The organism is Mesorhizobium sp. B2-6-1 (genome assembly GCF_006440475.1).
Classification (GTDB): Bacteria; Pseudomonadota; Alphaproteobacteria; order Rhizobiales; family Rhizobiaceae; genus Mesorhizobium.
Genome location: NZ_VFUH01000007.1, coordinates 1 through 110095 on the forward strand (window position 1 = coordinate 1; position 110095 = coordinate 110095).

The following is a 110095-nucleotide window of genomic DNA, read 5'->3' on the forward strand; positions in this document are numbered from 1 at the left end:
CGGCAAGGGTGGGGGCAAGGGTGGAAGCAAGGGGTCAAGTCGTGACGGTGCGATGGAGATCGAAACCGGGCTGATACCCAGTTCAGTCAACGCAACAAACCCTACGCAGGTAAGATCTTTCAAAATTTTCGAAGGCAAGGGATGTCGCCGCGACTACGCACGGTTTTGCCCGACGAAACCGATGGGTAAATGCGACCTTGAAAGCCAGATCGAACGGCTTTCACCTGCGTGCAGAGATTTCGTCGAGAAGCATCGGTGAAGTTGCGTGGCTATTATGCTAATGTAGCTATCTCTCATTCGATGCGTCAGTCTGACGATAGGTCCTCAGCTGACCGTCTGTCGAGCATGGCCGCGGGAAATAAACATCCCTGGCCGGAGCCGGTTGCGGGGCCTGTAGCTGGAGGGCCGTCGACGGGCCATGAGGAGAAAAAGGGCGAGAAACCGGGATCGCGACGCAAATCCTATGTCCGACAATCGGAACATTGCCGCTGCGATCGAGGCTTGCTACGACGCCGCGTTCGAGTTTAGGCAGTGGCCCGCAGCGCTTCAAATGCTGGCCCACTCCCTAGGAGCCACAAGTTGCGTTATCCGCACCTGCGATCCAACTCACCCGTTTCGTAGCGATCAGCGATCGCCGACCGCGCTCAGACCCGATTCGACCGAACATGCCGAATTCGCCGCCCTTTGGATCGAAAGAATCGAAGGTGCTCCCGATCCGCATGAACGTAGACCGCGCAAGAGGTTGGCAAAACTGACAGACAGCTTCGTTGTCGAGGATGAGATCACCACTCGTGATGAGCGCGAGGTTCTCCCTTATTACCAAGAAATCGCGCGTCCAGGCGACCGGGAATGGTGGGCTGCAATAGACTTCATGGTGAAGGATCGAAGGTGGATGCTCTCGATGTTTCGTGACGCTCATAAGGGGCCATTCTACCGGAATGAAGCCGAGGATTTCTTGGCGATCGTTCCGTCGATGGTTCGCATCATCAGTGCTGCGGAAAAGGTTTGGGAAACGGCAGTCGAACCGAACCTGGCCATTCTGGATCGGATGGGAAGCGCAGCGCTGTTGCTGAATTGCCGAGGCCGCGTCACCCGCTACAATAAACACGCGGAAGCTCTGCTTGGTACTGGCCTCGTTATCCACGGTGGTCGTCTGCGGGCGGCAGATCGGCCCAGTGATTCACGCTTGCAGAGATTGATCGCAGGCGTGGTCAGCCAATGCGGCGACTTGAGCGACGGGGAGCCCGTTTTGATTGCTCGCGAGGGTTCGCCATGGCTTCTTGCTGAAGCCATTCCGATGACCTCGTTCGTCCATGACCTCTTTAACGGCGGAGACGCGCTCCTCTATTTTACCGATCTTGTGGCCGAACCGGCGCTACCCAAGCAACTGATAAGGCACGCCTTTCAACTAACAGCAGCCGAAACGCGGCTGGCCTGCCGCCTTGCCGATGGCCGAGGTATCGGCGCGGCAAGCTCTGCCCTGGGAATTGGCCGTGAAACCGCCAGAACCCAGCTCCGTGCAATATTCTCGAAAACAAGCACCGGAAGTCAGGCGGAACTCGCGAAGCTCTTGTCCCGATACCAAGGGTCCTCCACGCATTGAAGTCGCGGTGTCACCCGTTCGGGTGAAGCCCTGACGGTCCAAGGGTTGCACTCTGCGCTGAATCGGGGCCGTGGCACTTCACAACAACAGGCGCCGGTCTCGATCCGATACGTCTCAAGCGGGGCGGGCGGTCAGACGATATTTGGTTTTTGCAACGGCGCGTGCCTGAACCCCTCTGGTGTCCGACTAGTGCCTTCGGGCCGAAGAGGTGAGCAGAAAACATCGCGTCCGCTATTACATTAGCAGTAGGAAATATGTTGCCAAACGGCGGCGCGAGGCGGATCATCAACGCCCGCACCTCCGATCGAGAATTGGAAAGACAGGGCTGATCGGAGATTGCCGATCGTACCGAACGCCAGGAGGTTCAGATGAAACTGCGTGCTTGCCTGCCAAGTGCAGGATGGACAGCTATTGCCTTAATGAGTTTCGGCACAGGTGCTGCCATTGCTTACGCCGCGGACAGTCCGTTGCAGTCGCAGCTTGCGGCGCCAAGAGTATCGTTGCCGGGGGAACTCGACATCACACACTGCGTCGCTCTGGCCGCTGCCGGCCAATCACTGGCCCCGCAAGACTTGAAGGCCTACGAGGAGGCCCAGCCGCCATTGTGGGATGACCTGGGCTCCCTGAGCTATCCGATCAGCACAAAGAGCGCCGATGCCCAAAAATACTTTGACCAGGGGCTGCGGTTCGCCACCAACTTCAATCACGCGGAGGCGCGACGCGCCTTCCGCAAGGCACAAAGCCTCGATCCCGACTGTGCGATGTGCTTCCTCGGCGAGGCACTGGTCCTGGGCCCGAACATCAACGTGCCGATGGATCCCACCGCAAATGCACCAGCGATCACTGGTCTTCGAAAGGCGCAGGCGCTTTCATCCGGTGCCACCGAGAAGGAGCGGGGACTGATCGAGGCGGTCGCCACGCGGTATTCCGAAGATCCCAAGGCCGATCGAAACACCCTGAACGCCGCCTTCGCCGATGCAACTGCGGCGCTTTCCGACAAATATCCTGACGATCTCGAGCTCGCTGTGCTGGCCGCAGAGGCCGGCATGGACACGCAGCCTTGGGACTATTGGCAGCCGGGCGGCAAGGAACCCAAGGGCCGCACCGCCGACATCCAGAGGCGGCTGGAAGGCGTTCTCGCCAGGAAGCCCGACAATCCGATGGCGATTCACCTCTACATTCATCTTGTTGAGGCCTCGGATCGTCCGGAGCGCGCCGAGCCCTACGCGGACCGGCTAGCAGCGCTGATGCCGGGGGCCGGACACATCGTCCATATGCCGAGCCACATCTACTATCGCGTCGGCCGCTACACGGATTCGCTGAAGTCCAACGAAGCTGCCTCGAAAGTGGACGAGACCTATCTCGCCGAAACCGGCGCTACCGGTGTCTATCCGCTCGGCTACTATTCCCACAACGTGCACTTCGTATTGGTTTCGGCCCAGCTCCTCGGTGACTCGAAGACGGTGCTTGCAGAGGCTGAGAAGCTGGACAAGTTTCTGACTAACGAGGTGGCCACGGCAATACCGATCGTGCAGCCGGTGAAGGCAGCTCCGTATTTCGCCTGGGCGCAATATGCCGAACCGGATGCGATCCTGGCTAAGGCCGAGCCGGCCGGCGCGCCGCCTTACATCACATCGATGTGGCACTATGCGCGCGGCGTCGCCCTGGCCGAGAAGAAGGACGCCTCGGGCGCGCGAGTCGAGGCGGACGCCATCCACAAGATCGCTCAGGAAACCGACTGGTCGGTGCACGATGCCTGGGGAATCCCGGCATTGTCGGTCCTGCAAGTGGCCGAAGATGTCGTACGTGCCCGCGCTGCGCAGGCCGAGAATGACGTCGGCGGCTCGATAGCCTTCTGGAAGAAAGCGGTCGAAACGGAGGACACGATCCCCTACATGGAGCCTCCGTACTGGTATTATCCCGTGCGGCAGTCCCTCGGTGCCGCCCTCCTCAAGAACGGTCAGCCGGCGGACGCGGCGAAGGAGTTTGTGGCGGCGCTCCACCGCGCACGCAGCAGCGCCTGGGCACTGTTCGGGCTGCAGCAGGCGGCGGAGGCCCAAGGCGATACTGCCGCCGCAACGAAAGCCGCGGACGAACTTTCCAAAGCCTGGAAGGGCGATCCGGGCATACTGACGCTGGAACGGCTCTGAACCTCATCCCGGACGGGACCGCTGCGGTCCGTCGACCGGGCTCCAACCAATCACCCAATTTCCGATTTGTCGGAACGTCTGCAAGCGCTTTTCTGACGTTATTCGAACGGTAGAAATCCGCATGCAGGTTCCGTACAGATGACCGATGCGACCCCGGTGATCGGCTCTGGTTTCAGTCCGATTCAGGTCCGACAGTATCTGGCTTAAGCAGCAAAACGTGGTGATCCCGACAGGAATCGAACCTGTGACCTACAGATTAGGAATCTGCCGCTCTATCCTACTGAGCTACGGGACCACGCGGCCCGACACATAGCCGCTTCCGATCGTTTCGCCAAGGGGCGGGCCGAACACAATCGGCCGGCCCCTGCCGCCGCCAGGCCTCAGGCGGCGAGCGCGGTTTCGGCCAGCTTCACCCAGTAGCTCATGCCGTGCGGGATGGCCTCGTCGTTGAAGTCATAGGCCGGGTTGTGAAGGCCGGCGGTGTCGCCATTGCCAATGAAAATGAAGGCGCCGGGCCTGGCTTCCAGCATGTAGGAGAAGTCCTCGCCGCCCATCACGGGCTGGATGCCGCGGTGGACATGAGCGTCGCCGGCGACGTTTGCCGCGACGTCGCTGGCAAAAACCGTCTCTTCCGCATGGTTGAAGGTTACGGGGTAGTTCGCCTGGTAATCGACCTCGATCTTCGCGCCGAAGGCCGTGGCCAATCCGTCGCAGATGGCACGAATGCGCTCTTCCGACTTCTTGGCGATTTCCTTGCGCAAGGTGCGCACCGTGCCTGCGATCTCCGCCGATTCCGGGATGATGTTGTAGGCGTCGCCGGCATGGAATTTGGTCACCGACACCACCACCGCTTCAACCGGGTCGGTGCTGCGCGAGGCGATCGTCTGCAGGGCGCCGACCAACTGGCTGGTGATGACGATCGGGTCGATCGTGCCGTGCGGCATCGCCGCATGGCCGCCGCGGCCTTTCACGGTGATGGTGAATTCCGCGGTCGCCGCCATGATCGGGCCCGGCCGGATGGCGAACTGGCCGACCGGCAGGCCCGGCATGTTGTGCATGCCGAACACTTTCGCGATGTCGAAACGCTCCATCATGCCGTCCTTGACCATCTCGTTGCCGCCGCCGCCGCCTTCTTCGGCCGGCTGGAAGATGACCGCCACCGAACCGGCGAAGTTGCGGGTCTCGGCGAGATATTTCGCCGCACCCAAAAGCATCGCCGTATGGCCGTCATGGCCGCAGGCATGCATCTTGCCGGGAACGGTCGAGGCATAGGGCTTGCCGGTGATCTCGTTAAGCGGCAGCGCGTCCATGTCGGCGCGCAGGCCGATAGTGGCGCCTTCGCCCTGGCGGCCGCGAATGATGCCCACGACGCCGGTCTTGCCCAGCCCCGTCACCACATCGTCGCAGCCGAAGGCCTTCAGCTTCTCGGTGACGAAGGCGGCTGTCTTGAAGACGTCGAAATTCAGTTCCGGGGTCTGGTGCAGATGTCGTCGCCAGCCGGCAACCTCGTCCTGCATTTCGGCGGCACGGTTCAGGATTGGCATGATAGTTCCATCTCGCTGTTGGGGCAGGTCCGCTGCCTTGCAATTGTGATCGTCAGGCACTTTGCCATGTTGACGTCACATAGAGTAAATAGCACCGCAACAATGCGGTCCGTTTTTGAGGGCGGACTCATTTTGCTGGCGATCGCGTAAATCTTACGGAGCCAGGGGCGACTACGGCAAGAGGCGATTTCGGATTCGATCATGCGGCACAGGCATTTCCTCAAACTATTCTGCGCGGGCGCCGTGGCGTTCTCGGCGCTGGCCGGGCCGGCGCTGGCCAATCCGGTCGTGCTGTTCGACCTGAACAGCGGCAAGATCCTCCAGCATCAGGACGCGTTCAAGCGCTGGTACCCGGCATCGCTGAGCAAGCTGATGACGGCCTATGTGACCTTCCGGGCGATCGCGGCCGGCGAGGTCCGGCTCGATTCGCCGATCAAGGTAACGAAACATTCCGCCGCCGAGCCGCCGAGCAAGATGGGCTTCAAGCCAGGCTCGGTGATGCGGCTCGACAATGCGCTGAAGATGATGCTGGTCAAGTCGGCAAACGATATCGCCATGGCCGTCGGCGAGAATGTCGGGGGATCGCAGGCAGCCTTTGCCGAGCGCATGAACGCCGAGGCGGTCCGGCTCGGCATGAACGGAACGCATTTCGTCAATCCGAACGGGCTTTATTCGCCGGACCAGTACACCACAGCGCGCGACCTGGCCGTGCTGGTGACGGCGATCCGCCGCGAGTTTCCGCAATATGCGCCGTGGTTCTCGATCGAGGGGCTTGCGGTCGGCAAGAAGGCGATTCCCAACTACAACCTGTTGATCGGCCGCTATCCGGGGGCCGACGGCATGAAGACGGGCTTCGTCTGCCCCTCCGGCTTCAACATGATCGGTTCGGCGACCCGCAACGGCCGCACGCTGGTGGCGGTGGTGCTCGGCGAGAAGTCGGCGATCACCCGTGCCGAGGCCGCGGCCAAACTGCTCGACCAGGGTTTCGATACGCCTGCCGCCGGCTCGGCCACCATTGCCACGCTGGCGCCCTACGGCGACACCATCTCGCCCAACGACATGCGTGACGAGATCTGCAAGAAGAAGGCGCCGGCTGAGCAGTCCGAGGCTCCGCCCGTCGTCGCCAAGAACGTGCCGAAATCGCCCTACCAGGAAAAGCTCGACCACGTGCCGACACTGGTTGCCGTGGGGCTTGGCGGCGCGACCGGCCCGACCCCGCTGGCCATGCTCGCCCAGGGCAGCCAGGAATATGCCGACGTGCCCATTCCGACCTGGCGGCCGGACAGACCGGCGCCCGGCGCCGGCCCGACGGTGGCGGGCTCGGCTGCGCAGGGCGACCAACCCGTCAAGGTTGCGAACTAGGCAATGAGTGGTTTTCCCATCCCTGTTTCCGTGCTGACCGGTTTTCTCGGCGCCGGCAAGACGACGCTGCTCAACCGGCTCCTGAAGGACCCGGCGCTGGCCGACACGGCCGTCATCATCAACGAATATGGCGAAGTGGCGATCGATCACCTGCTGGTGGAACAGGCGTCCGACGGCATCATCCAGCTTTCGGACGGCTGCCTTTGCTGCACGGTACGCGGCGAACTGGTCGACACGCTGGCCGATCTGGTCGACCGGCTGCAGACCGGCCGCATCGCCCGCCTTGCCCGCGTCATCGTCGAGACCACCGGCCTTGCCGATCCGGCACCGGTGCTGCAATCGATCATGGCGCATCCGGCACTGGTCCAGGCTTTCCGGCTCGACGGCGTCATCACCTTGGTCGACGCGGTCAACGGCGATGCCACGCTCGACGCCCATGTCGAGGCGGTCAAGCAGGTCGCCGTCGCCGACCGCATCGTGCTCTCCAAAACCGACCTGGTCGCTGGTCCGGATGGACCGGAAGCGCTGCGGACGCGGCTGCGGCAGATCAATCCGGGCGCCGAACTGCTGGCTGTCGACGATGCGAAAACGAGCGTCGCGGCGCTGTTCGACTGCGGCCTCTATAACCCGGCGACCAAATCCGCCGATGTGCGGCGCTGGCTCGGCGAAGAAGCGATGCATAACCATGATCATCATGATCATGACGGGCATGACCACGGGCACGGCCACGACCACGGGCACCGGCACGATCAGCGCATCCGCACCCACTCCCTGGTGCATGACGGCCCGGTGCCGTTCTCGGCCATCGAGATGTTCCTCGATCTTTTGCGCTCCACGCATGGCGAGCGCCTGCTGCGCATGAAGGGCGTCATCGAACTCGAGGAAGATCCGTCGCGGCCGCTGGTGGTGCATGGCGTGCAGAAAATCCTGCATCCGCCGGCTCGATTGCCGTCCTGGCCGGACGGCCAGCGCGGCACCCGGCTGGTGCTGATCACGCTCGACATGCCCGAAGACTATGTAAGGCGACTGTTTGCCGCCTTCACCAACCGGCCCTCGATCGACACGCCCGACCGCGCGGCGCTGGAGAACAATCCCCTGGCGATCGCGGGACGCTGACCTTTACGACAGCTATTCGCCGCGCTCGACCAGGAAGCGGTGACCGCCTGATATGGCGGATGTCTCTACGAGATGATGACCAGAGTCGGCGCAGAACGCCGGAATGTCGATAACGGCGAGCGGATCGGTCGTTTCCAGCCAGAGCCGGCTGCGGGGCCGCATCCCGGCCAGCCGCTTCTTCGCCTTCAGCACCGGCAAAGGGCAGTTCAGCCCCTTCAGATCGTAGACGGTGACGTCGGTCACGGCGAAAAATGTCAGCCGCCGAACATGCCGAGCAGCTTGTTCTTCAGCCTCGTCACGCGGCTCTCGTCGGCACTTGCGGCCTGCGTTTCGGCCGGCGGTGCGGGCTCGGCCGGCGCTTCGATCGTCGCGGTGGCGACAGGGGCTTCCTTGGCGGTCTTGGCCGCTTCCTTTTCGGCCAGCGCCTGCGCCTTGGCGGCTTCCTTTTCGGCCAGCGCTTGCGCCTTGGCCTGCTTGGCAGCTTCTATCGCGGCCAGCCGCTGCTCCTCGGCTTTTTGCTTCGCGGCCTTTTCGGCATCGAGCGCGGCCATCTTGCGGCCGGCGGGCGAATCGATGCGGCCCATGCGCGCCGTCTCGGTGACCGAGCCGTCCGAGTTGAGCGATGGCGGGTCGATCGGCACGCGCTCGCCGCGCGCACGGCGCTTGGACCAGTCGGAGACGATGCTGGCTTCCTTGATGCCGGCGATGGTGGGCTTGGGCGCCGGCGTGCTTGCCTTGAGGGCGCCGTTGAACGCAGCCTCATACGTGCTCTGATAAGCACTGTAGGCGCTTTTCAGCGAATCCGGCTGCGTGGACGCAGGGCAGGGGCCGGTCGGATTGAATGTGGTGCCTTCGGGAGCCACCTGGTTGAAGACGTAGCGCTTCTCGCAAACGTCGACTTTCGGCGGTACCTTGGTGATCTCGAAATTGTCGTAGCCGACCTTCAGCATCTTCCAGAATTCGTAATTCGGGTCGTTGCGGTAGCGCGCCATGTTGGCGGCGGTCATGCGGAACGGGAAGGCCTGGATCTGGAACTCGGTCTGGCCGCCCTGGAAGGCATCGCGGCCGAACGCATAGATCTGCTCGATCTGGGCATCGGTCATCGAATAGCAGCCCGAAGACGAGCAGGCGCCGTGCACCATCAGGTTGGAGCCGGTGCGGCCGTTGGCGCGGTCATAGGCGTTGGGATAGCCGATGTTGAAGGACAGATGGTAGTTCGAGCGCGGGTTCATCTGCGCCGGACGCACGGTATAAAAACCTTCCGGCGCCTGGCGGTCGCCCTCGGTGTATTTCGGCCCGAGCTTGCCCGACCATTTGCAGATATCGTAGCTGGCGACCATGTCGTAGCGGCCGTTGGTCTTGGCCTTCCAGATTTCGAGCTTGCCCTCTTCCTTGAAGATGCGCGCCATCACCGAGGAGGTGCGCACCATGCCCTTGGCCCTCATGTCGGCCAGGATCTTGTCGGGCAGGGGCTTGTTGGCCTCCGGGGCAAAATCCTTCATCGACGAATCATTGCAGCCGGCAACGGCTATCGCGGTGATGAGAATTCCGGTGCGGGCAAGCTTGGCAAACATGGATAAGGCTACGTCTTCTCTTTCGGGCCAATGGCTTCGAAACGGCCGAGCCCGCATGCTGAACACAGACGGACCGTACGCCCGTTAACCTTGAAAATTCCTTACCGCAAGCCTCGGCCACCCCTCACGGCAATTCCATTGAACCGAATCCGGCGGCATTTTTGTGGCGAAATTGCTCATCGCCGCCACATTGCCGTGGAGCGTTGCCGTGGAGGCGGCTTGCGGCGGCCCGGTTGAGCCGCCAAATCGTGGTCAGAGGCTGCGGCCCATTGCCAGATACTTCTCGCGGCGCTGCTCGCGAAAATCCATGTTGGCGCCGGCAAAATCCTTCATCGTCTTGGCGATGAGATCGCCCGTCGCGGCAATCACCGTTTCGGGTGCGCGCTGGGCGCCGCCGATCGGTTCGGGAATGATGGCGTCGATGATCTTCAGTTCCAGAAGGTCCTGGGCGGTGATCTTCATGTTGGTCGCCGCGTCCTTGGAGCGCGTCGTGTCGCGCCACAGGATGGAGGCCGCGCCCTCGGGCGAGATCACCGAATAGATGGCATGTTCCAGCATGTAGACGCGGTTGGCGGTGGCGATGGCAATGGCGCCGCCCGAACCGCCTTCACCGATGACAACCGAAATCGATGGCACCTTGAGCGCAAGGCAGGCCGAGGTCGAACGGGCAATGGCTTCGGCCTGGCCGCGCTCCTCGGCGCCGACGCCGGGATAGGCGCCGGCCGTGTCGACCAATGTCAGCAGCGGGATCTTGAAGCGGTCGGCAAGCTCCATCAGCCGCACGGCCTTGCGATAGCCTTCGGGGCGCACCGAGCCGAAATTGTGCTTCAGCCGGCTCGCCGTGTCGGAGCCCTTCTCCTGGCCGAGGATCGCTACCGGTTCGCCGCGGAACCGGGCAAAGCCGCCGACGATCGCCTGGTCCTCGCCGAAATTGCGGTCGCCGGCGAGCGGCGTGAAATCGCTGAACAGGCCCTTGATGTAGTCGACGCAGTGCGGCCTGTCGGAATGGCGCGCCACCTGCACCTTCTGCCATGGGGTCAATGCCTTGTAGAGATCGCGCAGGGCATCGCGCGACCGCTTCTCGAGCCTGCTGATCTCGTCGGCGACATCGACCGCCTCGCCGTTCTCGGCAAGCTTCTTCAGTTCCAGGATCTTGAGTTCCAGATCCTGCACCGGCTTTTCGAAATCGAGGTAGTTGTACATGCTTGGGCGGACCGATACGTCGGAAGCAAAGACTGGCGGGACCCTGAAATCAGGGGCTCCGGGCGATGGAACGTCGCCCTCACATAGCGATATGAGGTCTAGTCGGCAAGCGGGTGATGATCGTTGACCAGCCGCACCAATCGCTCCTCCAGCACATGGGTATAGATCTGTGTCGTCGATATGTCGGCATGGCCAAGCAGTTGCTGGACGGCCCTGAGATCAGCCCCGTTCTGTAAGAGATGGCTGGCGAAAGCATGGCGAAGCACATGTGGCGAGACCTTGGCCGAGGCGATGCCGGCCCGGGCCGCCAGCCCCTTGAGGTCGCGAGCGAAGACCTGGCGCGAGAGGTAGCCGCTGTCCGACGCGGCAGGAAACAGGAACGGGCTGTCAGCGAAAGCGGGCACCTTGGCCCGGGCGGCGAGCCAGGCTCGCATCGCCGCGCGCGCCTTGGCCGACAGCGGCACCATGCGCTCCTTGTCGCCCTTGCCGCGCACCATGAAGAAACGGTCGTCGCGCTGCGCCACCGTCACCGGCAAGCCGACCAGTTCCGAAACGCGCAGGCCTGTCGCATAAAGCACTTCGACCAGCGCGTGCAGACGCAGCGCCGCCAGCCTGTCGCTGTCGCCGAGCCCGGCATCGCCGGCCTCCTGCGCGGCGCGGTCGATCAGCCGGCCGGTGTCGGCCTCGCTCATGGTCTTCGGCAGCGGGCGGCCTTTTTTCGGGCTGTCCAGCGTGCCGGTCGGGTCGTCGCGGCGCAGGCCCTCGGCGTAGAGGAATTTGAAGAACTGGCGGATCGCCGACAATTTGCGTGCCTGCGATGTCGGGGCGAAGCCGCGTGCGGCGATGTCGTCGAGATAGGCGCGGATGTCTTCGGCGCCGGCGCCGGCAAGACCGCCGGGGATTTCCTGCGAAGCGTCATCGAGGTCGCGGCGATAGGAGGAAAGCGTGTTTTCGGCGGCACCCCGCTCGGCGCTCATCATCTCCAGAAAGGCTTCGATGCGGGCAGCGCTGTTCATTTCCTGAAGTTTTTCTTCGGGCTCAGTTTTTCTTTGGGTTCAGCTTTTCCGCAGGGATGCGCACGCTCATTTCCGCCTTTTTCGGCTCGACGAACATCACCAACGCGAACATCGTACCATAGGCGATGCCCGCCAGAATCGCTGTTATCACGACAAGGCGAAACAGTGTCGGCATCAATCTTCGCCCGTCTTCTTGTTCTGCGTTTCCAAACCCTGTGCCCTTATGGGACGCCGATCCGGCCAATTCAAGCAAGAAGCTGAAGCGCGCCGGCAACTTCCAATGCAGCCGGTTCCTCGCTCGCGGGAGGCCAGCCTGCCTCAGTGCGCTTGACGCAACCGGGCTTTTCATGTCGATACGCCGGCAAAGAGGGCTTCGAGGCTGATGAACGCGCTACCAGCAAATCCTCCGGGCGGGAGCCATGCCGCGCTGCTGGGCAGGCTCGGCGGCCGCTCCATCGTCTTTGTCGGCCTGATGGGCGCCGGCAAGACCGCGATCGGCCGCAAGGTCGCCACCGTGCTGGCGCTGCCTTTCATCGACAGCGACCAGGAGATCGAAAACGTCTCGCGCATGACCGTTCCGGAACTGTTCGAACGCTATGGCGAAACGGAGTTCCGGGCGCTGGAGCAGCGCGTCATCCTGCGCGTGCTGGAAAACGGCCCGCAGGTGCTGTCGACCGGCGGCGGCGCCTTCATGAACGCACAGACGCGCGAGGCGATAGCGGCACATGGCGTGTCGGTATGGCTGAAGGCCGAACTCGACCTTTTGATGGACCGGGTCTCCAAGAAACAGAACCGGCCGCTGCTGAAGAGCCCCGATCCGCGTGGCGTGCTCGAGCGGCTGATGAGTGAACGCTATCCGGTCTATGCGACATCGGACGTCACCGTGCCGACCCGCGACGACCGCAAGGAAGTCATCGCGGCCGAGGTGGTGGAGGCGCTGTGCCGGCATTTCGATATAGCCCAGACCACTCCCGCGGGCGAGGTCGAACCATGAGCGCCGCTGCTGCCGTTGCCGTCGAGGTCGGACTTGGCGAGCGGGCTTACGACATCCTGATCGGGCCGGGGCTTTTGTCGCACGCCGGCGCCGAGATGTCGCGCCGCCTGCCGGGCCGACGCGTCGCAGTCGTGACCGACGAAAACGTCGCGGCGGCGCATCTCCATACGCTGAAGGCCGGTCTGCTCGAGAGCGGCATCGAGCCCGCCGTGATCACGCTGCCGCCCGGCGAGAAAACCAAGAGTTTCGCGCATCTCGAAGAGGTGGTGGACGGCGTCCTGGCCGCGAAGCTGGAACGCGGCGACGTCGTCATCGCCCTCGGCGGCGGCGTCATCGGCGACCTGGCCGGCTTTGCCGCCGGCATCGTGCGCCGCGGCATGAACTTCGTGCAGATCCCGACCTCGCTCCTGGCGCAGGTCGATTCCTCGGTCGGGGGCAAGACCGGCATCAACAGCGCGCGCGGCAAGAACCTGGTCGGCGTCTTCCATCAGCCGAAGCTGGTGCTGGCCGATACCGGAGTGCTCGATACGCTGCCGATCCGCGAATTTCGCGCCGGCTATGCCGAACTCGCCAAATACGGGCTGATCGACCGGCCCGAATTCTTCGCCTGGCTGGAGAAAAACTGGGCCAGCGTGTTCGCCGGCGGACCGGAGAGGGTGGAGGCCATCGCCGAGGCCTGCCGCGCCAAGGCGGATGTCGTTGCCCGCGACGAGTTCGAGACCGGCGACCGCGCGCTCCTCAATCTCGGCCACACTTTCGGCCATGCGCTGGAGGCCGCCACCCGATATGACGGCGCCCGCCTCGTCCATGGCGAGGGGGTCGCCATCGGCATGGCGCTGGCGCATCGCTTCTCGTCGCGGCTCAACCTGGCCAGTCCAGACGACGCGGCGCGCGTCGAGGCGCATCTCAACACGGTGGGACTGCCGTGGCGGATGGCTGACATTCCCGGCGAACTGCCCGACGCCGATGCACTGCTTGGCTTCATCACCCAGGACAAGAAAGTGTCGCGCGGCGCGCTGACCTTCATCCTGACGCGCGGCATCGGAGAGGCCTTCATCGCCAAGGACGTGCCGGCCTCGGAAGTGCTGTCGTTCCTCAGGGAGAACCACCCGAGCGCGACGGAAAGCCGTCCGGGCCGGCAAGGAAGCCGTCCGGACAGGCAAGGAAGCCGTCCGAAATGAACGGGGCCGGCTGGATCGTCGTCGCTTTCCTTGCCGTCCTCATCCTGTTGGCCGTCGCCATGCGCACGCGCCTGCTTGCCGCTTTCGGCTATGAACTGTCGCGCATCGAGCCGCAGCGTTCGAGCGGGGACGAGCTGCGCGGCGCCGTCGACGATTTCCGCCGTGACGGCCAGGTGGTGCGCGAGGAGCGCGATCGCATCGGCGGGTTGTTCGACCTCGAGGAGCTCGAAGTCTCCGACGTCATGATCCACCGCACCAATATGCGCTCGGTCAACGCCGACAATGCACCGGAAGCCGTGGTGCGCGAAATCCTGCAGAGCCCGCACACCCGCATGCCTTTGTGGAAGGGGTCGCTCGACAACATTGTCGGCGTGCTGCACGCCAAGGACCTGCTGCGCGCCCTCAACGATGTCGGCAACGACTTCTCCAGGATCGATGTGATGAAGATCGCGTCAAAGCCCTGGTTCGTGCCCGATACGACGACATTGCAGGAACAGCTCAACGCCTTCCTGCGCCGCAAGGCGCATTTCGCCGTCGTCGTCGACGAGTATGGCGAGGTCGAAGGGCTGGTGACGCTGGAGGACATCATCGAGGAGATTGTCGGCGAGATCGCCGACGAGCACGATGTCGACATACAGGGCGTCAAGCAGGAGGCGGACGGTTCCGTCGTCGTCGACGGAACCGTGCCGATCCGCGACCTGAACCGGGCGCTCGACTGGGACCTGCCGGACGAGGAGGCAACCACCATCGCCGGCCTGGTCATCCATGAGACGCAGTCGATCCCCGAGGAGAAGCAGGCCTTCACCTTCCACGGCAAGCGTTTCATCGTCATGAAACGCGACAAGAACCGCGTCGCCAGGCTCAGGATCAGGCCGGCAGGCGACAGCTGAACGGTCCATCGTGTCGCAGACACGCACAACCGCGTCATCCCTGATGCTCAACAGTCCTTGGTCGAGCGTTCGCCGACCATTGCGTCGGTGTCGGCGTCGACGGCCGCCAGGCTGACTTCATAGCCCCAGAGATGCCGGATGTGGCGAAGGGTCGCGTCGCGGCTGTCATTCTCCAGCACGACCCCATTCTTCACCTTGTGCTGTAGCCGCAAATGCCGGTCGCCGAGCAGGTCCACGTCCACAACCTGGATGTCGGGCCGGCTCGCGCCCACATCATAGCTGTGGGCCAGCGCGGCGCGTATGTTGTTGTAGCCCCGCTCGTTGTGGATCGATGCGACTTCGTAGTGCGGTTGGTCGGCTCCATCGGCCAGGACGAAGAGCCGCCATTTTCGTATCAAGGTCGGGCTGAGATACTGGCGAATGAAGGATTCGTCGCGGTGGTTGGCCCAGGCGTCGAGCAGCGTCTCAAGCCAGTCGCCACGGCCGGCTATGTCCGGGAACCAGTCGCGATCTTCGGCTGTCGGCTCGGTCGAGATGCGCTGAATGTCCTGCATCATGTCAAGCCCGAGCGCGTAGGGGTTGATGCCGGAAAACCGCTGGTCGTCGAAGGATGGCTGGAAGATCACGTTCGAGTGGTTGCGCAGGATTTCGAGCATCGCGCCTTCGGTGATCCGGCCACGGTCGAACAGCATGTTCATGAGCGTGTAGTGCACGAAAGTGGCGCAGCCTTCGTTCATCACCTGGGTTTGCCGCTGCGGGTAAAAATACTGCGCAATGACGCGGACGATCCTGAGGATCTCGCGCTGCCAGGGTTCGAGGACAAGGCTGTTCTTCTCAAGGAAATAGAGCAGGTTTTCCTCGGGCAGATTGAGCGATTTCTTCCGCTCCGACACGCCTTCATCGCCCGCTTCGGAGTTGTCGGCGTCCTGCGCGGGCGGCAGGGTGCGCCATAAGTCATTGTAGGAACGCTCCTCGTATTCGAGGCGCTCGCGAAGTCCCTCGCGCTGCTGCTCCGACGACAGTTTCGGCGGCCGGTGATACCGGAACACGCCTTGCTCCATCAGCGCGTGTGCGGAATCGAGAATGGCTTCCACGGCAGCCAGGCCGTGCCGCTCCTCGCACCGGGCGATGTAGCCCTTGGCAAAGTCCAGATAGCTCAGGATCCCTCCGGCATCCGTCCATTGGCGGAAAAGGTAATTGTTCTTGAAGAAGTGATTGTGTCCAAGTGCTGCATGGGCGGTCACCAAGGCCTGCAGCGCCATGGTGTTTTCCTCCATCAGGTAGACGATGCACGGATTGGAATTGATGACCAATTCATAGGCCAGCCCGCGACCGCCTTTGCGATAGAGAAGCTCGTTGTAGAGGAAATGCTTGCCGAACGACCAATGCCGGTACATCAGCGGCATGCCGACCGACGAGTAGGCGTCGAGCATCTGCTCGGAAGAGATGACCTCCATCTGCACCGGATAGGTGTCGAGATGAAGCTGGTCGACCGCAATCGCCTCGATCTCCTCATAGACCCGCGACAGCTTTTTGAAATCCCAGTCGGATCCGGAGAAAAGCAACCCCGATTTGTTGGCCTGGCCAGCCATCCGGCACCCCTTACGCGCTCTTGGCCATAGCCGGCTGCCTGGCGAAAAGCTGGCGAAATACCGGGTAGATATCGGCCGGAGCGGCGATGCGCCTCATCTGGAAGTTCGGCCATTTTTGCTCGACGGCGCTATAGGCGCGCCAGAGCGAGGTGCCATTTTCGGTCGAGCCGAAAATATGACTTTCGCGTTCGTCGATGATCTCCACATAGGCGAAATACTGGCACAGGCGCATGAGCTTGCCGTGGAGCAGTTCTATGCAGCGCTGCGAGTCGGTGGCGAAATTGTCACCGTCCGAAGCCTGGGCCGCATAGATGTTCCACTCCGTGGCCGGATAGCGTTGTTCTATGATGCGTTGCATTTCCTCCAGCGCGGTGGAAACGACCGTGCCTCCGCTTTGCGTGCAGTAGAAGAATGTCTCTTCGTCCACCTCCTGGGCCTCGTGCGTGTGGCGGATGAAGACGATCTCCGTGCGCTCATAGCGTCGGGTCAGGAACAGGTGCAGCAGAACGAAGAAGCGCTTGGCCAAATCCTTCTCGCGCTCGCCCATCGACCCGGAGACGTCCATCAGGCAGAACATGACGGCGCTGGCATTCGGCACCGGCTGCGGGTCGAAGCGATTGAAGCGGATGTCGACGGGATCGACAAAGGCAATACGCTTTCGGCGGCGCTCCAGCCGCTCGAGTTCCTCCCGCAAAGTCAAGATGCGTTCGCGGGTCGCGGCGTTTGGCGGCTTCGATTCCAGTTTGGCGAGCTGCTGGAGGATCGCATCCAGCTCCGGCTGCTTTGGGCGCCCAAGCGCGATACGGCGGGCGTGGCTGTTTCGCATCGTGCGCCCGACATTAATGTTGGTCGGTGATCCTGTTGCCGCGAAACCTGCCCGCCTTGGCTTGAATGCGAGTATCTGCTTGAGATTGAGCTTGACTAGATCCGGCAGTTCGAGATCCTCGAAAAAGAGGTCGAGAACTTCCTCGCGCGAAAGCACGAAGCGAAAGTCGTCCTCGGATGCCGTGTTTCCCGGCGACGAGGAACCTGCGCCGCCCTGCCCGGGTTTGGGCACCAGGTCACCGGGAATGAACGTCCTGTTTCCTGGCAGGATGTGCTGGCGCTGGCCACTGTCCCTGGCATCGCTGAAGGTCGGTTCGCTGGTGCCTCTGTGAGGCATCGGCACGGCATGCCCGCTGTCCACATCGGCGATCCGGCCCGTCCTTATCTGGTCACGGATGCTCCGCTTGAGTTCTTCCCGCGCGCGCCTGAGAAAGCGCTGGCGATTGCCCAGGTTCTTGTCCTTCGGATTGAGGCGGCGGTCGATGAAGATCGGCATGGAACCATCCGGGCTTTTCTCAGCCCGCCTTGTTCACGCGCATGTACCAGTCGACCAGCCGCCGTACCTGCCGCTCGGTGTAGCCGCGTTGCACCATGCGCTGCACGAATTCATTGTGCCGCTTTTCCGTGACGCTGTCCTGCTTGGAGCCGAAACTGATCACCGGCAGAAGATCTTCGACCTGGCCGAACATGCGCTTCTCGATGACCTCGCGCAGCTTTTCGTAGCTTGTCCATGACGGGTTGCGGCCGTGGTTGCGTGCCCGGGCACGCAGCGTGAACTTGACCACTTCGTTGCGGAAATCCTTGGGGTTGGCGATGCCGGCCGGTTTTTCGACCTGCGACAACTCCTTGTCCAATATCTCGCGATTGAGGATCTGGCCCGTATCGGGATCCTTGTAGTCCTGATCTTCGATCCAGGCATCGGCATAGGCGATGTAGCGGTCGAATAGGTTCTGGCCATACTCGCTGTATGATTCCAGATAGGCCTTCTGGATCTCGTGGCCGATGAACTCGGCATAGCGCGTCGCCAGTTCCGACTTGATGAATTCGAGATAGCTCGCTTCCGTCTCCTTTGGGAACTGCTCGCGCTTGATCGCCTCTTCCAGGATGTACATCAGGTGCACGGGATCCGCCGCGACCTCGTTGGTGTCGTAGTTGAATGTCTGCGACAGGATCTTGAAGGCGAAGCGCGTGCTTACGCCGGTCATGCCCTCGTCGACGCCGGCGGCGTCGCGATATTCCTGAACCGACTTGGCCCGGGGGTCGACCTCCTTGAGGTTTTCGCCGTCATAGGCGCGCATCTTGGTGTAGAGCGGCGAATTGTCGTGCTCGGCAAGACGGGTCGAGACCGTGAACCGGCTGAGAATATCCAGCACTTCAGGTGCGCAGGGGCTGCCGGCCAGCTCGCTCTCGCGCAACAGTTTCTCGTAAATATGCCTCTCCTCGGTGATCCGAAGGCAATACGGCACCTTGACCACGAGGATGCGGTCGAGAAAGGCCTCGTTGTTCTTGTTGTTCTTGAACTGTTGCCATTCCGATTCGTTGGAATGGGCAACGATGATGCCCTGATAGGGGAATGCGCCGAAATTCTCGGTGCCGTTGTAGCTGCCTTCCTGGGTCGCCGTCAGCAGCGGATGCAGGACCTTGATGGGCGCCTTGAACATCTCGACGAATTCGAGCAGGCCTTGCGTGGTCCGGTTCAGCCCGCCGCTGTAGGAATAAGCGTCCGGATCGGACTGGCTGAAATCCTCCAATTGCCTGATGTCGACCTTGCCAACCAGAGCCGAGACATCCTGATTGTTCTCGTCGCCAGGCTCAGTCTTGGCTATAGCGATCTGGCGCAGCCGCGAGGGCATCAACTTCACCACGCTGAATTTGGAAATGTCGCCAGACAATTCATCAAGCCGCTTGGCCGCCCAGGGCGAGATAATGCCGTTGAGGCGACGCCGGGCTATGCCGTATTTGTCCTCCAGCAGGTCGCCCATGCGATCGGGATGGAACAGGCCGAGCGGCGATTCGAAAATCGGACTGATCTGATTGCCGGCCTTAAGCGTGTAGATCGGGCGTTCCTCCATCAGTTTCTTCAGCCGTTCGGCCAGGGAGGACTTGCCGCCGCCGACAGGCCCGAGGAGATAGAGGATCTGCTTGCGCTCCTCGAGCCCTTGGGACGCATAGCGGAAATAGCCGGCGATGCGCTCGATCGTATCCTCCATTCCGTAGAAATCGGAGAAGGTGGGATACACCTTGACCGTGCGGTTGGAGAAAATGCGGCCGAGCCGCTCGTCCTTGCTGGTGTCGACCAGGTTCGGCTCGCCGATTGCCTCGACCATCCGTTCCGGCGCCGAGGCATACATTGACTTGTCTTCCCGGCAGGCAAGGAGATACTGCTGGAGGCTTATTTCCTCCTGGCCCGCGTTTGCATAAATCTCCGAAAACAGATCGAAGACGTCGGACTGGTTCTCACCCATGATGGTTGCCCTCAGAGCCATTCTGGCTGCCGCCCGGCTCATCTCATTCAACTACCGGGATGCATTGTGGTTCCCTCCACATTGGAGAGAGAGCGTGTATCTGCATCGAACTTGGACAGCACACAGTTACAATGCTCGTCTGATATCTCAGGTGGTGATGGCCAGAGGAGACCGTCAAGGGCAAATATCGATTTCGTGAACCGAACGGCAAAGCGAGTGCATTGATGCGGCTGGTACGGTGTTGAATCAGATCGTTGAGCACTCCCAAGTCTAACGGGATGCTCGTGGTGCGTGCGGGCATTCCTCGTCTACATATCGGGCCCAACGATCGGGAGATTGCGATGATCGATCGACGAGGCCTTATTCTGGTCTCCGCGGCGGCGATGTTGCCATTGGGCACATCGGCCGCATGGGGCCAGCGCCAACCCGTGCCGACAACCTTCGATTACGGGCCGGCCAAGCTCGATATCTATGCGCCGGATGGCGCACGCGGATTGCCGGTCGTCTTCTTCGTCCATGGCGGCGCCTGGCGCTCCGGCAAGCGCTCGCAGGTCAACGCGAAGCCGGCCTTCCTGCTCGCCAACGGGTTTTGCCTGGTCTCCATCGACTATCGCATGCTGCCCGAAGCGGAGGTCGCCACCCAGGCCGACGATGTCGAAAAGGCCTATGCCTATGTCCGCGCCAACATTGCCCGGCATGGCGGCGATGCCAGGCGGATCGTGGCCATGGGCCATTCGGCCGGTTGCCACCTCGTTGCGCTGACCGGCATGCGTGGCGGTCTACCGGGTGTCGCCGCGCTGCTTCTCGACGACACCAGGGCCTATGACCTCACCGCGCTTGCCAGGAATGGCGGCATGGCGGGGGCCTATGCGCGGGCCTTCCCCGATCCCGCGCAATGGGCGGCGTTGTCGCCGGCCAGTTATGTAGATGGCCGCAAGCACCCACCGACCTTCATCGCCTACTCAGGCGCTTCGGGCCGGGACGGGGACTCCAAGGCGTTCGCCGAGCGCTTGCGCGCCACCGGCACCAAGGTGACGCTGTTCGACGGCAGCGCCTATACGCACATGTCGATCAACCGCGATTTCGGCGAGGATGGCGACGCCTTGACCGGGGCGGCACTGGCATTCCTGAAATCGGCGGTTGGGTGATTGCGGCATCGAAACGGAGCTCTGAACGTCACCGCGAGGAGCGAGGAGGACCGGCCTACCAGCGCGTCTTTTCGCCGGGAGCCGCCGGTTCGATCGCCAGCGCGTGCAGGCCAGCCTTCAATTCGTCGGCCAAAAGCGCGTTGACCGCGCGGTGGCGCTCGATGCGGCTCATGCCGGCAAAATCCTGCGAAACAATGCGGACGCGGAAATGCGTCTCGCCGGTGCCGTCGAACGTAGCCTGGTGGCCGGATTCCACATGATGATGGCCGGCGTGCAGATGGCTTTCGTTGATGACGACCAGCCGCTCCGGCGAAAATGCCTTGCTCAACTTGTCTTCCATGGTTGCCTGTATGGACATTGCCGTCTCCCTTCACCACATATCGCCAGCGGGATCGCGGAAGCCGAACCGACTTCGTTGCATGTCGCGCTTCAACAAAATCGGTCCTTCGCCTGCTTTATGCCGCGATTCAGCGGTTAGGGCGATCATCGCGAAAATGTCAATTCTTGTTTCGCATCTGCGAACGCCCCATAAATGGGTTAGATGAAGCCGTATCCCAAATATTTCGAGAAGATCCGCATCCGCCAGGAGAAGGACGCGGAGCTGAAGTCGCACGCGCCGATCTGCCAGTGGGATGGCTGCAAGGAGGCGGGCACCCATCGCGCTCCGGTCGGGCGCATGAAGGAGGGCGAGTATTTCCGCTTCTGCTTCGACCATGTGCGCGAGTACAACAAGAGTTTCAACTATTTTTCCGGCGTTCCGGACACCGAGGTCGCCCGTTTCCAGAAGGAGGCGATGACCGGCCATCGGCCGACCTGGAAGATGGGCGTCAACGGCGCCTCGACGCGCTCGTCTCCCGATATGGCGCAGATGCGCTCCGGCCGCGCCGGCTACTACAACCGGATGCGCGACCCGTTCGACCTGTTCAAGGGGCCGAAGGATCCCCGGGAGGTGCGCGAGCGCAAGGCCAAGCCGCTTGAGGCCAAGGCGCTGGAAACGCTTGGCCTTGATACAAAGGCGACTGGCAAGGAGATCAAGGCGCGCTATAAGGAACTGGTGAAGCGTCACCATCCGGATGCGAATGGCGGCGACAGAGGTTCGGAAGACCGGTTCCGCGATGTGCTCCAGGCCTATCGCGTGCTCAAGCAGGCGGGTTTGTGCTGAGCGACCCAACGGTTCGTGTCGTTTTCCAACTTTCATAAGGGTGGAAAAGGCTCTAAGACCGCCCCCGGAGAAAATCGATTGCCGGCGAAATCAGTCGTTTCGCCCGTGGAGACGTGGATAGAGATGAACAAGGTCGATCGCGACATCGCCAACCTGCCCGACACCACGGTGTCGGTGAAGGACAAATTCGGCTTCGACTCCAAGATGGTGGTGCCGGCCTATTCGGTCACCAGCGAACATGTGCCCGACATCGATCCCGACTATCTTTTCGACAAGGCGACGACGATGGCGATCCTCGCCGGCTTCGCCTACAACCGGCGCGTCATGGTCTCGGGCTATCACGGCACCGGCAAATCGACCCATATCGAGCAGGTCGCGGCCCGCCTCAACTGGCCTTGCGTGCGCGTCAATCTCGACAGCCATGTCAGCCGTATCGACCTCGTCGGCAAGGACGCGATCGTGGTCAAGGATGGCTTGCAGATCACCGAATTCCGCGACGGCATCCTGCCCTGGGCCTACCAGCACAATGTGGCGCTGTGCTTCGACGAGTATGACGCCGGCCGGCCGGACGTGATGTTCGTCATCCAGCGCGTGCTGGAATCGTCTGGTCGGCTGACGCTGCTCGACCAGAGCCGCGTCATCCGTCCGCATCCGGCGTTCCGGCTGTTCTCGACCGCCAACACGGTCGGGTTGGGCGACACCACCGGCCTCTACCACGGCACCCAGCAGATCAACCAGGCGCAGATGGACCGCTGGTCGATCGTCACCACGCTGAACTACCTGCCGCACGATAACGAGGTGAACATCGTGCTGGCCAAGGCCAAGCACTATCGCGACGGCAAGGGCAAGGACATCGTCAACAAGATGGTGCGCGTCGCCGACATGACGCGCTCGGCCTTCATCAATGGCGATCTGTCGACCGTGATGAGCCCGCGTACCGTCATCACCTGGGCCGAGAATGCCGAGATCTTCGGCAATATCGGCATGGCGTTCCGGCTGACCTTCCTCAACAAATGCGACGAACTGGAGCGCTCGGTGGTGGCCGAGTTCTACCAGCGCGCCTTCGGCGAGGATCTGCCGGAGAGCGCCGCCAATGTGGTGCTGGGCTAAGCAGAGCCTCGATGGCGGGTCCGGGCGACAATACGCGCAACAAGTCGAAGACGGGCTCTGAAGCCGACAGCTTCAAGCGCGCCGTCACCGTCTGCATGCGCGCCATCGCCGGCGACAAGGAGCTGGAAGTCGGCTTCGCCAAGGACCGCCCGGCGCTCGCAGGCAGCCGCGCCCGGCTGCCGGAATTGCCCAAGAAGGCGTCCAAGACCGACATAGCCATCACCCGCGGCCTCGGCGATTCCATGGCGCTCAAGCGCGCCTGCCATGACGTGCGCATCCACAGCAGACTGGCGCCGGAAGGCAAGGCGGCCCGCGCCATCTACGACGCGGTCGAGCAGGCGCGCGTCGAGGCGATCGGCAGCCGCGCCATGCAAGGGGTCGCCGACAATATAGGCTCGATGCTGGAGGACAAATACGCCAAGGCCAATCTCGTCGACGTCAAGGACAAGGCCGACGCCCCGATCGAGGAGGCGCTGGCGCTGATGGTGCGCGAGAAGCTGACCGGCCGGCCGATCCCCAAGAGCGGCGAGCGGCTGGTCGAGCTCTGGCGCCCCTGGGTAGAGGAAAAGGCCAGCGCCGACCTCGACGGGCTGTCGTCCAAGCTCGACGACCAGCAGGCCTTCGCCCGCGTCGTGCGCGATATGCTCGCCTCCATGGAAATGGCCGAGGAACTCGGCGACGATCAGGAGACCGAAGACTCAGAGGACAATGACGATAACCAGCCGCAAGGCGAGGAACAGAGCGAGGAAGGCGGCGAGGACGATTCCGGCTCCGAACAGTCGCAGTCCGAGGATGCCGAGGCTTCCGCTGACGACGAGCAGTCGGCCGAGACCGAAGCCTCCGACGCCACTGCCGACGATTTGTCCGACGATGACGATGCCGATGCCGAGACGCCCGGCGAGGCGCGCCGCAATGACAACCCTTTCACCAACCTGCCGAAGGAGATCGATTACAAGGTCTTCACGTCAGCTTTCGACGAGACGGTCGGGGCGGAGGAGCTTTGCGAGGAAGAAGAACTCGACCGGCTGCGCGCTTTCCTCGACAAGCAACTCGCCAACCTGTCCGGCGTCGTCGGCCGGCTGGCCAACCGTTTGCAGCGCCGCCTGATGGCGCAGCAGAACCGGTCGTGGGATTTCGACCTGGAAGAGGGCTATCTCGACCCGGCACGGTTGGTGCGCGTCGTCATCGATCCGATGCAGCCGCTGTCCTTCAAGCAGGAGCGCGACACCAAATTCCGCGACACGGTGGTGACGCTGGTGCTCGACAATTCGGGGTCCATGCGCGGCCGGCCGATCACCGTGGCCGCCACCTGCGCCGACATTCTGGCGCGCACGCTGGAACGCTGCGGCGTTTCGGTCGAGATTTTGGGCTTCACCACGCGCGCCTGGAAAGGCGGGCAGGCCCGCGAGAAGTGGCTGAAGGACGGCAAGCCGCCGAATCCGGGCCGGCTGAACGACCTGCGCCACATCATCTACAAGTCGGCCGACCATCCCTGGCGGCGGGCACGGCGCAATCTCGGACTGATGATGCGCGAGGGCCTGCTCAAGGAAAACATCGACGGCGAGGCGCTGCTGTGGGCGCATAACCGGCTGATCGCCCGACCCGAACAGCGCAAGATCCTGATGATGATCTCCGACGGCGCGCCGGTCGACGATTCGACACTGTCGGTCAATCCGGGCAATTATCTCGAGCGCCATCTGCGCGCCGTCATCGAGCTGATCGAGACGCGCTCGCCGGTCGAGCTGCTTGCCATCGGCATCGGCCATGACGTCACCCGCTATTACCGGCGCGCCGTCACCATTGTCGATGCCGAGGAACTGGCCGGCGCCATGACCGAGCAATTGGCTTCGCTGTTCGCCGAGGAAAGCGCACGCGATACGCGGCGCGGCGGCATGCGGCGCGCCGGATGATCTTTTCGCACGGCGGATTTCGACAAGCACTTTTCGCCGCCATCGCCCTGTTTGCCGGTGCAGCCCCGGTGCCATCCAGTTCGGCCGGCGCGACCTCGGTTGAACCGGTCGAGGTCTTAGCCCGCCCGATCACCGAATTCCGTATAGGCCGTGCCGACAAGCAATTCGGTCCGCTCGAATTCGTCGGCGGGCTGGAGATGACGTCGCCGTCGCGCGATTTCGGCGCGCTGTCGGCCTTCCGTTTCCTGAAAGGCGGTCGCGACTTCGTCGGCGTCGCCGATACCGGATTCTGGTTCTTCGGCACCGTGACCCATGATGCGGACAAGCGCCCGTCAGGCATCGGGGACTTCCGCATGGAACAGATGGTCGATGCATCGGGCCAGCCGATCGACGAGAAATCGGAAGTCGATGCCGAGGGGCTTTCCGTCAAGGACGGCATTGCCACCGTGGGTTTCGAGCGCAACCATCGCGTCGCCCAGTTCAAAATTGGCCCCGACGATATGAAGGCGCCGTTCAGGCAGATGGATTTCCTGGTTCCGGCATGGGAGCTGCGCCGGAACCGAGGCTTCGAGACCGTCACCCACGCCAATGCCAATGGCCGCCACCAAGGCGGCCTGGTCGTGGTGTCGGAAAAGAGCTTGGACAAGGCCGGCAACATCTATGCCGCCATCATCGAAGGTCCGCACAAGGGCGTCTTCACCGTCAAGCGCAACGGCGATTTCGATATCACCGATGGGGCTTTCCTGCCGGATGGCGACCTTCTGCTGCTGGAGCGCAGTTTCACGATGGCAGGAGGTCTCAAGATGCGGCTGCGGCGCATTGATGGCGAGACCGTGGAGAAGGGCGCGGTCGCCGACGGTCCGGTGCTGCTGGAAGCCGATATGGGCTACCAGATCGACAATATGGAAGGGCTCGACGTCTGGAAGCGCGAAGACGGCGCGCTGATGGTGTCGCTGATCTCCGACGACAACCACTCGATCCTGCAGCGCAATCTCTATCTGGAATTCATTTTGCACCAGGACTGATTTGGCGCTCCAACTGCGAAGCTGAAGTTGAAGGTATTCAACGCCGGCTTCGATTTGGTCGGCTATTCATCAAATGACGGCGTCCGCTCAGGGTCGCGAGCCGTTGGTGGCGATCCAGATGACATGACGCGCGCCGCGCTTGCCGTTGGCGCGCGTGCTCACCTCCTCGACCGCGAAACCTGCCTGCTTCAGCCGCCGGGTGAAGCCGCTGTCCGGCCCTTGCGACCACACGGCAAGCACGCCGCCGGGCTTCAGTGCGGTGCGCGCTGCCGCCAGACCCTGCAGGCTGTACAGCGCGTCGTTGGATTTGTGAACGATGCCGTCCGGGCCGTTGTCGACATCGAGCAGGATGGCGTCCCAGACCGCGGGCCGGGATCTTATAAACTGCCCGACATCGGCCTCCCGGACGATGACGCGCGGATCGTCGAGACAGCCACCAAACAGTTCGGCCATCGGCCCTCGCGCCCACGCGATGACCGCCGGCACCAACTCCGCGACAGTGATTTCGGCATTCTCGCCCAACTCGGCGAGAGCGGCGCGCAGCGTAAAACCCATGCCAAGCCCGCCGATCAGCATTCTCGGCTGTCTGCGGCCGGCGATCCTCCGACAGGAGAGCCTGGCCAACGCTTCTTCCGAGCCGCTGAGGCGGCTGTTCATCAACTCGTTGGTGCCCAGCATGATCGAGAATTCGGAACCGCGCCGCTTGAGCCGAAGCTCCTGCGCGCCATCCGGGGTTTTCGCGGAGTCCAGCTGGATCCAGGGAATCACGGCCTAGACCGCAGCAACAGCCGGCTGGCTCCAGCGGGCGGCGAGCAGCCGATAGGGGATCAGTGCCACGACGGCGATGATCAGCTTCACGCTGAGGTCGCCAAGCGCCCAAGAGACCCAACGCATGGCCTCGACCGGCAGCACGCCCATCAGCGGCGCCGTTTCCAGCGCAAAACTGTCGCTTGGGCCAACGAAGGCGAAAGCCGCGGAGAAAGCGACGCTGAAGAACACGACGGTGTCGAACACCGAGCCGACCAGCGTGCCGACGATCGGCGCCCGCCACCAGCTCTGTCGGCGCAGACGGTTGAACACGGTCACGTCTAGCAATTGCGCGGTGAGGAAGGCCGCGCCGGACGCCGCCGCGATGCGCACCAGCCGGTCGGCGGCGGTCTCGAACTCGATGAAACCATGGCGGAACAGGAAGGGCGGCACGAGGACCGAGCAGACCACCGCCGTCATGAAGCCGACAAAGACGATCCGGCGCGCCACGGCAGGCCCGTAGCGGCGGTTGGCAAGGTCCGTGACCAGAAAGGAGAACGGGTAGGTGAACGCGCCCCAGGTGAGCAGGTCGGCCAGCGACAAGCCGCCGATCCGACCCTGCATCGGGAACTGCACGAGGATATTCGATGCCACGACGACAAGCGCCATGGCGGCCACGAAGGGCAGGTATCGCGAGAAGGAAGTCATTTTTTTATCCTGGGTAATGGAACCAGCGGAGCGTCATGCCGAAACCGGATCGCGCTCGCTTTGTTCGAGCATCGGATTTCCGAAACCGCCTTGCGGACGGCGACCCGATGTCCAAGGCCAACAAGAGGTTGGCCAGGGCGGTTGTCCCCCGCCTGAAGGCAGTTTACGCGGCAGCCTGCTCGGCGAGCTTCTTGGCGATCTGCTTCTTCAAGAGGCGCGCGCGCTGCGACAGCTCCTTGACGTCAGCCTTGGCCAGGAAGGCGTCGAGACCGCCGCGATGCTCGACCGAACGCAGCGCGTTGGCGGAAATGCGCAGGCGCACATTCTGGTTCAGCGCTTCCGAAATCAGCGTCACATTGACGAGGTTCGGCAGGAAGCGACGCTTGGTCTTGTTGTTGGCGTGGCTCACATTGTTGCCGGTCTGGACTGCCTTGGCAGTGAGTTCGCAGGTGCGGGACATGGTTCTAACCTTCAGTTCTCTCGGGGACCTGCCAAACCTTCGTGCCCACGCCGGGTGGCGCGCGGTTCTGGTCAAGCGGCCTTATGGAAAAAGTTGGCGTTCCATAGTTGCATTTCGCCCATGCGTCAAGCTCCAGCCTGGCCCAGCGGCATTTCATACTAAGGCCGGAATTCGTCGTATAAGCGGTTCCATAGGGACATGCCAGACCGGAGTTGTCCGCCTCCGGTTGAAATCAAGGATCCGATCGCGCCATGCTTCGCTTGCCCCATGCCCTTGCCGCCGCGCTGGCCGTCGCCTCGCCGTCGCCTGCGACGGCCGCCTCGCCGCAGTCCTTCAGGGGCGAATACACAGTGTCGTTTCTGGGCCTTTCTATCGCGAAATCAAGCTTTTCAAGCCATTATGAGAACGGCGTCTACTCGATCGACGGCAGCGTTTCCGCGGCCGGTCTCGCCAAGCTGTTCGATGACACGCGCGGCACGATCTCGTCCAAGGGTACGATTTCGGGCCAGAAGATGGTGCCGCAGGCGTTCCGCGCGGACTACACTTCCGGCAAGAAAGCCTCCGCCATCGACATTCGTTTTGCCAATGGCAACGTCATCTCGACGACGGTCGTTCCCGCGCCGGAAAAGCGCGATCCCGACAGTTGGGTGCCGCTTGGCGCCGGCGACCTGGCATCGGTGCTCGATCCGATGGCGGCAACCGTCATCCATGCCGGCAGCCTCGACAAGGTCTGCGGCCGCACCGTGAGGCTGTATGACGGCGAGATGCGCGCCAACCTGACGCTGAGCTACGCTTCAAAAGGGTCGATCTCGGTGCCCGGCTACAAGGGCGACACCGTCACATGCCGGATGGGTTTCGAGCCGGTGGCCGGCTACCGCAAGGGCCGCAAGGCGCTCAACTACCTCAAGAACAAAAGCCGCATAATGGTGACATTTGCGCCGCTCGGCCAAACCGGGGTATATGCGCCGATCCGCGCGACGGTCGGGACGCAGATCGGCACCTTGACCATCAGCGCCAGGCGTTTCGAAGCAATACAATAAGGCGCCACGCGCGCCGCTGGAGACAGAATGGGGCGCGCGACACTGATCGGCTTTTCGGCCGTGGCCATGTGGGCACTGCTGGCGTTGCTTACGGACGCATCCGGCAAGGTGCCGCCGTTCCTCTTGTCGGCGATCACCTTCTCGATCGGCACCGGGGTCGGGCTTTTCGCGCGCCTTTTCATGCCGGCCGCGGATAAAAGCCAGAGGATACCTCGCCAGGTCTGGGTGATCGGCATTGCCGGCCTTTTCGGCTACCACTTTTTCTACTTCACCGCGCTGCGCAACGCGCCGGCGGTGGAGGCCAGTCTGATCGCCTATCTGTGGCCGCTGCTGATCGTGCTCGGCTCGGCGCTGATGCCGGGCGAGCGGCTGGCCTGGAACCATATCGTCGGCGCGCTGCTTGGCCTTGCCGGCACCGTCCTCATCGTCACCAAGGGCGGCGGCCTCGCCTTCGACGCGCGCTATGCCTTCGGCTACGCCATGGCTGCCGTCTGCGCCGTGCTGTGGTCGTCCTATTCGCTCCTGTCGCGGCGTTTCCCGTCAGTGCCGACCAGCATCGTCACTTGGTTCTGCGCGGCGACCGCGCTGTTGTCGCTTGCCTGCCATCTGGCGCTGGAAGAGACGGTGCTGCCCGCGAGTGCCGGGCAATGGCTTGCCGTGCTCGGGCTCGGCCTGATGCCAGTGGGGGCAGCCTTCTATGCCTGGGATGTCGGGGTCAAGCGCGGCAACATCCAGGTGCTGGGCGCGGCAAGCTATGCCGCGCCGCTCCTGTCGACGCTGGTGTTGATCGCGGCCGGCGTCGCCGAGCCGTCGCTGCGCATTGTCGCGGCCTGCGTGCTCATCACCGGGGGGGCCGCACTTGCGGCAAAGTCGCTGTTCCTGCGCAAGCCCGCTGCTTCCGAAAGCGGAGCCGGGGCATCCGAAAACGGAGCCGGGGCATCCGAAGGCGGAGCCCGGGCGTGACGATGCCGTTTCCAGGCGGCATCGATGCCAACGCCAATGCGACGCTGATCTTTTCGCTGGTGGCGGCGGTTGTCTACGCCTTCACATCAGGCATGGCGCCGACGCTCGCCCGTTCGGCGGCAAAAACGCTCGCCGTGGCCATGCTTGCCGTGCTGGCGGCGATGCAGGGCGGGCCGCTGCTACTGGTCGCCGCTCTTGCGCTGAGCGCCATCGGCGACGCCTTCCTGTCGCGGGATGGCGAAAAGATGTTTCTGGGCGGGCTGGGCAGCTTTCTCGCCGCGCATATCGTCTACGTCGTGCTGTTCCTGCGCAGCGGCGGGGGGATGGGAGTGCTGGGGGCCCAACCTTGGCGCGCGGCAATCGCACTTGCGATGGCGGTATTCGTTATTCTCATGCTGGCGGCGCTGTGGCGCCGCGTCGGCCCGGCCCTGCGAGCGCCGATCGCGGGCTATGTCGCGGCCATCCTCGCCATGGGCATTTCGGCGCTGACGACGAGCAGTGCCGCTGTTATCGGCGGTGCCGTGCTGTTCATGGCGTCCGACGCGCTGCTGGCCACGGAACGCTTCCTGGCGGCCGCCATTTCGCCACATCGCGCCTGGATGCGTTTGGCGGTCTGGGTGCTTTACTACGCCGCGCAGCTCGTGATCACGCTTGGTTTCCTGCTGCGCTAAGGGTTTCCGGCTGCGTCAGAGCTGTTTAGGCCGCCAACCAGGCTCCGCCAGTTCAAACGCCGCAAAGTCGAAGCCCGGCGCCACGGTGCAGCCGACCAGGGTCCACTCGCCCAGGCTGCGCGCCGATTGCCACCAGCCCGCCGGCACGACGATTTGCGGCCGCTCGCCGGCCGCAAGCTCGATGCCGAGCACCTGCTCGATCACCCGGTTAGCCTTTGGGCCGCCTTCTTCCCATATCGACAGCGCCAGCGGCGCGCCGGCGTAGAAGTGCCAGGCCTCGGCTGCATCCCTGACGCGATGCCAGGCGGAAACCTGGCCCTGCTCCAGCAGAAAATAGATCGCCGTCGAGTGGCCTCGAGCTCCGCCGCCCCCGTCGCGAAAGGTTTCCGTGTACCAGCCGCCTTCCGGATGCGGCTTCATGCCAAGGATGGCGATGATTTCTGCGGAACTCGTCATGGTTTCGACCAGTGTCGCTTGGCCTAGAAATTATCCTTGCGCTTGCGGATCTCGGCAAAAACCTCGACGTCCAACGCCTTCTCCATGCCGAAATGCCTGCGGATTGCCGGATCATGCCAGCGCAGGAAAGGGTTGGTCGACAATTCCTCGCCGATCGTGGTCGGCAGCGTCGGCTTGTTATCGGCGCGCAGCGCTTCAATTTTTGCCGCGCGTTCCTTCAATGCCGAATTGGTCGGGTCGACGCTCAGCGCGAAACGGGCGTTGGCGAGCGTGTATTCGTGCCCGCAATAGATCACGGTCGCGGCAGGCAGTGCCGCGAGCTTCTTCAGGGATTCAAACATCACCGGCGGCTTGCATTCGAACAGCCGCCCGCAACCGAGCGCGAACAGCGTGTCGGCGGTGAACGCCACTTTCGATGCCGGCAGGTGATAGGAGACGTGGCCAGCGGTGTGGCCGGGGGTGGCGATCACTTCGATACGTTCCTCGCCGAGATGCAGGACCGAACCGTCCTCGACCGTGTCGTCAATGCCGGGGATCCTGGCCTTTTCCGCTTCGGGACCGACGATGCGCAGCTTGAAGCGCTGCTTCAGCGCCAGATTGGCCTCGACATGGTCGACATGGTGATGCGTGGTCAGGATCATCGTCGGCGTCCAGCCGGTGCGCTTGACCGCAGCCAGGATCGCCGCTTCTTCCGGCGCATCGATAAGCGCGGTCTGACCGCTTTTGGGATCATGCACCAGCACGCCGAAATTGTCGCTGCGGCACATGAACTGTTCGATTTCGACCGCCATCGCATCTCTCCATCTTTCGCCGCAGACATAGGACGCCGACGCGCGGATGTCATCCCGGAGATGACTAATGTCAGGATGTCATTCGACATCCGGGATCTCGGGACGTCGCGGCCTTTTGTTGAAACCCGCCGATATCGCGGCTACATCCCTGACATGCATTCCGACATCGTCGATCTCCGCTCCTTCTATTCGACAGCGCTCGGTCGCTTCGCCGAGCATTCGATCACCATGGCCTTGTCATCGATATGGGCCACCGTGCCCAATGAGCGGCTTGTCGGGCTCGGCTACACCTTGCCTTGGCTGGAACGGTTCGGCAGCGACGCCGAGCGGGTGTTCGCCTTCATGCCGGCGACGCAGGGCGCCGTGGTCTGGCCGGCGGCGGGACCGACGGCGACGGCTCTGGTTTTCGACGAGGAACTGCCGCTGGTCGATTCCTGCATCGACCGCATGCTGCTCGTGCATTCGCTCGAGCATGTCGAAAACCCGCGCGAAACGCTGAACGAGATCTGGCGCGTGCTGTCGCCGGCCGGCCGGGTGGTCATCGTCGTGCCCAACCGGCGCGGCGTCTGGGCGCGGTTCGAGCACACGCCGTTTGGCAATGGCAGGCCGTTCTCGCGCGGTCAGCTCACCGAGTTGCTGCGCGAGGCGAATTTCACGCCCGCCGCCTGGTCCGACGCCCTGTTCTTTCCGCCATCGCGGCGGCGTTTCATGATGCGCTTCCACAATATGGTGGAGCGCGCCGGCCGGCGGCTGTGGCCGATCTTTTCCGGCGTCATCGTGGTCGAGGCGCAGAAGCGGCTCTATCAGGGCGTGCCGGCCGCCCAGCGCGCTTCCCGACGGGTTTTCGTGCCGGTGCTTTCGCCGCATGCAGCAACGCGGCTCGGCCGGCGAATAGAGACCGGGGCCACGACATCGCCGGGTCCGCGAATGACACCTTCGTGATCATGCCAGAAACTTGCGCCGGACGGCATTTCGCGACCTATCTGTCGCTGACGGGCTCGCAGCCTGGCTGAGTGACCAGTGGCGTCACTACACTTCATCCGGTTTTCAGCACCGCTTTTGAACGCAAGGACTTCAGCTCATGGCCGATTATCCGGACAATGATGCCTCTGCCCGGCCTATCGCTGCGGTCGAAGCTTCGAGCCTGCGTGATCAGGTGGCAACCATCAAGCTGGCGCTTGCCGGGTCGCCGGTCCGCAAAGGGCTACGCTGGGCCTCCATCGGAATGGTTGCCGTCATTGTCGCGACCTCGATCGGCCAGGTTCTGCTCAACCGCTGGAACCAGCCTTTCTACGATGCGCTTGCACGCCGCGACATGCAGGCCTTCCTGCACCAGCTCGCCGTTTTTGCCGCGATTGCCGGTGGGCTTCTTGTGCTCAATGTCGGCCAGACCTGGCTCAATCAGACGATCCGGCTGAAGCTGCGCGAGGCGCTGACGCTCGATCTGATCGATGGATGGATGCGGCCGGCGCGCGCTTTTCGCCTGGCGCATGCAGGCGCCATCGGGGTCAATCCCGACCAGCGCATGCAGCAGGACGCGAGCCATCTTTCCGACCTGTCGACGGATCTTGGCGTTGGCCTGCTGCAATCCCTAATCCTGCTCGCCTCCTTCGTCGGCGTGTTATGGGAGCTGTCCTCGGGCTTCGTCTTCCATGTCGGCGGGACATCGCTCGCCATACCGGGCTACATGGTGTGGGCGGCCATCCTCTATGCCGGAACGGCTTCCTGGCTGAGCTGGCTGGTCGGACGGCCACTGATCCACCTCAACAGCGACCGCTACACACGCGAGGCGGAGCTGCGTTCCTCGATGGTGCGCGTCAACGAGAACATCGATGCCATCGCGCTCGCCCGAAGCGAGCCCGATGCCAGGCGGCGGCTGGAAACCGACCTGGGCACCGTGCTCGGCGCCATGCGACGCATCTATAACGCCCAGATCAATCTCGCCTGGGTGACGGACACCTATGGCTGGATCACCGTGGTGGCTCCCATCCTGGTCGCTTCGCCGGTCTATTTCGCGGGCGATATCAGCTTCGGCGGACTGATGATGGCGGTCGGCGCCTTCAATCAGGTCCATTCTTCATTGCGTTGGTTCATCAACAATATCGGCAGCATCGCCGATTGGCGCGCGACGCTGATGCGCGTCGCCGATTTCCGCATTGCGCTGGATGAGACCGATGTGCTGCACGGCCAGGAAAGGCGCATCGAATTCGGCGAGAATGCAAACGGCAAGCTGACCTTCGAGAAACTCGAAGTGGCCTCGCCGGAGGGCTGCACGAGGCTCGCCGACCAGCATGTCGAGATCCACGCCGGCGAACGCGTCATGCTCACCGGCGAGCCTGGCGCGGGCAAGACGCTGTTCTTTCGCGCCATTGCCGGCCTGTGGCCATGGGGGAGCGGGCGCATCGGCATGCCGGCGGGAGAGACGCCCATCTTCGTGCCGCGCACGCCTTACTTCCCAACCGCCACGCTGCGCGAAGTGCTCGACCGCGTGGACGGGGTTGCGCCGGCAAGCGATGCCGATATCTCAGCCGTGCTGGCCGAGATCGGCCTGGAACACCTGTCGTCGTCGCTCGGCCGCAGCGCGCGCTGGGAGCATGAACTGGCCGACGACGAACTGCGCCTGCTGGCCTTTGCCCGCCTCGTGCTGCGCCAACCAAAATGGGTGATCATCGATGAGGCTCTCGATGCCTTCGACGGACCGACACTGCGGCGGGTGTTGTCGATGCTGGAGAAGCGGCTGGGCGGGGCGACGATCCTCAATATAGGCCGCGGCCAGCACAACAATCAATTCTTCCCGCGCGCACTGACCATCGTGAAGGCGTCCGGCGTGCCGGCTCTGAAGCCCGCGCGCATAAGGGCAGGCGCGATCGAGCCGCCGCCGGCCGCTCCTCGCCGCAAGAAATAGCACTTCCGGCATCTATTCGGACCAGCCCGCGCCACGCCACGTGGCAGCTTTATTTCGCCGTGATCGCGAGGGAAGATCGCACCGGAAACATAGCTTGAGCCGGCCATGCTTGATGCTCTCAGCCTGCTTGCCTGCCTGGCCTGCACCGAGGCCGCCGTGACTGCGCCTGCGCCGGATAGTCTGGCCGTTGATGTCCAACTGGTGCTGGCGGTCGATATCTCATTGTCGATGGACGAGAAGGAGTTCGCCCTGCAGCGCGCCGGCTATGTGGAGGCGCTGCGTCATCCCGACTTCATCAAGGCGGTCCGCGCCGGGAACGCCGGTCGCATCGCGCTCACCTATTTCGAATGGGCCGGCACTGTGCGCGACGACGCGCTCATCGGCTGGCAGGTCATCGACGGCGCTGAGAGCGCCAACGCTTTTGCCGACAAGATTGCAGCCCGCCCGTTCCGCAGCTTCCGCGGCACGTCGATCTCCGGCGCGCTCGCCTTCGGTGCAGGGCTTTTCGACCGCACTACTTTCGAAAGCGAACGCAGCGTCATCGATATTTCCGGTGACGGACCAAACAATATCGGGCCGCCCGTCACCGCCACGCGGGATGCGGCAAACGCCAGAGGCATCGTCATCAACGGCCTGCCGATCCTGATCAATCCATCGCCCACCTTCAGCCACCTCGACCGGTATTACGCCCAGTGCGTCACCGGCGGGCCGGGCTCCTTCGTGCTGCCGATTTATACAGCCGCCGAATTTTCGACGGCAATCCGGCGCAAGCTGATTCTCGAAGTGAGCGGCGTTCAGAACGAGACCAGGATCATTCCCGCCGAAGCCGAGGCTCCGATCGACTGCCTGCAAGGCGAACGCGACAGACGGTTCTTGTCGGATCCCTATTTCCCGGAGCTCGATCGCTGAGCCTTCGCCGGGCTATGCGTTCCAACCTGCTGATGACCTTCGTCGCAGAGATCAGCTTGCAGCTCGACTTCGCCCGAAAAGGGGGTGTCATAGCCACCTCCGGGATGGCCCTTATCGCTTCAACAAGAACACCGCTTGCTGGCCGAAGAAGTTCCAGAACCACCATGGCATCGACAGGCCGATCTTCTGGCCGTTGGCGTCGAGCGCGGTCGCCCTTTCCACGGTCGCGCCAAGCTCCTCGCACAGATTGACGAAGTCGCGGATGGTGCAGAAGTGGATATTTGGCGTGTCGTACCAGGAATAGGGCAGGTCCTTGGTCACCGGCATGCGGCCCTTGACGAACAGCGACAGGCGCACCCGCCAGTGGCCGAAATTGGGGAAGGACACGATGGCGTGTTCGCCGATCCTGAGCAGTTCGTCGAGAACGAGCTTCGGGTTGCGGGTCGCCTGCAAGGTCTGCGACAGGACGACGAAATCAAAACCCTTGTCGGGATAGAATTCGAGATCCTTGTCGGCGTCGCCTTGCACGACCGAGAGGCCGCGCGCCACACATTCGTTGACGCCGCGCTGCGACAGCTCCAGTCCGCGGCCGTCGATCTGCTTGGTCTCCTGCAAAAGCTCGAGCAGCGAGCCGTCGCCGGAACCGACGTCCAGCACCCGCGATTGCGGAGGGATCAGACCGGCGATCACCTCGAGATCGACGCGCTGGGCGCGGTTGACGCTCATGGCTTGCCCCTTGTCGTGGCGCATGATCCTTGATGCACAAGACTGTAACTTTGCCGGGTCACGCGCCGAGCCCTCTCGCTCGCGCGGCCGAGCCGATGAAGCCATTGATGGCGGCGAACAGTTCCGGCTCGTCAAGCAGGAAGGCGTCGTGCCCGCGATCGGTCTCGATCTCGACGAAGGACACCGACGCGCCGGCGGCATTCAGCGCATGGACGATCGAGCGGCTCTCCTCTGTCGGAAACAGCCAATCCGAGGTGAACGAAACCAGGCAGAAGCGTGTCTTGGTGCCGGCAAAAGCATCGGCCAGCCTGCCGCCATGGTCGGCGGCGAGGTCGAAATAGTCCATGGACCGCGTCATGTAGAGATAGGAATTGGCGTCGAAGCGGTCGACGAAAGTCATGCCCTGGTGACGCAGATAGCTCTCGATCTGGAAGTCGGCGTCGAAGCCGAAGGTCAGAGCTTCGCGGTCCTGCAGGTTGCGGCCGAACTTCCGGTGCAAGGCGGCTTCCGACAGGTAGGTGATGTGGGCGGCCATGCGCGCCACGGCGAGCCCCTTTTCCGGGCGTTTGCCGTGGTCGAAATACTTGCCGCCATGCCATTCGGGGTCCGCCATCACGGCCTGCCGGCCGACCTCGTGGAAAGCGATGTTCTGCGAGGAATGACGCGCGCCGGTGGCGATCGGCAGCGCCGAGAAAACACGCTCCGGATAGCTCGACGCCCATTGCAGCACCTGCATGCCGCCCATCGACCCGCCGAGCACGCAAAACAGTTTTTCGATGCCGAAATGATCGATCAGCATCTGCTGGGCACGCACCATGTCGCGGATGGTGATGACCGGAAGGTCGAGCCCATAAGGCTTGCCGGTGGCGGGATTGGTGGATGCCGGGCCGGTGGAACCGAGGCAGCCGCCGATGACGTTTGAGCAGATGACGAAGAAACGGTTGGTGTCGATGATCTTGCCGGGGCCGATCAGCACTTCCCACCAACCCGGCTTGCCGGTCACTGGATTGGTGCTGGCCACATGCTGGTCGCCGGTCAAAGCGTGGCATACGAGAATGGCGTTGGAACGGGCGTCATTCAGCGTGCCGTAGGTCTGGTAGGCGATCTGGAACGGCGACAGCAGCGTGCCGGCGTCGAGCTTGAGCGGCTTGTCGGCGCCGAAGCGCACGACCGGACTCGACGGTTGGTCTGCCTCGTTGTTGGTTCTGCCAGCGCGCTGAGCGGCCATCTCGTCTCTCTTGCTGCACCCTTGCCTTTTACGGAAATCGCTACCGATGTCAGCGCGGCCGATGCGTTCGTCCGGCCGGCCGCGGACAATAAAAAACCGGCAATGCCTTCGCAAAGCCGGTTACGTCACGCAAACGGCCCTTTAGCGAATTGTTTAACGTGGCTGCAAGCCGACCGGCCAAATCACCACGGAACTGTTGCTGCCCTTCTAGAACTCGCCTGCCCCGCCGTCAATGCCAACTGCTGGCACCACTGCCACCTCTCGACATTGCCGGCCATGGCTTGTATTTCCGCAGCGGCTTCCAGGACGGAAGCGTTCTCGACGGATTTGCGATATGAGCCAGACCCCGGACAAGGCACGTCCAACCCCGCGCGCGGGCATCATGGACATCGAGGCCTATGTGCCGGGCAAGAGCTCGGCCCCCGCCGGGGTGGACAAGGTCCACAAGCTGTCGTCGAACGAGAACCCGCTCGGCCCCTCGCCGAAGGCAATCGAGGCCGCGCGCGAGGTCGCCGCCAAGCTCGACGTCTATCCCGACGGCACCGCCCGGCGCCTGCGCGAAGCAATCGCCGAGGTGCATGGTCTGAACGCACAGAACATCATCTGTTCCAACGGCTCCGACGAGATTCTCGGCTTGCTGGCGCAGACTTATCTCGCGCCCGGCGACGAGGCCATATTCACCGAACACGCCTTCATGGTCTACAAGATCTACATCCAGTCGGCGGGGGCGACGCCTGTCGCGGTCAAGGAGACCGAGGAGCGCGCCGACATCGATGCGATCTTGGCGGCCGTCACGCCACGTACGAAGATCGTGTTCCTCGCCAATCCCAACAATCCGACCGGCACTTACGTGCCGTTCCAGGAGGTGCGCCGCCTGCATGCCGGCCTGCCGAAGAACGTGCTTCTGGTGCTCGATGCCGCCTATGCCGAATATGTCAGGCGCAACGACTATGAGGCCGGCATCGAGCTCGCGGGCAGCTCTCAGAACGTGGTCATGACCCGCACCTTCTCCAAGATCGGACTTGGCGGGGCGCGGATCGGATGGATGTATGGGCCGATGCACATCGTCGACGCGATCAACCGCATACGCGGTCCCTTCAACGTCAATGCGACGGCGATCGAGGCCGGCATCGCCGCCGTCCGCGACCGCGCCCATATCGAGCGTAGCGTCGCGCATAACGAGACCTGGCTGGCCTGGCTGAGCGAACAGATGACCGGGCTCGGGTTGCGGGTGACGCCGAGCGTCGGCAATTTCCTCCTCATTCATTTTCCCGACGACGGCAAGCATTCGGCCGCGGCGGCGGACGATTATCTCACCCAGCGCGGCTACATACTGCGGCGTGTTTCGGGCTATGGCTTTCCCAACGCACTGCGTATGACGGTCGGCACCGAAGAGGCCAATCGCGGCGTTGTCGCGGCACTCACGACATTCCTGAAAAGCTAAAACGCCATGGCATCACCGATGTTCGAAAAGATCGCGCTGGTCGGCATCGGCCTGATTGGCTCGTCGCTGGCCCGCGTCATCCGCCGCGAGGGCCTGGCCGGCCATGTCGCCATCTCGACGCGCAGCGCCGCGACGCTGGCGCGGGCGCAAGAGCTTGGGCTGGGCTCCTCCTACGCCATAGATGCCAAGGAAGCGGTCCGCGATGCCGACCTGGTTATCGTCTCGGTGCCGGTCGGCTCGTCCGGCGCGGTGGCGCAAGAGATCGCGCCGGCGCTGAAGAGGGGCGCCATCGTCACCGATGTCGGCTCGACCAAGGCTTCCGTGATCGCACAGATGCAGCCGCATATACCCGGTGGGGTGCATTTCATTCCCGGCCATCCGCTGGCCGGCACGGAGAAATCTGGGCCCGATGCCGGTTTCGCCGATCTGTTCGACAACCGCTGGTGCATTTTCACCCCGCTGCCGGACACGGATCCGGACGCGCTGGAAAGGCTTTCCGAATTCTGGCGCCGTTGTGGCGCCAACATCGACACGATGGATCCGCAGCATCACGACATGACACTGGCCATCGTCTCGCATTTGCCGCACATCATCGCCTACAACATCGTCGGCACCGCCGATGACCTGGAATCGGTGACCAAGACGGAAGTCATCAAATATTCCGCTTCCGGTTTCCGCGACTTCACGCGCCTCGCCGCCTCCGATCCGACCATGTGGCGGGACGTGTGCCTGCACAACAAGGACGCGATCCTGGAAATGCTGGCGCGGTTCTCGGAGGATCTGGCTTTTCTGCAGCGGGCGATCCGCTGGGGCGACGGCGACAAGCTGTTCGACCTGTTCACCCGCACCCGCGCCGTGCGACGCTCGATCATCGAGGCCGGCCAGGACATCGACGTGCCGGATTTCGGTCGCCAGGCGGTCGAGCATCCGGCGAAAAACTAGGCTCCTTCAGGCCAGGTCGCCGCCATCATCGCCAGTGTCTCGGCACGATCGGGCGCGCCCAGCCTGCCGCCGAAGCGCTGGCATTTGAGCGCTGCGGCCGCGCTGGCAAAGCGTAGCGCCTGCTCGATCGGCATGGCTTGCGCCAATCCGGCTGCGAATGCGCCATGAAAGACGTCGCCGGCTGCCAGCGTATCCACCACCTTGACCTTTGGCGCAGCGACGTGGCGTACGCAACCGGCCTGCCTGTCATGCCACCAGGTTCCAGCCCCGCCGGCGGTTACCGCGACGAAAGCGTCGGTGCGCGACGCAAGGTCGGCGCATGCGGCCTGCGGGTCCAGCGCCTGGCCGCAGACGATGCGCGCCGCCGGTTCGGAGGCGACGATGTGCGAGGCGAGCGGCAACAGCCGCTCCAGCACTGCCAATGGCGCGGTGTCGGCATCGAGGATCCCAGGGCGGCGGGCAGCGCGCGCAGCGCTGAGCGCCAGCGCCGCCGCACCCGGCCAGCGCACATCGACCAGCACGGCATCGAAAGCCGTGAGATCGGCGACCGGCAAGCCGTCGGGATCGGCCTGAGCGCGCTGATCGTAGAAAGGCACGATGATGCGCTCGCCATGGCCGTCGACAAGGATCGCGGCCAGCGCCGAGGACGCTCCGGGGACGCGACGGACGAGGCTGCAATCGACGCCCTCCGCCTCGATGCCCGATATCAGCTGGTCGCCGACCTGATCATCGCCGGCGCTCGCCCAAAGCCACACTTCGGCGCCCAGCCGGCGTGCGGCGCAGGCGGCACTCGTGGCCATGCCGGAAGCGATCTGGACGCCATCGGCGGCCATGAACTTGCCCTGATGGATGGGCAGCGCTTCGACGCGAAGAATGGTGTCGAGCGTCAGCGCGCCGACGCTCAGGAGTTTTGCCGGTCTGTCCATTGGGGATGCTTAGTCGACCGGCGTGATCTTGCCCAGCGGGATAAAGCCGAGCGAGGCCTTGCCCTTGACCACCTTGAGCGGCATCGACGGTTCGTTGCCGAGCAGCGCCAGGGCGGCAAAGCCTTGTTCGATCTGGTTCTTCTGTTCGGGTATGGCGGCCCCGAGAATGGCGGCCACGGCTTTCGGGTCTTTCAGCCTGATCATCAGATCGGCATCGACTAGGCCCTCGGCGTCGACCGACAGCGGCCCGGAAACGGTGACGTGCGCCGTGCCCGACGACAAATCGAGCCTGCGGATCTCGACGGCCTGGCCGCGCAGGCTTTTCAGTTGCGTGCCGATCAGGGCCAGGCCGTTCTTCAGCGTCGCCTCGCCACTGGCGTCGAGCGGCGGCAGGACGCGGCCCCCGATCGCATCGGGGTCGATCTCCAGATCGCCGAAGCTGCCGATATAGTCGATATCCCTGCCGTTCGGCTGCAGCTGGCCCGCCGCCTTGCCGGCGCTGAACAGTTGCACCGGATCGGTGTCGTCGGCCGGATCGGTCTGGCCGGACAGGCCCTCGGCCGTGAGCGAAATGCGTCGCGGCAGCGGCCATGAGAGCTTGACGTTGGCCTTAAGATCATCCCAGTCGATCCACAGCGGCACCATGCCCGGAACCGAGGTCCTGAGCGGACCGCGCAGGTCCGCGACCGGCGACAGCGGCTGGATGATCTGGGCGACGGCGTTGAAGGAGCCGGCAGAGGCGGCAAGGTTCTTGGCGTCGTCCTCATAAGCAAGATTGTCGCAGGAGACGGCGAAGCTCAGGGGATAACCGCTGACCTGGAGATTGGCGCAGCCGGCCTCGATGCCACTCTTGTTGAGCGTGGCGACCGCCTTGTCGGCTTCGCTCCGGACCCTGTCGGCGAGATAGAACCAGCCGCCGCTGTAGATGGCGAACAGCGCGATGACAAACGCTGCAAGCCAGAACAGGCGGCGGCGATGCTTCGGCTGGCGTTCGTCAGTGGACGTCATGCTGCGGTTCTCGTTCACGCATGGGGGCTGTGGGCGGGCTGTCGATTCTGGCAACGACAATAGGTAGACAGAGATGGACGGAAAAAACACCGATTCCGGTGTGGTGTTGCCATTCTTACGCAATCAGGCACGGCGATATGGGCGATTTTTGGGTGTTTGGCTATGGTTCGTTGATATGGCGGCCGGGGTTCGCGCATGTCGAGACAAGGCGGGCGCGCCTGCATGGCTATCGTCGCGCGCTGTGCGTCTATTCCTTCGTGCATCGCGGCACGCGGGAACGTCCGGGGCTGGTGCTCGGCCTTGACCGCGGGGGTTCCTGCGTCGGGCTGGCTTTCCGGGTGCCGGGCGAGTTGCGGGACGAGGTCATCGCCTATCTGCGTGAGCGCGAGCTGGTCACCAATGTCTATCTCGAGCGCATGCTCAATGTCCGCCTTGACGGCGGCGGCACGGTCGAGGCCGTGGCCTATATCGTCGACCGCAATCATGAGCAGTATGCCGGTGCGCTCGATGCGGCCCACGCCGCTGATGTGGTGCGCGGCGCTGTCGGCCAATCCGGCAACAATGAGGACTATGTGTCGAGCACGCTGGACCATCTCCGGGCGCTCGGCATCCGCGATCACTGGTTGGAAGACGTGGCCAGGCGGATCGCGCCTTTGTGAAGCGCTGGCTTGCGGAAAAATCCGGCGAGGTCTTTGACCTCGATGCGGCGAGACCTAGGTTAGGCTCCGACTCTCAACGGGCGATAGCCGCCCAATCCCACCAACACGGAGATCAGCCTTGCAGAAACGCCGTCTCGGTCGCACCGACCTTTCCATCGCGCCGCTGGTTCTGGGCGGCAATGTCTTCGGCTGGACCGCCGACGAGAAGACGTCGTTCGACCTGCTCGACCGCTTCGTCGGCGCCGGCCTGAACGCGGTCGACACAGCGGACGCCTATTCGCGCTGGGTGCCCGGCCACGAGGGCGGTGAATCGGAAACCATCATCGGCAAATGGATGAAGGACCGCGGCAACCGCGATAAGGTCGTGGTGATCACCAAAGTGGGCTCAGACATGGGGCAGGGCCACAAGGACCTGTCCGCCGCTTACATCGAAAAGGCCGTCGATGCATCGCTGAAGCGGCTTCAGACCGAGTTCATCGATCTTTATCTGTCGCACTGGCCGGATCCAACCACGCCCTATGAGGAAACCCTCGGCGCCTATGAAAAGCTCCTCGCCAAGGGCAAGATCCGTTATGCCGGCTGCTCGAATCTCGACGCCGGCCAGTTGCGCGCCGCGCTCGACGTGGCAAGCCTGCGCAGCCTGCCGCGCTATGAAGTGCTGCAGCCGGAATACAATCTCTACGACCGCTCGTCGTTCGATGGCCCGCTGCGCGATCTCTGCATGGCGGAGGACATCGGCGTGATCACCTATTTCAGCCTGGCCAAGGGTTTCTTGAGCGGCAAATACCGCAGCGAGGCCGATCTCGGTCAAAGCCCGCGCGGCGGCGGCGTGAAAGATTACCTCAATGCGCGCGGTATGCGCATCCTCGCGGCACTCGACGCGGTGTCCGCCAGGCATTCGGCCAAACAGGCGGAAGTGGCGCTTGCCTGGGTCATTGCCCGGCCGGGCGTCACCGCGCCTATCGCCAGCGCCACCAAGCCTGAACAGATGGACAGCCTGATCAAGGCGGTGTCGCTGGAGCTGAGCGCCGACGACATGGCCGAGCTCGACAAGGCGAGCGGCTGAGCCGTCAGCAGCGCGCACGATCGTCCAAGACGGTCGCCCCGACCTTGCCATACCGTCATTGACGCTTGGCAAGACAGGAGGCGCGGATGGCAGGCCCGCTTTTTTCGCAGCCGGATATGTGGCGTCAGCTCGTTGCGCTGATGCTTGCCGCTACGGCCGTCATGGGCAGCCCGGGACCGGCGACGATAAGCGTCATCGCCGTCGGCGCGGCTTTCGGCCTGCGCCGTTCCCTGAGCTACGCCTTGGGGGTCATCCTGGGCACGATCACCGTGCTTCTGGTCGTGGCAAGCGGGGTGAGCGCCATGCTTGCCGCGATGCCGCCGCTCGCGCCGCTGCTTGTCGCGGCGTCGGCTGCCTATATCCTCTATCTCGCGTTCAAGATTGCCAGCGCGCCGCCCCTGGCGGCGGATGCCGGCGAGGCCGCGCGACCGACATTCACCGGCGGGTTCCTGCTGGCGGTGGCCAACCCGAAGGCTTATGTGGCCATCGCCGCGGTGTTCGCCGGCGCGTCCGCGGATTCGGGCGCCGGCGCCATCGGCACCGGGCCGAAGCTGACCGCTCTCGCATGCATGATCGTCGCCATCCATGCCGTGTGGCTGCTTGCGGGCGCTGCTTTCGCGCGCTTTCTTCGCAGGCCGGTGGCTTCGCGCATCATCAATCTGGTCTTTGCCGCGACGCTGGTGCTGACGACCGCACTGGCTGTGTTCGCTTGAACGTTGCGCGAGCCGCCATCGGCGCGCCGAAGGCCGCACTTCAGGCTTTGGCGCCGAGTTCCCGCAGCCGCTTGACCGCCGTCGGCGGCAAGGCGGGCGGATTGGGTGCACGGGACGCGTCGATGAGGAACTGGTCGCAGGCGGTTTCGGTTTCGCCGATCAGCCGCCGCATGAATTCCTCCTTGTCCAGGCCCGGCGGGATCGGCGGCAGGAAGCGCGCCTTGATGGTGCCGGGATAGCGCAGGAACTTGCGGCGCGGCCAATAGAGGCCGGCAACATGGGCGACCGGCACCACGGGAATGCCGAGCTGCGCATAGATTTCGACGATGCCGTATTTGTAGGCGGGTTCGTCGCCGGGCGCGCGGCGGGTGCCTTCGGGATAGATGATGAGCTGCCGCGGGTTGCGCGCGATTTCTTCCTTGGTCGCCGCAACCACCGCCTTCAGCGCCTTGGAGCGGCTGCCGCGGTCGACCGGGATCATGCGCATTTTCAGGATGTACCAGCCGAAGAACGGAATCCAGGTCAGCTCGCGCTTCAGAATGTAGAGTGGATCCTGGAGATAGGGGAAGAAGGCGATCGCGTCCCAGAAGGACTGGTGCTTGGGCGCCAGGATGAAGGAACCTTCGGGCAGATTTTCCACCCCGGTGATGTCGCTCTTGGTCCCGGCGATCTTGTCGTAGAGCCACATCGAGGTGCGCGACCAGAACTTCGGCACGAACCAGGCGCGATGGCGCGGCGACAGGAAATAATAGGGAGTCCAGAGGATCATCTGGACGATCAGATTGATGTAGAAGACGAAGTTGAACGCCAGCGATCGGACTTGGAGCATTGGGGGAGGCCCGGTAAGGAGGTGTGCGTTGGTTACACCAAGCGGGCGCAAAAAGGAAATGGCCGAAGATGCCCCCGAACGGCGCCGAAAGACATTTCGGCTTCGCCCACGGCCCAGCCGCGCTACATCAGCCGCGCCAGCCTTTCTTTCAGGCGCGGGGCGGCGAAGTCAAGAAATGCGCGCAGCTTGACCGGCAGCAAGCCGTGGCCTGCGTGCACCAGGCTTACCGGCCAGGGTTCCGGTTCGAACTCCCGCAGCAGCACGCGCAGCGCGCCTGACCGCACCGCCGCGTCGACCTGGTAGGACAGCACCCTCGTCAGCCCGACGCCGGCGAGCGCGGCATCGATCGCAGCTTCGGCGGTGTTGACCTGAAGCCGCGAGCGGACCCGAATCGGCATCTCGGCCTTCCCGACGGTGAAGCTCCATGTCGAGAGCGCGCCCGGCCCTTCGAAGGTAATGCAGCTGTGGGACTCGAGGTCCGCAAGCGCCGTCGGGGCGCCGCGTTCGGCCAGATAGCCGGGGCTCGCGCAAACGACACGGCGGATCGTACCGATCCGCATGGCGACAAAACTGGAGTCGGGAAGCCGGCCGATGCGGATGGCGAGGTCGAAATGGTCCTCGACCAACTGGGTTATGCGGTCGGCCAGCGTCAGGCGGATGTCTACGTCGGGATAGGCGGCGAGGAAGCCGGTCACGACCGGCAGCACATGCAGGCGGCCGAAGACGACCGGCGCGGTGATGGCCAGTTCGCCCGTCGGGGCGCTGTATTCGCCGGCCGCCATGCGCTCGGCCTCGCCGACCTCGCCCAGGATGCGGCGGCAGGCGGCAAGATAGGCCTGGCCCGCATCGGTCAGCGTCAGCCGGCGGGTGGAGCGGTTCAGAAGGCGGGTCTTGAGATGCCGTTCCAGGTCGGAAACCTTGCGGCTGACCGTCGCCAGCGGAATGCGAAAACGGCGCGCGGCTGCAGACAGGCTGCCGGCCTCCGCCGCGGCGACAAAGAGCGACATGGCTTCGAGCCGGTCCATCGATTCTTCCGGAAATTGGAAGGATAGATTACAAATATGGCATCTACATCTGTCTGATGGAAGCCTCCATATTGGCCGTGACGCAGACGACCCGGGTCAAGAAAGGAATTGTCATGTCGCAAGAGCGTCCGCCGCTGCCGCCATTCACCGCGGAAACCGCCGCGCAGAAGGCGCGCATGGCCGAGGATGCCTGGAACTCGCGCGATCCAGCCCGTGTCGCGCTTGCCTATACGGTAGACAGCCGCTGGCGCAATCGCGCCGAGTTCCTGCAAGGCCGCGATGCCATCCAGGCTTTCCTGACGCGCAAATGGAGCCGGGAACTCGACTACCGGCTGATCAAGGAGGTCTGGGCTTTCCATGGCAACCGTATCGCGGTGCGTTTCGCCTATGAGTGGCATGACGACAGCGGCTCGTGGTTCCGCAGCTATGGCAATGAGAACTGGGAATTCGACGAATATGGGCTGATGCGGCTGCGCATCGCCAGCATCAACGACCTGCCGATCGGCGCTGCCGACCGTAAATATCACTGGCCGCTCGGCCGACGGCCGGACGACCATCCGTCGCTGTCTGAACTCGGGCTTTAACCTCTCCGGGTAAGAAAGGCTACCGATGGACGCGCATGCTTTTACCAGCGACGTCGCTTTCACGCCGACCGTCAAGGCGATCCAGGCCCGCAAGGGCTCTCGCCAGGCCTATTCCCGGGTCGAGGAGCGCGGTGGCTGGCAGTCGGTGATTACATCGGACCTTGCGGCCTTCATCGAGATGCAGACCAGCGTCTTCCTGTCGACGGCCAACGGTGTTGGCCAGCCCTATATCCAGCATCGCGGCGGGCCGGCCGGCTTCCTCAAGGTGCTCGATGAAAAGACGATCGGCTTCGCCGATTTCGCCGGCAATAGACAGTTCATCACCCAGGGCAATCTCGCCGACAATCCGCAGGCCTTCCTGTTCCTCATCGACTATGCCCATCGCCGGCGTGTCAAGATCTGGGGCACGGCGCGTGTGGTGGAAGGCGACGCCGAGCTGATGGCGAGGCTGATGCCGCGGGATTATGCGGCACGGCCCGAACAGGTCATCCTGTTCACCGTGGCGACCTGGGATGCGAATTGTCCGCAGCACATTCCGCAGCGCTTCGAGGCCGCTGACGTGGCGGCGGCGCTGGCCGAACGCGACAGGCGGATCGAACGGCTCGAACAGGAAGTCGCTCGCCTGCGGCAGGCGCCGGGATCCGTCGTCACCAAATGACGAGCAGGTTCAGCTGCCGGCGGCGATCTCGGCCAACGCGATGCCGTCCGGCGTCGGCTTCACCGGAACGATGCCGCGCGCCAATGCCAGCAGATATTTATTGTATTCGGTGAACAGCACGCGCAATGCCCGCGGCTTGGTCAGCCAGCCGCCATTGTCGAGATTGCTGTTGACCACCGGATAGGGTTCGAGCTTGGCCTTGTGCAGCAGCCGGCCCATTTCCAGCAGGCTGCGCGGCATGTGGTAATTGTTGGTGACGAGGATCACCGTGCCATAGGCATGGCTCTCGACCCATTTGGCGCTTTCCTCGGCATTGCCGATCGTGTCGAGCGCGGCGCGGTCGATGTCGACGCAGCAGGAAAACAGCCTGATGTCACCGCCGGTCGCGGCCTGAAGCTGACGCCGGCTGGCGGAGGGATGCACACCGCTGATCAAAAGCCGCGCGCCCTTGCCGGACGCCAGCAGTTCCATCGCCGCATCGAGGCGCGATTGGCCGCCGGTCAACACGATGATCGCGTCGGCCTTGGCCGGGTTGGCAGGGGTGGTCAGATGGCTGACGGTGTTGGCGAACCAGCCGAAGCCGCCGGCAAACAGGGCGACCAGGGCAAGCAAGGCGAAAGAAGAAACGCGCAGCACGGCCGAAACCCGGCCGCGTCCATGCGGACGCGCCGCCAACGCCGGCATCGGTCCAACGGTACTGGTCGAGTCCCGCACCTCCATCATGGCATGGTTAATCCCGAAATGCGGCCTTTGGTAGGTAAAAATCGCAATTTGCGTTACGGCGGTTCTTCATGCGTGATCGATCCTGGTTATTCGACGTCGTCATGCTTCAGGCTGGCGCACGTCGATGTCGCTGAGATAGGCAACGACGGTGGCGTGCGAAGTTGCAGCCGTCAGCCCGCCGATGACCAGCACCATCAGCACGACACCGAGATAACCGGCCGAGCCGATGGCGAAGTTGCCGAATAGCGCAGTCGCCTGGTCGGCCTGCGGGGTCGCCATGTTGCGCGAGGACCACCAGGAAAAGACGATGAAGACGGCGACCGCGGCGGCTCCGCCGGCGGCCGCGCCCTTCATGCCGGTGATCAGGAAATGGCGACGGAACTCGCGGGCGATGAAACGCGCTTCGGCGCCGACGAAATGCAGCACCTCGATGATGTGGCCGTTGCCGGCCATGGCGCCGCGCGTGGCGAACACCACGGTCAGCACCGTCGCCGAGAGCATCAGCGCCAGCACCGCGATACCGATGGTCACCGTGGTGCGGGCCATGGCCACCAGCCGGTCCACCCAGGTGCGGTGATCGTCAAGCGATGCGCTCGGCAGCTTCGGCGTGATCGCGGCGCGCATGGCGGCGAAATCGGGCGGGTTGCTCTCGTCGATGGTGACGATGATCAGCCGCGGCACCGGCAGTTCGTCGATGTTGAGGCCCGAACCCAGCCACGGCTCCAGCAATCTGGCGGTGGCGTCGCGGTCGATGATCCTGGTCGCCTTCACGCCGGGGAATTCGCCGGCGATCTGCGAGGCCTGGGCAAGGGCTGCCTCCATGTCGAGGCCGTCGACCGGCTTGATCTGGATCGTCGCCTCGCGCGAGATCTGGTTTTCCCAGACCGAGGCGGTGTCGCGCACCAGGGTAACCGCGCCGAAGGTCAGGCAGGACAGGAAGGTCATGATGGCGATGACCAGCACCAGGGCGCGGCCGGCGATGTTCTGCGCCGGCACGATGGGCGCCATCTTGCGCTGGACGCGCGGCCTTGGCGCGGCCGCTTCGTCGGCCTGTGCGTCGAGGTGTTCGGCGGAAAGCTCAGTCATAGATATCAAGCCTCCCGCCGGCCAGGATCATGCGGCGCGCATCGACCTGCTCCATCAGGCCGAGATCGTGGGTCGCGATCACCACGGCGGTGCCCAGGCGGTTGAGTTCGATGAAAAGCCTGAGCAGGCGTCGCGCCAGCGGCGGATCGACATTGCCGGTCGGCTCGTCGGCCAGCAGGATCTCCGGCTGCTCGATCAGGGCGCGGGCGATCGCGGCCCGCTGCTTCTCGCCGCCCGACAGGACCGGCGGCAGCACATGCATGCGTTCGCCGAGCCCGACCCATTTCAACAGCTCGGTGACGTCGGTGCGATAGCTCGCTTCCTCGCGCCCGCGCACGCGCAAGGGCAACGCGACATTCTCATAGGTGGTCATGTGGTCGAGCAGGCGGAAATCCTGGAACACCACGCCGATACGGCGCCTGAGATGCGGCAGTTCGGCGCGCGAGATGCGGGAGCGGTCCTTGCCGAAGATGGTGATCAGCCCACGCGTCGGCTTCAGCGACATGAAGAGAAGCCGCAGCAACGTCGTCTTGCCGGCGCCCGAAGGCCCGCTCAGGAACTGGAACGAGCGCTCCGGTATGTGCAGGGAAATGTCGCGGAGGATTTCCGGACCCATGCCATAGCGGAGGCCGACATTTTCGAAGCGAATCACTTTCGGCGACCTGAAATTCCTAGAGCGTGATGCCGAAAAGTGTGAGGCGGTTTTCGGGCGACATCATGCTCTATCACTCTAATTCGGAGGCGGATTCAGATTTCAGGTCGATTTGACCTGAAATCGGAATCCGTCGGCGGCAAGCCGGCCTGTTCTGGGAAAAGACCATCGGCCGGCATGGTTAACCGGCGGTTAATTAGCGGGTTGTTTCGGCTCGTCACAAGGGCTCCGGTGGGGAAGCATTAACCATTTGCCTTTACGCAAAAGAAACGAAAAGCGAACGTGCTGCAATGCTGGGGCCATGATGGCTGAGGATCGAACCGCGCGCCCGGTTTCCGGCGAAATCATGACCGATCCGCCGGCAAATGCCGCGCCGGAGCGTATCCTGCGCGCTGGCGCGGCGGATATCGTCGATGCCGACTATGTGGTGGTGCCGCGGGCCGCGCCCCATGCCGAGGCCATTTCACCGCGGCGCGTGATGTCCATGCCATCCCTCGAAGGCATGGACATGCTGCGCAAGCCCGAGCCGCCGCCGGTGCGGCCACCGGCGCCGCGCGGCGGGCCGATCTTCTGGATCGCCGGTATCGGCGCCGTCTTTGCCGCCTTCTGGGTTTCCGGCGGGCACGCACTGGTGCGCCAGGCGCCGCCCCTCGCGGGCGGACCGGGCTCGGCGTTGAGCATTTCAGGGGTGACGTCCCGCGTGGACGCGTCTGGGGCGAACCCCGTGCTGTTCGTCGACGGCGAGGCCGCGAATGACGGTGCAAGTCCGGCGACGCTGCCGCCGCTCGAGATCCGCGTCACCGGCAATGACGGGCGCACAACGCGCTATACTTTGGGGACATCCAGCCGCTCATTGGCGCCAAGTGAAAGATTCGGCTTTGCCAGCCGGCTCGACGTCCCTAGAAACGGCGTAAGGACGGTGTCGGTCACCTTCGCGGAATAGCATGTGCGACAGGTGAGGCCGGCCCGCAAACGGCTGATGTCAGCGCTTCCTGTGCGCGAAGGCCTTTGAAAATCTTGAAGGGACGAAGAATGCCAGTTGTGCGCGGCAAGGACATCGAGGTCCTGTTTTCGGCGTCGGCCATCGCCCGACGCAATCTCGAACTCGCCAAGGAGATCGCCGGGCACGACTATCACGATCTTCTGGTGATCTCGGTGCTGAAGGGCTCGTTCATCTTCGCCGCAGACCTTATCCGCGCCATGCATGATGTCGGCCTGTCGCCAGAGGTCGAGTTCATCTTCATCTCCAGCTACGGCGCCGGCACCACAAGCGGCGAGGTGAGGGTGCTGCGCGACATCGACAACGAGGTCGCCGGCCGCGACGTGCTTCTGATCGACGACATTCTGGAGTCGGGCAAAACGCTGAGCTTCACCCGCGACCTGATGCTGTCACGCGGCGCCAGAAGCTGCGCCATCGCGGTGCTGCTCGACAAGCGCATGCGTCGCCAGACCACCCTCAATGCCGATTATGTCGGATTCGACTGCCCCGACTATTTCGTCGTCGGCTACGGCATGGATGTCGCGCACGCCTTTCGCGAACTGCCGTTCGTCGGCGTCGTCAAAGGCGATGCGTGAGGCAGCGGCAAATACTGAAAAAGGCCTTAACGGCTTCAAGAAAATAACCCATGCCGGAGCGCCGGGCCCTTCAGAAAAAGTCAACGTTTGCTCGCCAAACATGCCGGCCATGGCAAAGCTTCTGATCGTTGAGGACGATGAGTCCGTCCGCACCCTCGCAGCCCGGGCGCTCGAACGCGCCGGGCACGCAATCGACATCGCCGCCGACGGCGCGCAAGGACTGGCGCTGATACGCGCCGCGAAGGGCGGCTACGATCTCGTCGTCTCCGACATCCGCATGCCCGAGATGGACGGCATCGAGATGGCGATTGCAGCTTCGGCATTTTTCCCGTCGATGAAGATCCTGCTGATGACCGGCTATGCCGATCAGCGCGAGCGCGCCGAGGAACTGAACGGCATCATCCTCGACGTCGTGCAGAAGCCGTTCACGCTGGCCGAAATCCGTTCACGCGTCGAACGGGCGCTGAGCATTTTCGCCTGATCAGGCGGGATCGGCAGCGACGAGTACGGGGAGCTTGCGCCGTCCGGTGTTGAGCGCAAGCAGGCCGGCGCCGATGATAAGGGCGGCGCCGATCACGGTCGTCGACCGCGGCACTTCGGCGAAGAACAGAAAACCCCACAGCGGCGACCACAGGATGCCGGTGTATTCGAAGGTGGCGACGCGGTTTGCCGGCGCCATCCGGTAGGCCTGCGACAGCAAGATCATGCCGGCGGAGGCGACGAAGCCGCAGGCGGCCATCTTGAGGAAATCCGGCAGCGTCGGCCACAGCCAGGGCCGCACCAGGAATTCCAGGCTGGGATGGGCGGCATGATTGATGCCGGCAAGCCAGAACAGGCTTGCGACCAGTGCGGCGCCGGCGAGATAGGCACCGTTCTGGTAGAAAGCCATCACAGTCGAAGATTCGGTGTCGCCGATCTTACGCGCCATCAGTTGCGAGAAGCCGTAGAGCACCGCGGAGCCCAGCGACAGCAGCGCCGCCCAGTCGAACAGTCCCGCACCCGGGCGCAGCATCACGACGACGCCAAGCAGCCCGATCAACACGGTCGCCAGCGCCTGCCAGGAGACCCGTTCGCCAAGATAGGGCCCGGCCAGCACCATGATGCAGAGCGGGGCCATGAAATAGAGCGCCACGGCATCGGCCAGGGGCAAGGCGGCGATGGCGAGGTAGTACATGGTGTAGGAGGTGAACTGAATGAAGGCGCGCATGGTCAGCATGCCGAACCGCCGCGACAGGATCGCTCGCAGCCCGACATCGGCATGGACGAGGACAATCAGGATCGGCAGGGCGACGATCGCGCGGATGGCCATCACCTCGGTCACGGAGTAGCCGCCCGACACCGCCTTGACGAGCGGGTCTTGCAGCGAGAAGACCAACACGCCCAGGCACAGGCTCAGCATGCCGAGCACCATCCGATTGCGCATGAGGATCCCAAGCTCCCGTACCAGGGCGCAAGCAAGCTTGCAGCAAGCTAAAAAGAACCCGCCACCGTTTCGGGCAGCGGGCATGAGTGAGGACTCTTGATTGGGCCGTGGCCGAATCCTCAGCCACATATCCAATGGGTGTAGCAACTATCATCCCGTGTTTGACATGTTGCAAACGAATTGGAATGATACCAGCAATCAAAATTCCTTATGGCGGACGGGATGCGACCCACTCTCGACAGCGATCTCCTGCGCACCTTCGTGGCCATTGTCGAAGCAGGCAATTTCACCAAGGCGGCCGAGCAGGCCGGCCGCACCCAATCGGCGGTTTCGATGCAGATGAAGAAGCTCGAAAGCGTCATCGGCGACAGCCTGTTCGAGCGCGGGTCGCGCGGCGTGGCGCTGACGCGGCGCGGCGGCGAGCTGATTGTCAATGCCCGCCGCATCGTCTCACTGCTCGACGAGACGGCCGCGTCGATGGCGGCGGCGCCGCTCGGCGGGCCGGTGCGGATCGGCATTCCGGAAGAATACGGCCATGCCATCCTGTCGCGCGCGCTCGGCGCGTTCTCGAAGCGGCACACCAAGGTCGAGGTCACCGTGCGCTATGCCCATTCGGGGGCGCAGATAGCGGCGCTTGCCGCCGGCGAACTCGATCTTTGCGTGGTGTTCGAATGGCAGGATCCTTCAGGCGGCGAAGTGCTGATGCATGATCCGACGGTGTGGGTGACATCGATCCTGCATAACATGCATGAGGAGCGTCCGGTGCCGATCGCTCTCTATAACCGGGCCGGCTGGTGCAAGGATTTCGCCATCAAATCGCTCGAGCAGCGCGGGCTCGGCTATCGTGTCGCCTACACCAGCGACACGACCGGCGGCCTGAAGCTTGCCGTCACCTCGGGACTGGCGATCGCACCGATTTCGCGCAGCAACATTCCGGACGGCTGCCGCGAGTTGACGTCCGCCGACGGTTTCGGCGACATCGATTCCTCGAATGTGGTGATGCATCGCAACCCGAATGCGTCGGGCGAGGCGATCGACGGCATGCAAGAGGCGATCCGCGAGGCGTTCGTCAACAGGCAGACTCAGCCGGCCGCATCCTCGTAGAAATGCAGCCGGTTGCCGAACGGATCGGCAACCGACACCTCGCGGGTCTTCCACGGCGTCTTTTCCAGGCCCGGCCTGGCGAAACGGTATGCTCTGCCGATCAGTTCGCGATGCAGGGCGGCGATGTCCTCGACCTTGATGCGCATGGCGATGCCGGGCGCGCCGTCGCCATGGTGTTCGCTCAGATGCAGGATGCAGCCGTCACGGCCGACCGCCATGTAAAGCGGCGCGTTGTCGTCAAAGCGGTGCTCCCACAGCACCTGGAAGCCGAGGAAGCCGACGTAAAACTCGTGGGCCTTGGCAATGTCGAAGATGCGCAGGATGGGCGTCACTGTGCCGAGTTTGGGCATGATGTTGCAGCCGCTCCCAGCGGATGCCGCGGCGGCGATCCCTATTTCAGTTCCAGCAGCCGTTCCAGATAGCTGCGCTCGATATCGGGGCTGAGCGCATTGCCGAGCCGCTTGCGGATCGCTTCCAGGATCTGGCGGGCGCGCTGCACGTCGATCTCGTCCGGCACCTTCACCGAATCGCCGAAATCGGGACCCTGGCTGGCACGCGGCCGGCCGAGCGGATCGCGATCGGCGTTCTGCTGGCGACCGCCTTCCTGGCTGCCGCCTTCGTCGCCCTGCATCGCCTGCATCTGCTTCATCATGTCCTTGGCGCCCTTGCGCAGCGCCTCCAGCGCGCGCCCCTGGTGGCCAACGGCCTGATCACCTTCACCATCGCCCAGGGCCTGCTCGGCATTGCCCATTGATTTGCCGGCCTCGCCAAAGCCTTCATTGGGCTCCATGCCCATGCCCTCGAGCCCCTTCTTCAACTGCTCAAGGTCGTTCTTCAGCTGGCCTTGGCCTTCCTGCAACTGCTTCAGCGCATCGGCGAATTCCTGCGGCGTCATCGGCTTTTGCCCGGCGAGCGGATCGCGGTTCTCGCCTGCGCCCGGTCTGTCCTGATCCTCGCCGCCGCCTTCGCCGAGCTGTTCATCGCGGTTCTGGCCGCGCTGGCGCTCGCCGCGTTGCATCTGGTCCATGCGGAAGGTGTCGTTCATCATCTCCTGCTGGCGCCGCAGGATGTCGCCGAGCTTGTCCATCTGCTGGCGCATCTGGCTGTCCTGCTGGCCACCCTGCTGCTGGCGGCCGGCCTGGAGGTTGTTCATCATGTCCTGCAGCTGCGACAGCAATTGCTGCGCCTTGTCGCGATCGCCGGACTTCGCCAGGTTCTCGATCTGGTCCATCATGCGGTCGATGTCGCTCTGGCGTAGTTCCTGGCCGTTCTGCTGCATCTGCGGGGCGTTGGGATTCTGCTTGGCGCGCTCGGCGAATTCCTGCAGGAACTGGTTCATCGCCTCGCGCAGTTCCTTCATCGCCTTTTCGATCTCCGCGTCGCTGGCGCCGTTCTTGATAGCATCCTGCAACGCCTGCTGCGCCTGGCGCAGCCGCTTCTCGGCAGCCGAGAGATTGCCCTCCTCGATGCCGAGCGCGATTTCCCAGAGATAGGAGACCTCGTTGCGCAACTGGTCGTCGCTGTCGGCCATCTTCAACCGGCTGCGCGCGCTCATGATGGCGAGGTAGTGGGACATGTTGTCGAACGTGTCCTCGGGCCGCAGCGTGATCGCATCCATCAGGTCGAGCACGCGCGGCTTGGCGTTGGCGTCGAGCGCCAGCAGGCGGCGCTGCTCGATAACGGCCCGCGCCAGCGGATTGGAGAACGGCCGCTCCGGCATCACCAACGTCTTGGTTTCGCTGCTCGCCGTATGCCCGGCATCGTCGGTGGCGACCAGCGTCAGCTTGATCTCGGCGCCAGCCCAGACGTGTTCGGTCAGGTCCTTCGAGGTCCTGGCGGCATTCGCCTTGCCGCCGCGGCGCGGTAGCGTCAGCGGCATGTCAGGCGGACCGTAGAGCGGACGCGCATCGGGAGCCTGCGGATCGGCGAGCGCGAACACGGCCTTGGCGTTGGCGGCGCCATAATCGTCGTCGATCTGGTAGTTGAGCTCGAAAGCGCCGTTGACAGCGCGCTTCGGCTCGCCGACGAAACGGATCTGCGGCGGCTTGTCCGGGATCACCGCGAAGGCCCAACGGCCGAGTTGGTCCTCGCCCGACTTCAGCGTCAGCGTGCCATCGCTCGCCAGCTTGCCGATGAACTGGCGTACTTTGGACTGCGCTGCCGGGCTTGCCGCCGGCTTGGCCGCGGCCGTCTGCGGGTCGGCGGGATCGATGGCGCGGGCATTGCCATTCTTGTCGGCATAGGCAAGCGTCTCCTCGCCCGAGCCGCCGGTGACGCGCAGCGAAACATCACTGCCTTCGGGAACGTGGAAAGCCGGCGCCGCCTGGTTGGCGTCTGCGGTCAGGAAGATCGGCGGCTTGCCGGTATAAACGGGCGGCGTCACCCATGCATCGATGCGCGGCGGCACGGCGTCATGCGCGTCCTGGGCGCGGAACGCGTCGGCTATCCGGCCACCGGTCGGTCCGAAGGAAAAAGCGAAGGCGGTGACCAGCAGAAGCGCCGCCACGGCACGCAACCCCCAGGGATCGCGTTCCGGCACGCGCGTGCGCGGCACGTCGGCGCCGAGGCTGTCGAGCCTGTCGGCCATGCGCTTCTGGTGCTCGCGCCACAGCGCCTGCGAGAAGCTGCTTTCGCGACCACTCGGCCGGTCCGTCTGGGTCTGGACGGGGTGGTGCAGCAAATGGTTGGCCGCCTCGATGCGGCGGTCGATCTCGGCGCCGCCCGGCATGCGGAAAAAGCGTAGCGGGTAGAGCGCGGCCAGTGTCGCGACGCCGAAGGCGGCGACCAGCCCGATGCGCGCGGCATCGGGCAGGCGCGGGAAAAGCCCTAGCCAGGAAATGCTGAGAAACAGGCTGGCGACGACGAGAAGCGGCAGCAGGAGCGGCCAGCCCCGTTCGACCATCATCGACACCCGCGTCGCCAGCCGGCTGAGCGCCAGGCGCCCGGCGAGACCGCGATCGCTGCTGAAGATCGGTCGTTCCGTCATCGGCCCTTCCACGGGAGCGGGCGGGATGGCCCGAACCTCACGACTCGAAGAATACCCAGCAAACGCGGCGAAGGCGAGGCAGTTCCTGAAAAACGTGAAGGAGAGAAAGGCGCAGCGATCAGAATTTCGCCGGGTTTGCGTTCGCGCCGCAGACCAGGACGGCGAGCCGTTCGCCGGGTGCCGGCGCATAGCGGCCGGACAGGATGGCGCCGAACGCCGCGGCGCCACCGGGTTCCGAGATGATCCGCACCCGGTCCCACAGCGCCTTCTGGGCGACGACGATGTCGTCGTCGCTGACCAGGATGGAGCGTTCCACGAAGGCCTCGGCGATCGGGAACATCATCTCGCCGACGCGTTTGGGCGCCAGGGAATCGGCGGCGATGCCCTCGGCCGGCGCATCGACCGGATGGCCGGCCTCGAGGGCGCGATAGAGTGTCGGCGCGCCCTCGGGTTCTACGGCGACGATGCGGATACGGCCGGCGAACCAGGCGGCGATGCCGCCGATCAGGCCGCCGCCGCCCACGGCGACCAGCAAAGTGTCGATCTCAGGCAGGTCGTTCTCGATTTCCAGCCCGAGCGTGCCTTGCCCGATAAGCGTTTCCTCCTGGTTGAAAGCGTGGATCTGCAAGGCGCCGGTTTGCTCGGCGAAACGTTCGCTGGCGGCCAGCGCCTCGGCATAGCGGGCGCCGCCGACGACCAGCTCGGCGCCGTAGCTGCGAATGCGCTCCAGCTTGGCCGGCGGGCTCACCTCCGGAACGAAGATGGTCGCCCTGTGGCCGAGACGCATGGCGGCATACGCCACCGCCGCTCCATGATTGCCGCCCGAGGCGGCGACGACACCGGCCCCGGGGACCTGCCGCTCGAGAAGATTGGTGAACGCGCCGCGCGCCTTGAACGAACCGGAATGCTGCAGGCATTCGAGTTTGAGATCGACCGCCAGCGGCGGCCGGTTGAAGTCGGCCATGTCGACGCGCAGCACCGGCGTGTGGCGCACATAGCGACGGATGCGCGGTTCCATCATCGCGATGCGTTCGCGCGTTATGGTGTTGCCGTTGGTCATGGCCATCTCCTTGGGATTGACAGCAATTAGTAACTTGGCAAAATGCCTAAATGCAAGAGGTTGACGTGTTCAAGGCGATTGCCAACGAACGAAGGCTGCGGATCCTCGACTGGCTGAAGGATCCGCGCGCGCATTTCCCGGCCCAGGCGGATGGCGATCTGGTCGAGGACGGCGTCTGTGCGCTGCTGATCGCCGAAAAGCTCGGCATTACCCAGGCGACGCTCAGCGAGCACATGCGTGTGCTCACGCAGGCAGGGCTGTTACGGGCCAAGCGCATCAAGCAATGGACATTCTATCGCCGCGACGAGGACAGGATCGCCGAGACAAGAGCGCTCATCCAGAACCGGCTATAGCTAGTATGCAAGCCAGTCGGGGATCGAATCCAGGCCGATCAGTTCGTCATAGGTCTGGCGCGGGCGCACGACGTGGAAACGATCGCCGTCGACCAGCACTTCCGGCACCAGCAGGCGGGTGTTGTAGGTGCCCGCCTGCACCGCGCCATAGGCGCCGGCGGTGGCGATGGCGATCAGGTCGCCGGACTTGAGCTTTGGCAGGTCGCGGTCGAGGCCGAGATAGTCGCCGGTCTCGCAGACCGGGCCGACGATATCGACCGTCATGCGCGGCGCGTCGGCGGGGGGCAGCACCACCGGTCTTATGTCGTGGAAAGCGTCGTAGAGCGTCGGCCGGATCAGGTCGTTCATGGCGGCGTCGACGACGAGGAAATTCTTGGCATCGCCTTCTTTGGCGAAGATCACTTGCGAGACGAGGATACCGGCATTGCCAACGATCAGCCGGCCCGGCTCGAACATCACCTTCAAGCCAAGCTTGGTGACGTGCTTGCGGACGATCTGCGCGTAGGCGTCGGGGAGCGGTGGCGGGTTGTTGTCGACGCGGTAGGGAATGCCGAGACCGCCGCCGAGATCGACATGCTCGATGGCATGGCCGTCGGCGCGCAGCGCGCCGACCAGTTCCACCAAAAGCGCGAAGGCATCGTCGAAGGGTTGCAGCTCGGTGATCTGGCTGCCGATATGGGTGTCGATGCCGGTGACCTTGATGCCCGGCAATTCAGCCGCGCGCGCATAGACCTGACGCGCCTTCTGCCATGGGATGCCGAACTTGTTCTCGGCTTTGCCTGTCGAGATCTTCTTGTGCGTCCTGGCGTCGACATCCGGATTGATGCGCAGCGAGACCGGCGCCACCTTGCCCAGGGCAACGGCGCGCGACGAGAGCAGTTCGAGTTCGGGCTCGGATTCGACGTTGAAGCACAGGATGCCGGCTGCCAGCGCAAAGTCCATCTCACGCGCGGTCTTGCCGACGCCGGAGAACAGGATCTTGCTGGCCGGGATGCCGGCTGCCAGCGCGCGCCGCAACTCGCCTTCCGACACCACGTCGGCTCCCGCGCCGAGCCTGGCCAGGGTCTTGAGCACCGCCTGATTGGAATTCGCCTTCATGGCGTAGCAGACCAGTGCATCGAGCCCGGCAAATGCCTGGACGAAGACGTGGTAGTGCCTGGTCAGCGTGGCCGTCGAATAGCAGTAGAATGGCGTGCCGACGGTTGCGGCGATGTCCGATATCGCCACGTCCTCGGCATGAAGCACGCCGTCGCGGTAGTCGAAATGGTTCACGAGAGTGGTTCCGAAAAGTTGGAGCAGGGTAGGAGCGGGTTTAGCACTCTAAACCGCTCTGACCGGCTCTAGAGCAGCGGGTCGAGAATGAACTTCTTGTCCGCGACCGGTTTTTCCGGTTCCGGCGGCACGGGTTGGTGTGCCTTCTCGGCGTCCTTGCGCGCCTGCACGGCCGCCTCGTAAGGCGTGTCGAGACCGGACCTTCTGCCGCAAGCCGTAACGGCGGCAACCGCCGCAAGCAGCGTCAGTGTCACCAAAATCCTGCTTCCGGTCATCGATCCATCCGTCCGAAACTTTTTTCCGCCGCTGCTTTTAGCCGAGTTCTCGGCGCATTGCACCCTGGATATTGCCGTTGCAATATCGTGGATATTGGCGGTTGCAATATCCGGGATATGGCTGGCCGCAATGTCCGGCATCACGCCTTGGCCAGCCGCTTTTTCCAGTAGCGGATCTGCTTCCTGACTTCCGACGGTGCGGTGCCGCCGAAGGAGGTGCGGCTCTTCACAGAGTTCTGCACGGCCAGCACCGAAAAAATGTCCTTCGTGATGCCGGGGTGGATCGACTGCAAGTCTTCCAGCGCAAGCTTCTCCAGGCTCAGCTTCTTCTCTTCGGCCAGCGCCACCGCCCGTCCCGTGACATGATGCGCTTCCCGGAACGGCAGGCCGAGCGTGCGCACCAGCCAGTCGGCAAGGTCGGTCGCGGTTGCGTGGCCGGAGCCGGCAGCCTTCTTCATCGCCGCCGCGTTCACCGTCATATCGGAGACCATGCCGGTCATCGCCGCCAGCATCAGGTCGAGCGTCTCGGCGGCATCGAACACCGATTCCTTGTCTTCCTGCATGTCCTTGCCATAGGTCAAAGGCATGCCCTTCATCACCGTCAGCAGGCCGACCAGATGGCCGGTGACGCGCCCGGTCTTGCCGCGCACCAGTTCGGCGGCGTCGGGGTTCTTCTTCTGCGGCATGATCGAGGAGCCGGTGGAGAAGCTGTCCGACAGCCTGATGAAGCCGAATTGCGGCGTTGACCAGATGATGATTTCTTCCGCCAGCCGCGACAGATGCGTGGCGCATATGGCCGCCAGTCCCAGGAATTCCAGCGCGAAATCGCGGTCCGAGACGCTGTCCAGCGAATTGCGCATGGGCTCGCGGAAGCCGAGCGCACTGGCGGTCTGGTGGCGGTCGATCGGAAAGCTGGTGCCGGCAAGGGCTGCTGCACCGAGCGGGCTCTCGTCCATGCGTTCGATGGCGTCGCGCACCCGCGACAGGTCGCGCGAAAACATCTCGACATAGGCCATGCAGTGGTGGCCGAATGTCACCGGCTGCGCCGCCTGCATATGGGTGAAGCCCGGCATCACCGTCGCGGCGTGCTGCTCGGCCCGCTCCAGCAACGCACTGATGAGACCCTTCAAGGCCTCGGCGACGCGAAAGCACTCGTCCTTGACCCAGAGCCGGAGGTCCACTGCAACCTGGTCGTTGCGAGAGCGGGCCGTGTGCAGCCGGCCGGCGGCCGGACCGATCAGCTCGGCGAGGCGGGCCTCGACGTTCATGTGGATGTCTTCCAGCCTGGTCGAGAATTCAAACGTGCCCGCCTCGATCTCTTTCAGGATCGTGTTCAGGCCGTGAGCGATTTTCTCTTGATCGGCCGCCAAAATAATGCCCGTTTGCGCCAGCATCGCGCTATGGGCGATCGAACCTCTGATGTCCTGCGCATAGAGTTTGCGGTCGAACGAGATCGATGCGTTGATTGCTTCCATGATCGCGGCCGGACCCGAGGCAAATCGTCCGCCCCACATCTGGTTGCTGGTCTTCTTGTCGCTCATGGCTATAAAACCCGTGCTCGGAGCAGTTTTGAGAACATGGCAGACGGAAACAGATTTTTCCCGGCCCCGCGCCTGATCCTCGCCGCCCTGGTGGCGGGAGCGCTGGCCGGCGCGGTCGCGGTATATGTCAGCGAGAGCCAGTCTGGCAACAACGCCGCGTCGCAAGTCGCCGTCGGAGACAGCAAGGACGATGTCGCCTGCGCCGCCAAGAGCGAACGCGCCAAGAAGATCGCCGCAGCCGCCACCGGCGAGGTCGCGGCGCTCTTGCCAGCCGATCCGCCGCAATCGATGAAGAGCCTCGCCTTCAACGGCCCGGACGGCAAGCCGATGACCATCGCCGACCATGCCGGCAAGACGGTGCTGCTCAATCTGTGGGCGACATGGTGCGCGCCATGCCGCGCCGAAATGCCGGCGCTGGACGCCTTGCAGAAGGAGAAAGGCAGCGATGCGTTCCAGGTCGTCGCCGTCAACGTCGATGCCGGCGACGACGTGAAGCCGAAGAAGTTCCTCAAGGACACCGGCGTCGAGGCGCTCGGCTATTACAGGGATTCGACGATGGCGCTGTTCAACGAGCTCAAGACGCGCGGCCTGGCGCTCGGCCTGCCCGTCACCATGCTGATCGACGGCGAAGGCTGCCTGATCGCCCATATGAACGGCCCGGCCGAGTGGTCGGGGCCGGACGCCAAGCGGCTTGTCGAGGCCGCGCTCGGGTCTTGAAGAGGCTGGGACAAGGCTGGGCGCAAGCGCGGCTTGACCACGCAACGGTTCCGCCCAGCCCATCCGCGGCGGCCTGAGCCGACCCGGTCAATTCGTCGAATGCCTGGATCGGCGCCGGCTTGCCGAGATAGTAGTCCAAGCCTCGGCGTCCAGGGACTCACCTTAAGGACATATATGGCGAGCCGTTTGTGCTATCGGCCAGACGAGCCGTTGGTCGGCAGGGGATAGACGCCCTTCAATACTTCGTCGAAGTGATGACTGACCGCCGCATTGCACTCGCAAGCAAGCCACCGCAGGCCGTCGACCTTGCGAACGACGATCCGGGCACGATGGGTCTCAATGAGACCGTGTTCTTTCAGATCGCGTATGACGCGGCTCAAATAGCTCCGGCCGACTCCGAGCATTACGGCGAGCTGTTCTTGTGTCAGCGCCAGATCGGGAGTGCCCGTCCGATCAATGGCGGCCAGCAGCCATTTCGCTGTCCGTTGCTCGATCGAATGCGCGGCATTGCAGGCGACGGACTGGAACATCTGCGCCATCAGGCAGTCCGCGTACCGCGCGAACAGATTCCGTAGCGTCGACGACCTGGACTTCGCCTCTTCAAGGTCAAGCAGGTCGATGCGGAAGAACGAACCTCCCAATTGTACTTCAGCGCGAGCGTAAGCTGGGAGCCTGCCTTGGCTGACAACTCCGCCAATTGCCCCTTCTCGTCCGACCAGAGCCGTCTCGATCGCACGCCCGTCGCTCAGCACGACGAGATAGGAAATCAGGCTGGGACCTCTCGGGAAGTATGCATGGCGAACCGTGTCGCCAGGTTCATAAAGCAGTGTTCCGGTGGGGGCCGACCACTCATCCAGCCAAGGCTCGAGGATTGCCCAATCTGCCGCGGTGAGTGCCCGCAGAAGATTGTTGCCGATCATGCCGGAGTCTATGTGGGCGCGGGCTTCCATTTACACTCCTCCGAACGATCGCTTGCGGCCCATATCCCAATAACCGGAGAAATGTCCACTAGTGCGCAGACGCGCAAAGCGCGAATGTCTAAGAAGTGACAGGGGTGCTGATCCAGGCCCCATCGAGCGCGAGCTGTGGCGCGTCGGCTCCAGGCGAAATGCTAGAAGATCGCCCAAGGCGGACAACAAAGCCCTGCGGTTGAATTGCTGGCGTGTCGCGTAGAGCACGTCGATACTGAACCCGTGCAACCAGCGTGAGATATGAACCCGGAACAACCGCCCGCTTCAGGGGCCCATCCCCTTCTCCGGCTCTACATCGCCGGAGACACGCCCGGTGCTCGTCGGGCACTGGAAAGCCGCCTGAAGATAATCGAGGAGATGAGCGCATCCATTGAAATCCAGATCTTCGATATCCTGGAACATCCTCATGAGGCGGAGCGAGCAGGGATACTAGCAACGCCGACGCTCTCCGACGAATCCGCCGATCCCCCGCGCCGTCTGGTGGGCGACATCAGCAATATCGCTCAGGTTCTGGACTATTTCGGTTTTCGCAAGAAGGATGATATTCATGACCGCGACGGATGAGATCTCTATCGACCCGGTTCTTGAACGCGTCAATACAGGGATCGAGGCTTTTGACGACTTGGTGATGGGTGGCTTGCCGCGCGGACGCACCACCATCGTGGGCGGCACGCCCGGTAGCGGCAAGACCGTATTCGCCACGCAGTTCCTGGCGCATGGCATCACCGGTCTCAATGAGGCCGGTGTCTTCGTCACTTTCGAGGAGTCGCCAACCGAGATCGAGGTAAACATGGCGAGCTTCGGCTGGGACATCCGCGGCTGGCGAGCGGCGGACAAGCTTGTTTTCGTCGATGCGAGCCCGCGCGATCAGGACCAGGTGGTTGTGGGCGATTTCGACCTCGCCGGTCTTCTGACCCGCATTCTGCACGCGAGCCGAAGCGCCGGGGCAAAGCGCATCGTGCTCGATTCGGTTACCCAACTTTTCGATCATTTCGTAGCCGAGCAGACGGCAGTGCGCCGCGAACTTCTACGTATTGCGACCGCGCTGAAGAAAGAAGGGCTGACGGTCCTTATGACCGCGGAACGCAACAGTGAATATGGTGAAATCTCCCGTCACCGAATAGAGGAGTTCGTCGCAGACAATGTCGTGATCCTTCGCAATGCCCTTGATCGCGAGCGCCGTCGGCGGACCATAGAAGTCCTGAAAATGCGCGGCAGCCGTCACGTTGAGGGCGAAGTGCCCATAACGCTGGTCGCCGAACAGGGCATCGTAGCTGTGCCTCTGTCATCGTTGCGCCTGGAGCAGCAATCAAGCACGAAACGGGTCACCAGTGGTAATTCCGAACTCGACAAAATGTGCAGCGGCGGGTTCTTTCGCGACAGCGTAACCCTTGTCAGTGGAGCCACAGGCACCGGAAAGACTCTACTTGTCACCAACTTTCTAGCGGGCGGAGTGGCTGCGGGCGAACGCGCCTTGCTCGTCGGCTATGAGGAGAGCCGCGGCCAGCTTTTCCGCAACGCGCGTAGCTGGGGCGTCGATTTCGAAGCGATGGAGGCGGATGGTCGCCTGAAGGTAGTCTGCCTTTATCCGGAAGCGCAGAGTTTGCCGGATCACCTTCTGATGATCCGCGAACTGGTGGCGGAGTTCAAACCCGATCGCATGGCAATCGACAGCTTGTCGGCATTGGAGCGCATCGCGCCAGAAACCGGGTTTCGTGAGTTCTTGATCAGCGTCACCTCCTTCATAAAGAAGCGCGAAATTGCCGGCCTTTGCACCGCTACCAACAAATCGCTTGTCGGAGGCCAGAGCGCTAGCGAGCAGCATATTTCCACACTCACCGATTCGATCATTCTGTTGCGCTACATTCAGCAGGAAGAATTCATGCATCGCGGCATGATGGTGCTGAAAATGCGCGGCAGCGAACACGACAAACAGATACGGCGCTTCACCATCGACAGTGGCGGTATGCATCTTGGAAAGCCCTTTGACAGCGCGCCTGATGTGTTCGGCGACTCCGCCGTGGACAACACGTCGACATGAAGAGCGCCTTGAATACGGCGCAAAACGCCGCCGAAATGCTGGAATCGCCCGGAGATACATCTCCGGCTGGCATCAGCCAGCTCAGCTTTCGCCAGTTGATCGAAAATACCGCCGACGGGATGCTGGTGGTCGATTTGGACGGAACAGTGCTCTATGCCAATCCTGCGGCAGCCGTAATTTTTGGACAGCCGCTTGACGAACTCCTCCACGTTCCGCTCGGCCGTCCGGTCGTCTCCGGAGAGATCGCCGAGATCACCGTTCACCGTTCCGGCCGCAAGCCGGCAGAAGTGGAAATGCGTACGGTCGAGGTTACCTGGGACAGCAGGCCCGCATTGCTTGCCAGCCTGCGCGATGTCTCGGCCCAGCGATCAAGAGAAGAAAACGCACGCCAGTCACAAAAGCTCGAAGCCATTGGACGCCTCGCAGCTGGCATTGTCCATGACTTCAACAACCTACTCGCCGTTTTCGGGTCTGGCCTTCGGCTTCTGGAGAAACAGATCGCTAAATATCCTGCGGATGAGAAAGTCACTCTGCTGGTCGAGGAGATGTTCAGGCGGATCGAAAATGGAGGAGCGCTAACACAGCAACTGCTTGCCTTTTCGCGACGCCAATCCCTGGCCCCGGAACAGATTGATCTCAATGAACGTATCAAGGGGCTGACGACGCTGCTGGAACGGACGTTGGGGAGCGGTATCCGGGTGCAATGCAATCTGGATCCAGCCTTGGACCCTATCCTTATCGATGCCAACCAGCTCGACATCGCCGTTCTTAACCTTGCGGTGAACGCCAGAGATGCAATGAAAGGCAGTGGCACCCTCACGATTGAGACCAGCAATTTTCCAAATGATCTGGAGGATTTGCGTTCAGCGGCGGCTTCATTTGTTCGCGTGACTGTACGCGATACCGGCTGTGGAATGAGCAAGGACACCCTGGCGCGCGTTTTCGAGCCGTTCTTCACAACAAAATCGGAAGGGCAGGGTACGGGACTCGGGCTAAGCCAAGTTTACGGCTTCATCAAGCAATCCGGTGGGCATGTCCGAATCGATAGCGAAATCGGTCAGGGAACAAGCCTGCATCTCTACTTGCCGCGCGCTTCTGGAACCCAGCGGCAGCAGAACTGAGCGGCGGCAGACCCATTCCCGGCCAGCAGACTGATTGGCCGATGTCAAATCCGTCAGGCTGAGCGCGGGACGGGAATTTCCACGCATCGACCGAGCAAACCGACGCCTTTTTCAGCGTTGTCATGTCAGCGTTGTCATGTGCTGTTAGACGCCGTTCGTCGGTGAGGTCGCTGACCGTCTCGAGACAGGTCCCTGGTACATCAATTCAAGCAGCAAGCCGCTATGCAATCCTTTTCCGGGTCACTTTCATCCGGAAGTGAACGCTACTTTAGCCGGACATGAAGTGCGCCTGCCCGCAACAAAACCGTTGTCCGCTGCGCGCGAACGACACATAGTGCCATTGCGGAAGTGCCCCTTTCGCCAATGACAAGCAATGAGAACGGGAGACGAAACATGAAGTTCTTTGGCTTCGCGGCCGGTGTCGCCGTGACCCTGCTTTCCACAACCTCCGCCTTCGCCGTCACGCAGATCAGCTGGTGGCACGCCATGACCGGCGCCAACGCAGAGGTCGTCGACAAGATTTCCAAGGATTTCAACGCCAGCCAGGGCGACTACCAGATTGTTCCGGTTTTCAAGGGCACCTATCCCGAAACGCTGAATGCCGGCATCGCCGCCTATCGCGCCGGCCAGTCGCCTGACATCATCCAGGTGTTCGATGTCGGCACCGGCGTGATGATGGCGGCCCGGGACGCGATCAAGCCAGTGGCCGAGGTGCTGACCGGCGCCGGGATGAACTTTGACAAGAGCCAGTATCTGCCAGGCATCGTCGGTTATTATTCGACGCCGGACGGCACCATGCTGTCCTTCCCCTACAACTCCTCCTCGCCGATCCTCTACTACAACAAGGACATCTTCCAGAAGGCGGGGCTCGATGTGAACAACCCACCCAAGACCTGGAACGAGGTGTGGGAGGATGCCAAAAAGATCAAGGCGAGCGGCGCCGCCGCTTGCGGCTACACCTCGACCTGGCTGACCTGGATACACCTGGAAAACTTCGCGGCGTGGAACGATGTGCCGTGGGCCACGCAGCAGAATGGCCTGGCCGGCGGTGATGTCGAACTCAAGATCAACTCGCCGATCTTCGTCAAACATTTCCAGGCGCTCGCCGATCTGGCCAAGGACGGCACCTTCAAATATGGCGGGCGCACCTCCGAAGCCAAGCAGATATTCCTCGCCGGCGAATGCGGCATCTTCACCGAATCCTCGGGCGGCCTAGGCGACATCGTCAAGTCGGGCATGAACTACGGCATTGGCCAGTTGCCCTATGACAGCGACGCCAAGGGCGCGCCGCAGAACACGACGCCGGGCGGTGCCAGCCTTTGGGTCTTCGGCGGCAAGTCCGACGAGGAGTACAAAGGCGTCGCGGCTTTCTTCGCCTATCTGTCCAAGACCGATGTGCAGGAATATCTGCACCAGAAATCGGGATACCTGCCGGTGACGCTCGCCGCCTATGAGGCGACGAAAAAGTCCGGCTTCTACGACAAGAATCCCGGTCGCGAGACGCCGATCCTGCAGATGACGGGCAAGGCGCCGACCGACAATTCGAAGGGCGTGCGGTTGCCGAACTTGCCGCAGGTGCGCGACATCCAGAACGAGGAGTTCGAAAAGATGCTTGCCGGCCAGGAAACCGCCCAGCAGGCGCTCGACAATGCGGTCACGCGTGGCAACGCGGCGATCGAGGAAGCGCTGGGGAATTAGGGCGCGTCCGAACCTATCGAGTTATAGTCCTTGCTCTACGAGGCCCCCCTCCGCCCTGCCGGGCATCTCCCCCTGAAGGGGGGAGACTGGCTGTCGCGACCGTTTTCGGCGATTGTCAAAGCTGGAGAATGGCAGCTGCCGCAGGAACCGCCAATCTTCCTCCAAGAAGGGGAGATGCCCGGCAGGGCAGCGGTGAGCGCCGTAGAGTGCCGCTCGGCTTTCCACGCCGGAGCGGCGCATTGACCCCGCGCGTCGTCTTTCCCAACAAAGTCTTGCCATACCTCCTGGTGGCGCCGCAACTTGCCATCACGCTGGTGTTCTTCTACTGGCCGGCCGGGCAGGCGCTCTACCAGTCGATGCTGAGGCAGGACCCGTTCGGGCTGAGGAGCAGGTTCGTCTGGTTTGCCAATTTCCGCAAGGTGCTTGCCGACCCGGCCTATCTCAACTCGATCAAGGTCACAGTGGTGTTTTCGCTCGCGACCGTGATCGTTGCCATGGGCGTGGCGCTGCTCCTTGCCGTGATGGCGGAAAAGGTGGTGCGCGGCAAAGGCCTCTACCGCACGCTGATGATCTGGCCCTACGCGGTGGCGCCGGCGATTGCAGGCATGCTGTGGCTGTTCCTGTTCAATCCATCGATCGGCTCGCTGTCTTATCTGCTGAGACGTTTGGGCGTCGCCTGGGATCCGCTGCTCAACGGCACCGACGCCATGATCCTTCTGGTGGCGGCGGCCGCCTGGAAGCAGATCAGCTACAATTTCCTGTTCTTCGTCGCCGGGCTGCAGGCGGTGCCGAAAACGCTGATCGAGGCGGCGGCGATCGACGGCGCCGGCGAAACCAAGCGCTTCTGGACCATCGTCTTCCCGCTTTTGGCGCCGACGACGTTTTTCCTTTTGGTCGTCAATACCGTCTATGCGCTGTTCGACACGTTCGGCATCGTCCACGCCGTCACCGGCGGTGGGCCGGGCAAGGCCACCGAGACACTGGTCTACAAGGTCTACAATGACGGCTTCGTCAATCTGATCCTCGGCGATTCGGCGGCGCAGTCGGTCATCCTGATGGTCATCGTCATCGCGCTCACCGCCATCCAGTTCCGCTACGTGGAACGGAAGGTTCATTACGGCTGAGGAGCGCGATGATCGGTCAATCCCCGTTTCGCATTTTCCTTGCACATGCCGTGCTCATCCTCGGCATACTGATCGTGGCCTTTCCGATCTACTACACTTTCGTTGCCTCGACGCAGACGCTGCAAACCATCCTTAGGCCGCCACTGCCTTTCCGGCCGGGCAGCGAGTTCTGGAACAATTACGGCGAGGCGCTGTTCGGCGGCGTCGGCCGCATCGGCGGGCTCGGCGTCGGCAGGCTGCTCCTCAACTCCACGATCATGGCGCTCGGCGTCGCGGTCGGAAAGATATTCATCTCGATCCTGTCGGCCTATGCGATCGTCTTCTTCCGTTTTCCGCTGCGCATGACTTTCTTCTGGCTGATCTTCATCACCCTGATGCTTCCCGTCGAGGTGCGCATCCTGCCGACCTACAAGGTAATGGTCGACCTCGGTATGATCGACACTTATGCCGGACTGATCATCCCGCTGATCGCCTCGGCCACCGCAACGTTGTTGTTCCGCCAGTCCTTCATGACCATCCCGGGCGAGTTGGTCGAGGCGGCGCGCGTCGACGGCGCCGGTCCATGGCGGTTCTTTTTCGATATCCTGTTGCCATTGTCGCGCACCAATATCGCGGCGCTGTTCGTCATTCTTTTCATCTACGGCTGGACGCAGTATCTGTGGCCGCTGCTGGTCACCAACAGCAACGATATGAACACCATCGTCATCGCACTGAAGAAGATGGTCTCCTTCGCCGATGCCGACACCCAATGGCATTTGGTCATGGTCACGGCGATCCTGGCAATCTTGCCGCCAATCCTGGTTGTGGTGCTGATGCAGCGCTGGTTCGTGCGCGGACTGGTCGACACCGAAAAGTGAGAAGCCGATGGCGACGGTCGATCTGAGGGACGTGAAGAAAGTATATGCCGGCGGCGTCGAAGCCGTGAAGGGCGTCTCCATTGCCATTCCCGACAAGGAACTCTGTGTGCTGGTCGGGCCGTCCGGCTGCGGCAAGTCCACGCTTTTGAGGATGATCGCCGGGCTGGAGACCATTTCTTCCGGCACGGTCGCTATCGACGGCAAGATCGTCAACACGATCGGCCCGACCGAGCGCGACATCGCCATGGTGTTCCAAAACTATGCGCTCTATCCGCATATGAAAGTCTACGACAACATGGCTTACGGGCTACGCAATCGCGGTACGCCCAAGGACGAGATCGACAGCAGGGTTCGTTCGACCGCCAAGGTGCTGGAGCTTTCAGCGCTGCTTGACCGGCGCCCGCGCGAGCTTTCAGGCGGTCAACGCCAGCGCGTCGCCATGGGCCGCGCCATCGTGCGCAATCCGAAAGTCTTCCTGTTCGACGAGCCACTCTCCAATCTCGATGCCAAGCTGCGCGGCCAGATGCGGGTCGAAATCAAGAACTTGCAGCGCTCGCTCGGTGTCACCTCGGTCTACGTCACCCATGACCAGTTGGAAGCGATGACGTTGGCCGACATCCTTGTCGTCATGAATGGCGGATTGGTCGAGCAGGCGGGCGCGCCACTCGACATTTACGAAAAGCCGGCCTCGACGTTCGTCGCCTCTTTCATCGGCGCACCGCCGATGAATCTTCTGTCCCTTTCGGGTCCGGCGCTGACCGGCAGCAAGACGAGCGACTTTGCGCCTGCGAATGCCGTCACGCTTGGCTTCCGCCCCGAGGATGCCGATGTCACTTTCGCGGCCGAGGCACCGTCCGGCGCGCTCGTGCTGCCGACAATGGTGGAGGCGGTCGAGCCGGTGGGAGCGGACAGCTTTCTTCACTGTGCGGCAGGAGGCGACCGCATCGTCGTGCGTGTGGCCGCGCGCGCAACAGCCAAGCCCGGCGACCAGTTGCGCGTCGTGGCCAAGGCCGAGAAACTTCACTGGTTCGATCAGGCTGCAAAGAGGGTCGACTGACGCCAATCTTGCATGCTGATCAGCGAGCCGCGAACCGTCGGCCGGTCAGGCGAATACATGCGCCTGTCCCGACACGGTGAGCCGGACGATCTCACCGACCGCCGGCGCGTCCATGCCGGACTTGCGCAGGATCAGCGGCGTACTGCCGATGGCGGCGGCGTCCGGCGGGTCGGGGCTGTTGAGCAACCGCACCGCGACCGTGCAGGTCGAGCCGGCGAATTCGGATTCCGTTACCTCGCCAAAAAGCATGTCCGGCGTGCCCGACATGCCCTCGCGCGATGTCCGCTTCAGTCCGATCTGCTCCGGCCGCAACATGATACGGGCGACATCGCGGCTGTCCGACGTATCGACGGCGATGCGGCCAAGCGGCGACGTGGCGAAACCGCCCGCTATCTTCGCCGGCAGGATGATGGCGTCGCCAAGGAACTCGGCAATCATCCTGTCCTTCGGCTTGAGATAAAGTTCGCGCGGCGTGCCGATCTGCGAGAACCGGCCCTCGCGCATCACCGCGACCTGGCTGGCGAAGGACAGCGCCTCGGCCTGATCGTGCGTCACCAGGATGGTGGTGATGCCGGCGGCTTCGAGCAGTTCCGCCACGGCCTTGCGCATGGAGGCGCGCAGGCCGGTGTCGAGCGCCGAGAACGGTTCGTCGAGCAGCATCAGCCGCGGCTTCATCGCCATGGCGCGGGCGAGCGCCACGCGTTGCTGCTGACCGCCGGAGAGTTCGTGCGGGCGGCGCTTCAGGATCGCCTTGTCCAGCCCTACTATATAGGCCAGTTCGACGATGCGTTCGGAGCGTTTGTCCAGCCTGCGGTCCATCCCGAAACCGATATTGTCGCCAATCGTCAGGTGCGGAAACAGGGCGCCGTCCTGTGCAACCAGGCCGATACCGCGGCGGTGCGCCGGAACGGCGCCGCCGCTGTCGGCCAGCATCTTTCCGTCAAGCACGATGCTGCCCTGGTCGGGCGCCTCGAAACCGGCGATCAGCCGCAGCAAGGTGGTCTTGCCGCAGCCGGACGGCCCGACGATGGCCGTGCGGCTGCCGCTGGCGATGTCGAGATCGATGCCGGCAAGCGCCGCGACCGGGCCGTAATGCTTGTGCAAGCCCCTGAGTTCGAGAAAGCTCATCGTCCAGCCATCCGTTTTGACTGGACATAGAGCAGCCAGGTCAGGGGCAGCGACATCGCCACCATGATGAAGGCGTAAGGTGCTGCCGAAGCGTAGTCGATCTCGCCGCTGTAGGACCAGAACGCCATCGCCAGCGTGCGGGTGCCGTTCGGCGCCAGCATCTGGGTCGCGGTCAGCTCGTTCATGATGCCGAGCGCCACCAGCGCCATGCCGGCGGCGGCACCCGGCGCCGACAGGCGGATCGTCGTCGACCACAATGCATGGAGCGGCGACCGCCCGAGGCTGGACGCGGCGCGCTCGAGCTCGACCGGCGCCTGCGCGATCGACGCCCGCAGGCTGATCAGGGCGCGGGGCAGGAACATCAAGGCATAGGCAACCAGGATGGTGAACAGGGTCTGGTAGAGCGGCAGGGCGATGCGCACGGTGATGGTGACCAGCGCCAGTGCGATCACGACCCCGGGCAGCGATCCGACGATGTAGTTGCAGCCCTCCAGCAAGCGCTGCAGAGGCCCCGGCGCGCGGATCGAGATCCAGGCCATCGGCATGGCGGCGACGGTGGCGAGCAGCGCGCCGGCGAGCGCCAGGAACAACGTCTGGCCGAGCGCCAGGCCGATCTCGTCGAGCCGCCAGACCTCGGCGCCGCCGGCGGCAAGCCAGCGTCCGATGGTGACGAACGGTACGCCGAGCGCCAGAAGCGTGGTGGCGGCAAGCAGCAGCAGGCAAGGCACGGTCGCCCGGCCGAGCGGCGCGCGCTGTTGGTGGCGCGCGGCGCCCGAACCGACGCGGGCATAGCGCTCTTCCCCGCGCACCAGCACCTCCAGCCCGAGCAGCACGAAGCAGCAGCTCACCAGCACGCCGGCCAGCATATTCGCGGCCGGCCCGTTGAAGGTCGATTGGAACTGGTCGACGATCGCCGTGGTGAAGGTGTCGAAGCGGATGAAGACGTAAAGGCCGTATTCGGCCAACAGATGCAGGCCGACCAGCAATGCGCCGCCACAGATGGCAAGCCTGAGCTGCGGCAGCACGACGCGCCAGAACACACGCCAGGGACCAAGGCCGAGTGCGGCCGCGGCGTCTTCGAGCGCCGGATCGAGCCGGCGCAGGGCCGCCGATACCGGCAGATAAAGGAACGGGAAATACGCTATGACAGAGACAAGCACGCCGGCCCACAAGCCATGCAGCCCGGGCACCATGGTGATCCAGGCATAGCTGTGCACGAAGGCGGGAATGGCGAGCGGCGCCACGCATAGCCAGGCCCACAGCCGGGCGCCGGGCAGGTCGCTGCGTTCGGTCAGCCAGGCCAGCGCCACCGACAGGATGATGGCGATCGGCACGGCGAGCGCGACAAGCAGGACGGTGTTGGCCAGAAGCTCGCCGACACGCGGCCGGAAAACCAGCGCCGAGACGGTTTCCCAACCGGTCTGCACGGCAACCCAGACGATGAAGGCAAGCGGCAGCAGGGCCAGCAGCGAAACGAAGATAGCGGCGGCAACGATCCACGACGCAGCGCGCCGGCGCGCCCTGCGGCGCGTCCTCGGCGGCAGGCCCGGGCTTGCGATGTCGGCCGCGAACTGCATCGGCTCAGACTTCGCGCCCTTGCCGCCCGGCGGCGGCAATCGAAAGACCACGATCATGGTCGGGAATACAGCGTGTCGTCATCGACGAATGCCATCTCGAAAAAACAAAACGCTCCCGCGGAATTCCCGCGGGAGCACGGCCGGTGTCCTTATTAGGACGAACGGCAACTAAAGCAAGCCGGCCGCCGTCATCAGGTCGGTGGCTTTCTTGGAGTTCAGCGTCGCGGCATCGATCTTCGGCGCCTGCAGGTCGGCCAGCGGCACCAGCTTCGGATTGGACTCTGCGCCCTTGCCGACCGCGTATTCGAAGGACGTTCCGTTCTTCAGCACGTCCTGGCCGCCCTTGCCGGTCACCCACTTCAGGAAAGCCTGGGCTTCCTTGGGATGCTTGCTCGAAGCCAGCACGCCGCCGCCGGAGGTCGAGACGAAGGCGCCCGGATCCTGGTTTTTGAAATAATGCAGCGCAACGTTCTTGCTGTTCTCGCCGGTCTTGGCCTGATCGCCGAAGTAGTAGTAGTGATAGATCACGCCGCCTTCGATCTCGCCGGCGTTGACCGCCTTCATCACGGTGCTGTTGCCCTTATAGGCGGTGAAATTCTGCTTCATCGCCTTCAGCCAGTCCGCCGTCGCGGCTTCGCCCTTGAGCTGCAGCAGCGCGCTGACGATAGCCTGGAAATCGGCGCCCGACGGCGAGGCGGCCCAGCGGCCTTTCCAGCTCGGATCGGCAAGGTCGAGCAGCGACTTGGGCAACTGGTCGGCCTTGAGCTTGGTGGTATTGTAGGCAAAGACGGTGCTGCGGGCGGCAACGCCGACCCATTTGCCGCTCGCTGCCTGATAATCCTGCGGAACCTGCGCCAGTGTGTCGGCGTCGACCGGCGCGAACAGGCCGGCATTCTCGACCAGCACCATGGCCGGCGAATTCTCGGTCAGGAACACGTCGGCGGGCGAGGCGGTGCCCTCCGCGACGATCTGGTTGGAGAAATCGCTGTCGCCGCCATTGCGCAGCGTGACCTTGATACCGGTTTCCTTGGTGAAGCCGTCGGCCCATTCCTTGGCGAGGCTCTCGTGCTGGGCATTGTAGACGATGATGCCTGTATCCTCAGCCATCGCCTGGCCAGCGATCAGGCTGACCGCCACCGCCGCGGCGCCGGCAAGGGTGGAAAGAGCGTATTTCATGGGCGTCGTCCTCGATCTCGTTGAACTGGCACGCAGCACCTATCGATACATGACAGGTGTAGTCAACATTTTTGGCCTGCTTCAATCGGCCGCTGGCGGCACAGGCCCATGCCAGGCGGACAATTCCGCGTGATGGCCGCGCGCGACCGACGGTCCAGGACACAGTCGCCGTCGACGAGCCCAAGTTCGCGTTCGCCCGCAATCTTTCGTGACTTGCCGGTAGTTTGCCTTGGACATTATTTCGCCGGCCACGTAACAAATCAGCGCCGAGGCGCGAAGATCGGGGAGTGAACTCTTGTGAGCGGCAAGGACGAGGCCGAGCTTTCCCGGCTGATGCGAGCCGCGATCGCGGGAGATGAAAGGGCCTATGCCGACTTTCTGCACCGGACGGCCGCTCTGGTTCGCGGTTTTGCCAGGCGCAAGATCGTCAAAGGCGGGGTCGATCCCGAGGATGTCGTGCAGGAAACCTTGCTGGCCATTCATGTGAAACGGCACACCTGGCGCCAGGACGCACCTGTGCTGCCCTGGGTCTATGCCATCGCGCGCTTCAAGCTGATCGACGCGTTCCGGCGGCGCGGACGGCGCATCGAGATCGATGTCGACGATATTGCCGAAACCTTCGCCGAGCCGGAAACGGAAACCGTCAGCGAACGCGACATCAGCCGGGCGCTCGACGGCCTGCCGCCGGCACAGCGCTCCGTGGTGTCGTCCGTGTCGGTGGAGGGGCGCTCGATCGGCGACACGGCAGCCAAGTTCGGCATCAGCGAAACAGCGGTGCGGGTTTCCTTGCATCGCGGACTTGCAGCCATTGCCAAGCGGTTCGGGCAGGGGCGGTTTGGGCGGGAATGACATGAGGACCGAGGATCTCATCAAGGCGCTTGATGCCGACGCCCGCAGCAAGGCGATGCCGCTGCGCTCGGCCTGGTGGCTGGCTGCCGGCGTGGCCGCCGTGATCGCGGGCGCGGTTTTCATGATGACGATCGGTCCGCGCCCCGACTTCATGGCTGCCGCACATACGATGCGCTTTCTTTCGAAGTTCCTGTTCACCATCGTGCTCGCCGCCAGCGCCTTCGCCTTCGTCAGGGCATTGTCGACACCGGGAGCATCGACAGGCAAGGCGGCGGCCTGGATGGCGGCTGCGCCCGTGCTCGTGGCAGTGGCTGTGGTGCTGGAGCTTTACACCGTGCCCGAGGCCGACTGGGGCAGGCGTCTCGTCGGTTCCAACATGATGGTCTGCATGGGGCTCATCCCGCTGATCGGCATCGGCCCGCTTGCCATCTTCCTGTGGATGCTGCGCTATGGCGCGCCGACACGGCCGGTGCTGGCCGGCACGGCCGCGGGCCTGCTCGCCGGCGGGCTGGCGGCAACCTTCTATGCCGCGCATTGCTTTGATGATTCGCCGCTTTTCGTCGCCACCTGGTATACGATCGCGATCGCCGCGCTGGCGCTGCTCGGCGCGCTCGGCGGCCGGTTTTCCGTGCGCTGGTAGCGCGACGCCCGCTGCTGCATCCCGCGCATACCGATCCTTAATCATGCCGGCAAATGTTTGCCGGCCGGCGGCATCGCCGATACCCGACGCAACCTTTCCTTAAAATCGATCCGTCAGGATTTTCACGGGAAATGCGATTGCCCACGGGGTGGTACAAATCGTGGCAATGCGAAGGATCATCGGGCCGGCGCCGCACAGACATGCGGGGTTGGCTCTGCTCGTGGGCGGGACAGCGGCGATGACGGCATCGATCCTGCTGTCGCGGCTGGATCCCGGCGCCGAGACGCTCGAATTATGTGTGCAGGCGTCGGTCGGTGTGGCAGCCGGCGCACTTCTCCTGGCCTGCATGTTCGCGCGCGTCATCCGCAAGGACCGCCGCCAGATCGCCGAGAGCGAGCAGCGCTTCCGCCGTGCCATGGAGGATTCCTCCATCGGCGTCGCCATCGTCGGCCTCGACGGGCGCATTCTCGAGGCCAACCCGGCTTTCGCTGCCATGCTCGACTACCGCCGCGACGAGATCGAGGCGTTGACCTTCTTCCAGCTCACGCATGCCGACGATCTGGAGATCGGGCGGGAGACGATGGAAGACCTGAAGGCCGGCAAGATCGATTCCTTTCATTTCGAGAAGCGCTATCTCAAGAAGGACGGCACGCCCGTCTGGGCCAGGCTGGCCGGCTCCGTCATTCGCGACGGGAATAGCGGCCGGCCGCTGTATCTCGTCTCGCAGATAGAGGACATCGATGCGCGCAAGCAGGCCGGGGCGCGGATCGCCGAGGCCGAAACGCGCTGGAACTTTGCATTGGCCGGCGCCGGCCAGGGCGTCTGGGACTTCGACAAGCGCAGGGGCGGCACTAACTATTCCTCGACCTGGGTCAAGATGCTGGGTTACGCCGACGGGGAACTCGACGGTGACCCCGATCACTGGCTGGCGATGATACATCCCGACGACCGCGAAGCCGTGGCCGAGGCGGACCGCGCCCATCTCGAAGGCCGCACGCCGTTCTTCGAGGCCGAATTCAGGATGCGCCACAAGGATGGCCGCTGGCTCTGGTTCCTCGACCGCGGCAAGGCGATCGAGCGCGACGAAGAGGGGCGGCTGATCAGGGCGATAGGCAGCCTGACCGACATCACCCGGCGCAAGCAGGCGGAGGAGCGCCTCGCCGTGTCGGCGGCCATGCTGGCGGACGAAAAGGAGCGCCTCAAAGTGACGCTCCAGTCGATCGGCGATGCCGTCATCTGCACCGATGCCGCCAACCGCGTCACCTTCATGAATCCTGTCGCCGAAAAGCTGACCGGTGTCTCCTGCAATGATGCCCTCGGCAAGACGCTCGGCCATGTCTATTGGGCGGTCGACGAGGAGACCGGCCACAGGATCGGCGTGGCGCGGCCTGCGATCGGCGGCCAGGGAGCCGATGACCAGAACAGCCGCGCCGTCCTCATCCGGCGCGACGAGACGCGCTGCAGCATCCGGCAGGTCGTGTCGCCGATCATGAACGAACGCAACGAATTCTGCGGACTGGTCATCGTCTTTCAGGACTTCACCGATGCGCGGGCGCTGCAGCGCCAGCTTGCCCACGCCGCCGCGCATGATGCGCTGACCGGCCTTGCCAACCGCGCGAGTTTCATCCGCGCCATGGAAGAACTGGTCGATCAGGCCCGCAAGGAGGGGATCGGACATCAGTTCATGTTCATCGATCTGGATCATTTCAAACTGGTCAACGACACAGGCGGCCACGCGGCGGGAGACGCATTGCTCAAGCGCGTTGCCGAGGCCGTGCGTGGCGTGTTTGGTCCGCAGGACATGGTCGCGCGTCTGGGCGGCGACGAATTCGCGGTCATTCTGAAGTCGGGCTCGGCCGCCGGGGCCAGGATCGCGGCGCGATCCATCATCGATGCGATACAGGGCCTCGACTTCACCTGGGAAGGCCGTCCTCATTCGATCGGCGCCAGCATCGGACTGGCTCCTATCGACGCCGATTGCGGCGCTGTCGACGAGATCATCGCCAGGGCAGACGCCGCCTGCTACGTGGCCAAGGCTGCGGGTCGCGGATGCGTGTCCATGGCGCCCGAGAATGACGCCACGGACGACAGGATCGAAATCGAGACACCCAAGCCCCTGGCCGCAGCGTCGTAGCCCCGCGATAGGGCCGCGATCAACCCTGGCGGGTCAGCGTGTCGGAACCGGATGCTCGCCGCGATAATCGTAGAAGCCGCGGCCGGTCTTGCGGCCGAGCCAGCCGGCCTCGACATATTTGACCAGCAACGGGCAGGGGCGGTACTTCGAATCCGACAGGCCGTCATGCAGCACCTGCATGATCGACAGGCAGGTGTCCAGGCCGATGAAATCGGCCAGCTGCAGCGGCCCCATCGGATGGTTGGCGCCGAGCCGCATGGCGGTGTCGATGGCATCGACCGTGCCGACGCCCTCATAGAGCGTGTAGATCGCCTCGTTGATCATCGGCAAAAGGATGCGGTTGACGATGAAGGCCGGAAAATCCTCCGAGACCGTGATCGTCTTGTCGAGCTGCTTCACATAGGTCTTTGCCGCCTCGAAGGTCTGGTCCTCGGTGGCGATGCCGCGCACCAGTTCGACCAGCTTCATCAGGGGAACCGGGTTCATGAAATGGATGCCGATAAAGCGCTCGGGGCGGTCGGTCTGCGCGGCTAGCCGCGTGATCGAGATCGACGAGGTATTGGTCGCCAGTATGGCCTCGGGATTGAGCTGCGGACAAAGCTGGGCGTAGATCTTGCGCTTGACCGTCTCGTCCTCGGTCGCTGCCTCGATGACCAGGTCGGCACCGGCGAGATCGGCCATGGATGGCGCCGCCGCGATGCGCGCCATCGCCTGGTTGCGGAGCTTCTCGTCGAGCTTGCCGGACCCCACCTGGCGGGCCATGTTGCCGCTGACAGTGGCGATGCCCTTCTCGATACGGTCGGGCGATATATCGTAGATCAGCACCTTGTAGCCCGAAAGTGCGGAGACATGGGCGATGCCGCCGCCCATCTGGCCCGCGCCGATGATGCCGATCGTTTCGATCTTGCTCATTACACCGATCCCGTCGAAAAAGGCCTTTGCGGCCTGCTTTTTGTGCGGTGCAAACTAAAAGGGTGGGGCGACTTCGTCTACCCCACCCCTCACAATTTAATACGCTTTGCGGCAGGGCGTCAAAGCGCCTTCTGCAACTCCGGCAGGACAACGAACAGATCGCCGACGAGGCCATAGTCGGCAACCTGGAAGATCGGCGCTTCCTCGTCCTTGTTGATGGCGACGATGACCTTCGAATCCTTCATGCCGGCGAGGTGCTGGATGGCGCCGGAGATGCCGACGGCGATGTAGAGGTCGGGGGCGACGACCTTGCCGGTCTGGCCGACCTGCCAGTCATTCGGCGCATAACCGGCATCGACGGCGGCGCGGGATGCGCCGACGGCAGCGCCGAGCTTGTCGGCGACCGGCAGGATGACCTCCTGGAACTTCTCCGAGGAGCCGAGCGCGCGGCCGCCCGAGATGATGATCTTGGCCGAGGTCAGTTCCGGACGATCGGTCTCCGACAGCTTGTTCTCGACGAAGGAGGAGAGGCCAGGATTGGCCGCAGCGCTGACGGTTTCGACAGCGGCCGAACCGCCCTCGGGCGCCGCCTGGAAGGAGGCGGTGCGCACGGTAATGACCTTCTTGGCATCGGTCGACTGTACCGTCTGGATGGCGTTGCCGGCATAGATCGGCCGCTTGAAGGTGTCCGGCGAGACCACTTCGATGATCTCGGAGACCTGCGCCACGTCGAGCAAAGCGGCCACGCGCGGCGCGACGTTCTTGCCCGACGAGGTTGCCGGCGCGACGATGGTGTCATAGGAGCCGGCCAGCGACACGACGAGCGCCGCGGTCGGCTCGGCGAGACGCTCGGCAAGCTCGTCGGCTTCGGCCAGCAGCACCTTGCTCACGCCCTTCAGCTTGGCGGCGGCATCAGCTGCGCCCTTGGCGTTCTTGCCGGCCACCAGCACATGCACGTCCAAGCCGATCTGCAGCGCGGCCGACAGGGCCTTGGCGGTCTGGTCGGAAAGGGTTGCGTTGTCGTGTTCGGCGATGAGGAGAATGGTCATTTATCTGTTCCTTCCGATCTCAGAGCACGCCGGCTTCGTTCTTCAGCTTGTCGATGAGCTCGGCGACGCTCTTGACCTTGACGCCCGCCTTGCGGCCGCCCGGCTCTTCGGTCTTGATGACCTTCAGCCGCGGCTTGACGTCAGCGCCGTAGTCGGCCGGGCTCTTCTCGTCGAGCGGCTTCTTCTTGGCCTTCATGATGTTGGGCAGCGATGCATAGCGCGGCTGGTTGAGGCGAAGGTCGGCAGTGACGATCGCCGGCATCTTCAGCTCAACCGTCTGCAAGCCGCCGTCGACCTCGCGCGTCACCCTGGCCTTGTCGCCGTCGAGCACCACCTTGGAAGCAAACGTGCCCTGCGCCCAGCCGAGAAGGGCTGCGAGCATCTGGCCGGTCTGGTTGGAATCATCGTCGATCGCCTGCTTGCCGAGGATGACAAGGCCGGGCTGCTCGGCCTCGACCACGCCCTTCAGCACCTTGGCGACGCCCAGTGGCTCTGTCTGCTCATCGGTCTTGACCAGGATGGCGCGGTCGGCGCCCATTGCGAGCGCGGTGCGAAGCGTCTCCTGCGCCTGCTGCGGGCCGATCGACACGACGATGATCTCTTCGGCCTTGCCGGCTTCCTTGAGCCGGATCGCCTCTTCCACCGCGATCTCGTCGAATGGGTTCATCGCCATCTTGACGTTGGCCAATTCCACCGCCGAACCGTCAGCCTTGACGCGAACCTTCACATTCGCATCCACAACCCGCTTCACGGGCACAAGGATCTTCATTTTCCTGTCACCTCTCTTGAGATAGTTGGGACGCGCTATACCAGCGTGAACCCTGTCAGAGTTGTCGAAAGCCGACATTCCGGATGGAAATTCTGCTCTTCAACCGCCAAAGGCGGGCGGAAATGCTTCCGTAGTTGCGGCGAACCCGCACGTCAATATGCCACGGCGTCGGGCAATTCACTCAATCGGTTCAGTCGGGGCCGGGGGCACTTCCCCGACCCCAGCGTGGCACGGGCTGCGCGGCAATCGGCTCGTTTACGGCCGGATCTACGGCGATGGCGGGCTGGTCGGCGGGTGCGGCCTCTTCGTCCGCGCCCGCAAAAAGCGGCACGCCGCGGCTGCGCAGCACGAGCACCAGCACGGCGCCGGCGATGATGCCGCCTATGTGGCAGGCCCAGGAAATCTGGTCCTCGCCACCGGCGGCGAACATGACGATCTGGAACAGCACCCACAGGAGGAGCGGGATGAAGGCCGGGATGCGCAGCGGAATGCGGGCAAAGGCCAGCACCCAGACCTTCACCCTGGGATAGAGGATCAGGTAGGCGACGACCACGCCGGCGATGGCGCCGGAGGCGCCGATCAGCGGCACCTGCGAGTCCCACGCGATGAGGCCCTGGAAGGCGGCTCCGGCGATGGCGCACAGGAGGTAGAAGATGAGATAGCGGACATGGCCGAGCGCGTCCTCGACATTGTCGCCGAACACCCACAGGAACAGCATGTTGCCGCCAAGATGGAAAATGTCGGCATGCAGGAATGAGTAGGTGAGATAGCTCAGGCTTTCGGGAATGACGATAAAGCGCGGGTCGAGCTCTGCCGTGTCATGCACCACGGAGGGGATGAAGCCGAGGCCGAGCACGGCGGCATTGGTGAAATTCTCGCCCCCGAGCGCGGTGGCGCAATAGACCAGCGCGTTGGCCAGGATCAGGGCGATCGTCACATATTGCAGCCTGATGTGCCGCAGCCTGTTGGTGTCGTAGAGCGGGATGAACATAGGTGCCTGGCCTCTCCCGCCTTGGCATAGTTCAGCGGTTCTTGCCAGGAACCCATAACACGTCGGCATTTCCATTGTCATTGACCGCCCTGGCGGCGACGAACAGGAAATCGGAGACGCGGTTGATGTATTTCAGCCCGTCGCGGTTGACGTGCTCACCAGGATGCTGTGCGAGCGCCACCATCAGCCGCTCGGCCCGCCGCGCCACCGTTCGGGCGAGATGGAGCGCAGCGGCGGCCGGCGTGCCGCCGTTCAGCACGAAGGATTTGAGCGGCTGGAGGTCGTTGTTGAGGAGATCGATGTCGTGTTCGACGCGCTCGGTCTGCGCGGCAATGATGCGCAGCGGCTCGTAGCCGAGCGGCTTGCCGTCGTCGGGCACGGCCAGATCGGCGCCCAGGTCGAAGAGATCGTTCTGGATGCGGGCAAGCATGGCGTCAATCGCCGGGTGGCTTGGGGCGGTGTGAACACGAGCCATGCCAATGCAGGCATTGGCTTCGTCGACAGTGCCGTAGGCGTCCACCCTGAGATCGGACTTCAGCCGCCGCTCACCCGTGCCGAGCCCGGTGGTGCCGTTGTCGCCGGTGCGGGTGTAGATCTTGTTGAGCTTGACCACGTCGCCTCCCGAACGGCCGGTGTCCTCATTTGCGGGTGAAATACACTGCCAGCAGGATCAGCGCCAGCGCCACGGCCTGCAGCACGACGCGCGTCTGCATCAGCTTGTTGGAGGTCATGCCGGAACCGCCGCGCATCATGTTGATCAGACCCCGGACCAGCACGATCACCACGGCGACCATGACCAGGATGGCAAGGATGTTGAAGACGGATGCCATTTGCGTTTCCAGTCCTTTTCTTGTTCAGGCGCGTTTGGCGAGCAGGCGGTGAAGCATCGATGCCGGAAGGATGCGTTTGAGCGTGGCGCCGACCTTGGCGGGCACTGTTACCACATAGTGCGGGCGCGGGCGCCGCGACAGAAGTGCATGGCGAAGCGCCTTGTGGACCACTTCCGGCCCGGGCTTCAGCGCCGATTGGCTGCCGCCGGTGCGCATCCGTTCCAACTGCGCCTCATAGTCCGCGCGATGCACGGAATTCTCATGGTCGATATTCCTGAGAAACCAGGCGAGTCCGTTGCTGGCGATCTTCGATTTCACCGGCCCCGGCTCGATCAGCGAGACATGCACGCCGCTGCCGGCCAGTTCCTGGCGCTGACAGAGCATCAGCGCCTCCAAAGCGTGTTTGGATGCCGAATAGGCGCCGCGAAAACGTACCGGCACCAGGCCAAGGATCGACGAGCAATGAACGATCCGGCCACGGCCCTGGCGGCGCATCACCGGCACGAGCCGGCGGGTCAGGTCGTGCCAGCCGAAGAAATTGGCCTCGAACTGCTCCCGCAAGGCGGCCACCGGCAGATCCTCGACCGCGCCCGCTTGCGCATAGGCGCCATTGTTGAACAGAGCATCGATCCTGCCGCCGGTCCGCTCCAGCACTGAAGCCGCAAGCGCTTCGATGGAGGCAGGTTCGCGATAGTCCAGATAGAACGCCTCGATGCCCTCCTTTTCCAGGGCCGCGATGTCTTCGGGCTTGCGCGCCGTGGCGAACACCCGCCAGCCTTCCGCCTTGAGCGCCCGCGCGCAATAAGCGCCTATGCCGGACGACGCGCCGGTGACGATGATGACGCGCAACGCGCGTGCCGACGGATTCGTCTTATGACCAAGGGTTGCCATTTGCCGCATTCCCTTCCCATATTCGCGGCGTCGAGACAATCGAAGGGGAGCGCGGTTCTTGTTGCGGAATATCGTCGCCCTGCGCCGCGTGCTCTACGACGCGATCGGTCATTTCAACACCGATGACGGCTGGGCGATGGCCAGCCATCTGGCAATCACCTCGCTGATGGCGCTGTTTCCGTTCCTGATCTTCGCCACCACGCTGGCGAGCTTCCTCGGCGCGCAAGCCTTCGCCGACACGGCCGTGCACCTGGTCTTCGACACCTGGCCGGAACAAATCGCCAAACCGATCGCGCGAGAGGTGCTGAACGTGCTCACCGTGCGACGATCGGATCTGCTCACCTACGGCGTGCTGCTGGCCGCCTATTTCGCCTCGAACGGCATCGAGGCGCTGCGCACCTCGCTCAACCGAGCCTATCGCGTCACCGAGACGCGCGGCATCATCTATCGCCGCGTGCAGAGCATCTTCTTCGTGCTGATCGCCACGGCAGGCTTCCTGGCGATCAGCGTGCTCCTGGTCTTCGCGCCATTGCTGGCGCGGCTGGCCGAGGCGCATTTCGAGTGGATAAAACCCTATACGGGCACCATCACGCTGTGGCGCTACGTCATCGCCTCGACCGTCATCGTCGGCGGTCTGTTTTCAGTGCATTACTGGCTGCCGGCCGGCAAGCGCCGTTTCGTCTCGCTGATCCCCGGCATCGTCTTCACGCTCGCCGCATGGCTGATCGGCTCGACCATTTTCGCCACCTATCTCGACCATTTCTCGTCCTATGTGACGACCTATGCCGGGCTTGCCTCGATCATGATCGCGGTGGTCTTTCTCTACATCGTGTCCGCGATCTTCATTCTCGGCGGCGAACTCAACGCAGCAATCAGCCGCTATCTCGAGGCACGCGCGCGGGTGGGATGACCGGCTGAATTGAAGAACTGGAGAATTGGAGAATTGGAGAATTGAAGAAGAAGCCCCCAGCGCCAGATGGCACCATTTTCCTCAATTCCTCAATTCCTCATTTCTACAATTCTTCCCTTGGTCTGCCGCACCGTTGCCAGACCGACACCGAAGGTCGTGATCGCCATGCCGGCAATCTGAAGCGCGTTGAGCTGCTCGTCGAACAAGGCCCAGGCGATGACGGCCGTCACCGCCGGCACCAGATAGAACAGCGAAGCGACCTTCGACATCTCGCCGTCGCGGATCATCACCATCAGAAGGAAGATGGCGCCGATCGACAGCACCAGCACCAGCCAGGCCATGGCGAAGATCAATTCGCCGTTGATGACGACCGTGTGGGTCTCGAAGGCCAGTGAAGCCACGATCATCACCGAAGCGCCGCCGACATATTGCCACATGGTCGCGGCGACGAGGTCGCCGCCGGAAGCAAAACGCTTCTGCCATATCGTGCCGGCGCTCATGCCGAGCACCGAGACGAGCGAGGCTGTCAACGTGGCTGACGTCACGCCGCCGCCGAGCGCGCCGAGCTTTGGCCAGAGCACGATGACGACGCCGGCCAGGCCGACCGCGAGGCCGGCCCAATGGCGCGGCAGGATCGCCTCGCCGAGAAACTTGCCGGCGAGCACCGCCGTGATCAGCGGCTGCAGGCCGACAATCAGCGCCGACAGCCCGGCGGGCATGCCCCTGTGGATAGCCCAGAAGACCGCGCCGAGATAGACGCCATGCATCAGAATGCCGGCCCCGGTGGCGTGCAATGCCTCTTCGCGGGAGGCTCTCTTGGAGCCAAGCACGACCACCAGGCCGGCGAACAACGCCGCCGCCAGGACGAAGCGCGCAGCCAGGAACGTAAACGGTTCGGCCCACGGCATGGCATAGCGGGCGCCGATGAAGCCGGTCGCCCACAGGACGACGAAAGTGGCGGGGATGAGCCGCTTGACGCTGTGCATTTTCCGGGGACCGCGCTTGATGAGAATTGAGCCGTGGCGAAGCTCTAGTCCGGTTCAAGCCGGCGCGCAAAACGAAACGATTGATCCATGCATCACCGGAATTCAACCGGCCGCCTTTTCTGCAAGCTGTCTCTTCGGCCTTCGCCTGCGTCAGAGACCGACCATCCGCCTGACATCGTGAGCCGACACGCCCGCTTCGCGCAAGACGGCAAGGCCGGTGTCCTTCAGGCTTTTCGACAGCTTGCGCCCGTCGGGTCCCAGGATCAGCCGGTGATGGAAATAGGCTGGCTGCGGCAGGCCAAGCAGTTCCTGAAGCAGCCGCTGTACCCCGGTGACGGAATAAAGATCCTGGCCGCGCACGACATGGCTGACGCCCTGCAGCGCATCGTCGACGACGACGGCGAGATGATAGCTGGTCGGGATTTCGCGGCGCGCCACGATCACGTCGCCCCAATCGCGCGGGCGGGCCTCGACGACGCGCGTCGCGGAAAGCGATTCGTCTGAAAATTCATTCCATGACAAATCCTTGCCGACGCGTGCCATCGCCGCATCGACATCCAGCCGCCAGGCGAAGGGAGCGCCCTCGGCAATGCGGCGCCGGCGTTCCTTCGCCGGCAGAGCCTTGTCGACGGCGGGATAGACCGGCACGCCGTCGGGATCGCGCGGCCAGTCGCGCTTTTCGCTCTCGGTGATGAAAGCCCGGATCTCGCTTCTGCTCATGAAGGCGGGATAGACAAGGTCCTCCCGGATCAGCCGGTCAAGCACCGTCTCATAACAGGCGAAGTGCTCGGATTGCCGTCGTACAGGCTGTTCCCAGGCAAGACCGAGCCATTTCAGATCGGCAAAGATGCCCGCCTCGAATTCCGGCGAGCAGCGCGTGGTGTCGATATCCTCGATGCGCAGCAGCAGGCGGCCGCCGACCGCTCGCGCCAGTTTCTGGTTGAGCAGCGCCGAAAAGGCATGGCCGAGATGCAGTTCGCCATTGGGACTGGGCGCGAAACGGAATGTCAGGAGTGTCATCTCTTGAGCGGCAATCGGGTTGTGCGGCGGTTTTGCCAATTGCTACCGTGCGGCCGGTTCAGGAACAAGAAAGCATGCAACGTATCGCCACATTGGACGACATCGCCCGGGGGCTCGACGCGCTTTGCGCGATCGACCCAAGGCTGGAAAAGATCCGCGGCATGGCGGGCGAGGTGCCGCTACGGCTTTCCCAACCGGGATTCTTGAGCCTTGCCTCGATCATCGTCTCGCAGCAGGTGTCGCGCGCCAGCGCCGATGCGATCTTCGGCCGGCTGACGAAACTGGTCGACCCGCTGACGCCGCTGGCGATCCTTGCCGCCGGCGAGGATATGTTTCGCGAGGCGGGCCTGTCGCGACCCAAGCAACGCGGCCTCCTCGCCGCCGCCCAGGCGGTGGCGGACGGCCTCGATCTTCATCATTTGTGTTCGCTTGACGCCGGCGAGGCAATCACGACCATGACGGCGGTGCCCGGTATCGGTCCGTGGACGGCGCAGGTGTATCTGCTGTTCGCCGCAGGCCATCCCGACATCTTCCCGGCGCGCGATGTCGCGCTCCAGACCGCCGTCGGCCATGCGCTCGGCATCGACCCGCGTCCGCAGGAGAAAACACTGATCCAACTCGCCGAATCATGGAGCCCATGGAGAGGTGTCGCATCGCGGCTTTTCTGGTCCTATTATCGCGAATTGAAGGGCAGGGATGCCGCACCCCCGGCCTGAAAACGCGAAAAAGCATCAAAATCTCGTTTTTTTGTGCCTTCGGACGCGTGACAATCCGCTTCACATCCCTGTCATGTCGGGCTTACAGTATCCGCGCCATTCAGGTTAGAGAACCAAGGAGGCCAACGACGTGACGGTTGCCGTATCTCCGGATGGGCTTCCAGCGCTGGTGCTGAATGCGGATTACCGTCCGCTCAGCTATTACCCCCTGTCGCTCTGGTCGTGGCAGGACGCCATCAAGGCGGTGTTCCTTGAACGGGTGAACATCGTCGCCGAATACGAGCACGCGGTGTCCTCGCCGACCTTCTCGATGAAGCTGCCGAGCGTCGTCAGCCTGAAGGCCTATGTGAAGCCGTCGCGGCATCCAGCCTTCACACGCTTCAACGTCTTCCTGCGCGACCGCTTCCAGTGCCAGTATTGCGGCACGCCCGACGATCTGACCTTCGATCACGTCATCCCCCGCCATCGCGGGGGTGCTACGACGTGGGAGAATGTCGTCGCCGCCTGTTCGCCCTGCAATCTCAGGAAAGGTGGCATGATGCCGGCCCATGCCAAGATGTGGCCGTTGCAGAAGCCCTACCAGCCGACGGTGCACGACCTGCACAATAATGGCCGTCTGTTCCCGCCCAACCATCTGCATGAAAGCTGGATGGATTATCTGTACTGGGATGTCGAACTCGAACCCTGAGATCGTCCGAGAATTCGGGACGCTGGCCGTCTGAAGCGATTGTCTCCATGATAGTCTGACATACCCTGATATCGGACCAGCTCGGCCGCGCTCACTTATCAGCGGCTTCGCGTTTTGAGGACCGGCTTCCTCCACTCCGTCGCTGCTTCGCAGCGCCACCTCTCCCCCCTCCGGAGGGAGAGGAAAGGAGCCTGAGGCAATAGGTTCGCGCCATTCCTCTCCCCCGTCGATCGGGGGAGAGGTGGCTCGGCGGAGCCGAGACGGAGTGGGGGTCGACCTGGCTCGGACGTCGAAAGCCGCGCTATCCGACTCGGCCCGCCGGATTTCTGCTCGAACTCTTGTCGTGCCGTTCGGTTGAACGGACTCAGTCGCGCGAAAGCGCGCTGCGGAAGGCGATGGCCGCGAGGACAAGGCTGGCGATGGCGTTCCAGCCGGCGAGCGACAGGCCGAGAATGCGAAGCGCGGCCTTGTCGCAGGACGGGGGCACGAATTTGTCGAGCGCGTCGAGGACGCCTTTGCCGCCGGTGTCGACCGGGCCTCCGCCCGCGGTGCAATCGGCCGGGCCCTGCCACCAGGCCCACTCCACGCCGGCGTGATAGATGCCGAGATAAAGGCCATAGAGCATCAGCAGGCCGCCGATGGCCAGCAAGCCGCGCACCACCCATGCCGGCGCGTGCAGCGCCGATGCAAGCAGCGCCAGCAGCATCAGCGGCACGCCGATATAGTAGGGCGTGCGCTGTTCCAGGCAGAGATGGCAAGGGATGTAGCCGCCAATGTACTGGAAGGCGAGCGCGGAGCCGACAGTGGCGGCCATGGCTACGGCAAGGAACAGGGCCGTCATGGTCCGCTGGCGTCCGGTGTTGGCAGTCATGGTCGCAGTCATGGGGTCTTTCGTCCGTTATGTTCGCCGCTCGCCCGGTCTTGTGGTCCATGTCGCCACGCCGCCGCGCGGTTTGGGCGACATGAATCAGAAGGCGTATTTGACCAGGATATAGAGCAAAATCAGGGCGGCTGCCGCCGCACCCGCGATCAGGCCGAGGCGCTTTTCGATGAACTCGCGGATCGGCTCGCCATAGCGGCGCAGCAGCCAGGCCAGGAGCAGGAAGCGCCCGCCGCGCGCCACGATTGCCAGCGCGATGAACAGCAAAAGATTGACGCCGATGACCCCCGAAAGGATCGTCACCACCTTGATCGGCGGCAGATGGGCGGCGCCCGAGGTGATCAGCATCAAGATGATGAAGCCAATGCCCGAAGAGACGCGCAGCGCCTCGAACTCGTCATACTTGCCGTAGAATTCGAGGATGGGCCGCGCCAGCGCGTCGTAGGCGTAGTGGCCGATGAACCAGCCGGCGATGCCGCCCAGCACGGAGGCGACGGTGGCGATCAGCGCATAGCGATAGGCGCGATCAGGCCGCGACAGTGCCATCGGCAGATAGAGCACGTCGGCCGGCACCAGGAACACGGAACTCTCGACGAAGGCGATGAAGGCCAGCCACCATTCGGCGGATTTGCGCGCCGCCAGCGACAAGGTCCAGTCGTACAGTCCGCGAAGCATCGGCTCTCCTAATGTCGTAAATGCCTACCGCACGGCGCCCACATGCACGGCGTGGCCGGCATAAGGGCAGGCAGAAAACCAGGGGCATGGATGAAACAGGTGCATGCGTGAAACCAAGACCCGAAGCGCGCCGCGTTCCTTCTTCCGGACGCCAGGCGCTTCGACACGACGCCTGTCTAGAAAGATTTTCCGCGCCGCACAATGGCAGTGCCCGCAGGAAACCGAAAGGGGCGGTTTGGTCGCGGCTCCGCAGGCTATCGGCAACAGGCCAGTTGACGAACAGGCCTCCAACCGTATAGTCCGCGCCATCCAGGCCGCCCGGCCTGAGCCCCTATGGCGGAATTGGTAGACGCGCTCGACTCAAAATCGAGTTCCGCAAGGAGTGCTGGTTCGATCCCGGCTAGGGGCACCATTTCAGTCGCCGCTTCGATGCGTCTGCCGCTAATTTCCCGATCGGCGTTTCGGCACTGCGGATATGGTGCTCGAGTTTGTCGTGCGCCGCTTAAAGCCGATATCGCAAGAGCGACATCCGGGAGCGGCTCGGCAGGGTGCAGGACGGCCTGTCCAATGCGGTAGCCGCTTTCACGCTTCAGGACCTATGTTGGCCGCCTGACCGTTCCTCGGTGTGGATATATCAGGCCTTGAGATTGCCCCTTGCATCAGTTGTTGCTTATTTATCTGAAAGGGAGGAACTCATGCCGATTCGTCAGAAAGCTCAGGAGGCTGGCGTCTTCGATTCCTCCGAAGTGGCCCTGCTTGGCCGCGTGTTCGACAGGCTGAAGCTCGACGCCCGATCGGCCCAGCAACGCGAAGCGATTTCATCCCGCATAATCGCGAATTACATGGCCGGGATCAGGGACGAAGACGAATTGGTTTCGGCATCCAGACAGCCGCTGGGACGCTAGCGCAATTCTGGTGCAAGTCGGGTCAAAACGGTTTCATCGACGAGCTTCGGAATCCACGTGAAAACAAACGGTTAGGGTGAGCCGGCGGTTTCATCAACGCCGAACCGCGCCAATGGGTCGGCGTAGACACCGGCCATAGTCGCAAGAAACGCCACTCGTGCCGTCCCATCCGACGACATCCGGGTTCAACAAGGAAATCCCGCGAAGCTGAATTCGGCGACCGTGCCGTCCTCCGATCTGGTGACCCGAACGAACAGCGCGCCTGGAATGCGGGGTTGCATCGGATGACCGGTTGCCCGTGTGGCAGCCCCTGCGGGACTTGAAGCCGCCACCTCGTGCGTGCCGATAATTCTCTCGCCCAGGATTTCCTCCACCTTGTAGCTGGTCATTTTCCCCGTTGGGCGACGATCTTGACTATCGACAGAAGGAGCCCGGCCTGCTTTTGGCGGTAGGTTCGGCACTTGGCGAGCAGGCCGGGCTGTGCTCCCGGCTGTCAGGTACCTTGGTGGAGGGCTTAGCCGGTGCGAAAGGCAGACTGTCTCCTTCTCCTCGGACCCGCAATTGGGACTGAAGTCCGAAGCATCGACGCATTGGTCCTAAACCCTGAACATAAGCCGCCGTTCCTCATTGGCGTGGAAGCCGTCGAGTAAAGTCCCTTCATCGACGGTCCCTGGACGCCCGCCGTTGCTGCGAGCGGCGGGTGTCCGACTTCGGGGAGAAAGACATGCAGCTTGGCGAGATCATCGCGAACACCTTCGCCGTCCTGCTGCTGATTTGTTTTCTCGCGATCGTGTTCTTCCTGTTTGGAAAGCCGCTGTGGCCGGACCACTATGCTCGCATGTCGATTATTCTCCCGGTCGACGCGATGACCACGGCTTCGGTGAGACGGACCGGCGCGCATCCTCACCTGCCGGACACTTTCGACATGGCGCTCGCTCGCCCAAGACCGTCCCCGTAGGGCTCCGTGGCGGGCTTCTACGCGTCCAGGATTCTGGCGCCGGCAGCTTTCCCATGGGCGGCTCACCCGCTGGTTCCGGCAGGTGGATTTCTCGCGTTCAGCGCCTGTTCCTCGCAATCCGCGCGCCACCGCCGAAAGCGCCGTGGAAGAAAGAGGACGAGTGGCTCAAGTTAGATCTGGTCGGCCGTTTCAAGTTCCTGAAGAGCAATGAAGATTAGCCTCATGCTCGCTGCCGGATTTCGTGAAGGCGGACCAAAGTCCTAGGGTTTGGTCCCAAAGGTCTTATGTTACCACTTAAGTTCCGTGAATGTCCTTTATATGTTCGAATGAATTAGCTAATTCTGATGTCCGCCACGAGGAAAAGCGCTCAAGAAAAACGGATGCGTCGCCGGCAAGCGACATGAATTATACCCAAAATCGTATCACCTTTGTCGCGCTTTGTTGAAAGATTGTGACTGTTGCTCAAGCAGGCGCTGGCGAATAAACGCTATCAATACAGTGACTGTTTATCCCATGAAGCAACCAAATGCTCAGGCTTGAAGCAAGCATCCACGCGCTCCAGAAGATGCGAGCGCGTCTATCGTCTCTTGAGCAGGCTCTTCATCCGGTTGCGCAGCAGGCGGGCCATGTTGCGGGTCTCCCGGTAGAGATGCAGTTGCGAGGCCGCCTGGCGGGCGAGACGGTCGGCGTCCGGCGTCAGGCCGATCACCAGCGTGCCCATCGGCTTGCGCTCGGTCCACAGCCTGCTCATCACCGGATGGTCGGGCACGGCACAGGAATCGGTCATCATGATGTTGGGGTCGTCGAGATGCTGCCTGGTCACCTCGATCATCAGCAGCGTGCCTGGCGAATAGCCGGCCAGAGTTTCGTCGTAGGCCGTCTTCCAGGTGTAGGCAACGCCGGCTTCGACGAAGACGATCAGGCACGCAATGGTGCGGCCGTCGAGCGTCAGCGAATGGATGCGGCACAGGTCCTGCTCGGCCAGCCTGTGCACGGCCTCGCGGGCGAAGGCGGCGCGGTAGCGGTCGATCGCCATGGCCGTGCGCTCGCGGCCCTTCCAGCCGGCCGCCTCCAGCGTCAGGAAGCTCTCGATGGCGTGACGGATCTCGTCGGGGCCGCGCGCCACGACATGTTCAAGCTTGCCGAGGTCGCCCAGCCGCCGCTTGAGGCGGCGGAACTCGCGGTAATGGTGCGCGCGCAGCGAAGCCTTCAGATAGTCCTCGGCGTCGCGTTCGCTCTCGAGCAGCGGACGCTGGGCGTGACCGGTGGTGACCAACATCAGGCCACGCGTTTCGGCCACAGTGGCAACCAGGCTCGCCACCGCGCCGTCGAGCCTGATGTCGGGCAGGACGAACACTTTCGGCAGCTTCAGATGCGGGCGCGACAGCATCGAGAAGAAATCCTCGAGGACACCGACCGGATCGTCGCGGTCGACCAGCGGGGTGCCGAGCGGGCCGAACGGGCTCGACCATGTGCGCATGACCGGAACCCCGAGCGGCACCACCGGCCGCTCCACCGAGAACGGCACCAGAAGGCGTAGCCGGTTGCGGTATTCATCGCCGTCACGGATGACGGCCAGACGCACCTCGCGGTCTTCCAGCCGGGGCATTGCGGGCGCGAGGAAACGCGGGTTGAAGAAGACGTTGGGCTCGATGGTGCGGGCGCACAGATAATCCAGCTCCTCGACGAGGTCGAACCCGGCCGACGCCGTATAGATGGCCAGTTTCCGCTCGGGCCGGTTGTTGGCGAGGATCTCGATATGGGCCGGGTCGGTGTCGCGCCCCAGTCCGGCAAGGCCGGACACCATGGCGCCGGCGGGGCCGCCGCTGGTTTCCTCGAGCAAGGGGATGGCTGCCATCACGCGGCTCCTTTGGCTGGCACGAAGATCGCCATGACGATGCCGAGCTTGCGCCAGACCGTGAAGGACAGCGCGCCGGCCTCGAAGATCATGGCGAAGGCGGTGGCCATTGCGGCGCCCCACAGGCCGAAGAGCGGGATCAGCACCACGTTCAGGCCAATGTTGAAGGCCAGCGTCATGGCATAGACGGCGGCGCAGACATTCTGGTTGCCGCTCATGGTGAGCAGGCTTTCGCACGGGCCCACGGCGGCGCGCGCCACGACGCCGAAGACGAGCAGGAACAGAAGCGGATAACCCGATGTGAATTCGGGACCGAACAGCATCAGCATCGGTTTGCCAAGCGCCAGCACCAGCAGCGCCATGGCGAGCGATGGCCAGAAGGTCCACGACACCGTCTCGCGGGCGAAGGCGGCGAGCTTTTCCGGCTCGCCATGGGTGAACTGGGCATAGCGCTGAGCGACGCCTGCCTTGACGGCGAAGTAGACGAAATGCACCAGCGCCAGTGTCTTGACCGTGGCGAAATAGACGGCGACGTCGTTGGGGTCCATATAGGCGCCGACCATCAGCACGTCGGCATTGGTGAGCAGGAAAAAGAAGCTTTCGACCAAGAAGATCGGCAGCGAGACAATGAACCATTGTGCGAAATGCACCTTCATCGGCCCGGCCGGAATCTGCTTTTCCATGCGCCGGGTGACGCCGATAAGCTGGGCGAGCGTGGTGACGTAAGTGGCGGCGATCGAGGCGAAGATCGCGGTCTTCGCGTCGGGCGCGTAGCCGGCGAAAAGCATCAGCGCCATGAACAGCAGGATCAGCACGGGCCGTATCAGATAAGTCGGCGCCAGGGCGAACAGCGCCCAGCTGTTCGCCCTGGCTTGGCCCTGCAGCAGATCCGACAGCGCTATCATCGGCAGGCAGATGACGCCGAGGATGAACGGCAGGACATAGTAGTTTTCAGTCCATGACGAAGCGAGCCACACGCCGAGTGCGCCGAGCCCGGCGATGACCGTCGAAGCGATCAGGACGAACAGGCGGCTGGCCACGACGATACCGCGCAACTCGTCGATGAGGCCACGCTCGCGGTATTCGGGAATGAAGCGGATAACCGAGGTGTGGAAGCCGAGGCAGGCGAGATTGCCGACGATGACCATGGTCACCCAGACAAGGACGAAGATGCCGTATTCGAACGAGCCCATCCAGCGTGCCATCAACACCTGGCTGACGAAGGCGATGACGGCGCTGACGATGCGGATGGAAAAGGCAATGACCGACATGCGGCCGGCCTCGCCGCGCTCGTCGGCGGTGAACAGCACGGCGTCGACGCGGCCAAGCAACGGCTCCACGCGCAGCGCCAAACGCTGCGGCAAGAACCGCCCGGCTGTCGTGGCCGCGGAAAAGCGCACCCCGATTGTTCTCCGTTTTCCGCTTCTTTCCAGGCTTTGGTGTAGCGGAGACACCTTAAGAAAGGGTGGGTGGAAGAGGCATACACAATGGCAGAGAGGCCAGCGAGGACGACCGGTGTGGGTTCCATGCCGCAAGCAGGAGACAGGCGCTCTGTCGTTCCAACTCCCAGCCAAGCCTAAGAGCGGCGCGCTTCGCCGTGAGTTGCGACATAGTCGATCTCGGAACGGCTGATGCCGATGTCTTTCAGCATGAAATCGGGCATCGCCTCCAGGTGACGCCGCTCATGTCGGAGGCGCTGTCCGCGCGCCAGCCAAGCGAGGATGGCCATCGGCCGCCATGGTGGGGCGCGCAGCCTTGCCAGGAAGATAGCTATCTCGGGCATGGTTTCTCCTCGCGACGCGTAAAAGGCCTGCCGGCACTGTTCCGGCAGGCGGTGCCGTCAGTCGGCCTTTTTCATGGCGTCGCATGAGACATTCGGGTTCATGTCGGCGAAGGCGCCGGTCGGGTTCTGCTTCCAGGCCCAGACATGAAGTTCGTAGAAGGGGCCGAGGCCGTAGCGGTTGGGAGCGCTGTCAAAGTTGAACAGCTGGCCTTCGAGCGACGCGGGACCCTTCGCGGTGATATATTCGACGGCCACCAGCTTCAGCTTGCCATCGGCCATCGGCTCGTACATCACGGCCTCCGGCTTGGCGAGGTCGACGGCATCATCCTTAAGATAGGCGCCGTTGACGTAGTGAATGCCCATCGCGCCGCCGGTGATGCCGCTGGCGCAGGGAATCGGCGCATAGCCCTCGGCGGTGGCCGCCGCGACATTCACGAAGCGGCCGTTGGCCGCCCGCACCTCGGCGGCCAGCCGATTGCCACTCTCCGCAGATGCGGCAGTGGCGGTGATCGCCATGATGGACAGCGCGGCAAGGCGCCAGAAATTGACGTTCATTTTATTCTCCATTGGTTGTTGGTGACGCGCAGGCGGCAGGACCGGCCTGTAAGGCCCTGCTGCCCTGCCTGCGCGTTGGATCGTCAGTTGCGGGACGGGTCCGATCCGTTCCTCTCTAGCCGGGCGGCGGTCTCATTGATGCCACCCCCAGTATTCCCAGTAGTCCCGCCGCATCTCGTGCTCCGGCAGGCCGACGTCCCGCCTTAAATAATCGTCTTGCGGTGGCAGGCGCCTGCGCCGGCTTCGCAATGGCGCGAGCAGCGCGGAGACAATCCGCGATGCGAGACCACGCCGGGAGGGTGCATGGTCGAACGCCACGACGGCGGCTGCCGTTTCGGGAGGAAACAGCACGGAAAGCCGACACCCATCGCTGCCCAGGACGATCTCACGCTCATTGTTCCATCCTTGGTCCATAGGGTCAGCGATAAAAGTAAGGGTCCAGGACCCTCACCTCCGTGATCTTGTCCACCGGTAGCGAATTCTTCTGCGCCGTGCTGCGGATCGCCTCCGGCGAGGGGGCGTCGTAGATGCAGAAACTCTTGTTCCTGTCGGGCGACACGAAGGAGTGCAGCCAGGTGACCCCCTTCTCGGCGTTGCGCATGATGATGCCGCCGAGCGCCGTCGCGCCGACGTCGTTCGTCGGCACGTTGAGCCCGTCGGGGAATGTCCGTTCGATCAGATAGCGAGGCATGGAGTGGCTTCCTTTTGTGACTGATTCACGCTCGAAATGAGCGCGGTTGGAGAAAAATCACGATCGTCGAAAGCGCACATCGGAGCCTTTCCCCATATTGCGCGGGACGATTCCCTATGTTTTCGACGTTTGGTCTGGGAGCCACACTGCGGATACCGAAGCGGGGGTATTTTGGAGAAGGGTCGAGGGACGACGATACTTATGGGCCAGTGACGATGCTTCTGGAACGGCAGGCACAACTCGATCAGTTGGAGGAACTGCTCGCGGAGGCCGCGCGCGGTCGCGGCCGCGTGGCGGCATTGCTGGGCGAGGCCGGCGCCGGCAAGACGGCACTCGTCGAGGCGTTCGTAACCCGTGCCGGGCAGCACGTTTCCATATTCCGCAGCGCTTGCGAGGACCTGTCGATTCCCGATCCGCTGGGACCGCTCTATGATCTGGCCCGGGACGCGCAGTGGGCACTGCCCCGGGCAATCGACGACCGCCAAGGTCAGCGGCTGCCCCTGTTTTCAGACGCTCTCGAGGTTTTCGAGGCGAGGTCTCGGCCGGGTTTGCTGGTCATCGAGGATATGCACTGGGCCGACGACGCGACCCTGGATTTCGTCCGTTTCCTGGGCCGGCGCATCACCAACACGCATATGCTGGTGCTGTTCACGGCACGCACCGACCGCAGCGAAGGGCAGATGCGTGCGCGCCGGGTGCTCGGCGAAATTCCAGCCGGCAACGTCCAGCGCATCGAAGTGCCACTGCTCAGCGAGGCGGCGGTGTTGTCGCTTGCCGAAGCAGCCAACCGCGACGGCAGCGCAATCTATCGCGCCACCGCGGGCAACGCCTTCTTCGTCACCGAATTGCTGGCTGCCGAAAGCGAGATGATCCCGCCGGCCAGCGTCCGCGACGCCGTGCTGGCGCGTGCCGAGCGCCTGTCGCCGGGAGCGCGCTCGATGCTCGACGCGGTGTCTGTGTTTCCACGCCGCGCCGATGCCTGGGCGCTGCGCGGCCTCTGTGGCGTCGCCAGCGCCGGCCAGCTGGCGGAATGTGTCTCGAATGGCTTGCTCGACGATCTCGGCGATGGCTACGCCTTCCGGCACGAGATCGCCCGTCGCGCCATCGAGATGGCGCTGACCTCGAGCCGTCGGCGCGAATTCAACCAACGCGCGCTTTCCGCACTGCAGGAAAACGCCGAGGTGACTACCGCAAGGCTTGTGCACCATGCGGTGGAGGCCCAGAATCTTGAGGCGGTGCGCGAGCTTGCCCCGCTCGCAGCGCGCGAGGCTTCCCGCGTCGGCGCGCATCGCGATGCCGCCGGCTACTACGAGGTCGCCTTGCGGCATGCCGACAGCCTGCCGATGAGCGACCGGGCGAGGCTTTACGAAGGATATGCGTTTGAATGCCATCTGATCGGCCGCATCGATGCGGCCATCGAGGCGCAGAGCCAGGCGCGCCGGCTACAGCAGGCGCTGGGCGACACGCTCAGGGAGGGCGACAGCCTCAGATGCCTGTCGCGCTTCGCCTATCTGGTGGGTGACCGCGAACAGGCGGACCTGTTCGGGGCCCAGGCAGTGGAACTGCTGGAACAGGCGCCTGCCAGTCCGGAGCTTGCCATGGCCTATTCCAATCTCTCGCAGCTGGCGATGCTGGCCGAGAAGCTCGATGAGACGCTGCTGCTTGGCGGCAAGGCAGTCGCTCTGGCCGAACGGTTGAACAAGCCGGAGATAATCTGCCACGCGCTCAACAATCTTGGCTCGGCCGAGCAGTGGCTTGACCTGGCCAAAGGCCGGCTTCACCTCGCCCGCAGCCTTGAAATCGCGCTCGTGCAGAATTTCCAGGAGCACGCGGCACGCGGCTTCACCAATTGCGCCTGCGCCGAAATGAACCAGCTCGATCTTGTGCGCGCGCAATCCTTTCTCGACCGCGGCATTGCCTATTGCGTTGAGAACGACCTCGCGACCTGGCGCGACTATATGCGGGGCGTGCAGGCGCAGCTGCTTTTGCGACGCGGCCTTTGGGACGATGCGGCGGCCATGGCTCTCGACGTCATCGACGATGCTGCAACGACAGCCCTGGTGCGTTACCCATCCCTAGTCGCGCTGGCGAAACTGCGCATAAGGCGAGGCGATCCGGCTGGGCCGGTGCTGGAGGAAATGAAGCGGTTCCTGGACAGGGGAATGGAGCTGCAGCGGCTGGTGCCTTACACGGCGTCGATGGCCGAACTGGCATGGCTTGGGCAAGGCGACGCCAGTGAGGCGCTTCGCCTGATCGAGCTGGCAGAAAGCCTGTCGCCGACGAGGGCGATGTTCGCCGAACTGGCCGTCTGGCGGCTGCTCTTGTCGCCTGAAAGCGACCCTGGCGATACGACCGGCATGGCGGAGCCCTATCGCCTGCTGCTCGCCGGCGATTGGCACGGTGCCGCGACGCTGTGGGCCCGGCTGGGTGCTCCGTTCGAGCAGGCGCTCGCCCTGCTGCGCGGCGACGAGCCGGCCCTGCGCCTGGCCCTGGATATATTCGAGGGGCTCGGTGCCCGGCCGGTCGCCCAGCACGTCCGCGCCGTCATGCGGCAGAATGGCGTCAATAACATTGCAAGGGGACCGCGGCAGAGCACGCGCGCCAATCAAGCTGGCCTGACGCTGCGCCAGATGCAGGTCCTGCAACTGATCGAACGCGGTTTTTCCAACAAGAGAATAGCCGAGCACCTGACCATCTCACCGAAGACCGTCGATCATCATGTCTCGGCGGTGCTGGGCAAGCTGGACGCCATTTCGCGTGGCGAGGCGACCGCCGCCGCGCGCGATTCCGGGCTGATCTGAGCACGTAGGAATCGCGCCCGGATCAGAAATCCGGGAATGTGAGCCCTGCAGGTTTTCCTTACGCGAAAGCGCCGTGGCAGTGCTTGTATTTCTTGCCGGAGCCGCAGGGGCACGCTTCGTTGCGGCCGACCTTGCCCCAGGTGGCGGGGTTGTTGGGGTCGCGGTCTTCGGGGGCGACGATGGCGTTGCTTTCCTGGCGCACCAGAAGGGCGGTTTCGCCGCCTTCGAAATCGTTCTCGCCGGTGGTACCGTCAATATGCGTGCCGAACATGTCGGGGGCTTCCGGCGGCGGGGCCTCGGCAGCCTGGCGGACCAGTTCGACGCGCATCAGCTGCGCGGTGACGGCTTGGCGCAGATTGCCCAGCATCGCCTGGAACAGCTCGAACGCCTCGCTCTTGTATTCCTGCAAAGGATCGCGCTGGGCGTAGCCGCGGAAGCCGACAACCGAACGCAGATGGTCGAGATTGACGATGTGCTCGCGCCACAGATGGTCGAGCGTCTGCAGCACCACGGAGCGCTCGACATAGGTCATCACCTCGGGCCCGAAGCGCTCGGCGCGCTCCTTGGCGGCGGCGTCGGCGGCTTGCGTGATGCGCTCGCGAATGTCGTCCTCGGCGATGCCTTCTTCCTTGACCCATTCCTCAATCGGCAGGTCGAGATTGAGGAACTCGGCGACCTCGGCCTTCAACCCGGCGACATCCCACTGCTCGGCATAGGCGTTCTCGGGAATGGCCTTGGCAACGATCTCGTCGATAACGCCTTCGCGCATCTCGGCAATGGTCTCCGACAGGCCTTCGCCGTCCATCAGCTCGATGCGCTGTTCGAACACGACCTTGCGCTGGTCGTTGGAAACGTCGTCATATTTCAGAAGATTCTTGCGGATGTCGAAGTTGCGCGCCTCGACCTTCTTCTGCGCCTTTTCCAGCGCCTTGTTGATCCAGGGATGGATGATGGCCTCGTCTTCCTTGAGGCCGAGCTTCTGCAACATGCCGTCCATGCGCTCGGAGCCGAAGATGCGCATCAGATCGTCCTGCAGCGACAGGAAGAATTTCGAGCGGCCGGGGTCGCCCTGGCGGCCGGAGCGGCCACGAAGCTGGTTGTCGATGCGGCGTGACTCGTGGCGTTCGGTGGCGAGCACGTAGAGGCCGCCGGCAGCCAGCGCCTTTTCCTTCAGGCGCTCGACGTCGGCATAGATTTCCTTTTCCCGCGCCTCGCGCTCGGGCCCTTCGGGCATGTCGCCCAGTTCCTCGGCGATGCGCATCTCGGCATTGCCGCCGAGCTTGATGTCGGTGCCGCGGCCGGCCATGTTGGTGGCGATGGTGATGGCGCCGGGCTTGCCCGCCTGGGCGACGATCGCCGCCTCGCGCTCGTGATGGCGGGCGTTCAGCACCTCGAAATCCTTAAAACCTTCCTTGCGCAGCCGCTCGGCCAGTTGCTCGGACTTCTCGATCGAGGTGGTGCCGACCAGCGTGGGCTGGCCCTTGGCGCTGGCTTCGCGGATCTCCTTGACGATCGCCTTGTATTTTTCCTCGACCGTCCGGTAGACCTCGTCGTCCTCGTCCTTGCGGATGACCGGCAGGTTGGTCGGGATCTCGGTGACTTCGAGGCCGTAGATGTTGCCGAACTCCTCGGCCTCGGTCAGCGCCGTGCCGGTCATGCCGGAAAGCTTCTTGTAGAGGCGGAAATAGTTCTGGAAGGTAACGGAGGCGAGCGTCTGGTTCTCCGGCTGGATCGCCACATGCTCCTTGGCTTCAAGCGCCTGGTGCAGGCCTTCCGAATAGCGGCGGCCGGGCATCATGCGGCCGGTGAACTCGTCGATAATGACGATCTCACCATTGCGCACGATATAGTCCTTGTCGCGCTGGAACAGGCGGTGCGCCTTCAGCGCATTGTTGACGTGATGGACGATGGCGACGTTCTCGACGTCATAGAGCGACTCGCCCTTCAAGAGGCCGGCGTCGCGCAGCAGGTTCTCGAGCTTCTCGGTGCCTTCCTCGGTGAAGATGGAGGTCTTCTGCTTCTCGTCGATCTCATAATCCTGCGGCTGCAGCTGGATGATGAAAGTGTCGATGGTGTTGTACATTTCCGAACGGTCCTCGAGGGGACCGGAAATGATCAGCGGCGTGCGCGCCTCGTCGACCAGGATGGAATCGACTTCGTCGACGATCGCGTAGTTGTGACCGCGCTGCACCATCTGGGCGCGCTCGTACTTCATGTTGTCGCGCAGATAGTCGAAGCCGAGTTCGTTGTTGGTAGCATAGGTGACGTCGGCGGCGTAGGCGACGCGGCGCTCCTCGTCGGACAGGCCATGGACGATGACGCCGACCGAGAGGCCGAGGAACTTGTAGACACGGCCCATCCATTCGGAGTCGCGGGTGGCAAGATAATCGTTGACGGTGACGACGTGGACGCCATTGCCGGCCAGTGCATTGAGATAAACGGGCAAGGTCGCGACCAGCGTCTTGCCCTCACCGGTGCGCATCTCGGCGATGCCGCCATTGTGCAGCACTATGCCGCCGATCAGCTGGACGTCGAAAGGGCGCATGCCGAGCACGCGGCGCGCCGCCTCGCGGGCGGTGGCGAAGGCCGGGATCAGCAGGTCCTCGAGGCTGGCGCCGTTGGCGATGTCCTGGCGGAACTTTTCCGTGCGGCCGGCGAGCTCTGCATCGGAGAGCGCCCGCATCTCGTTTTCCATGGCATTGATCGCCTCGACACGGGGCCGGGTCGACTTGACCCTGCGGTCGTTGGAGGAGCCGAAAACCTTACGGGCGAGACCGCCGAGACTGACCATCCAATGGTCCTTTCGATAGAATTCTCAAACTGAGACGAGCGCCGGCCGGCCCCATCAAATCCACGTGAATGCGCCGCCTGTATACGGGCAACGCAAAAAGCGCCCGGAAAACGGTTCTGGACGCAAAGTCGTTGGACAGATAAGAGGGGGCTCAACTGATGTCAACGCCGCGCTGGCCCTGCCGGTCGCGCCAAATTCGGCCACAATCTGGCTGATCTGGAAGCCTCCCGTCCTTCACATCCTCATCGGAGTCATCTTAATGTCCTTGTTGTTCCGCCGTGCGTCGCTCGCCAGCCTCGGCCTGGCCGTCGGCCTGTCGGCTCTTTGCCTGTCGCCGCTGATGGCGCAGGAAACCGCACCAGCCCAGCCGGCACCACCAGCGGCACCGGCCGCACCGGCGGCACCGGTCGATCCGAATACAGTGGTTGCCACCGTCAACGGCCAACCCCTCACCGAAGCAGATCTCGTGCTTGCCGAAGGCGAGCTGTCGCAGCAGTTCGCGCAACTCCCGGCAGAGCAACGCCGCGCCGCGGCGCTTTCGGCCGCAATCGAGATCCGCGTCATGGCCGCCCAGGCCGTCTCGACCGGTCTTGACAAGGATCCCGATTTCCAGCGCCGCATGGCCTTCCTGCAGCAGCGCGCGCTGCATGGCGAGATGGTCGAGAAGGGCGTCGTCGACAAAGTCACCGACGCCGAGATCCGCGCCCGCTACGACCAGGAGATCGCCAACACGCCGCCGGTCAATGAGGTGCATGCCCGTCACATCCTCGTGAAGACGAAGGAAGAGGCCGAGGCAATCATCAAGCAACTCGACGGCGGCGCCGATTTCCAGAAGCTCGCCAACGAGCACACCTCGGATCCGAGCGGCAAGACCAGTGGCGGCGATCTCGGCTGGTTCGGACCTGGCCAGATGGTGCCGGAATTCGACAAGGCCGCTTTCGCGCTCGAGGTCGGCAAATACACCGAGCAGCCGGTGCAGTCGCAGTTCGGCTGGCATGTGATCAAGCTCGAGGACAAGCGCACCAAGCAGCCGCCGGCCTTCGACGACGTCAAGGACCAGGCCAAGCAGGCGGTCATCCGCGACAAGTATTTCGCGCTGGTCAAGTCGCTGCGCGCCGGGGCCAAGGTCGAGATCCCGGACGCCAATTTGAAGAAGGCCGTTGATACGCTGGAAAGCGCCAAGTAAACCAGAACGGTCTCGAAAAAGGGGCGCGGTGGCCAAAGGGCGCCGCGCCCTTTTTTGCGTCAGTTCAGCCGTCGGGCCCCTCTATGCCTCGCAGGAGATAGCGGACCACCTTGCGTATCGTCGCCTCGTCTTCGTCGAGCCGGTTGGTCAGGAGCTGCCGCCACGCATAGGAGGCCACCAGGTCGGCGGCCACAGCCGGATCGACATCGGCCGCGACCTCGCCCCTTGCCTTGGCGCGCTCGATGATCTGGCCGGTGTGGGCCCGGCGCCCGCCGGTATAGCCGGCAAGGGCCGCGGCCGCCGTTTCGTCCGACTGCGCCTCGGCGATCAGCGACCTGAACACGCTGCCCGACGACGTCTCGCGCCAGTGCGCGAACAGGTTCTTGAGGAAGCCGACGAGATCCTCTTCCAGTCTTCCCGTATCGGGAACATCGACGCGTTTCTGGCGCTGATAGACCTCCAGCAGCAGCGAGGCCTTGCTCGGCCACCAGCGATAGATGGTCGGCTTGCCGGCACGCGCCCGCCGCGCCACGGCCTCGATCGAGAAGCCGGCATAGCCGGCCTCGACCAACACTGCCTCGGCGGCATCGAGAATGGCTTCCGCGCTGTCGGGATTGCGCCGCGCTCCGATGGATTTACGCGCCGTATCCACCACTTCGGCCATCCTGTCGCCCTCGCCGTCGGTTTAGGCCGGCAATATAAGTGATCCGACGATGGAACGAAACGGCCCGTTCTTGGCGGCTGACGCAGGAGACATTTGCCTGCCATGTCTCCCGCACGATGCGCAGGCCGCCATGGTGCTGACCAACTCCGGCCGCGTGCCCGCACCGAGTCGCAACGATCGCAACTTGGGCGGGGCGGCGCCAACGAACTGCGACGGAGCCGGCTGCGAACCGGTCAGGGCCAATTCCGGTTCTCACGCGGCCACCAAAACGCCTTGCGCGGGCGCGCCGTATCGGGCAAACCGGCGTTTCTCCGCCGATTTTTCCCGTCCGAGGTTCCATGTCCACGACGATTTCGCCGCTCGCGCCGAAGAAATACCCCAAGATGCCTGAGATCGAGGGGGTGCGCATCGCCACCGCCGAAGCGGGGATAAAATACAAGAACCGCACCGATCTCCTGGCCATGGTCTTCGAGCCCGGCACGGCGGTCGCCGGCGTGTTCACAAAGTCGAAATGCCCCTCGGCGCCAGTCGATTTCTGCCGGCAGAACCTTGCCGCGGGCAAGGCCCGGGTGCTCGTCGTCAATTCCGGCAACGCCAACGCCTTCACCGGCAAGAAGGGCCGGGACTCCACCGCGCTGACGGGCGAAGCGGCAGCCAAGGCTGCCGGCTGCACGCCAGGCGAGGTGTTCCTGGCCTCGACCGGTGTCATCGGCGAGCCGCTTGACACAACCAAGTTCAGCCATCTGCTGGCTGGTCTGGTCAGCAACGGCAAGCCCGACCTGTGGACCGAGGCGGCCAAGGCCATCATGACCACGGACACTTATCCGAAGGTGGCGACGCAGACCGTTAAGCTCGGCGAGACCGATGTCACCATCAACGGCATTTCCAAGGGCGCCGGCATGATCGCACCCGACATGGCCACGATGCTGTCCTTTGTCGCCACCGATGCGCCGATCGCCGCCCCCGTGCTGCAGGATCTGCTGTCGCGCGGCACGGCCAAGACCTTCAACGCGGTGACCGTCGACAGCGACACCTCCACAAGCGACACGCTGCTGCTCTTCGCCACCGGAAAGGCCGCCAAACGCGGCGCGCCGGAGATAACCGACCCCAAGGATGCCCGTCTGGGGGCCTTCCGCCGTGCGCTCGGCAAAGTGCTGAAGTCGCTGGCGCTGCAAGTGGTGCGCGACGGTGAGGGCGCCCGCAAGCAGGTCGAAGTCACCGTTACCGGCGCGAAATCGGCGCGCTCGGCCAAGCGCATCGCGCTCTCGATCGCCAATTCGCCGCTGGTCAAGACGGCGGTCGCCGGCGAGGACGCCAATTGGGGCCGCGTCGTCATGGCCGTCGGCAAGGCCGGCGAGCCGGCTGACCGCGACCGCCTGTCGATCTGGTTCGGCGACAACAGGCTGGCGCATGAGGGCGAGCGCGATCCGGCCTATTCGGAGGAAGCGACCTCGGCGTATATGAAGCGCGACGACATCCGCATCCGCGCCGATATCGGCATCGGCCGCGGCAAGGCGACGGTGTGGACCTGCGACCTCACCAAGGAATACGTCGCCATCAATGGCGACTACCGGAGCTGACGGACTTGGTTTCCAAACATCCGGCCAGCATGCTGGCGACAGTGCGCCGCTATGAGGCGGCCGGGTTCCGCGCCTGGCCCGCGGCGGCAGTCCATTATGACGGCACCTGGGTGGTGCGGCTGACGGCCGGGCATCCGGCCAAGCGGCTGAATTCTGTCAATCCGCTCGACCCCGGCGACACCCAGCATATTGCCGACCGCATCGGTCGCGCCAGCCGTCGTTTCGATGCCTATGGCAGGCCGCTGACCTTCCGCATGTCGCCGCTATCGGGTCCGGATCTCGCCAGCCATCTCGACCGCGAGGGTTGGAGCCGGTTCGACGAATCGCTGGTGATGCGGCTGCCGCTGGCCGATGCCCAGCTCGATGCCGCCATGGACCAGATCCCGTTGAAGGACATCAGCCGCTTCATCGGCGCATCGCTCAAGGTCAGCGGCTCGGACGCGTCGCTGCGGCCAGGCCTGTCGGAGATCATCGGCGCCATCCAGCCCGAGGCCGGGCTGTTCGCGCTCGAGGCTGGAGCGGAACCACTGGCCACGCTGATCTGCGTCCATGACGGCGATCTCGCCGGCCTGTTCGAGGTCGCCACCGACAAGTCGGCACGCAACAAGGGCCACGGCCGCAACCTGATCCTGTCGGCGCTGAAATGGGCGCGGCTGCGCGGCGCGCGGGAAGCCTGGCTGCAGGTCGAGGCCGGCAATGTGCCGGCGCTGGCGCTCTATCATTCGCTCGGCTTCGACGAGGTCTATCGCTACCACTACCGCCGGCCGCCTGTTCATGGGTGAAATCGGGCATGAATGATGTGACGATCGCCGGCAAGCGCCTGCTCCTGGTCGCCGCCTGCGCCCTGGTCGACGCCGACGGGCGCGTGCTCCTGGCGCAGCGGCCCGAGGGCAAGCAGCTTGCCGGGCTCTGGGAGTTTCCCGGCGGCAAGGTCGAGCCCGGCGAGACGCCGGAGCAATGCCTTATCCGCGAGCTCTATGAGGAGATCGGCATCGAGACCGAGATCCCGTGCCTGGCACCGCTCACCTTCGCCAGTCATAGCTACGACGATTTCCATCTTTTGATGCCGCTTTTCATCTGCCGCCGCTTTCGCGGCATCGCCCAGCCGAAGGAGGGGCAGGCGCTGAAATGGGTGCGGCCCAGGCAGATGCGCGACTACCCGATGCCGCCGGCCGACGCTCCGCTGATCCCGTTCCTGATCGACCTCCTGTAGGCGAACAGAACCGCTAGCGGCCTGTGGCTGAGCGGAGCTGCGGGGCGCATAAACCAGCATTAATGGAAGATTTATCTCATCATGAAAAATTGATGCAAGGCTGCCTCGTCGCGGCCGTGCCGGCGATTTTCTGGGGAGCGACAGCATGAGCCTAGACAGGGATTGGGATTCGATCCGGCCCGACCGCAGTTTTCGCGCCGCGGATGCGGGCATGGGCGTGCTGCGCGTCACGCTGCTGTTCGGGTCGGCCGCGGTGGCGCTGGCCCTGATCGCAACGCCCTTCCTCGAGAGCCAGACGCGCTCGCAATCGGCTCGGAATTTTGCCAGCGGTCTCGACATGACTGCCACTGGTTCGATCACTCGTCGCGATACCTATACGGTGCGCCGCAGCGTGCTTCAGCCGCAGCCCGATTCGGTCTGCATCATCCGATCCGACGGCCGGACCAGCGGCGACTGCTGATCGGGTCCAAGACATTTTCAGAGGCGGCGGTTTCATCGCCTATTAAGCCTGTGCCGTTAACCTTTCTTAACAGGTCGGCGGTATGGTTCCGGCAAGAGGGATCGACGTGATGAAAACAGTGCTGCTGCGTTTCCTGAACGATGAAAAGGGCGCCACGGCCGTCGAATACGGCTTGATCGTCGCCGTACTGTCGCTGACGATCGTCGGCGGCATCAGCCAGGTCTTCAACGCGATCACCTGGCTGTTCAGCGACAATGGCAGCAGGCTTGCCAACGCTTTCGCACCCTGATCTGGCTGTCCGCGTCCGCGGACACTGTCATTGCCCCTTGGGCTGCTCCAACACAGTCTTCAGCGAGATCTTGGCCGAACCCGGCTTGAGCGGCTTTTGCTGCGATGCATCGGGCGCCCAGCCGGACATCCAGACCATCGAAAAGCTTGCGCGGATGCGGCCGTCGGGATCCGAAAACCGCTCGGCGTAGATTTGCGCGGCGCGGGCGAACAGCTGGCGTGTGCCCGGCCGCCGGCTGCGATCGGCAAGCGCGCTGGTTTCGCCCATGGCGCGCAAATCGGCCATCAGGTTGAAAAGACTGTCATAGCGCACCGTCACCGTCTCGACATCGGCGACCGGCAGAGCGAGGCCGGCGCGCTGCAGCAGCGCTCCCGCGTCGCGAACGTCGGTGAACGGAATGACGCGCGGGCTGGCGCCGCCGTAAAGCTCGGTCTCGGCCGCCAGCAGGCTTTCACGCAATTCGCCGAGCGTGCCGGCGCCGGCGAAGGCGCCGAGGAAAAGCCCGTCCGGACGCAGCGCACGGCGGATCTGCACCAGCATGCCGGGAATGTCGTTCATGGCCTGCAACGAAAGAAGCGACACCGCCAGGTCGAGGCTTTGCGGCTCGAAGGGCACGGTTTCCAGCGGCGCGACCATGCCGGCGGAATCGCCCAGGAAAGCCGCATCCGCCTCGACACGGACGATGTCCGCCACCTTGCCGCTCGCGGCGAGGATGTCGGCTGCGGCCGACGTCTGGCAAAACAGCACCGCTGCCTTGCTAAACCTGCGCTCCACGGCACCCAGCCGGTCGGCAAGATCGTCGGCACTGCGCCGCATCAGGAAGTCCGCGCCGCCGACCGGATGATCGAGCGCGCGCCGCTTGTGCGCCAGCCACAGTGAGGTGTCCATTATCGGCAGCAAACGGGCAGATCCTTTGTTTGTCCATTCCCCGATGGAGTTGATATAGTGGCGCACAGCACCCACCACGTGGCCGATCCCATGCCCAAGATCAAGCCTCTGGACATCAGGAACCTTGCACGGTCGGCGGCGAACTGGCCGGCGCGCATCCTGTTCCCGCCTGTCTGCGCCGGCTGCCGCAGGCATGTCTCGCAGCCCGGCGTTCTGTGCGGCGCCTGCTGGCCGAAGTTGCGCCTCCTGGAGCGGCCCTGGTGCCCGGTGATGGGCACGCCGTTCACCCACCATATGGGCGAGGGCTTTCTGTCCGCCGAGGCGATCGCCGATCCGCCGCCCTTCGAGCGGGCGCGGGCGGCCGTCGCGTATTCCGGCGTCGCCCGCCAGATGGTGCAGGGGCTGAAGTACCAGGATCGCACCGACCTGGCGCCGTGGATGGCGCGCTGGATGCTGCGCGCGGGCGCCGACCTCATTGCCGAGGCGGATGTGGTGGTGCCGGTGCCGCTGCACTGGCGCCGCTTCTTCAGGCGGCGGTTCAACCAGTCGGCGGAATTGGCGAGGGCGGTCTGCGAGCTCAGCGGCCTGTCTTTCGCACCCTCGGCCATGCGGCGTGTCAAGCTCACGCGCCAGCAGGTCGGGCTGGAGCGCAAGGACCGCGAGGAGAATGTGCGGGCCGCCTTTCGCGTGCCTGCTGAAGCGGAAATCGAGATCGCCGGCCGCCGCGTGCTTTTGATCGACGACGTCTACACCACGGGCGCCACGGTTCGCGCCGCCAGCAAGGCGCTGAAAAAAGCAGGGGCCGGCGCCGTCGACGTGCTGACCTTCGCACGCGTGCTGCCGGGGGACTTTCGGGCCGACGAGTCCACGACTATATAAGTCGGCAACAAACAGTGGAAATTCGTCATGGTCGACGTCACCATCTATACACGCATGATGTGCGGCTACTGCACGGCCGCCAAGCGGCTGCTCGAGCGCAAGGGCATCGCCTATACGGAGCATGACGCGTCGTTTTCACCGGAACTGCGCCAGGAGATGATTTCGCGCGCCCATGGCCGCACAACCTTTCCGCAGATTTTCGTCGGCGACACGCATGTCGGCGGCTGCGACGACCTCCACGAGCTGGAGGCGCAAGGCCGACTGGACAAGTTGCTCGCCAATGGCTCGACGAATTGAGGATATGACGATGGGTGTTTTCAAGGCGGCCGCGATCCAGATGCGTTCGGGGGAGAGGCCGGAGCGCAACGCAATCGAGCTCGAGCGGCTGGTGCGCGAGGCAGCCGGCCAGGGGGCGAGCTACATCCAGACACCGGAAATGACCGGAGCGCTGGTGCGTGACAAGAAGGCCGCGTCTTTCACCTCAGAGGACAAGGACATCATCGTCGGGACCGCCCGCCGACTGGCCCGCGAACTTGGCGTCCACCTGCATATCGGCTCGACCGCCATCCTGCGCGCCGACGGCAAGCTCGCCAACCGGGCGCTGCTGTTCGGTCCGGACGGCGCCACGCTCGCCTCCTATGACAAGATCCATATGTTCGACGTCGATCTCGACAATGGCGAGAGCTGGCGCGAATCCGCGACCTACGAGCCCGGCACGGAGGCGGTCGTCACGACCATCGAAGGCGCCAAGCTGGGCTTTGCCGTCTGTTATGACCTGCGGTTTCCGCAACTGTTCCGCGCCGAGGCGC

General features: G+C 63.6%; 112 protein-coding genes, 2 tRNA genes and 1 riboswitch (1 of these 115 cut by a window edge). Of the genes, 58 read left to right on the forward strand and 56 right to left on the reverse strand.

Translation table 11 applies throughout. The annotated features are described in order from the left end of the window. The 3 genes from FJ443_RS31410 to FJ443_RS15745 all read left to right on the forward strand — a co-directional run. On the forward strand, positions 1-259 hold a 259-nt coding region (locus tag FJ443_RS31410; protein WP_210239552.1), incomplete at its 5' end, for a hypothetical protein. Positions 260-463: 204 nt separating this feature from the next. Continuing rightward, positions 464-1603: a helix-turn-helix transcriptional regulator gene (locus FJ443_RS15740; RefSeq protein WP_140664809.1), complete on the forward strand. Its 1140-nt coding sequence runs from the start codon at positions 464-466 to the stop codon at positions 1601-1603. A gap of 368 nt (positions 1604-1971) precedes the next feature. Beyond that, positions 1972-3753 (forward strand): hypothetical protein, encoded by a 1782-nt coding sequence (locus FJ443_RS15745; protein ID WP_140664812.1) that lies wholly within the window; start codon positions 1972-1974, stop codon positions 3751-3753. Between the two features lie 218 nt (positions 3754-3971). Here the strand turns inward: FJ443_RS15745 and FJ443_RS15750 are convergent. Beyond that, positions 3972-4048 (reverse strand) — tRNA-Arg (locus FJ443_RS15750). 85 nt (positions 4049-4133) lie between these two features. Beyond that, the gene (locus FJ443_RS15755) at positions 4134-5297 is read right to left on the reverse strand and encodes a M20 aminoacylase family protein (protein WP_140513917.1); all 1164 of its coding nucleotides are present in this window, start codon (positions 5295-5297) and stop codon (positions 4134-4136) included. 201 nt (positions 5298-5498) lie between these two features. On the opposite strand from FJ443_RS15755, the gene FJ443_RS15760 reads away from it, so the two are divergent. Beyond that, positions 5499-6659: a D-alanyl-D-alanine carboxypeptidase family protein gene (locus FJ443_RS15760; protein ID WP_140500747.1), complete on the forward strand. Its 1161-nt coding sequence runs from the start codon at positions 5499-5501 to the stop codon at positions 6657-6659. A 3-nt stretch (positions 6660-6662) separates the two neighbouring features. Next, positions 6663-7775: a GTP-binding protein gene (locus FJ443_RS15765; protein ID WP_140565828.1), complete on the forward strand. Its 1113-nt coding sequence runs from the start codon at positions 6663-6665 to the stop codon at positions 7773-7775. 12 nt (positions 7776-7787) lie between these two features. On the opposite strand, the gene FJ443_RS15770 is transcribed toward FJ443_RS15765, so the two are convergent. From FJ443_RS15770 to FJ443_RS15790, 5 genes are all read right to left on the reverse strand, one after another. After that, positions 7788-8018 carry a sulfurtransferase TusA family protein gene (locus tag FJ443_RS15770; protein WP_181165390.1) on the reverse strand — a complete coding sequence of 77 codons (231 nt, stop codon included), beginning with the start codon at positions 8016-8018 and terminating at the stop codon, positions 7788-7790. Positions 8019-8029: 11 nt separating this feature from the next. Beyond that, positions 8030-9349 (reverse strand): murein L,D-transpeptidase family protein, encoded by a 1320-nt coding sequence (locus FJ443_RS15775; protein ID WP_140500750.1) that lies wholly within the window; start codon positions 9347-9349, stop codon positions 8030-8032. A 252-nt stretch (positions 9350-9601) separates the two neighbouring features. After that, the gene (locus FJ443_RS15780) at positions 9602-10552 is read right to left on the reverse strand and encodes an acetyl-CoA carboxylase carboxyltransferase subunit alpha (protein WP_140525771.1); all 951 of its coding nucleotides are present in this window, start codon (positions 10550-10552) and stop codon (positions 9602-9604) included. A gap of 98 nt (positions 10553-10650) precedes the next feature. Next, positions 10651-11568, reverse strand: a complete 918-nt coding sequence (locus tag FJ443_RS15785; protein ID WP_140513912.1) for a site-specific tyrosine recombinase XerD — start codon at positions 11566-11568, stop codon at positions 10651-10653. Between the two features lie 22 nt (positions 11569-11590). Beyond that, positions 11591-11743, reverse strand: a complete 153-nt coding sequence (locus FJ443_RS15790; RefSeq protein ID WP_140513945.1) for a histidine kinase — start codon at positions 11741-11743, stop codon at positions 11591-11593. 207 nt (positions 11744-11950) lie between these two features. On the opposite strand from FJ443_RS15790, the gene FJ443_RS15795 reads away from it, so the two are divergent. From FJ443_RS15795 to FJ443_RS15805, 3 genes are read left to right on the forward strand one after another with little or no spacing between them, the layout of a single operon-like run. Continuing rightward, positions 11951-12562 carry a shikimate kinase gene (locus FJ443_RS15795; protein ID WP_140500753.1) on the forward strand — a complete coding sequence of 204 codons (612 nt, stop codon included), beginning with the start codon at positions 11951-11953 and terminating at the stop codon, positions 12560-12562. Next, positions 12559-13743, forward strand: a complete 1185-nt coding sequence (aroB, locus tag FJ443_RS15800; protein WP_140525768.1) for a 3-dehydroquinate synthase — start codon at positions 12559-12561, stop codon at positions 13741-13743. The genes FJ443_RS15795 and aroB overlap by 4 nt, the downstream gene beginning before the upstream one ends. Then, positions 13740-14633, forward strand: coding sequence for an HlyC/CorC family transporter (locus FJ443_RS15805; protein ID WP_140664815.1), 894 nt, complete (start codon positions 13740-13742; stop codon positions 14631-14633). The genes aroB and FJ443_RS15805 overlap by 4 nt, the downstream gene beginning before the upstream one ends. Positions 14634-14680: 47 nt before the next feature. Here the strand turns inward: FJ443_RS15805 and FJ443_RS15810 are convergent, their stop codons facing one another. Genes FJ443_RS15810 through FJ443_RS15820 form a run of 3 tightly spaced genes read right to left on the reverse strand, consistent with a single transcriptional unit; the run spans position 14681 to position 19515 of the window. Next, positions 14681-16225 carry a SpoVR family protein gene (locus FJ443_RS15810; RefSeq protein ID WP_140500756.1) on the reverse strand — a complete coding sequence of 515 codons (1545 nt, stop codon included), beginning with the start codon at positions 16223-16225 and terminating at the stop codon, positions 14681-14683. 10 nt (positions 16226-16235) lie between these two features. Next, positions 16236-17546, reverse strand: a complete 1311-nt coding sequence (locus FJ443_RS15815; RefSeq protein ID WP_140500757.1) for a YeaH/YhbH family protein — start codon at positions 17544-17546, stop codon at positions 16236-16238. 19 nt (positions 17547-17565) lie between these two features. Continuing rightward, entirely contained in the window at positions 17566-19515 is a 1950-nt protein-coding gene (locus FJ443_RS15820; RefSeq protein WP_140500854.1) for a PrkA family serine protein kinase, read from the reverse strand. Between the two features lie 341 nt (positions 19516-19856). Between FJ443_RS15820 and FJ443_RS15825 the strand changes: the two genes are divergently transcribed. Next, a complete protein-coding gene (locus FJ443_RS15825; RefSeq protein WP_140664817.1) occupies positions 19857-20663 on the forward strand; it encodes an alpha/beta hydrolase in 807 nt (268 codons plus the stop codon). Positions 20664-20718: 55 nt separating this feature from the next. Here FJ443_RS15825 and FJ443_RS15830 read toward each other — a convergent pair whose 3' ends face one another. Next, positions 20719-21021: a BolA family protein gene (locus tag FJ443_RS15830; protein ID WP_140560160.1), complete on the reverse strand. Its 303-nt coding sequence runs from the start codon at positions 21019-21021 to the stop codon at positions 20719-20721. Between the two features lie 183 nt (positions 21022-21204). On the opposite strand from FJ443_RS15830, the gene FJ443_RS15835 reads away from it, so the two are divergent. The 4 genes from FJ443_RS15835 (at position 21205) to FJ443_RS15850 (ending at position 25870) form a co-directional block, all read left to right on the forward strand. Continuing rightward, positions 21205-21825, forward strand: coding sequence for a J domain-containing protein (locus FJ443_RS15835; protein WP_140664820.1), 621 nt, complete (start codon positions 21205-21207; stop codon positions 21823-21825). 123 nt (positions 21826-21948) lie between these two features. Beyond that, on the forward strand, positions 21949-22935 hold the full coding sequence (gene cobS / locus FJ443_RS15840; protein WP_140500761.1) for a cobaltochelatase subunit CobS: 987 nt from the start codon (positions 21949-21951) through the stop codon (positions 22933-22935). Between the two features lie 11 nt (positions 22936-22946). Further along, the gene (cobT, locus tag FJ443_RS15845; protein ID WP_140525765.1) at positions 22947-24845 is read left to right on the forward strand and encodes a cobaltochelatase subunit CobT; all 1899 of its coding nucleotides are present in this window, start codon (positions 22947-22949) and stop codon (positions 24843-24845) included. Beyond that, entirely contained in the window at positions 24842-25870 is a 1029-nt protein-coding gene (locus FJ443_RS15850) for an esterase-like activity of phytase family protein (protein ID WP_140500763.1), read from the forward strand. The genes cobT and FJ443_RS15850 overlap by 4 nt, the downstream gene beginning before the upstream one ends. A gap of 87 nt (positions 25871-25957) precedes the next feature. On the opposite strand, the gene FJ443_RS15855 is transcribed toward FJ443_RS15850, so the two are convergent. The 3 genes from FJ443_RS15855 to rpmB all read right to left on the reverse strand — a co-directional run bounded on the left by FJ443_RS15855 (position 25958) and on the right by rpmB (position 27785). Then, positions 25958-26638, reverse strand: coding sequence for a hypothetical protein (locus FJ443_RS15855; RefSeq protein ID WP_140500764.1), 681 nt, complete (start codon positions 26636-26638; stop codon positions 25958-25960). A gap of 3 nt (positions 26639-26641) precedes the next feature. Then, the gene (locus FJ443_RS15860; RefSeq protein ID WP_140500765.1) at positions 26642-27325 is read right to left on the reverse strand and encodes a queuosine precursor transporter; all 684 of its coding nucleotides are present in this window, start codon (positions 27323-27325) and stop codon (positions 26642-26644) included. Between the two features lie 163 nt (positions 27326-27488). After that, positions 27489-27785 carry a 50S ribosomal protein L28 gene (gene rpmB, locus FJ443_RS15865; protein ID WP_140500766.1) on the reverse strand — a complete coding sequence of 99 codons (297 nt, stop codon included), beginning with the start codon at positions 27783-27785 and terminating at the stop codon, positions 27489-27491. A gap of 251 nt (positions 27786-28036) precedes the next feature. Between rpmB and FJ443_RS15870 the strand changes: the two genes are divergently transcribed. Genes FJ443_RS15870 through FJ443_RS15880 form a run of 3 tightly spaced genes read left to right on the forward strand, consistent with a single transcriptional unit; the run spans position 28037 to position 30459 of the window. Continuing rightward, positions 28037-28825 (forward strand): DUF3108 domain-containing protein, encoded by a 789-nt coding sequence (locus FJ443_RS15870; protein WP_140500767.1) that lies wholly within the window; start codon positions 28037-28039, stop codon positions 28823-28825. Between the two features lie 27 nt (positions 28826-28852). After that, positions 28853-29788 (forward strand): EamA family transporter, encoded by a 936-nt coding sequence (locus FJ443_RS15875; protein WP_140664822.1) that lies wholly within the window; start codon positions 28853-28855, stop codon positions 29786-29788. Beyond that, positions 29785-30459, forward strand: coding sequence for a lysoplasmalogenase family protein (locus tag FJ443_RS15880; RefSeq protein ID WP_140664825.1), 675 nt, complete (start codon positions 29785-29787; stop codon positions 30457-30459). Before FJ443_RS15875 ends, FJ443_RS15880 begins: the two co-directional genes overlap by 4 nt. A 15-nt stretch (positions 30460-30474) precedes the next feature. Here FJ443_RS15880 and FJ443_RS15885 read toward each other — a convergent pair whose 3' ends face one another. Together FJ443_RS15885 and gloB are read right to left on the reverse strand one after the other, a co-directional pair. After that, a complete protein-coding gene (locus FJ443_RS15885; RefSeq protein ID WP_140513900.1) occupies positions 30475-30915 on the reverse strand; it encodes a cupin domain-containing protein in 441 nt (146 codons plus the stop codon). Positions 30916-30938: 23 nt separating this feature from the next. Beyond that, complete coding sequence (gene gloB, locus FJ443_RS15890; RefSeq protein WP_140625650.1) at positions 30939-31706, reverse strand: hydroxyacylglutathione hydrolase; 768 nt, start codon at positions 31704-31706, stop codon at positions 30939-30941. 153 nt (positions 31707-31859) lie between these two features. Between gloB and FJ443_RS15895 the strand changes: the two genes are divergently transcribed. The 3 genes from FJ443_RS15895 (at position 31860) to FJ443_RS15905 (ending at position 35520) form a co-directional block, all read left to right on the forward strand. Continuing rightward, complete coding sequence (locus tag FJ443_RS15895; RefSeq protein WP_140565863.1) at positions 31860-32648, forward strand: methyltransferase domain-containing protein; 789 nt, start codon at positions 31860-31862, stop codon at positions 32646-32648. Positions 32649-32787: 139 nt separating this feature from the next. Further along, positions 32788-34611, forward strand: a complete 1824-nt coding sequence (locus FJ443_RS15900; protein ID WP_140651055.1) for an ABC transporter ATP-binding protein/permease — start codon at positions 32788-32790, stop codon at positions 34609-34611. Positions 34612-34716: 105 nt separating this feature from the next. Then, positions 34717-35520, forward strand: a complete 804-nt coding sequence (locus FJ443_RS15905) for a DUF1194 domain-containing protein (RefSeq protein WP_140664826.1) — start codon at positions 34717-34719, stop codon at positions 35518-35520. A 111-nt stretch (positions 35521-35631) separates the two neighbouring features. Here the strand turns inward: FJ443_RS15905 and metW are convergent, their stop codons facing one another. Together metW and FJ443_RS15915 are read right to left on the reverse strand one after the other, a co-directional pair. Beyond that, the gene (metW, locus tag FJ443_RS15910; protein WP_140500775.1) at positions 35632-36246 is read right to left on the reverse strand and encodes a methionine biosynthesis protein MetW; all 615 of its coding nucleotides are present in this window, start codon (positions 36244-36246) and stop codon (positions 35632-35634) included. A gap of 58 nt (positions 36247-36304) precedes the next feature. Continuing rightward, positions 36305-37474, reverse strand: coding sequence for a homoserine O-acetyltransferase (locus FJ443_RS15915; protein ID WP_140513895.1), 1170 nt, complete (start codon positions 37472-37474; stop codon positions 36305-36307). A 121-nt stretch (positions 37475-37595) separates the two neighbouring features. Continuing rightward, positions 37596-37673, reverse strand: a riboswitch (SAM riboswitch). 135 nt (positions 37674-37808) lie between these two features. Between FJ443_RS15915 and hisC the strand changes: the two genes are divergently transcribed. Both hisC and FJ443_RS15925 read left to right on the forward strand, forming a co-directional pair. Further along, positions 37809-38918 (forward strand): histidinol-phosphate transaminase, encoded by a 1110-nt coding sequence (gene hisC, locus FJ443_RS15920; protein WP_140664829.1) that lies wholly within the window; start codon positions 37809-37811, stop codon positions 38916-38918. A gap of 6 nt (positions 38919-38924) precedes the next feature. Then, on the forward strand, positions 38925-39860 hold the full coding sequence (locus FJ443_RS15925) for a prephenate/arogenate dehydrogenase family protein (RefSeq protein WP_181167284.1): 936 nt from the start codon (positions 38925-38927) through the stop codon (positions 39858-39860). Here the strand turns inward: FJ443_RS15925 and FJ443_RS15930 are convergent. Continuing rightward, complete coding sequence (locus FJ443_RS15930) at positions 39857-40786, reverse strand: sugar kinase (RefSeq protein ID WP_140664832.1); 930 nt, start codon at positions 40784-40786, stop codon at positions 39857-39859. The genes FJ443_RS15925 and FJ443_RS15930 overlap by 4 nt on opposite strands. Before the next feature lie 9 nt (positions 40787-40795). Further along, positions 40796-41794, reverse strand: coding sequence for a DUF2125 domain-containing protein (locus FJ443_RS15935; RefSeq protein WP_140664835.1), 999 nt, complete (start codon positions 41792-41794; stop codon positions 40796-40798). Between the two features lie 137 nt (positions 41795-41931). On the opposite strand from FJ443_RS15935, the gene FJ443_RS15940 reads away from it, so the two are divergent. From FJ443_RS15940 to FJ443_RS15950, 3 genes are all read left to right on the forward strand, one after another. After that, positions 41932-42453, forward strand: a complete 522-nt coding sequence (locus FJ443_RS15940) for a gamma-glutamylcyclotransferase (protein WP_140500781.1) — start codon at positions 41932-41934, stop codon at positions 42451-42453. A 118-nt stretch (positions 42454-42571) separates the two neighbouring features. After that, positions 42572-43519, forward strand: coding sequence for an aldo/keto reductase (locus tag FJ443_RS15945; RefSeq protein WP_140558105.1), 948 nt, complete (start codon positions 42572-42574; stop codon positions 43517-43519). A gap of 86 nt (positions 43520-43605) precedes the next feature. Next, positions 43606-44232 carry a LysE family translocator gene (locus tag FJ443_RS15950; RefSeq protein WP_140525419.1) on the forward strand — a complete coding sequence of 209 codons (627 nt, stop codon included), beginning with the start codon at positions 43606-43608 and terminating at the stop codon, positions 44230-44232. Between the two features lie 40 nt (positions 44233-44272). Here FJ443_RS15950 and FJ443_RS15955 read toward each other — a convergent pair whose 3' ends face one another. Both FJ443_RS15955 and FJ443_RS15960 read right to left on the reverse strand, forming a co-directional pair. After that, complete coding sequence (locus FJ443_RS15955; protein WP_140525420.1) at positions 44273-45061, reverse strand: 1-acyl-sn-glycerol-3-phosphate acyltransferase; 789 nt, start codon at positions 45059-45061, stop codon at positions 44273-44275. A 122-nt stretch (positions 45062-45183) separates the two neighbouring features. Next, entirely contained in the window at positions 45184-46086 is a 903-nt protein-coding gene (locus FJ443_RS15960; protein WP_140525421.1) for a LysR family transcriptional regulator, read from the reverse strand. A 113-nt stretch (positions 46087-46199) separates the two neighbouring features. On the opposite strand from FJ443_RS15960, the gene FJ443_RS15965 reads away from it, so the two are divergent. Next, complete coding sequence (locus FJ443_RS15965) at positions 46200-46670, forward strand: DUF1348 family protein (RefSeq protein WP_140565877.1); 471 nt, start codon at positions 46200-46202, stop codon at positions 46668-46670. Between the two features lie 25 nt (positions 46671-46695). Then, entirely contained in the window at positions 46696-47328 is a 633-nt protein-coding gene (locus FJ443_RS15970; protein WP_140658265.1) for a pyridoxamine 5'-phosphate oxidase family protein, read from the forward strand. A 9-nt stretch (positions 47329-47337) separates the two neighbouring features. On the opposite strand, the gene FJ443_RS15975 is transcribed toward FJ443_RS15970, so the two are convergent. The 3 genes from FJ443_RS15975 to ftsE form a co-directional block, all read right to left on the reverse strand. Next, positions 47338-48051, reverse strand: a complete 714-nt coding sequence (locus FJ443_RS15975; RefSeq protein ID WP_140500788.1) for a YdcF family protein — start codon at positions 48049-48051, stop codon at positions 47338-47340. 99 nt (positions 48052-48150) lie between these two features. Then, positions 48151-49137: an ABC transporter permease gene (locus FJ443_RS15980; protein WP_140664837.1), complete on the reverse strand. Its 987-nt coding sequence runs from the start codon at positions 49135-49137 to the stop codon at positions 48151-48153. Continuing rightward, entirely contained in the window at positions 49130-49789 is a 660-nt protein-coding gene (ftsE, locus tag FJ443_RS15985) for a cell division ATP-binding protein FtsE (protein ID WP_027023302.1), read from the reverse strand. The genes FJ443_RS15980 and ftsE overlap by 8 nt, the downstream gene beginning before the upstream one ends. 301 nt (positions 49790-50090) lie before the next feature. Here ftsE and FJ443_RS15990 point away from each other — a divergent pair, with 301 nt between their 5' ends. The 3 genes from FJ443_RS15990 (at position 50091) to FJ443_RS16000 (ending at position 51845) form a co-directional block, all read left to right on the forward strand. Beyond that, complete coding sequence (locus FJ443_RS15990; RefSeq protein WP_140558116.1) at positions 50091-50732, forward strand: hypothetical protein; 642 nt, start codon at positions 50091-50093, stop codon at positions 50730-50732. Positions 50733-50821: 89 nt separating this feature from the next. After that, positions 50822-51364, forward strand: coding sequence for a hypoxanthine phosphoribosyltransferase (hpt, locus tag FJ443_RS15995; protein WP_023677924.1), 543 nt, complete (start codon positions 50822-50824; stop codon positions 51362-51364). Positions 51365-51473: 109 nt separating this feature from the next. Next, the gene (locus tag FJ443_RS16000) at positions 51474-51845 is read left to right on the forward strand and encodes a response regulator (protein WP_181170951.1); all 372 of its coding nucleotides are present in this window, start codon (positions 51474-51476) and stop codon (positions 51843-51845) included. On the opposite strand, the gene FJ443_RS16005 is transcribed toward FJ443_RS16000, so the two are convergent. Further along, positions 51846-52787, reverse strand: a complete 942-nt coding sequence (locus tag FJ443_RS16005) for a DMT family transporter (RefSeq protein ID WP_181170952.1) — start codon at positions 52785-52787, stop codon at positions 51846-51848. Positions 52788-53009: 222 nt separating this feature from the next. Here FJ443_RS16005 and FJ443_RS16010 point away from each other — a divergent pair, with 222 nt between their 5' ends. After that, on the forward strand, positions 53010-53891 hold the full coding sequence (locus tag FJ443_RS16010; RefSeq protein ID WP_140525428.1) for a LysR family transcriptional regulator: 882 nt from the start codon (positions 53010-53012) through the stop codon (positions 53889-53891). On the opposite strand, the gene FJ443_RS16015 is transcribed toward FJ443_RS16010, so the two are convergent. The 3 genes from FJ443_RS16015 to FJ443_RS16025 all read right to left on the reverse strand — a co-directional run bounded on the left by FJ443_RS16015 (position 53870) and on the right by FJ443_RS16025 (position 57937). Further along, complete coding sequence (locus FJ443_RS16015; RefSeq protein ID WP_140625569.1) at positions 53870-54241, reverse strand: glyoxalase superfamily protein; 372 nt, start codon at positions 54239-54241, stop codon at positions 53870-53872. The genes FJ443_RS16010 and FJ443_RS16015 overlap by 22 nt on opposite strands. A 41-nt stretch (positions 54242-54282) precedes the next feature. Beyond that, on the reverse strand, positions 54283-56877 hold the full coding sequence (locus FJ443_RS16020; RefSeq protein ID WP_140664840.1) for a TIGR02302 family protein: 2595 nt from the start codon (positions 56875-56877) through the stop codon (positions 54283-54285). Between the two features lie 118 nt (positions 56878-56995). After that, a complete protein-coding gene (locus tag FJ443_RS16025; protein ID WP_140565887.1) occupies positions 56996-57937 on the reverse strand; it encodes a threonine/serine dehydratase in 942 nt (313 codons plus the stop codon). A 50-nt stretch (positions 57938-57987) separates the two neighbouring features. On the opposite strand from FJ443_RS16025, the gene FJ443_RS16030 reads away from it, so the two are divergent. Further along, positions 57988-58290 carry a metalloregulator ArsR/SmtB family transcription factor gene (locus tag FJ443_RS16030; RefSeq protein WP_140513877.1) on the forward strand — a complete coding sequence of 101 codons (303 nt, stop codon included), beginning with the start codon at positions 57988-57990 and terminating at the stop codon, positions 58288-58290. Here FJ443_RS16030 and lysA read toward each other — a convergent pair whose 3' ends face one another. The 3 genes from lysA to argH form a co-directional block, all read right to left on the reverse strand. Next, positions 58291-59562 (reverse strand): diaminopimelate decarboxylase, encoded by a 1272-nt coding sequence (gene lysA, locus FJ443_RS16035; RefSeq protein WP_140565890.1) that lies wholly within the window; start codon positions 59560-59562, stop codon positions 58291-58293. Positions 59563-59630: 68 nt separating this feature from the next. After that, complete coding sequence (locus tag FJ443_RS16040; RefSeq protein ID WP_140500798.1) at positions 59631-59837, reverse strand: lipoprotein; 207 nt, start codon at positions 59835-59837, stop codon at positions 59631-59633. 140 nt (positions 59838-59977) lie between these two features. Beyond that, a complete protein-coding gene (gene argH, locus FJ443_RS16045; protein WP_140558127.1) occupies positions 59978-61378 on the reverse strand; it encodes an argininosuccinate lyase in 1401 nt (466 codons plus the stop codon). A gap of 36 nt (positions 61379-61414) precedes the next feature. Between argH and FJ443_RS16050 the strand changes: the two genes are divergently transcribed. After that, complete coding sequence (locus FJ443_RS16050; RefSeq protein ID WP_140558128.1) at positions 61415-62095, forward strand: TlpA disulfide reductase family protein; 681 nt, start codon at positions 61415-61417, stop codon at positions 62093-62095. Between the two features lie 191 nt (positions 62096-62286). Here FJ443_RS16050 and FJ443_RS16055 read toward each other — a convergent pair whose 3' ends face one another. After that, positions 62287-63045: a Crp/Fnr family transcriptional regulator gene (locus FJ443_RS16055; protein ID WP_140664843.1), complete on the reverse strand. Its 759-nt coding sequence runs from the start codon at positions 63043-63045 to the stop codon at positions 62287-62289. Positions 63046-63306: 261 nt separating this feature from the next. On the opposite strand from FJ443_RS16055, the gene FJ443_RS16060 reads away from it, so the two are divergent. The 7 genes from FJ443_RS16060 to FJ443_RS16090 all read left to right on the forward strand — a co-directional run bounded on the left by FJ443_RS16060 (position 63307) and on the right by FJ443_RS16090 (position 70964). Continuing rightward, complete coding sequence (locus FJ443_RS16060; protein ID WP_140500802.1) at positions 63307-63630, forward strand: circadian clock KaiB family protein; 324 nt, start codon at positions 63307-63309, stop codon at positions 63628-63630. Continuing rightward, complete coding sequence (gene kaiC, locus FJ443_RS16065) at positions 63614-65107, forward strand: circadian clock protein KaiC (RefSeq protein WP_140500803.1); 1494 nt, start codon at positions 63614-63616, stop codon at positions 65105-65107. The genes FJ443_RS16060 and kaiC overlap by 17 nt, the downstream gene beginning before the upstream one ends. Then, a complete protein-coding gene (locus tag FJ443_RS16070; protein ID WP_140565896.1) occupies positions 65104-66228 on the forward strand; it encodes an ATP-binding protein in 1125 nt (374 codons plus the stop codon). The genes kaiC and FJ443_RS16070 overlap by 4 nt, the downstream gene beginning before the upstream one ends. Before the next feature lie 393 nt (positions 66229-66621). Further along, positions 66622-67926 carry a sn-glycerol-3-phosphate ABC transporter substrate-binding protein UgpB gene (gene ugpB, locus FJ443_RS16075; protein WP_140565898.1) on the forward strand — a complete coding sequence of 435 codons (1305 nt, stop codon included), beginning with the start codon at positions 66622-66624 and terminating at the stop codon, positions 67924-67926. 239 nt (positions 67927-68165) lie between these two features. Then, complete coding sequence (gene ugpA, locus FJ443_RS16080) at positions 68166-69050, forward strand: sn-glycerol-3-phosphate ABC transporter permease UgpA (protein WP_140513871.1); 885 nt, start codon at positions 68166-68168, stop codon at positions 69048-69050. An 8-nt stretch (positions 69051-69058) separates the two neighbouring features. Continuing rightward, the gene (ugpE, locus tag FJ443_RS16085) at positions 69059-69907 is read left to right on the forward strand and encodes a sn-glycerol-3-phosphate ABC transporter permease UgpE (RefSeq protein WP_140664846.1); all 849 of its coding nucleotides are present in this window, start codon (positions 69059-69061) and stop codon (positions 69905-69907) included. 7 nt (positions 69908-69914) lie between these two features. Continuing rightward, the gene (locus FJ443_RS16090) at positions 69915-70964 is read left to right on the forward strand and encodes a sn-glycerol-3-phosphate import ATP-binding protein UgpC (protein WP_140500808.1); all 1050 of its coding nucleotides are present in this window, start codon (positions 69915-69917) and stop codon (positions 70962-70964) included. 45 nt (positions 70965-71009) lie between these two features. Here the strand turns inward: FJ443_RS16090 and FJ443_RS16095 are convergent, their stop codons facing one another. From FJ443_RS16095 to FJ443_RS16105, 3 genes are all read right to left on the reverse strand, one after another. Beyond that, positions 71010-72092 carry an ABC transporter ATP-binding protein gene (locus FJ443_RS16095; RefSeq protein ID WP_140513869.1) on the reverse strand — a complete coding sequence of 361 codons (1083 nt, stop codon included), beginning with the start codon at positions 72090-72092 and terminating at the stop codon, positions 71010-71012. After that, positions 72089-73669, reverse strand: coding sequence for an iron ABC transporter permease (locus FJ443_RS16100; protein ID WP_181165391.1), 1581 nt, complete (start codon positions 73667-73669; stop codon positions 72089-72091). The genes FJ443_RS16095 and FJ443_RS16100 overlap by 4 nt, the downstream gene beginning before the upstream one ends. Positions 73670-73837: 168 nt before the next feature. Beyond that, positions 73838-74845 (reverse strand): iron ABC transporter substrate-binding protein, encoded by a 1008-nt coding sequence (locus FJ443_RS16105; protein WP_140525437.1) that lies wholly within the window; start codon positions 74843-74845, stop codon positions 73838-73840. A gap of 297 nt (positions 74846-75142) precedes the next feature. Here FJ443_RS16105 and FJ443_RS16110 point away from each other — a divergent pair, with 297 nt between their 5' ends. The 3 genes from FJ443_RS16110 (at position 75143) to FJ443_RS16120 (ending at position 78468) form a co-directional block, all read left to right on the forward strand. Next, positions 75143-75694 (forward strand): sigma-70 family RNA polymerase sigma factor, encoded by a 552-nt coding sequence (locus tag FJ443_RS16110; RefSeq protein ID WP_140500812.1) that lies wholly within the window; start codon positions 75143-75145, stop codon positions 75692-75694. Position 75695: 1 nt separating this feature from the next. After that, positions 75696-76334 carry an NrsF family protein gene (locus FJ443_RS16115; protein ID WP_140664849.1) on the forward strand — a complete coding sequence of 213 codons (639 nt, stop codon included), beginning with the start codon at positions 75696-75698 and terminating at the stop codon, positions 76332-76334. A gap of 238 nt (positions 76335-76572) precedes the next feature. Then, complete coding sequence (locus FJ443_RS16120; RefSeq protein WP_246681220.1) at positions 76573-78468, forward strand: PAS domain S-box protein; 1896 nt, start codon at positions 76573-76575, stop codon at positions 78466-78468. Positions 78469-78501: 33 nt separating this feature from the next. Here FJ443_RS16120 and FJ443_RS16125 read toward each other — a convergent pair whose 3' ends face one another. The 7 genes from FJ443_RS16125 to FJ443_RS16155 form a co-directional block, all read right to left on the reverse strand. Next, on the reverse strand, positions 78502-79380 hold the full coding sequence (locus FJ443_RS16125) for a 3-hydroxybutyryl-CoA dehydrogenase (RefSeq protein ID WP_140500869.1): 879 nt from the start codon (positions 79378-79380) through the stop codon (positions 78502-78504). A 119-nt stretch (positions 79381-79499) separates the two neighbouring features. Next, the gene (locus FJ443_RS16130; protein WP_140513865.1) at positions 79500-80429 is read right to left on the reverse strand and encodes an electron transfer flavoprotein subunit alpha/FixB family protein; all 930 of its coding nucleotides are present in this window, start codon (positions 80427-80429) and stop codon (positions 79500-79502) included. 19 nt (positions 80430-80448) lie between these two features. After that, a complete protein-coding gene (locus FJ443_RS16135) occupies positions 80449-81198 on the reverse strand; it encodes an electron transfer flavoprotein subunit beta/FixA family protein (protein WP_140500871.1) in 750 nt (249 codons plus the stop codon). Between the two features lie 190 nt (positions 81199-81388). Next, positions 81389-82189 (reverse strand): rhomboid family intramembrane serine protease, encoded by an 801-nt coding sequence (locus tag FJ443_RS16140; RefSeq protein ID WP_140513864.1) that lies wholly within the window; start codon positions 82187-82189, stop codon positions 81389-81391. A 31-nt stretch (positions 82190-82220) separates the two neighbouring features. Beyond that, complete coding sequence (locus tag FJ443_RS16145; RefSeq protein ID WP_140500873.1) at positions 82221-82802, reverse strand: cob(I)yrinic acid a,c-diamide adenosyltransferase; 582 nt, start codon at positions 82800-82802, stop codon at positions 82221-82223. 25 nt (positions 82803-82827) lie between these two features. Next, positions 82828-83019, reverse strand: a complete 192-nt coding sequence (locus FJ443_RS16150) for a twin transmembrane helix small protein (RefSeq protein WP_140500874.1) — start codon at positions 83017-83019, stop codon at positions 82828-82830. A gap of 24 nt (positions 83020-83043) precedes the next feature. Further along, positions 83044-83910 carry an SDR family oxidoreductase gene (locus tag FJ443_RS16155; protein ID WP_140560187.1) on the reverse strand — a complete coding sequence of 289 codons (867 nt, stop codon included), beginning with the start codon at positions 83908-83910 and terminating at the stop codon, positions 83044-83046. Between the two features lie 58 nt (positions 83911-83968). Between FJ443_RS16155 and FJ443_RS16160 the strand changes: the two genes are divergently transcribed. Then, positions 83969-84820: a YihY/virulence factor BrkB family protein gene (locus tag FJ443_RS16160; protein ID WP_140500876.1), complete on the forward strand. Its 852-nt coding sequence runs from the start codon at positions 83969-83971 to the stop codon at positions 84818-84820. 89 nt (positions 84821-84909) lie between these two features. Here FJ443_RS16160 and FJ443_RS16165 read toward each other — a convergent pair whose 3' ends face one another. After that, a complete protein-coding gene (locus FJ443_RS16165; RefSeq protein WP_140500877.1) occupies positions 84910-85806 on the reverse strand; it encodes a DMT family transporter in 897 nt (298 codons plus the stop codon). A gap of 150 nt (positions 85807-85956) precedes the next feature. After that, on the reverse strand, positions 85957-86826 hold the full coding sequence (gene gluQRS / locus FJ443_RS16170; protein WP_140664852.1) for a tRNA glutamyl-Q(34) synthetase GluQRS: 870 nt from the start codon (positions 86824-86826) through the stop codon (positions 85957-85959). Between the two features lie 74 nt (positions 86827-86900). Here gluQRS and FJ443_RS16175 point away from each other — a divergent pair, with 74 nt between their 5' ends. Further along, positions 86901-87542, forward strand: a complete 642-nt coding sequence (locus FJ443_RS16175; protein WP_140500879.1) for a DNA-3-methyladenine glycosylase — start codon at positions 86901-86903, stop codon at positions 87540-87542. A gap of 130 nt (positions 87543-87672) precedes the next feature. Beyond that, positions 87673-88230, forward strand: a complete 558-nt coding sequence (locus FJ443_RS16180) for an HNH endonuclease (RefSeq protein ID WP_023677956.1) — start codon at positions 87673-87675, stop codon at positions 88228-88230. A 364-nt stretch (positions 88231-88594) separates the two neighbouring features. On the opposite strand, the gene FJ443_RS16190 is transcribed toward FJ443_RS16180, so the two are convergent. Both FJ443_RS16190 and FJ443_RS16195 read right to left on the reverse strand, forming a co-directional pair. Further along, positions 88595-89113: a disulfide bond formation protein B gene (locus FJ443_RS16190; RefSeq protein ID WP_140500880.1), complete on the reverse strand. Its 519-nt coding sequence runs from the start codon at positions 89111-89113 to the stop codon at positions 88595-88597. A gap of 84 nt (positions 89114-89197) precedes the next feature. Next, positions 89198-89785 carry a YqaA family protein gene (locus FJ443_RS16195; RefSeq protein WP_140500881.1) on the reverse strand — a complete coding sequence of 196 codons (588 nt, stop codon included), beginning with the start codon at positions 89783-89785 and terminating at the stop codon, positions 89198-89200. Between the two features lie 327 nt (positions 89786-90112). Between FJ443_RS16195 and FJ443_RS16200 the strand changes: the two genes are divergently transcribed. Continuing rightward, a tRNA-Leu gene (locus FJ443_RS16200) sits at positions 90113-90197 on the forward strand. 283 nt (positions 90198-90480) lie between these two features. After that, the gene (locus tag FJ443_RS16205) at positions 90481-90690 is read left to right on the forward strand and encodes a hypothetical protein (RefSeq protein WP_140500898.1); all 210 of its coding nucleotides are present in this window, start codon (positions 90481-90483) and stop codon (positions 90688-90690) included. 185 nt (positions 90691-90875) lie between these two features. Here FJ443_RS16205 and FJ443_RS16210 read toward each other — a convergent pair whose 3' ends face one another. Then, complete coding sequence (locus FJ443_RS16210; protein WP_140664856.1) at positions 90876-91079, reverse strand: hypothetical protein; 204 nt, start codon at positions 91077-91079, stop codon at positions 90876-90878. Between the two features lie 335 nt (positions 91080-91414). On the opposite strand from FJ443_RS16210, the gene FJ443_RS16215 reads away from it, so the two are divergent. Beyond that, positions 91415-91648 (forward strand): polymerase, encoded by a 234-nt coding sequence (locus tag FJ443_RS16215; protein ID WP_140500900.1) that lies wholly within the window; start codon positions 91415-91417, stop codon positions 91646-91648. Positions 91649-92225: 577 nt separating this feature from the next. On the opposite strand, the gene FJ443_RS16220 is transcribed toward FJ443_RS16215, so the two are convergent. The 5 genes from FJ443_RS16220 to FJ443_RS16245 form a co-directional block, all read right to left on the reverse strand. Further along, positions 92226-93506: a GNAT family N-acetyltransferase gene (locus FJ443_RS16220; RefSeq protein WP_140664859.1), complete on the reverse strand. Its 1281-nt coding sequence runs from the start codon at positions 93504-93506 to the stop codon at positions 92226-92228. Then, positions 93506-94906, reverse strand: a complete 1401-nt coding sequence (locus FJ443_RS16225; RefSeq protein ID WP_140513849.1) for a lipopolysaccharide biosynthesis protein — start codon at positions 94904-94906, stop codon at positions 93506-93508. The genes FJ443_RS16220 and FJ443_RS16225 overlap by 1 nt, the downstream gene beginning before the upstream one ends. A gap of 176 nt (positions 94907-95082) precedes the next feature. Further along, positions 95083-95289 (reverse strand): DUF1127 domain-containing protein, encoded by a 207-nt coding sequence (locus FJ443_RS16230; RefSeq protein WP_210239610.1) that lies wholly within the window; start codon positions 95287-95289, stop codon positions 95083-95085. Between the two features lie 57 nt (positions 95290-95346). Next, complete coding sequence (locus FJ443_RS16235; RefSeq protein ID WP_140500907.1) at positions 95347-95844, reverse strand: hypothetical protein; 498 nt, start codon at positions 95842-95844, stop codon at positions 95347-95349. A gap of 418 nt (positions 95845-96262) precedes the next feature. Continuing rightward, positions 96263-96535: a DUF4242 domain-containing protein gene (locus FJ443_RS16245; protein ID WP_140500909.1), complete on the reverse strand. Its 273-nt coding sequence runs from the start codon at positions 96533-96535 to the stop codon at positions 96263-96265. A gap of 215 nt (positions 96536-96750) precedes the next feature. Between FJ443_RS16245 and FJ443_RS16250 the strand changes: the two genes are divergently transcribed. Further along, on the forward strand, positions 96751-99336 hold the full coding sequence (locus FJ443_RS16250) for an AAA family ATPase (RefSeq protein ID WP_140633328.1): 2586 nt from the start codon (positions 96751-96753) through the stop codon (positions 99334-99336). A 58-nt stretch (positions 99337-99394) separates the two neighbouring features. Here the strand turns inward: FJ443_RS16250 and secA are convergent, their stop codons facing one another. Beyond that, positions 99395-102127: a preprotein translocase subunit SecA gene (gene secA, locus FJ443_RS16255; RefSeq protein WP_140664862.1), complete on the reverse strand. Its 2733-nt coding sequence runs from the start codon at positions 102125-102127 to the stop codon at positions 99395-99397. A 259-nt stretch (positions 102128-102386) separates the two neighbouring features. Between secA and FJ443_RS16260 the strand changes: the two genes are divergently transcribed. Next, on the forward strand, positions 102387-103313 hold the full coding sequence (locus FJ443_RS16260) for a peptidylprolyl isomerase (RefSeq protein WP_140625585.1): 927 nt from the start codon (positions 102387-102389) through the stop codon (positions 103311-103313). A gap of 64 nt (positions 103314-103377) precedes the next feature. Here FJ443_RS16260 and FJ443_RS16265 read toward each other — a convergent pair whose 3' ends face one another. Continuing rightward, positions 103378-103977, reverse strand: a complete 600-nt coding sequence (locus tag FJ443_RS16265; RefSeq protein WP_140664865.1) for a TetR/AcrR family transcriptional regulator — start codon at positions 103975-103977, stop codon at positions 103378-103380. A gap of 338 nt (positions 103978-104315) precedes the next feature. Between FJ443_RS16265 and argJ the strand changes: the two genes are divergently transcribed. The 5 genes from argJ to FJ443_RS16290 all read left to right on the forward strand — a co-directional run bounded on the left by argJ (position 104316) and on the right by FJ443_RS16290 (position 107519). Beyond that, positions 104316-105557 carry a bifunctional glutamate N-acetyltransferase/amino-acid acetyltransferase ArgJ gene (gene argJ / locus FJ443_RS16270; RefSeq protein ID WP_140500913.1) on the forward strand — a complete coding sequence of 414 codons (1242 nt, stop codon included), beginning with the start codon at positions 104316-104318 and terminating at the stop codon, positions 105555-105557. Between the two features lie 29 nt (positions 105558-105586). After that, positions 105587-106339 carry a GNAT family N-acetyltransferase gene (locus tag FJ443_RS16275; protein ID WP_140500961.1) on the forward strand — a complete coding sequence of 251 codons (753 nt, stop codon included), beginning with the start codon at positions 105587-105589 and terminating at the stop codon, positions 106337-106339. A gap of 8 nt (positions 106340-106347) precedes the next feature. Beyond that, positions 106348-106770 (forward strand): (deoxy)nucleoside triphosphate pyrophosphohydrolase, encoded by a 423-nt coding sequence (locus FJ443_RS16280; protein WP_140500914.1) that lies wholly within the window; start codon positions 106348-106350, stop codon positions 106768-106770. Between the two features lie 145 nt (positions 106771-106915). Further along, a complete protein-coding gene (locus tag FJ443_RS16285) occupies positions 106916-107230 on the forward strand; it encodes a hypothetical protein (RefSeq protein ID WP_140500915.1) in 315 nt (104 codons plus the stop codon). 109 nt (positions 107231-107339) lie between these two features. Then, the gene (locus FJ443_RS16290) at positions 107340-107519 is read left to right on the forward strand and encodes a Flp family type IVb pilin (protein WP_140500916.1); all 180 of its coding nucleotides are present in this window, start codon (positions 107340-107342) and stop codon (positions 107517-107519) included. A gap of 27 nt (positions 107520-107546) precedes the next feature. Here FJ443_RS16290 and FJ443_RS16295 read toward each other — a convergent pair whose 3' ends face one another. Further along, a complete protein-coding gene (locus FJ443_RS16295) occupies positions 107547-108419 on the reverse strand; it encodes a methyltransferase domain-containing protein (RefSeq protein WP_140664868.1) in 873 nt (290 codons plus the stop codon). Positions 108420-108485: 66 nt separating this feature from the next. On the opposite strand from FJ443_RS16295, the gene FJ443_RS16300 reads away from it, so the two are divergent. The 3 genes in view from FJ443_RS16300 to FJ443_RS16310 are tightly spaced (at most 27 nt apart) and all read left to right on the forward strand, a layout consistent with a single transcriptional unit that may run on beyond the window. Then, a complete protein-coding gene (locus tag FJ443_RS16300) occupies positions 108486-109286 on the forward strand; it encodes a ComF family protein (RefSeq protein ID WP_140500963.1) in 801 nt (266 codons plus the stop codon). Between the two features lie 27 nt (positions 109287-109313). Further along, the gene (gene grxC / locus FJ443_RS16305) at positions 109314-109583 is read left to right on the forward strand and encodes a glutaredoxin 3 (protein ID WP_140500918.1); all 270 of its coding nucleotides are present in this window, start codon (positions 109314-109316) and stop codon (positions 109581-109583) included. Between the two features lie 10 nt (positions 109584-109593). Then, positions 109594-110095, forward strand: partial view of a carbon-nitrogen hydrolase family protein gene (locus FJ443_RS16310; protein ID WP_140558162.1) — the 5' portion only. The gene runs 359 nt beyond the window's last position; 502 of the gene's 861 nt are visible here — the first part of the coding sequence; it begins with the start codon at positions 109594-109596; the stop codon falls past the right edge of the window.

What these genes read in the sequence shown, in the direction of transcription:
- FJ443_RS15740 (WP_140664809.1), top strand. Translation starts at nt 464, where the DNA reads ATGTCCGACAATCGGAACATTGCCGCTGCGATCGAGGCTTGCTACGAC.
- FJ443_RS15745 (WP_140664812.1), top strand. Translation starts at nt 1,972, where the DNA reads ATGAAACTGCGTGCTTGCCTGCCAAGTGCAGGATGGACAGCTATTGCC.
- FJ443_RS15755 (WP_140513917.1), bottom strand. Translation starts at nt 5,297, where the DNA reads ATGCCAATCCTGAACCGTGCCGCCGAAATGCAGGACGAGGTTGCCGGC.
- FJ443_RS15760 (WP_140500747.1), top strand. Translation starts at nt 5,499, where the DNA reads ATGCGGCACAGGCATTTCCTCAAACTATTCTGCGCGGGCGCCGTGGCG.
- FJ443_RS15765 (WP_140565828.1), top strand. Translation starts at nt 6,663, where the DNA reads ATGAGTGGTTTTCCCATCCCTGTTTCCGTGCTGACCGGTTTTCTCGGC.
- FJ443_RS15775 (WP_140500750.1), bottom strand. Translation starts at nt 9,349, where the DNA reads ATGTTTGCCAAGCTTGCCCGCACCGGAATTCTCATCACCGCGATAGCC.
- FJ443_RS15780 (WP_140525771.1), bottom strand. Translation starts at nt 10,552, where the DNA reads ATGTACAACTACCTCGATTTCGAAAAGCCGGTGCAGGATCTGGAACTC.
- FJ443_RS15785 (WP_140513912.1), bottom strand. Translation starts at nt 11,568, where the DNA reads ATGAACAGCGCTGCCCGCATCGAAGCCTTTCTGGAGATGATGAGCGCC.
- FJ443_RS15790 (WP_140513945.1), bottom strand. Translation starts at nt 11,743, where the DNA reads ATGCCGACACTGTTTCGCCTTGTCGTGATAACAGCGATTCTGGCGGGC.
- FJ443_RS15795 (WP_140500753.1), top strand. Translation starts at nt 11,951, where the DNA reads ATGAACGCGCTACCAGCAAATCCTCCGGGCGGGAGCCATGCCGCGCTG.
- aroB (WP_140525768.1), top strand. Translation starts at nt 12,559, where the DNA reads ATGAGCGCCGCTGCTGCCGTTGCCGTCGAGGTCGGACTTGGCGAGCGG.
- FJ443_RS15805 (WP_140664815.1), top strand. Translation starts at nt 13,740, where the DNA reads ATGAACGGGGCCGGCTGGATCGTCGTCGCTTTCCTTGCCGTCCTCATC.
- FJ443_RS15810 (WP_140500756.1), bottom strand. Translation starts at nt 16,225, where the DNA reads ATGGCTGGCCAGGCCAACAAATCGGGGTTGCTTTTCTCCGGATCCGAC.
- FJ443_RS15815 (WP_140500757.1), bottom strand. Translation starts at nt 17,546, where the DNA reads ATGCCGATCTTCATCGACCGCCGCCTCAATCCGAAGGACAAGAACCTG.
- FJ443_RS15820 (WP_140500854.1), bottom strand. Translation starts at nt 19,515, where the DNA reads ATGGGTGAGAACCAGTCCGACGTCTTCGATCTGTTTTCGGAGATTTAT.
- FJ443_RS15825 (WP_140664817.1), top strand. Translation starts at nt 19,857, where the DNA reads ATGATCGATCGACGAGGCCTTATTCTGGTCTCCGCGGCGGCGATGTTG.
- FJ443_RS15830 (WP_140560160.1), bottom strand. Translation starts at nt 21,021, where the DNA reads ATGTCCATACAGGCAACCATGGAAGACAAGTTGAGCAAGGCATTTTCG.
- FJ443_RS15835 (WP_140664820.1), top strand. Translation starts at nt 21,205, where the DNA reads ATGAAGCCGTATCCCAAATATTTCGAGAAGATCCGCATCCGCCAGGAG.
- cobS (WP_140500761.1), top strand. Translation starts at nt 21,949, where the DNA reads ATGAACAAGGTCGATCGCGACATCGCCAACCTGCCCGACACCACGGTG.
- cobT (WP_140525765.1), top strand. Translation starts at nt 22,947, where the DNA reads ATGGCGGGTCCGGGCGACAATACGCGCAACAAGTCGAAGACGGGCTCT.
- FJ443_RS15850 (WP_140500763.1), top strand. Translation starts at nt 24,842, where the DNA reads ATGATCTTTTCGCACGGCGGATTTCGACAAGCACTTTTCGCCGCCATC.
- FJ443_RS15860 (WP_140500765.1), bottom strand. Translation starts at nt 27,325, where the DNA reads ATGACTTCCTTCTCGCGATACCTGCCCTTCGTGGCCGCCATGGCGCTT.
- rpmB (WP_140500766.1), bottom strand. Translation starts at nt 27,785, where the DNA reads ATGTCCCGCACCTGCGAACTCACTGCCAAGGCAGTCCAGACCGGCAAC.
- FJ443_RS15870 (WP_140500767.1), top strand. Translation starts at nt 28,037, where the DNA reads ATGCTTCGCTTGCCCCATGCCCTTGCCGCCGCGCTGGCCGTCGCCTCG.
- FJ443_RS15875 (WP_140664822.1), top strand. Translation starts at nt 28,853, where the DNA reads ATGGGGCGCGCGACACTGATCGGCTTTTCGGCCGTGGCCATGTGGGCA.
- FJ443_RS15885 (WP_140513900.1), bottom strand. Translation starts at nt 30,915, where the DNA reads ATGACGAGTTCCGCAGAAATCATCGCCATCCTTGGCATGAAGCCGCAT.
- gloB (WP_140625650.1), bottom strand. Translation starts at nt 31,706, where the DNA reads ATGGCGGTCGAAATCGAACAGTTCATGTGCCGCAGCGACAATTTCGGC.
- FJ443_RS15895 (WP_140565863.1), top strand. Translation starts at nt 31,860, where the DNA reads ATGCATTCCGACATCGTCGATCTCCGCTCCTTCTATTCGACAGCGCTC.
- FJ443_RS15900 (WP_140651055.1), top strand. Translation starts at nt 32,788, where the DNA reads ATGGCCGATTATCCGGACAATGATGCCTCTGCCCGGCCTATCGCTGCG.
- FJ443_RS15905 (WP_140664826.1), top strand. Translation starts at nt 34,717, where the DNA reads ATGCTTGATGCTCTCAGCCTGCTTGCCTGCCTGGCCTGCACCGAGGCC.
- metW (WP_140500775.1), bottom strand. Translation starts at nt 36,246, where the DNA reads ATGAGCGTCAACCGCGCCCAGCGCGTCGATCTCGAGGTGATCGCCGGT.
- FJ443_RS15915 (WP_140513895.1), bottom strand. Translation starts at nt 37,474, where the DNA reads ATGGCCGCTCAGCGCGCTGGCAGAACCAACAACGAGGCAGACCAACCG.
- hisC (WP_140664829.1), top strand. Translation starts at nt 37,809, where the DNA reads ATGAGCCAGACCCCGGACAAGGCACGTCCAACCCCGCGCGCGGGCATC.
- FJ443_RS15925 (WP_181167284.1), top strand. Translation starts at nt 38,925, where the DNA reads ATGGCATCACCGATGTTCGAAAAGATCGCGCTGGTCGGCATCGGCCTG.
- FJ443_RS15930 (WP_140664832.1), bottom strand. Translation starts at nt 40,786, where the DNA reads ATGGACAGACCGGCAAAACTCCTGAGCGTCGGCGCGCTGACGCTCGAC.
- FJ443_RS15935 (WP_140664835.1), bottom strand. Translation starts at nt 41,794, where the DNA reads ATGACGTCCACTGACGAACGCCAGCCGAAGCATCGCCGCCGCCTGTTC.
- FJ443_RS15940 (WP_140500781.1), top strand. Translation starts at nt 41,932, where the DNA reads ATGGGCGATTTTTGGGTGTTTGGCTATGGTTCGTTGATATGGCGGCCG.
- FJ443_RS15950 (WP_140525419.1), top strand. Translation starts at nt 43,606, where the DNA reads ATGGCAGGCCCGCTTTTTTCGCAGCCGGATATGTGGCGTCAGCTCGTT.
- FJ443_RS15955 (WP_140525420.1), bottom strand. Translation starts at nt 45,061, where the DNA reads ATGCTCCAAGTCCGATCGCTGGCGTTCAACTTCGTCTTCTACATCAAT.
- FJ443_RS15960 (WP_140525421.1), bottom strand. Translation starts at nt 46,086, where the DNA reads ATGGACCGGCTCGAAGCCATGTCGCTCTTTGTCGCCGCGGCGGAGGCC.
- FJ443_RS15965 (WP_140565877.1), top strand. Translation starts at nt 46,200, where the DNA reads ATGTCGCAAGAGCGTCCGCCGCTGCCGCCATTCACCGCGGAAACCGCC.
- FJ443_RS15970 (WP_140658265.1), top strand. Translation starts at nt 46,696, where the DNA reads ATGGACGCGCATGCTTTTACCAGCGACGTCGCTTTCACGCCGACCGTC.
- FJ443_RS15975 (WP_140500788.1), bottom strand. Translation starts at nt 48,051, where the DNA reads ATGATGGAGGTGCGGGACTCGACCAGTACCGTTGGACCGATGCCGGCG.
- FJ443_RS15980 (WP_140664837.1), bottom strand. Translation starts at nt 49,137, where the DNA reads ATGACTGAGCTTTCCGCCGAACACCTCGACGCACAGGCCGACGAAGCG.
- FJ443_RS15990 (WP_140558116.1), top strand. Translation starts at nt 50,091, where the DNA reads ATGATGGCTGAGGATCGAACCGCGCGCCCGGTTTCCGGCGAAATCATG.
- hpt (WP_023677924.1), top strand. Translation starts at nt 50,822, where the DNA reads ATGCCAGTTGTGCGCGGCAAGGACATCGAGGTCCTGTTTTCGGCGTCG.
- FJ443_RS16000 (WP_181170951.1), top strand. Translation starts at nt 51,474, where the DNA reads ATGGCAAAGCTTCTGATCGTTGAGGACGATGAGTCCGTCCGCACCCTC.
- FJ443_RS16005 (WP_181170952.1), bottom strand. Translation starts at nt 52,787, where the DNA reads ATGCGCAATCGGATGGTGCTCGGCATGCTGAGCCTGTGCCTGGGCGTG.
- FJ443_RS16010 (WP_140525428.1), top strand. Translation starts at nt 53,010, where the DNA reads ATGCGACCCACTCTCGACAGCGATCTCCTGCGCACCTTCGTGGCCATT.
- FJ443_RS16015 (WP_140625569.1), bottom strand. Translation starts at nt 54,241, where the DNA reads ATGCCCAAACTCGGCACAGTGACGCCCATCCTGCGCATCTTCGACATT.
- FJ443_RS16020 (WP_140664840.1), bottom strand. Translation starts at nt 56,877, where the DNA reads ATGACGGAACGACCGATCTTCAGCAGCGATCGCGGTCTCGCCGGGCGC.
- FJ443_RS16025 (WP_140565887.1), bottom strand. Translation starts at nt 57,937, where the DNA reads ATGACCAACGGCAACACCATAACGCGCGAACGCATCGCGATGATGGAA.
- FJ443_RS16030 (WP_140513877.1), top strand. Translation starts at nt 57,988, where the DNA reads ATGCAAGAGGTTGACGTGTTCAAGGCGATTGCCAACGAACGAAGGCTG.
- FJ443_RS16040 (WP_140500798.1), bottom strand. Translation starts at nt 59,837, where the DNA reads ATGACCGGAAGCAGGATTTTGGTGACACTGACGCTGCTTGCGGCGGTT.
- argH (WP_140558127.1), bottom strand. Translation starts at nt 61,378, where the DNA reads ATGAGCGACAAGAAGACCAGCAACCAGATGTGGGGCGGACGATTTGCC.
- FJ443_RS16050 (WP_140558128.1), top strand. Translation starts at nt 61,415, where the DNA reads ATGGCAGACGGAAACAGATTTTTCCCGGCCCCGCGCCTGATCCTCGCC.
- FJ443_RS16055 (WP_140664843.1), bottom strand. Translation starts at nt 63,045, where the DNA reads ATGGAAGCCCGCGCCCACATAGACTCCGGCATGATCGGCAACAATCTT.
- FJ443_RS16060 (WP_140500802.1), top strand. Translation starts at nt 63,307, where the DNA reads ATGAACCCGGAACAACCGCCCGCTTCAGGGGCCCATCCCCTTCTCCGG.
- kaiC (WP_140500803.1), top strand. Translation starts at nt 63,614, where the DNA reads ATGACCGCGACGGATGAGATCTCTATCGACCCGGTTCTTGAACGCGTC.
- FJ443_RS16070 (WP_140565896.1), top strand. Translation starts at nt 65,104, where the DNA reads ATGAAGAGCGCCTTGAATACGGCGCAAAACGCCGCCGAAATGCTGGAA.
- ugpB (WP_140565898.1), top strand. Translation starts at nt 66,622, where the DNA reads ATGAAGTTCTTTGGCTTCGCGGCCGGTGTCGCCGTGACCCTGCTTTCC.
- ugpE (WP_140664846.1), top strand. Translation starts at nt 69,059, where the DNA reads ATGATCGGTCAATCCCCGTTTCGCATTTTCCTTGCACATGCCGTGCTC.
- FJ443_RS16090 (WP_140500808.1), top strand. Translation starts at nt 69,915, where the DNA reads ATGGCGACGGTCGATCTGAGGGACGTGAAGAAAGTATATGCCGGCGGC.
- FJ443_RS16095 (WP_140513869.1), bottom strand. Translation starts at nt 72,092, where the DNA reads ATGAGCTTTCTCGAACTCAGGGGCTTGCACAAGCATTACGGCCCGGTC.
- FJ443_RS16100 (WP_181165391.1), bottom strand. Translation starts at nt 73,669, where the DNA reads ATGCAGTTCGCGGCCGACATCGCAAGCCCGGGCCTGCCGCCGAGGACG.
- FJ443_RS16105 (WP_140525437.1), bottom strand. Translation starts at nt 74,845, where the DNA reads ATGAAATACGCTCTTTCCACCCTTGCCGGCGCCGCGGCGGTGGCGGTC.
- FJ443_RS16115 (WP_140664849.1), top strand. Translation starts at nt 75,696, where the DNA reads ATGAGGACCGAGGATCTCATCAAGGCGCTTGATGCCGACGCCCGCAGC.
- FJ443_RS16120 (WP_246681220.1), top strand. Translation starts at nt 76,573, where the DNA reads ATGACGGCATCGATCCTGCTGTCGCGGCTGGATCCCGGCGCCGAGACG.
- FJ443_RS16125 (WP_140500869.1), bottom strand. Translation starts at nt 79,380, where the DNA reads ATGAGCAAGATCGAAACGATCGGCATCATCGGCGCGGGCCAGATGGGC.
- FJ443_RS16130 (WP_140513865.1), bottom strand. Translation starts at nt 80,429, where the DNA reads ATGACCATTCTCCTCATCGCCGAACACGACAACGCAACCCTTTCCGAC.
- FJ443_RS16135 (WP_140500871.1), bottom strand. Translation starts at nt 81,198, where the DNA reads ATGAAGATCCTTGTGCCCGTGAAGCGGGTTGTGGATGCGAATGTGAAG.
- FJ443_RS16140 (WP_140513864.1), bottom strand. Translation starts at nt 82,189, where the DNA reads ATGTTCATCCCGCTCTACGACACCAACAGGCTGCGGCACATCAGGCTG.
- FJ443_RS16150 (WP_140500874.1), bottom strand. Translation starts at nt 83,019, where the DNA reads ATGGCATCCGTCTTCAACATCCTTGCCATCCTGGTCATGGTCGCCGTG.
- FJ443_RS16155 (WP_140560187.1), bottom strand. Translation starts at nt 83,910, where the DNA reads ATGGCAACCCTTGGTCATAAGACGAATCCGTCGGCACGCGCGTTGCGC.
- FJ443_RS16165 (WP_140500877.1), bottom strand. Translation starts at nt 85,806, where the DNA reads ATGCACAGCGTCAAGCGGCTCATCCCCGCCACTTTCGTCGTCCTGTGG.
- gluQRS (WP_140664852.1), bottom strand. Translation starts at nt 86,826, where the DNA reads ATGACACTCCTGACATTCCGTTTCGCGCCCAGTCCCAATGGCGAACTG.
- FJ443_RS16175 (WP_140500879.1), top strand. Translation starts at nt 86,901, where the DNA reads ATGCAACGTATCGCCACATTGGACGACATCGCCCGGGGGCTCGACGCG.
- FJ443_RS16190 (WP_140500880.1), bottom strand. Translation starts at nt 89,113, where the DNA reads ATGACTGCGACCATGACTGCCAACACCGGACGCCAGCGGACCATGACG.
- FJ443_RS16195 (WP_140500881.1), bottom strand. Translation starts at nt 89,785, where the DNA reads ATGCTTCGCGGACTGTACGACTGGACCTTGTCGCTGGCGGCGCGCAAA.
- FJ443_RS16205 (WP_140500898.1), top strand. Translation starts at nt 90,481, where the DNA reads ATGCCGATTCGTCAGAAAGCTCAGGAGGCTGGCGTCTTCGATTCCTCC.
- FJ443_RS16210 (WP_140664856.1), bottom strand. Translation starts at nt 91,079, where the DNA reads ATGACCAGCTACAAGGTGGAGGAAATCCTGGGCGAGAGAATTATCGGC.
- FJ443_RS16215 (WP_140500900.1), top strand. Translation starts at nt 91,415, where the DNA reads ATGCAGCTTGGCGAGATCATCGCGAACACCTTCGCCGTCCTGCTGCTG.
- FJ443_RS16220 (WP_140664859.1), bottom strand. Translation starts at nt 93,506, where the DNA reads ATGGCAGCCATCCCCTTGCTCGAGGAAACCAGCGGCGGCCCCGCCGGC.
- FJ443_RS16230 (WP_210239610.1), bottom strand. Translation starts at nt 95,289, where the DNA reads ATGCCCGAGATAGCTATCTTCCTGGCAAGGCTGCGCGCCCCACCATGG.
- FJ443_RS16235 (WP_140500907.1), bottom strand. Translation starts at nt 95,844, where the DNA reads ATGAACGTCAATTTCTGGCGCCTTGCCGCGCTGTCCATCATGGCGATC.
- FJ443_RS16245 (WP_140500909.1), bottom strand. Translation starts at nt 96,535, where the DNA reads ATGCCTCGCTATCTGATCGAACGGACATTCCCCGACGGGCTCAACGTG.
- FJ443_RS16250 (WP_140633328.1), top strand. Translation starts at nt 96,751, where the DNA reads ATGCTTCTGGAACGGCAGGCACAACTCGATCAGTTGGAGGAACTGCTC.
- secA (WP_140664862.1), bottom strand. Translation starts at nt 102,127, where the DNA reads ATGGTCAGTCTCGGCGGTCTCGCCCGTAAGGTTTTCGGCTCCTCCAAC.
- FJ443_RS16260 (WP_140625585.1), top strand. Translation starts at nt 102,387, where the DNA reads ATGTCCTTGTTGTTCCGCCGTGCGTCGCTCGCCAGCCTCGGCCTGGCC.
- FJ443_RS16265 (WP_140664865.1), bottom strand. Translation starts at nt 103,977, where the DNA reads ATGGCCGAAGTGGTGGATACGGCGCGTAAATCCATCGGAGCGCGGCGC.
- argJ (WP_140500913.1), top strand. Translation starts at nt 104,316, where the DNA reads ATGTCCACGACGATTTCGCCGCTCGCGCCGAAGAAATACCCCAAGATG.
- FJ443_RS16275 (WP_140500961.1), top strand. Translation starts at nt 105,587, where the DNA reads ATGCTGGCGACAGTGCGCCGCTATGAGGCGGCCGGGTTCCGCGCCTGG.
- FJ443_RS16280 (WP_140500914.1), top strand. Translation starts at nt 106,348, where the DNA reads ATGAATGATGTGACGATCGCCGGCAAGCGCCTGCTCCTGGTCGCCGCC.
- FJ443_RS16285 (WP_140500915.1), top strand. Translation starts at nt 106,916, where the DNA reads ATGAGCCTAGACAGGGATTGGGATTCGATCCGGCCCGACCGCAGTTTT.
- FJ443_RS16290 (WP_140500916.1), top strand. Translation starts at nt 107,340, where the DNA reads ATGAAAACAGTGCTGCTGCGTTTCCTGAACGATGAAAAGGGCGCCACG.
- grxC (WP_140500918.1), top strand. Translation starts at nt 109,314, where the DNA reads ATGGTCGACGTCACCATCTATACACGCATGATGTGCGGCTACTGCACG.